Annotated in this window: 99 protein-coding genes, 5 pseudogenes and 1 other annotated feature (1 of these 105 running past the window's edge); of the genes and pseudogenes, 14 read left to right on the plus strand and 90 right to left on the minus strand. The window is 43.4% G+C overall.

Annotated features, from left to right (window positions below; translation table 11 throughout):
* The first annotated feature begins 314 nt into the window (after nt 1–314).
* On the plus strand, nt 315–1199 hold the full coding sequence (locus AB5170_RS00005) for a hypothetical protein (RefSeq protein WP_148463753.1): 885 nt from the start codon (nt 315–317) through the stop codon (nt 1197–1199).
* 107 nt (nt 1200–1306) lie between these two features.
* On the opposite strand, the gene AB5170_RS00010 is transcribed toward AB5170_RS00005, so the two are convergent.
* The 5 genes from AB5170_RS00010 to AB5170_RS00030 all read right to left on the minus strand — a co-directional run bounded on the left by AB5170_RS00010 (nt 1307) and on the right by AB5170_RS00030 (nt 4893).
* Nucleotides 1307–1738, minus strand: coding sequence for a hypothetical protein (locus AB5170_RS00010; protein WP_118584315.1), 432 nt, complete (start codon nt 1736–1738; stop codon nt 1307–1309).
* Between the two features lie 308 nt (nt 1739–2046).
* Nucleotides 2047–2733, minus strand: coding sequence for an RNA polymerase sporulation sigma factor SigE (gene sigE / locus AB5170_RS00015; RefSeq protein WP_173772878.1), 687 nt, complete (start codon nt 2731–2733; stop codon nt 2047–2049).
* Nucleotides 2734–2790: 57 nt separating this feature from the next.
* Nucleotides 2791–3636: a sigma-E processing peptidase SpoIIGA gene (locus tag AB5170_RS00020; protein WP_173719350.1), complete on the minus strand. Its 846-nt coding sequence runs from the start codon at nt 3634–3636 to the stop codon at nt 2791–2793.
* Between the two features lie 251 nt (nt 3637–3887).
* A complete protein-coding gene (gene aroD, locus AB5170_RS00025) occupies nt 3888–4625 on the minus strand; it encodes a type I 3-dehydroquinate dehydratase (protein WP_325064564.1) in 738 nt (245 codons plus the stop codon).
* Complete coding sequence (locus tag AB5170_RS00030; protein ID WP_325064565.1) at nt 4510–4893, minus strand: DUF6783 domain-containing protein; 384 nt, start codon at nt 4891–4893, stop codon at nt 4510–4512. The genes aroD and AB5170_RS00030 overlap by 116 nt, the downstream gene beginning before the upstream one ends.
* On the opposite strand from AB5170_RS00030, the gene AB5170_RS00035 reads away from it, so the two are divergent.
* Together AB5170_RS00035 and AB5170_RS00040 are read left to right on the plus strand one after the other, a co-directional pair.
* A complete protein-coding gene (locus tag AB5170_RS00035) occupies nt 4813–5013 on the plus strand; it encodes a DUF6783 domain-containing protein (protein WP_325064566.1) in 201 nt (66 codons plus the stop codon). The genes AB5170_RS00030 and AB5170_RS00035 overlap by 81 nt on opposite strands.
* Nucleotides 5010–5879, plus strand: coding sequence for a shikimate dehydrogenase (locus AB5170_RS00040; protein WP_118578501.1), 870 nt, complete (start codon nt 5010–5012; stop codon nt 5877–5879). The genes AB5170_RS00035 and AB5170_RS00040 overlap by 4 nt, the downstream gene beginning before the upstream one ends.
* Nucleotides 5880–6051: 172 nt before the next feature.
* Here AB5170_RS00040 and thrS read toward each other — a convergent pair whose 3' ends face one another.
* The 13 genes from thrS to AB5170_RS00105 form a co-directional block, all read right to left on the minus strand.
* Nucleotides 6052–7989, minus strand: coding sequence for a threonine--tRNA ligase (gene thrS / locus AB5170_RS00045; RefSeq protein ID WP_368361657.1), 1938 nt, complete (start codon nt 7987–7989; stop codon nt 6052–6054).
* Nucleotides 7990–8483: 494 nt separating this feature from the next.
* Nucleotides 8484–9230, minus strand: a complete 747-nt coding sequence (locus AB5170_RS00050; protein WP_173719352.1) for a YdcF family protein — start codon at nt 9228–9230, stop codon at nt 8484–8486.
* Between the two features lie 207 nt (nt 9231–9437).
* Entirely contained in the window at nt 9438–9953 is a 516-nt protein-coding gene (locus AB5170_RS00055) for an SEC-C metal-binding domain-containing protein (protein WP_118578503.1), read from the minus strand.
* A gap of 347 nt (nt 9954–10300) precedes the next feature.
* A complete protein-coding gene (locus AB5170_RS00060; RefSeq protein ID WP_118578516.1) occupies nt 10301–11122 on the minus strand; it encodes an HAD family phosphatase in 822 nt (273 codons plus the stop codon).
* 250 nt (nt 11123–11372) lie between these two features.
* Nucleotides 11373–12653 carry an adenylosuccinate synthase gene (locus AB5170_RS00065; protein ID WP_118578517.1) on the minus strand — a complete coding sequence of 427 codons (1281 nt, stop codon included), beginning with the start codon at nt 12651–12653 and terminating at the stop codon, nt 11373–11375.
* A gap of 61 nt (nt 12654–12714) precedes the next feature.
* Nucleotides 12715–14148 carry an adenylosuccinate lyase gene (gene purB / locus AB5170_RS00070; protein ID WP_118578518.1) on the minus strand — a complete coding sequence of 478 codons (1434 nt, stop codon included), beginning with the start codon at nt 14146–14148 and terminating at the stop codon, nt 12715–12717.
* Between the two features lie 196 nt (nt 14149–14344).
* Nucleotides 14345–16231, minus strand: coding sequence for a beta-L-arabinofuranosidase domain-containing protein (locus AB5170_RS00075; protein WP_173719353.1), 1887 nt, complete (start codon nt 16229–16231; stop codon nt 14345–14347).
* Between the two features lie 70 nt (nt 16232–16301).
* The gene (locus tag AB5170_RS00080) at nt 16302–18029 is read right to left on the minus strand and encodes an extracellular solute-binding protein (RefSeq protein WP_368361654.1); all 1728 of its coding nucleotides are present in this window, start codon (nt 18027–18029) and stop codon (nt 16302–16304) included.
* Nucleotides 18030–18207: 178 nt separating this feature from the next.
* Nucleotides 18208–20031 (minus strand): sensor histidine kinase, encoded by a 1824-nt coding sequence (locus AB5170_RS00085; protein ID WP_173719354.1) that lies wholly within the window; start codon nt 20029–20031, stop codon nt 18208–18210.
* Complete coding sequence (locus tag AB5170_RS00090; RefSeq protein ID WP_173719355.1) at nt 20028–21254, minus strand: response regulator; 1227 nt, start codon at nt 21252–21254, stop codon at nt 20028–20030. The genes AB5170_RS00085 and AB5170_RS00090 overlap by 4 nt, the downstream gene beginning before the upstream one ends.
* A gap of 224 nt (nt 21255–21478) precedes the next feature.
* Entirely contained in the window at nt 21479–23896 is a 2418-nt protein-coding gene (locus AB5170_RS00095; protein WP_148461305.1) for a glycoside hydrolase family 3 N-terminal domain-containing protein, read from the minus strand.
* Nucleotides 23897–23957: 61 nt separating this feature from the next.
* The gene (locus AB5170_RS00100; protein WP_173719356.1) at nt 23958–25667 is read right to left on the minus strand and encodes a glycoside hydrolase family 2 protein; all 1710 of its coding nucleotides are present in this window, start codon (nt 25665–25667) and stop codon (nt 23958–23960) included.
* Nucleotides 25668–25951: 284 nt separating this feature from the next.
* Nucleotides 25952–27958, minus strand: a complete 2007-nt coding sequence (locus tag AB5170_RS00105; RefSeq protein ID WP_173719357.1) for a beta-galactosidase — start codon at nt 27956–27958, stop codon at nt 25952–25954.
* 175 nt (nt 27959–28133) lie between these two features.
* On the opposite strand from AB5170_RS00105, the gene AB5170_RS00110 reads away from it, so the two are divergent.
* Nucleotides 28134–28409 (plus strand): hypothetical protein, encoded by a 276-nt coding sequence (locus AB5170_RS00110; protein ID WP_330602882.1) that lies wholly within the window; start codon nt 28134–28136, stop codon nt 28407–28409.
* Here AB5170_RS00110 and AB5170_RS00115 read toward each other — a convergent pair.
* The 10 genes from AB5170_RS00115 to AB5170_RS00160 form a co-directional block, all read right to left on the minus strand.
* Complete coding sequence (locus tag AB5170_RS00115; RefSeq protein ID WP_148461302.1) at nt 28399–28617, minus strand: hypothetical protein; 219 nt, start codon at nt 28615–28617, stop codon at nt 28399–28401. The two genes, AB5170_RS00110 and AB5170_RS00115, sit on opposite strands and share 11 nt — an antisense overlap.
* Nucleotides 28618–28636: 19 nt before the next feature.
* Nucleotides 28637–29782, minus strand: a complete 1146-nt coding sequence (locus AB5170_RS00120) for a glycoside hydrolase family 27 protein (protein WP_173719314.1) — start codon at nt 29780–29782, stop codon at nt 28637–28639.
* A 30-nt stretch (nt 29783–29812) separates the two neighbouring features.
* The gene (locus AB5170_RS00125; RefSeq protein ID WP_148461300.1) at nt 29813–30718 is read right to left on the minus strand and encodes a carbohydrate ABC transporter permease; all 906 of its coding nucleotides are present in this window, start codon (nt 30716–30718) and stop codon (nt 29813–29815) included.
* 15 nt (nt 30719–30733) lie between these two features.
* Nucleotides 30734–31681, minus strand: coding sequence for an ABC transporter permease subunit (locus AB5170_RS00130; RefSeq protein ID WP_148461298.1), 948 nt, complete (start codon nt 31679–31681; stop codon nt 30734–30736).
* A gap of 153 nt (nt 31682–31834) precedes the next feature.
* Nucleotides 31835–32527 (minus strand): amino acid ABC transporter ATP-binding protein, encoded by a 693-nt coding sequence (locus AB5170_RS00135; RefSeq protein ID WP_148461297.1) that lies wholly within the window; start codon nt 32525–32527, stop codon nt 31835–31837.
* A 70-nt stretch (nt 32528–32597) separates the two neighbouring features.
* Entirely contained in the window at nt 32598–33248 is a 651-nt protein-coding gene (locus tag AB5170_RS00140) for an amino acid ABC transporter permease (RefSeq protein WP_173716412.1), read from the minus strand.
* A gap of 186 nt (nt 33249–33434) precedes the next feature.
* On the minus strand, nt 33435–34328 hold the full coding sequence (locus AB5170_RS00145) for an amino acid ABC transporter substrate-binding protein (RefSeq protein ID WP_173719315.1): 894 nt from the start codon (nt 34326–34328) through the stop codon (nt 33435–33437).
* Nucleotides 34329–34460: 132 nt separating this feature from the next.
* Entirely contained in the window at nt 34461–35243 is a 783-nt protein-coding gene (locus tag AB5170_RS00150) for a hypothetical protein (protein WP_173719316.1), read from the minus strand.
* 12 nt (nt 35244–35255) lie between these two features.
* Nucleotides 35256–36533, minus strand: a complete 1278-nt coding sequence (locus AB5170_RS00155; RefSeq protein ID WP_148461294.1) for a DUF5716 family protein — start codon at nt 36531–36533, stop codon at nt 35256–35258.
* A gap of 4 nt (nt 36534–36537) precedes the next feature.
* Nucleotides 36538–40131, minus strand: coding sequence for a DUF5717 family protein (locus AB5170_RS00160; RefSeq protein WP_226840989.1), 3594 nt, complete (start codon nt 40129–40131; stop codon nt 36538–36540).
* 309 nt (nt 40132–40440) lie between these two features.
* Between AB5170_RS00160 and sigK the strand changes: the two genes are divergently transcribed.
* Nucleotides 40441–41070: an RNA polymerase sporulation sigma factor SigK gene (gene sigK / locus AB5170_RS00165; protein WP_148461293.1), complete on the plus strand. Its 630-nt coding sequence runs from the start codon at nt 40441–40443 to the stop codon at nt 41068–41070.
* Nucleotides 41071–41159: 89 nt separating this feature from the next.
* On the opposite strand, the gene AB5170_RS00170 is transcribed toward sigK, so the two are convergent.
* The 9 genes from AB5170_RS00170 to mtaB form a co-directional block, all read right to left on the minus strand.
* The gene (locus tag AB5170_RS00170) at nt 41160–42386 is read right to left on the minus strand and encodes a U32 family peptidase (protein ID WP_173719318.1); all 1227 of its coding nucleotides are present in this window, start codon (nt 42384–42386) and stop codon (nt 41160–41162) included.
* On the minus strand, nt 42379–43035 hold the full coding sequence (locus AB5170_RS00175) for an O-methyltransferase (RefSeq protein ID WP_118578540.1): 657 nt from the start codon (nt 43033–43035) through the stop codon (nt 42379–42381). Before AB5170_RS00175 ends, AB5170_RS00170 begins: the two co-directional genes overlap by 8 nt.
* Nucleotides 43032–43580, minus strand: a complete 549-nt coding sequence (locus tag AB5170_RS00180) for an endolytic transglycosylase MltG (RefSeq protein WP_368361655.1) — start codon at nt 43578–43580, stop codon at nt 43032–43034. The genes AB5170_RS00175 and AB5170_RS00180 overlap by 4 nt, the downstream gene beginning before the upstream one ends.
* Before the next feature lie 9 nt (nt 43581–43589).
* Nucleotides 43590–43928 (minus strand): YlbF family regulator, encoded by a 339-nt coding sequence (locus tag AB5170_RS00185; RefSeq protein WP_148461290.1) that lies wholly within the window; start codon nt 43926–43928, stop codon nt 43590–43592.
* Nucleotides 43929–43939: 11 nt separating this feature from the next.
* The gene (locus AB5170_RS00190) at nt 43940–45802 is read right to left on the minus strand and encodes a ribonuclease J (RefSeq protein WP_227198735.1); all 1863 of its coding nucleotides are present in this window, start codon (nt 45800–45802) and stop codon (nt 43940–43942) included.
* 198 nt (nt 45803–46000) lie between these two features.
* Nucleotides 46001–46255 carry a DUF1292 domain-containing protein gene (locus AB5170_RS00195; protein ID WP_173735244.1) on the minus strand — a complete coding sequence of 85 codons (255 nt, stop codon included), beginning with the start codon at nt 46253–46255 and terminating at the stop codon, nt 46001–46003.
* Nucleotides 46242–46691: a Holliday junction resolvase RuvX gene (ruvX, locus tag AB5170_RS00200; RefSeq protein WP_118578548.1), complete on the minus strand. Its 450-nt coding sequence runs from the start codon at nt 46689–46691 to the stop codon at nt 46242–46244. Before ruvX ends, AB5170_RS00195 begins: the two co-directional genes overlap by 14 nt.
* A gap of 2 nt (nt 46692–46693) precedes the next feature.
* Complete coding sequence (locus AB5170_RS00205) at nt 46694–46966, minus strand: IreB family regulatory phosphoprotein (RefSeq protein ID WP_021925017.1); 273 nt, start codon at nt 46964–46966, stop codon at nt 46694–46696.
* A 266-nt stretch (nt 46967–47232) separates the two neighbouring features.
* Complete coding sequence (mtaB, locus tag AB5170_RS00210; protein WP_173769827.1) at nt 47233–48564, minus strand: tRNA (N(6)-L-threonylcarbamoyladenosine(37)-C(2))-methylthiotransferase MtaB; 1332 nt, start codon at nt 48562–48564, stop codon at nt 47233–47235.
* A 295-nt stretch (nt 48565–48859) separates the two neighbouring features.
* On the opposite strand from mtaB, the gene AB5170_RS00215 reads away from it, so the two are divergent.
* A complete protein-coding gene (locus tag AB5170_RS00215) occupies nt 48860–49096 on the plus strand; it encodes an HPr family phosphocarrier protein (protein ID WP_021925019.1) in 237 nt (78 codons plus the stop codon).
* Nucleotides 49097–49187: 91 nt separating this feature from the next.
* On the opposite strand, the gene thiI is transcribed toward AB5170_RS00215, so the two are convergent.
* From thiI to AB5170_RS00230, 3 genes are all read right to left on the minus strand, one after another.
* On the minus strand, nt 49188–50369 hold the full coding sequence (gene thiI, locus AB5170_RS00220) for a tRNA uracil 4-sulfurtransferase ThiI (RefSeq protein ID WP_173770628.1): 1182 nt from the start codon (nt 50367–50369) through the stop codon (nt 49188–49190).
* 82 nt (nt 50370–50451) lie between these two features.
* On the minus strand, nt 50452–51606 hold the full coding sequence (locus AB5170_RS00225; protein ID WP_118578554.1) for a cysteine desulfurase family protein: 1155 nt from the start codon (nt 51604–51606) through the stop codon (nt 50452–50454).
* 3 nt (nt 51607–51609) lie between these two features.
* Nucleotides 51610–51741 (minus strand): DUF6783 domain-containing protein, encoded by a 132-nt coding sequence (locus tag AB5170_RS00230; RefSeq protein ID WP_313720025.1) that lies wholly within the window; start codon nt 51739–51741, stop codon nt 51610–51612.
* Here AB5170_RS00230 and AB5170_RS00235 point away from each other — a divergent pair.
* Nucleotides 51703–51825: pseudogene (locus tag AB5170_RS00235) on the plus strand (DUF6783 domain-containing protein); the annotation flags it as partial. The gene AB5170_RS00230 and the pseudogene AB5170_RS00235 overlap by 39 nt on opposite strands.
* On the opposite strand, the gene AB5170_RS00240 reads toward AB5170_RS00235, so the two are convergent.
* The 10 genes from AB5170_RS00240 to AB5170_RS00285 form a co-directional block, all read right to left on the minus strand.
* Nucleotides 51822–52568: a 16S rRNA (uracil(1498)-N(3))-methyltransferase gene (locus AB5170_RS00240; RefSeq protein WP_173716407.1), complete on the minus strand. Its 747-nt coding sequence runs from the start codon at nt 52566–52568 to the stop codon at nt 51822–51824. The pseudogene AB5170_RS00235 and the gene AB5170_RS00240 overlap by 4 nt on opposite strands.
* 2 nt (nt 52569–52570) lie before the next feature.
* Nucleotides 52571–53524 (minus strand): 50S ribosomal protein L11 methyltransferase, encoded by a 954-nt coding sequence (gene prmA, locus AB5170_RS00245; RefSeq protein WP_148461284.1) that lies wholly within the window; start codon nt 53522–53524, stop codon nt 52571–52573.
* Between the two features lie 145 nt (nt 53525–53669).
* Nucleotides 53670–54350: a phosphatase PAP2 family protein gene (locus tag AB5170_RS00250; protein ID WP_226815525.1), complete on the minus strand. Its 681-nt coding sequence runs from the start codon at nt 54348–54350 to the stop codon at nt 53670–53672.
* A 160-nt stretch (nt 54351–54510) separates the two neighbouring features.
* The gene (dnaJ, locus tag AB5170_RS00255) at nt 54511–55698 is read right to left on the minus strand and encodes a molecular chaperone DnaJ (RefSeq protein WP_148461283.1); all 1188 of its coding nucleotides are present in this window, start codon (nt 55696–55698) and stop codon (nt 54511–54513) included.
* A 151-nt stretch (nt 55699–55849) separates the two neighbouring features.
* The gene (dnaK, locus tag AB5170_RS00260) at nt 55850–57733 is read right to left on the minus strand and encodes a molecular chaperone DnaK (RefSeq protein WP_148461282.1); all 1884 of its coding nucleotides are present in this window, start codon (nt 57731–57733) and stop codon (nt 55850–55852) included.
* A 115-nt stretch (nt 57734–57848) separates the two neighbouring features.
* Nucleotides 57849–58511: a nucleotide exchange factor GrpE gene (grpE, locus tag AB5170_RS00265; RefSeq protein WP_226815526.1), complete on the minus strand. Its 663-nt coding sequence runs from the start codon at nt 58509–58511 to the stop codon at nt 57849–57851.
* Between the two features lie 16 nt (nt 58512–58527).
* Nucleotides 58528–59568, minus strand: a complete 1041-nt coding sequence (gene hrcA / locus AB5170_RS00270) for a heat-inducible transcriptional repressor HrcA (RefSeq protein WP_173716405.1) — start codon at nt 59566–59568, stop codon at nt 58528–58530.
* 443 nt (nt 59569–60011) lie between these two features.
* Entirely contained in the window at nt 60012–60554 is a 543-nt protein-coding gene (locus AB5170_RS00275) for a TIGR00730 family Rossman fold protein (protein ID WP_118578562.1), read from the minus strand.
* A gap of 92 nt (nt 60555–60646) precedes the next feature.
* A complete protein-coding gene (locus AB5170_RS00280; protein WP_173769825.1) occupies nt 60647–61216 on the minus strand; it encodes a chromate transporter in 570 nt (189 codons plus the stop codon).
* Nucleotides 61213–61788, minus strand: coding sequence for a chromate transporter (locus AB5170_RS00285; protein ID WP_187564997.1), 576 nt, complete (start codon nt 61786–61788; stop codon nt 61213–61215). Before AB5170_RS00285 ends, AB5170_RS00280 begins: the two co-directional genes overlap by 4 nt.
* A 250-nt stretch (nt 61789–62038) precedes the next feature.
* Between AB5170_RS00285 and uvrB the strand changes: the two genes are divergently transcribed.
* Nucleotides 62039–64027, plus strand: coding sequence for an excinuclease ABC subunit UvrB (gene uvrB, locus AB5170_RS00290; protein WP_173716404.1), 1989 nt, complete (start codon nt 62039–62041; stop codon nt 64025–64027).
* Nucleotides 64028–64179: 152 nt separating this feature from the next.
* On the opposite strand, the gene AB5170_RS00295 is transcribed toward uvrB, so the two are convergent.
* The gene (locus AB5170_RS00295; protein WP_368361533.1) at nt 64180–65769 is read right to left on the minus strand and encodes a glycoside hydrolase family 43 protein; all 1590 of its coding nucleotides are present in this window, start codon (nt 65767–65769) and stop codon (nt 64180–64182) included.
* Nucleotides 65770–66189: 420 nt separating this feature from the next.
* Between AB5170_RS00295 and AB5170_RS00300 the strand changes: the two genes are divergently transcribed.
* Nucleotides 66190–66690: a QueT transporter family protein gene (locus AB5170_RS00300; protein WP_148461260.1), complete on the plus strand. Its 501-nt coding sequence runs from the start codon at nt 66190–66192 to the stop codon at nt 66688–66690.
* A gap of 197 nt (nt 66691–66887) precedes the next feature.
* On the opposite strand, the gene AB5170_RS00305 is transcribed toward AB5170_RS00300, so the two are convergent.
* From AB5170_RS00305 to AB5170_RS00330, 6 genes are all read right to left on the minus strand, one after another.
* On the minus strand, nt 66888–67763 hold the full coding sequence (locus tag AB5170_RS00305) for an HAD family hydrolase (protein ID WP_173716402.1): 876 nt from the start codon (nt 67761–67763) through the stop codon (nt 66888–66890).
* Complete coding sequence (locus AB5170_RS00310; protein WP_173718786.1) at nt 67747–70098, minus strand: glycoside hydrolase family 65 protein; 2352 nt, start codon at nt 70096–70098, stop codon at nt 67747–67749. Before AB5170_RS00310 ends, AB5170_RS00305 begins: the two co-directional genes overlap by 17 nt.
* Nucleotides 70099–70102: 4 nt before the next feature.
* On the minus strand, nt 70103–70945 hold the full coding sequence (locus tag AB5170_RS00315; RefSeq protein WP_173716400.1) for a carbohydrate ABC transporter permease: 843 nt from the start codon (nt 70943–70945) through the stop codon (nt 70103–70105).
* Nucleotides 70945–71823, minus strand: a complete 879-nt coding sequence (locus AB5170_RS00320) for a carbohydrate ABC transporter permease (RefSeq protein WP_173716399.1) — start codon at nt 71821–71823, stop codon at nt 70945–70947. Before AB5170_RS00320 ends, AB5170_RS00315 begins: the two co-directional genes overlap by 1 nt.
* 113 nt (nt 71824–71936) lie before the next feature.
* Nucleotides 71937–73247, minus strand: a complete 1311-nt coding sequence (locus AB5170_RS00325; RefSeq protein ID WP_173716398.1) for an ABC transporter substrate-binding protein — start codon at nt 73245–73247, stop codon at nt 71937–71939.
* On the minus strand, nt 73225–73422 hold the full coding sequence (locus tag AB5170_RS00330) for a hypothetical protein (protein ID WP_173716397.1): 198 nt from the start codon (nt 73420–73422) through the stop codon (nt 73225–73227). Before AB5170_RS00330 ends, AB5170_RS00325 begins: the two co-directional genes overlap by 23 nt.
* An 89-nt stretch (nt 73423–73511) precedes the next feature.
* Between AB5170_RS00330 and AB5170_RS00335 the strand changes: the two genes are divergently transcribed.
* The 3 genes from AB5170_RS00335 (at nt 73512) to sstT (ending at nt 78130) form a co-directional block, all read left to right on the plus strand.
* The gene (locus AB5170_RS00335) at nt 73512–75269 is read left to right on the plus strand and encodes a sensor histidine kinase (RefSeq protein ID WP_226840987.1); all 1758 of its coding nucleotides are present in this window, start codon (nt 73512–73514) and stop codon (nt 75267–75269) included.
* Entirely contained in the window at nt 75259–76782 is a 1524-nt protein-coding gene (locus tag AB5170_RS00340; protein ID WP_173716396.1) for a response regulator, read from the plus strand. Before AB5170_RS00335 ends, AB5170_RS00340 begins: the two co-directional genes overlap by 11 nt.
* A gap of 124 nt (nt 76783–76906) precedes the next feature.
* A complete protein-coding gene (gene sstT, locus AB5170_RS00345; RefSeq protein WP_173716395.1) occupies nt 76907–78130 on the plus strand; it encodes a serine/threonine transporter SstT in 1224 nt (407 codons plus the stop codon).
* Between the two features lie 112 nt (nt 78131–78242).
* Here sstT and AB5170_RS00350 read toward each other — a convergent pair.
* From AB5170_RS00350 to AB5170_RS00425, 16 genes and pseudogenes are all read right to left on the minus strand, one after another.
* Nucleotides 78243–78311: pseudogene (locus AB5170_RS00350) on the minus strand (DUF6783 domain-containing protein); the annotation flags it as partial.
* A gap of 8 nt (nt 78312–78319) precedes the next feature.
* Nucleotides 78320–79036 carry a SigF/SigG family RNA polymerase sporulation sigma factor gene (locus AB5170_RS00355; RefSeq protein ID WP_173716394.1) on the minus strand — a complete coding sequence of 239 codons (717 nt, stop codon included), beginning with the start codon at nt 79034–79036 and terminating at the stop codon, nt 78320–78322.
* Between the two features lie 12 nt (nt 79037–79048).
* On the minus strand, nt 79049–79474 hold the full coding sequence (gene spoIIAB / locus AB5170_RS00360) for an anti-sigma F factor (protein ID WP_118583239.1): 426 nt from the start codon (nt 79472–79474) through the stop codon (nt 79049–79051).
* Nucleotides 79474–79818, minus strand: a complete 345-nt coding sequence (locus AB5170_RS00365) for an STAS domain-containing protein (RefSeq protein WP_173716393.1) — start codon at nt 79816–79818, stop codon at nt 79474–79476. The genes spoIIAB and AB5170_RS00365 overlap by 1 nt, the downstream gene beginning before the upstream one ends.
* A gap of 123 nt (nt 79819–79941) precedes the next feature.
* Nucleotides 79942–81306: a lipopolysaccharide assembly protein LapB gene (locus tag AB5170_RS00370; RefSeq protein WP_173716392.1), complete on the minus strand. Its 1365-nt coding sequence runs from the start codon at nt 81304–81306 to the stop codon at nt 79942–79944.
* 15 nt (nt 81307–81321) lie between these two features.
* Nucleotides 81322–81474, minus strand: coding sequence for a hypothetical protein (locus tag AB5170_RS00375; protein ID WP_021925740.1), 153 nt, complete (start codon nt 81472–81474; stop codon nt 81322–81324).
* Between the two features lie 61 nt (nt 81475–81535).
* Entirely contained in the window at nt 81536–82828 is a 1293-nt protein-coding gene (locus AB5170_RS00380; RefSeq protein WP_173716391.1) for a folylpolyglutamate synthase/dihydrofolate synthase family protein, read from the minus strand.
* 374 nt (nt 82829–83202) lie between these two features.
* Nucleotides 83203–85215, minus strand: coding sequence for an LTA synthase family protein (locus tag AB5170_RS00385; protein ID WP_173716390.1), 2013 nt, complete (start codon nt 85213–85215; stop codon nt 83203–83205).
* A 14-nt stretch (nt 85216–85229) separates the two neighbouring features.
* Nucleotides 85230–87881: a valine--tRNA ligase gene (locus AB5170_RS00390; protein WP_118583247.1), complete on the minus strand. Its 2652-nt coding sequence runs from the start codon at nt 87879–87881 to the stop codon at nt 85230–85232.
* Between the two features lie 38 nt (nt 87882–87919).
* Nucleotides 87920–88202, minus strand: a binding site (T-box leader).
* A gap of 159 nt (nt 88203–88361) precedes the next feature.
* Complete coding sequence (locus tag AB5170_RS00395; RefSeq protein ID WP_173770633.1) at nt 88362–92432, minus strand: FtsX-like permease family protein; 4071 nt, start codon at nt 92430–92432, stop codon at nt 88362–88364.
* Between the two features lie 7 nt (nt 92433–92439).
* A complete protein-coding gene (locus AB5170_RS00400; protein ID WP_173770702.1) occupies nt 92440–93144 on the minus strand; it encodes an ABC transporter ATP-binding protein in 705 nt (234 codons plus the stop codon).
* Between the two features lie 265 nt (nt 93145–93409).
* Nucleotides 93410–94381 carry a hypothetical protein gene (locus tag AB5170_RS00405; protein WP_173770634.1) on the minus strand — a complete coding sequence of 324 codons (972 nt, stop codon included), beginning with the start codon at nt 94379–94381 and terminating at the stop codon, nt 93410–93412.
* Between the two features lie 294 nt (nt 94382–94675).
* Entirely contained in the window at nt 94676–96577 is a 1902-nt protein-coding gene (locus tag AB5170_RS00410) for a CotH kinase family protein (protein WP_173770635.1), read from the minus strand.
* Nucleotides 96578–96714: 137 nt separating this feature from the next.
* The gene (locus AB5170_RS00415; RefSeq protein ID WP_173770636.1) at nt 96715–97386 is read right to left on the minus strand and encodes a DUF4956 domain-containing protein; all 672 of its coding nucleotides are present in this window, start codon (nt 97384–97386) and stop codon (nt 96715–96717) included.
* Between the two features lie 110 nt (nt 97387–97496).
* The gene (locus AB5170_RS00420) at nt 97497–98192 is read right to left on the minus strand and encodes a polyphosphate polymerase domain-containing protein (protein ID WP_173770637.1); all 696 of its coding nucleotides are present in this window, start codon (nt 98190–98192) and stop codon (nt 97497–97499) included.
* Between the two features lie 324 nt (nt 98193–98516).
* A complete protein-coding gene (locus AB5170_RS00425) occupies nt 98517–100199 on the minus strand; it encodes an EAL domain-containing protein (RefSeq protein ID WP_173770638.1) in 1683 nt (560 codons plus the stop codon).
* A gap of 176 nt (nt 100200–100375) precedes the next feature.
* Here AB5170_RS00425 and AB5170_RS00430 point away from each other — a divergent pair, with 176 nt between their 5' ends.
* Nucleotides 100376–100507, plus strand: a complete 132-nt coding sequence (locus AB5170_RS00430) for a DUF6783 domain-containing protein (RefSeq protein WP_368357340.1) — start codon at nt 100376–100378, stop codon at nt 100505–100507.
* A 13-nt stretch (nt 100508–100520) separates the two neighbouring features.
* On the opposite strand, the gene AB5170_RS00435 is transcribed toward AB5170_RS00430, so the two are convergent.
* The 13 genes and pseudogenes from AB5170_RS00435 to AB5170_RS00495 all read right to left on the minus strand — a co-directional run.
* Nucleotides 100521–101825, minus strand: a complete 1305-nt coding sequence (locus AB5170_RS00435) for an O-acetylhomoserine aminocarboxypropyltransferase/cysteine synthase family protein (RefSeq protein WP_173770639.1) — start codon at nt 101823–101825, stop codon at nt 100521–100523.
* A gap of 173 nt (nt 101826–101998) precedes the next feature.
* Nucleotides 101999–102598: a pyridoxal 5'-phosphate synthase glutaminase subunit PdxT gene (gene pdxT, locus AB5170_RS00440; RefSeq protein ID WP_173735229.1), complete on the minus strand. Its 600-nt coding sequence runs from the start codon at nt 102596–102598 to the stop codon at nt 101999–102001.
* A 1-nt stretch (nt 102599) separates the two neighbouring features.
* On the minus strand, nt 102600–103475 hold the full coding sequence (pdxS, locus tag AB5170_RS00445) for a pyridoxal 5'-phosphate synthase lyase subunit PdxS (RefSeq protein WP_173770640.1): 876 nt from the start codon (nt 103473–103475) through the stop codon (nt 102600–102602).
* A gap of 260 nt (nt 103476–103735) precedes the next feature.
* Entirely contained in the window at nt 103736–104986 is a 1251-nt protein-coding gene (locus AB5170_RS00450) for a cell wall metabolism sensor histidine kinase WalK (protein WP_173770641.1), read from the minus strand.
* A gap of 47 nt (nt 104987–105033) precedes the next feature.
* Nucleotides 105034–105702: a response regulator transcription factor gene (locus AB5170_RS00455; RefSeq protein ID WP_173770642.1), complete on the minus strand. Its 669-nt coding sequence runs from the start codon at nt 105700–105702 to the stop codon at nt 105034–105036.
* A gap of 32 nt (nt 105703–105734) precedes the next feature.
* Nucleotides 105735–107450 (minus strand): AAA family ATPase, encoded by a 1716-nt coding sequence (locus tag AB5170_RS00460; RefSeq protein WP_173770643.1) that lies wholly within the window; start codon nt 107448–107450, stop codon nt 105735–105737.
* Nucleotides 107451–107535: 85 nt separating this feature from the next.
* A complete protein-coding gene (locus AB5170_RS00465) occupies nt 107536–107724 on the minus strand; it encodes a small, acid-soluble spore protein, alpha/beta type (protein ID WP_173770644.1) in 189 nt (62 codons plus the stop codon).
* A 187-nt stretch (nt 107725–107911) separates the two neighbouring features.
* Nucleotides 107912–108097, minus strand: coding sequence for a PspC domain-containing protein (locus tag AB5170_RS00470; protein WP_021924744.1), 186 nt, complete (start codon nt 108095–108097; stop codon nt 107912–107914).
* A gap of 93 nt (nt 108098–108190) precedes the next feature.
* On the minus strand, nt 108191–109057 hold the full coding sequence (locus AB5170_RS00475; RefSeq protein WP_148461247.1) for a DUF4097 family beta strand repeat-containing protein: 867 nt from the start codon (nt 109055–109057) through the stop codon (nt 108191–108193).
* The gene (locus AB5170_RS00480; RefSeq protein ID WP_148461246.1) at nt 109054–109779 is read right to left on the minus strand and encodes a DUF1700 domain-containing protein; all 726 of its coding nucleotides are present in this window, start codon (nt 109777–109779) and stop codon (nt 109054–109056) included. Before AB5170_RS00480 ends, AB5170_RS00475 begins: the two co-directional genes overlap by 4 nt.
* Before the next feature lie 5 nt (nt 109780–109784).
* The gene (locus tag AB5170_RS00485; RefSeq protein WP_148461245.1) at nt 109785–110138 is read right to left on the minus strand and encodes a PadR family transcriptional regulator; all 354 of its coding nucleotides are present in this window, start codon (nt 110136–110138) and stop codon (nt 109785–109787) included.
* A 337-nt stretch (nt 110139–110475) separates the two neighbouring features.
* The gene (locus AB5170_RS00490) at nt 110476–110988 is read right to left on the minus strand and encodes an HD domain-containing protein (protein ID WP_148461244.1); all 513 of its coding nucleotides are present in this window, start codon (nt 110986–110988) and stop codon (nt 110476–110478) included.
* Nucleotides 110985–111287 (minus strand): annotated as a pseudogene (locus tag AB5170_RS00495) (DUF6783 domain-containing protein); the annotation flags it as partial. The pseudogene AB5170_RS00495 and the gene AB5170_RS00490, both read right to left, overlap by 4 nt.
* On the opposite strand from AB5170_RS00495, the pseudogene AB5170_RS00500 reads away from it, so the two are divergent.
* Nucleotides 111225–111401, plus strand: a pseudogene (locus AB5170_RS00500) (DUF6783 domain-containing protein). The pseudogenes AB5170_RS00495 and AB5170_RS00500 overlap by 63 nt on opposite strands.
* A gap of 9 nt (nt 111402–111410) precedes the next feature.
* On the opposite strand, the pseudogene AB5170_RS00505 reads toward AB5170_RS00500, so the two are convergent.
* The 4 genes and pseudogenes from AB5170_RS00505 to AB5170_RS00520 all read right to left on the minus strand — a co-directional run.
* A pseudogene (locus tag AB5170_RS00505) lies at nt 111411–112220 on the minus strand (pseudouridine synthase); the annotation flags it as partial.
* A gap of 201 nt (nt 112221–112421) precedes the next feature.
* Entirely contained in the window at nt 112422–112484 is a 63-nt protein-coding gene (locus AB5170_RS00510) for a hypothetical protein (RefSeq protein WP_368072586.1), read from the minus strand.
* Nucleotides 112485–112552: 68 nt separating this feature from the next.
* Nucleotides 112553–114046, minus strand: a complete 1494-nt coding sequence (locus AB5170_RS00515; protein WP_148461243.1) for a hypothetical protein — start codon at nt 114044–114046, stop codon at nt 112553–112555.
* Between the two features lie 75 nt (nt 114047–114121).
* Nucleotides 114122–115343, minus strand: partial view of a LuxR C-terminal-related transcriptional regulator gene (locus tag AB5170_RS00520; protein ID WP_173770645.1) — the end only. It continues 1280 nt past the right edge of the window; 1222 of the gene's 2502 nt are visible here — the last part of the coding sequence; its start codon lies beyond the right edge, outside the window; it ends in the stop codon at nt 114122–114124.

A 115343-nucleotide genomic window follows, 5' to 3' on the forward strand; every position in this document is an offset into this window, starting at 1 on the left:
TGCGACAGCTTGTTTACTATACCACTGCCGCAAGGAATCGTCAAGCACTTTTTACAAAAAAGTTTATATTTTTTTGTTCAAATTATTTGTCGAATCATGTCGAACTCTTTTTCTTGCATTTTAGCCCGCCATGAGCTATACTATAACAAAGCATTTCATTTCAGTAAGTCTATTTAATATCATCTCTGGTATCTTCGGCGCTCTGCCGCTTCAGAAATCTCATGCTTTTCCCATATAGCAGCAGGAAGGTTTCTGACCAAAATGTAGAGATTTACATTAAGAGGCCTTCCACCATCTTTATAAGGAGGTCTTCTATGAACAATGTATCTTTACCTGTAAACCGTATTTACAAGGATCGACTCTACAAGATGATTTTTAATGACAAATCAGAATTACTGAAACTTTACAATGCAATTAACGGAACTCATTATGATGATCCTGCAATGCTAACAATTACTACATTGGATAACGCAATCTACATGACAATGGAAAATGATCTTTCCTTTATTATTGATATGCGCCTGGCACTTTATGAACAACAGTCCACGGTAAATCCCAACCTGCCTTTACGCTTTCTCATGTACATAACAGATATTTATTCAGCCTATACGAAAGACATGAACATATATGGTTCCAAGAAAGTGCAGATTCCGCTGCCTTCCTTCGTAATCTTTTATAATGGTGTGAAGTCGCAGCCAGACAGGACAGAATTTCTTCTTTCAGAGTTATTTCATCCAACAACCGACCAACCAGCGTTGGAATTGAAAGCGGTTATGCTTAACATCAATAAGGGGCATAACCAGGAATTAATGAATGCCTGTCATACCCTTCGTGATTACTCCGAATATGTTGCTCGCATTCGTACCTATTCTGCTGAAATGCCACTGACTGACGCAGTTGAGAAGGCAATTACCGAATGTATCCATGAAAACATCCTGCGGGATTTTTTACTAAAGAACCGAGCGGAGGCGAAAGCTATGAGTATTTATGAATATGATGAAGAGAAAACCTTGCGTATGTTTCGGGAAGAGGGTTATGAAGACGGAGAACGGAATGGAAAAATCCAGGCAACTATTGAAATGTGTTTGGAATTTAACCTCTCTTCAGATGCCATTGTTCAAAAACTAATGACGAAATTTCAGTTTTCTGAAAACCAGGCACAGGAATATCTAGACAACTATATAGCTCAAAATTCTTAAACTAATTTTTTCTATGAATAATTGTAATTTCATAATATCCTTGCGCAAAACTGGCGGAGGATAAATACTTCCTTCATCTGGAAGCATCTCCCCCGCCGCCTTAATTCCTACAGAAATTCCTTCAGCTTCTCCACATTCTCCTCTTCGAATTCCTGCAGCCGTTCCATCAGTTTTTTGATGTCTTTCTCCACGTCATTTTCGTACTGATGAAGCTTTTTCACGGCTTCGGTAATTCCCATGCTGCTGCCCTGGATCAGCATTTTGGCGATGTGGGAGGTGGAGTCGTCGGCCATAGTCTGGAGGTTAACCATAAGGTAGGTGCGGATTTTTTCGAAGGTGCCAAGACCTTTTTCGTCATATCCGCTTCGATTCAGAATATCCCTGGCTTCATTATGAAACTTCCGATAGCCCTCAATCTGCTTTTCCAGATATGTCTGCAATTTTTCGTCTTCCGTGATCTCAAGCAGCTGCTCCAAGGTGTCTATACCCATCTGGGAATTCTGATACACATAGTTTAGAAATTCTACATCGGCATTCATAAGCGTGTCTCCTTTACTGTAAATCCATTTCTTTACATATGAAATAATAAAACTATCCTCTATGTCTATTGTAGAATTCCCGTTTTTGCCGTTATTATTCCAATACACGCCCATATTCTGCCCTTCTTTTCGTTAAATATAGTTTCCAAATCAGCCTCATAGCCTGCTTACTCCATTTTATTACTTTGATATAAAATTTCATTCAAACCATGCTTCCATGGGCAAAGAGGCCACGAATATTTGAGAGGCTGGACAGTATGGACAACAGAAGCAAATCATGCAAAGCTTCAATTTGCAACTACTCACTTTTACTCATACTTTACAATTTCCTTCTTCAGCCTCTTCATGATCCGTTTTTCCAGCCTGGAAATATAAGACTGTGAAATCCCCAGAAGGTCCGCCACTTCTTTCTGTGTTTTCTCCCTTCCCTCCTGCCTTCCAAGCCCGAACCGCAATTTGATAATCGTCTGTTCCCTTGGAGAAAGCTTGGAAATTGCTTTTCCCAGAAGCTTGATTTCCACCTCGTTCTCCAGCCTCTGGGAGATCACATCATCATCCGTTCCCAAAATATCGGAAAGCAAAAGCTCGTTTCCGTCCCAGTCCACATTCAGAGGCTCATCTATGGAAACCTCCATTTTCGTCTTACTGTTACGTCTGAGATACATAAGAATTTCGTTTTCAATACATCTGGATGCATACGTAGCCAGCTTAATATTTTTTACCGGGTTAAAAGTATTGATTGCCTTGATTAGCCCAATCGTACCAATGGAGATCAGATCCTCCACACTCACACCTGTATTATCAAACTTTTTGGCTATATAGACCACCAGCCTGAGATTGTGCTCGATCAAGGTAGACTTTGCCTCTTTTTCCTCTGGTGTACCCAGTTTTTCAAGGATCCTCGCTTCTCTTTGTGTTTCCAGTGGCGGCGGCAGAATATCACTTCCACCAATATAATAAACCTCTCCCTGTCTGCCGAGCAGGAATCTGGGCATTACCTGAAATGGATAATACGCTGCACTTGCTGATCTGTTCATGAATAAGTCCCCCTCCTAATGCAAAATTCTGGAATTCAACAGTACCTGGTACTCTTTTCCCAAAGCAGAGGGTTCCACGGCCAGCGCCAGCACCGGATTTGCCACATGAATCACCTCCCTGGGAGTGTGAATACAAAGGTCATCTAACACCACTGCCAACAGCACGCCTTCCTCTCCGATTGTCTTATAGGGCAAAAAGTGCGGATGCAAGTCAGCCGGCTCTGTACCTTCCAGCTCCCCTGGGTTCTCCTTAAGGTGTTTCAGCCTGTCTGCATTTTCCTGCGGAAGCAATGCGTCCAGAACCTCCGGTTTTATAATAAATACCTCCTTCTGGCTGATGGGGTCTACAAGAAAATTTCCTGTATCCAAAAGCCCGAAAAACGGTTGTACATTTCCCCGATAGGACAGGGTAACTGGATAAATATTTTTCCATCTGGCACGGAAAGAATCGCTAAGATAGATCAGTGCACTAAGTCCCATGTAGGCTCCTGCGGCAACAATCAAAAAGCGTATGGGTGTCGCCTTTTTTACAGGTGCCGCTTCCATAAGGCCTCCCATGAAAAAAGCCATCAGATAAACAGTCACCAGTGCTTTTACCAGAAGTCCGTTTTTCTTAAGATCCAGTCCAAGAACCAGCATGCCCCAGGCACAGCCGCCATGGAGCAGTACCTTTGCAGGAAAAATCATATCCGGCAGTACATATAAAATGAGGCAGGAAAACAGAGCGCCAATGGCTGCCGCCAGCAAAATCCTTCCACGATTTCTTTTTCGCAAGAAAAGCTTTCCTACAATGCAAAGAAGAACGTAATCCATTAAAAGATTCGTCAGAAAGACGATGTCTATGTATACGTCATAATACATAAAAAGCCCCCTGTGGCCTGTCGTCCGTTACCTTTTGTGGTAACGTCAATCCTTCACTTTGGTAAGTGAACCCATTATACGGTCACAGAGGGCGCAGATTTTGTCAAAAAGGGGCGGGAAATCCTAAGAATTTCTCGCCCCAAATCGACAGCATGATCTGTCATTTTTCGTTATTTTGTTCTAAATTAATTCTGTCAATATTATTTTCAATTAAAGCAATTCATTTTTTCATGCTTCGTGCAAAATTAATTCTACTGCTTTAATTCGTCTTCTTCATTTTTCTCATGTAAAGCATCCAGAAGACTTCTCAGTTCTCCAATCGGAAACTGTCCCGGTGCAGATGCGGCGCCAACTGTTCCAAAGGTAATGCCAGAGCCGAAGTTCTCTCCGGAAATTCGGGTAATAGAACCAATACTTCCCATTGCCATGGATACCAAAGGCTTTTCGCACTCCTGTCTCATAGCATTTGTTGCCTCCATAATTGCTGCCACGTCTTCGAAACCATGAGGCATTACCGCCATTTTCAAAATATCAGCGCCTGATTTTTCCATTTCGCGGAAGCGGTTTAAAAGAACCTCCTGACTGTCTGTTTTGTGGAAATCATGGGAAGAAGCGATCACTTTGACTCCTTCTTTTTGAAGCTCTGCCACCAGCTTTTTCTTCTCTTCCGAATTACTCATAACTTCCACATCAACCAGGTCTGCCTTTTTGCCTTTTGCAATATTTATATTGCAGGCAGCGTAATCCTCCAGAGAAATGGTAATATTTCCGCCTTCCTCACTTGTCCGGATTGTAAAAAGCAGTGGTGTTTCACCAAGAATTTCTGCCAACGCTTCAAGCACATTCTGGCAGGCTTCCGGATTCATCAGTTCTTCAAAGAAATCTGCACGCCATTCCACCAGATCTGCAGCTGCTTTTTTGGCATCCTCTGCTTCCTGGCAGATTTTTTCTCTGGTGGTTCCAGTAAGAGGAACGCAGATTTTCGGGATTCCTGCTCCGATAGTCAGGTTCTTTATCTGAATAGGTTTTGTCATTTCTTGACATCTCCTTTCTCATAGAATAATATATACTTAGTAACGCTTTAATGATTTCCAGTTTTAAACTAAATGAAAGTTCATGTTCCAATATCTTAAGGCTGTTCATACTAGAGCGTGTTTGAAAAAGGCTTTCTGCAAGATGTGCGTCACAATTTGTGGGAGATTTCGCTCGGATGAGGACGCCGTAGCGGGCTACGGCAACCGAATTCGGGTGAAATATACCGCAAAGTGGGGCGTGCAGATTGCGGGAATGATTTTTCACACACGCTCTACCCCAGATCAGTCACTGCTATTGCCTTGGACTTTCAAAATAATAGAAACTTCAGGAGGTACCTTATGATCCCAATTACCGGTCACACACAGCTTACCGCACTTCTTGGAAGTCCGGTGGCACACAGTATTTCACCACTTATGCACAATGAAGCATTCCATCTTCTTGATCTTGATTACACTTATCTTTGCTTCAATGTAAACGAGGAAAATCTGGAAACTGCTGTCATGGGACTGAAAACTTGCGGAATTCGTGGCTTTAACCTTACCATGCCAAACAAAAACAAGATCGTGGAGCTTCTGGACGAGCTTTCCCCTGCTGCCCGACTGATCGGCGCTGTGAACACCGTAGTCAATGACAATGGACGCCTTACCGGCTATAACACTGACGGTGTAGGATACATGCAGGCTGTCAGAGATGCAGGATATGATGTGATCGGAAAAACCATCACCATCATGGGAGCCGGTGGTGCAGCTACTGCCATCTGTGCACAGGCTGCCCTTGACGGGGTAAAAAAAATCCATATTTTTGCCCGTGAGACCAGTCGTTTCTGGAACCGCACACAGAAGCTGGTGGAAAATATCAACGCCACTCTTCCCTGCCAGGCCATTCTTCACGAAAACAAGGATAAAGAAGAACTGGCACAGGCTATCTCCGAGAGTGCGCTTCTTCTCAATGCCACCTCAGTGGGGATGGCTCCTGATACAGAAGGGTCCATTATTGAAGATACCAGTCTTTATCATCCGGATCTGATCGTGTCAGATGTGATCTACAATCCCCGTGAGACACGATTCTTGCGCGAAGCAAGAGAGGCTGGCTGCCGCACCTTCAACGGTATGTATATGCTGCTTTACCAGGGGGCTGAAGCGTTCCGTCTGTGGACAGGAAAAGAAATGCCAGTGGAGGAAATTAAGGCGAAATACTTTTCCGAATAATGCATTCATCTGCTATAATTCACAAGATTATATATTTTTTCACCTAATCCAGCTATATTTTATAACAATGTTAATATTTTCAAGAAAGGCGCCGCATCTCACAGCAGCGCCTTTCTTTTATATGGAAATCACGTTCCTATTTATTCACTTAAAACTTTTCGGAAAATCCGGCTTATTTCTGCTCTTCCTGAACCTCTACCTTACGGTTCTCTCTGCTCTTGATCTCAGCTTTGATAGAAGTAATGAACTCTCCAAGATCCTTCGCACCTTCATCTCCCAGGAAACGGCTTCTTACAGAAACTTTGCCCTCTTCCTCTTCTTTGGCACCAACAACCAGCATATAAGGAATCTTCTGAAGTCTTGCCTCACGGATCTTGTAACCGATTTTCTCAGCACGGGTATCAATTTCGACACGAATACCAGCCTCTTTCAGCTCGTTTACAACCTTTTCTGCATAATCCATATATTTATCAGAAATCGGAAGCACCTTCACCTGTACAGGAGCAAGCCATGTTGGGAATGCACCTGCAAAATGCTCGATCAAAATACCGATAAAACGCTCGATGGATCCAAAAGCAACACGGTGGATCATGATCGGACGATGTTTCTCGCCGTCAGCACCAACATATTCACAATTAAAACGGAGCAGAAGCTGGAAATCAAGCTGGATAGTACCACACTGCCAGGTTCTTCCGATGGAGTCCTCAAGATGGAAGTCAATCTTCGGTCCGTAGAACGCTCCGTCTCCCTCATTTACTACATAATTAAGCCCGAGGTCGTCAAGAGCTCCGCGAAGAGCGTCTGTAGCCATCTCCCAGTCCTCATCACTTCCCATGGAATCTTCCGGACGTGTGGAAAGCTCTACGTGATATTTGAAACCAAACAGCTGATATACCTCGTCAATCAGTTTTGCAACCCCTTTAATCTCCTCACGGATCTGCTCCGGCATCATAAAGATATGGGCATCATCCTGTGTAAAGCAGCGTACACGCATAAGTCCGTGAAGCTGTCCGGATTTTTCATGACGATGTACCAGACCAAGCTCACCCATACGAAGCGGCAGATCACGGTAAGAACGTGGTTCTGACTGGTATACAAGAATACCTCCCGGACAGTTCATTGGCTTGATTGCAAAATCCTGATCGTCAATTACAGTTGTATACATATTTTCTTTGTAATGATCCCAGTGTCCGGATGTCTCCCAAAGATGACGTGCCAGCATGATCGGTGTGGAAATCTCAACATATCCTGCTTTCTGATGGATTTCTCTCCAGTAATCAAGAAGAGTATTCTTCAGAACCATTCCCTTAGGAAGGAAGAACGGGAATCCAGGACCTTCGTCGCTCATCATGAACAGACCAAGCTCTTTACCAAGCTTTCTGTGGTCACGTTTCTTCGCCTCTTCCATACGGGTAATATATTCTTCCAGATCTGCTTTCTTCGTGAAAGAAGTTCCGTAGATTCTGGTAAGCATTTTATTCTTCTCACTTCCTCTCCAGTAAGCACCTGCAATGCTGGTAAGCTTGAATGCTTTTACCGGTTTGGTTGTCATAAGGTGAGGTCCTGCACAAAGGTCAACAAACTCACCCTGCTGATAAAAGCTGATCTCAGCATCTTCTGGAAGATCTTCGATAAGCTCCACTTTATATGGCTCATTTTTCTCTTTGAAGAATGCGATCGCTTCTTCTCTGGATTTGGTAAAACGGGTAATCGGAAGTGCTTCCTTTACCACTTTCTTCATCTCAACTTCGATCTTTGCAAGATCCTCTGTAGTGATCGGGTTCTCGCTGTCAATATCATAATAAAATCCGTCTGCAATAGATGGTCCGATTGCAAGCTTTACATCCGGGTACAGTCTCTTGATTGCCTGTGCCATAATGTGGGATGTGGTGTGACGGAAAGCGCCTTTTCCACCCTCATCCTCAAATGTCAGAATGCTTAACTCGCAGTCCTTGTCAACTACATGTCTAAGGTCAACAACTTCTCCGTCAACCTCTCCTGCACATGCAACTCTTGCAAGGCCTTCGCTGATATCAGCCGCAATGTCGATAACGGATTTTGCTTCTGCGTATTCTTTTTTAGAACCGTCTTTTAATGTGATAATCATGATTCGTGTCTCCTTTTCTTTTTCTGAAACTGTATCCGGCAGGAAACTGTCTGATACGAAAAACGTATGGTAACGTTTGACTGAGCACTGAAAACCAAACATTTTCTGTACTCCCATGCAGGGACGAGACGAGCTGCAGTCTCCAAGGTCACACACAAACGTGGACTTTAACTCATTGCTCGTGAAAAACAAAAGTCCCTTACAATGCTCTCACACTGTAAGGGACGAATATACTCGCGGTTCCACCCTGCTTGCCATAGCATACGTATCTGTAAACCAGGCCACTTATTTGATGGTAACGGAATCACCGGACCGGATTAGGGCCACTCGGAGGTAGTTTTCAACTGTTTCCTGATAAGGCATTTCCAGCCGCCTGCCTCTCTCTGAAACATTCCACAGTTTACTCTTCTCGTCAACGTGTTTTCTTATCACTGTGTCCCATTATAGCCTTGGGTTTTGGGTTTGTCAATAATCTGCAAAATAAAGATGATAAAAAATTAGATATTTCCCCGAAGTTTTTCTTTTACAAGTGCTGCTACTTCCCGCACCACATAATGCACCTGCATAATAGGATCTGATACCGCCGCAATTCCATAAGGATGTTTATATCCCAGCTTTTCCGCCAATTTTACTGCCCGGTACACGTGAAAATTATTTGACAATATTCCCGTATTTTTCTTACTGCACCCGGTAAGCTCATCGGAAAATTTCAGATTTTCTTTCGTGCTTGTAGACTTCTCTTCCAACACCAGCAGCTCCTGTGAAATACCATGCGCTGTCAGATAATTCTCCATACATTTTGCTTCCGTAATATCCTCCCCAAAGCCCTGTCCGCCGGAAAGGATCAGCGTGGTATCTTCATTCTCCCTGGCATATTTCAGTGCCGCCTTCAGACGAAGCTCCAAAGCCTTGGATGGTACATCTCCTTTTACATGGGCACCTAACACAACTACATAATCCAGGTTCTTTTTCCCGGAAGACTTCATTCCGGAAATTACACGGCTGCAGATAAATCCAAAACAGACAATTCCGATCAGCACAGCCACCATGATCACAGTTCCCAGCCATCCAGGGAAAATTCCCGGATGATTTCTGCCATAGCGGATCAGTACTGCGCCGCCTTCCAGAACCGCTGTAAGCAGTACCCAGAACCAGGCAAAATCAGCTGTAATGCCAGCATATACCACGATCAGCACATAATAAGCCAGGCTTAAAATCCCGGCGCAAAAACAAAATAAACTCAAATTCTCTTCTCTCTTTCTAAATTCAAATCCACTCTGCGTGTTTCACTCATTACTCGCACAAAGCAAACTGATTCATACTTGTAGAACTCATAAATCAACTAATTTTCCTATAAATATACACGAAACGGATTGCCTGGCAGTCATCCACCATTGCAATCCGTCCCCACAGCCGGAATCCACCGGATCCCGGTCTATATTCACATTTTATTATTTGTTTCTACCGCAGCAGAATTTATATTTCTTTCCGCTTCCGCATGGACACGGATCGTTACGTCCGATCTTGTGTGCCTTAACAACAGTACCGGATTTCTTCTGCTCAAGATAAAGCTCTTTACGTTTCTCCGGGGTAAAGATCTTGTCCCACTGTGGAAGATTGTAAAGCCAGTCAGCTTTAGCGTCTACCATGTTCTTGTAAAGAAGCTCTTTGTCAAAGCAAAGACTTACGGTAGTATTCTCATCCATAGTCTCGATCGGATTCTGAACCTTAAGGCTGTCATTGATTCCATCAAGGAAACCAACCATGGTGAGCACTTCCTGATTATATTTCTCAGCCAGCTCTTTAACTGTACCAGTAACTACTTCGTCCGGATTCTCAAGAAGCTGTGCATAAATGTTCTTCTCAATGTTAAAATATTTTGCCCAGAACTGCTGAAGTTTATTACGATCTGCCTGCTGGTCATAGGCAATGGCACGCCACTGCTCTAAAATGGTCTTGTCGCTCATTTCTTATTCCTCTTTTCAACAAAATTTCGTAATTATGCCGTTTTACAGCTGAAATTTATTATACCATCTTTTACCGAAAAACACAAATCTTATTTTTTTTCCAAAATTTTCTTGCAGATTTTCCATAAAATTCATACTATTTTTCTGTAACATATGTATAAAAAGCCAGTGACAGGTTCATACTATGAGTGTTCAGTAAAATGAACCAACAAATTCATTGAACCCCCTTCAATGATGACGCATTACAAAAGATAAGCGAGATTAACTTATATCCTCCCCGAAACGCCCCGGCTTCTGAAGTACTAGCTGAAGCCGGGGCGTTAACTTTCCTGTTTTGCTGTTTTTTTCTATTTTACTCCAAGCTTCTCCAGTTCCTTTGCCGCCTGCTTCAGATCATGGAATTCAATGGCATGAATACCAAGCTTTCTTGCAGCCTCGCAGTTCTCCGGGCGGTCATCCAGGAAAACGCTCTCCTCCGGTTTTAAACCGAATCTGGAAAGAAGTGTCTCATAAATATCAGCTTCCGGTTTGATCTGCTGAACCTCACAGGAGAAAATCACACCATCCATATTTTTCAGAAAAGGCATTTTACCTGGTCTTGTCTGATCCAGCATGAATTGGCTGTAGTTTGACAGAATGTACAGATGATAGCCCTGGCTTTTCAGATAGCTGGTCCAGGTTTCGGCGTAATCCTTAATTCCAATTGTTTTTCCTGATTCTTCGATCACACGCTTTACATCCGCTTCGTACTCGGCCGGAAGTTCTGCGATAAACTGTTTCCGGTATTCTTCTTCAGGAAACAGGCCACGGTCACGCTCATTCCAGATCTGGCTCTTAAAAACCTTCTCAGCAATCAGCTTCTCTTCTTCTGCCGAAAAGTGGAACGCTTTCAGATAGCTTTCCCAATCATAGGAAACCAATACCTGTCCCACATCAAAAATTATGTTTTTCACTTCGCCTGCGACCTCCTTTTCCTCTTTCTTCAAAAGTTTATAAACCATAAGAAATACATAAGCCAGCACTGGCACCAGAATTACAGTACCTACTGCTGCCTTAAAATTCCCCTGTGCGTTGTCGCCGCTGCCAAAAGCAAAGATCATAGGCAGACAGCAAACTGCCAGTAAGACTACCACTCCCAGAATGGCAGCTGCACGTTTAAAATTTTTCATTCTTTATTCCTTTATAAAATCCGTTTTCTTTTTTGTCATCTAGAGCATCGAAAATTAAGTTTCTGCTATATTGGCGCAGCAAATAAAAATCAGACAAGTCAATATGGCAGTTACTTAATATTCGATGTACTAGATACAAGATACGCCGGAGAGAACCTCCGGCGCAGTCACATTTCAATTACCGATCACTCTGTAACCAGTAATGTATTCTTACTTACAAGCGTCTGATACGCAGCCGCTTTTTTCCAAATTATTTATTTCTGTAAATAATATCGTTTCTTCCTGGTCCGTTGGAAACCATGGTGATCGGGTATCCGATCTTCTCCTCGATGAATTCGATGTATTTTCTGCAATTCTCCGGAAGATCCTCATAGTTCTTTATTCCACGGATATCGCATTTCCATCCTGGAAGCTTCTCGATCACCGGTTTTGCTTTCTCAAGTCTGGCTGTGGTCGGGAAGTCTGTGGTAATCTCTCCGTCGATATCGTAAGCAACACAAACCGGGATCTCATCCAGATAGCCAAGTACGTCAAGTACTGTAAATGCCACATCTGTAGCCCCCTGAAGACGGCAGCCGTATTTAGATGCAACACAGTCATACCATCCCATACGTCTCGGACGTCCAGTGGTAGCGCCGTATTCTCCGCCATCACCACCGCGTCTTCTAAGCTCGTCAGCCTCTTCTCCGAAAATCTCGGAAACAAATGCACCGGCACCTACTGCGCTGGAATAAGCCTTGCTTACAACAACAATCTTCTGGATCTCATATGGAGGCACACCTGCTCCGATTGCACCATATGCTGCCAGTGTGGAAGAAGAGGTAACCATTGGGTAAATACCATGGTCAGGGTCTTTCAAAGTTCCAAGCTGTCCCTCAAGAAGGATCTCCTTGCCCTCTTTCAGTGCATTATTCAGATACAAGGAAACGTCGCATACATATGGTGCAACCATCTTCTTGTATTCCATCAGCTCTGCAAAAAGCTCATCAACGTTCAGAAGCGGTTTGTGGTATAAGTGCTCAAGAAGAACGTTCTTAGTTTCACAAACGCTTGCCAGTTTCTCCTTCAGGCGATCCTCGTCAAAAAGCTCATTTACCTGAAAACCGATTTTTGCATATTTGTCAGAATAGAAAGGTGCGATACCGGATTTAGTAGAACCGAAAGATTTGCCTCCCAGACGCTCTTCCTCATACTGGTCAAACAGAATGTGGTACGGCATAACCATCTGTGCTCTGTCAGAGATCAGAATCTTCGGTGCCGGAACACCTTTGCTTACAACCTCATTGTATTCTTTGAAAAATACAGGGATATTCAGTGCAACACCGTTGCCGATCACACTTGTGGTGTGTCCATAAAATACACCTGACGGCAGAGTGTGAAGTGCGAATTTACCATAGTCGTTTACAATGGTATGTCCTGCATTTGCACCACCCTGGAATCTAACGATAATATCAGCTTTCTCAGCGAGCATGTCGGTAATTTTCCCCTTACCTTCATCTCCCCAGTTTGCTCCAACTACTGCTTTGATCATAACTCAAATTCCTCCTGTGTCTGATCTGAATTTCATTAAAAAAGAAAACAACAACCTTTTATCATACATTAATCTCAGCTGTCATTCCAAGCATTTCCTTGTGGGAATCCAGAACCGGATTTACAACTTTTGCAATAAAGCTTTCGGTCTGCTCTTTGGCACGTCCCACATATTTCTTCGGATCCATGGTTTTCTGAAGCTCTTCCAGAGTCAGGTTAAATGCCGGATCGGCTGCGATCAGCTCAAGAAGGTTGTTGTCCTTACCTTCTACCTTAACATTCCTGCCTGCTTCCATGGAAAGCTCACGGATGCGCTCATGAAGCTCCTGACGGTCTCCACCTGCTTTTACTGCGTCCATCATAATGTTCTCAGTTGCCATAAATGGCAGCTCAGCCATCATGTGTTTCTCGATAACCTTCGGATAAACCACAAGGCCATCTACAACATTCAGGCACAGATCCAGGATTCCGTCAATTGCAAGGAAGCCTTCCGGTACGGAAAGACGCTTGTTGGCGGAGTCATCCAGGGTTCTCTCAAACCACTGGGTAGCAGAGGTGATGGCTGGATTCAGGGCATCTACCATCACATATCTGGAAAGGGAAGCAATACGCTCACTTCTCATCGGGTTTCTCTTATAAGCCATAGCGGAAGATCCGATCTGGGATTTCTCAAATGGCTCCTCTACTTCTTTCAGATGCTGAAGAAGACGGATATCGTTTGACATCTTGTGTGCACTTGCTGCAATTCCTGCCAGAACATTGACAACACGGGTATCAACTTTACGGGAATAGGTCTGTCCGGATACCGGATAGCATTCCTTGAATCCCATCTTGGCAGCGATCATCGGATCGATCTTGTCGATGGTCTCCTGGTCTCCTTCAAACAGTTCCAGAAAGCTTGCCTGTGTACCTGTAGTACCTTTAGAACCAAGAAGCTTAATGGTGCCAAGAACATATTCCAGATCTTCAAGATCCATCATGAATTCCTGTGTCCACAGTGTGGCACGCTTTCCAACGGTAGTTGGCTGTGCAGGCTGGAAATGGGTAAATGCAAGTGTAGGCTGATCTTTATATTTGTCAGCGAACTTGGAAAGCTCTGCAATTACGTTTACCAGTTTCTTCTGAACCAGTTTCAGAGCTTCTGTCATAACAATAATGTCTGTATTATCTCCTACATAACAGGATGTTGCTCCCAGGTGGATGATTCCCTTTGCTTTCGGGCACTGCACACCGTAAGCATATACATGGGACATAACATCGTGACGCACTTCTTTCTCACGGGCCTTGGCAACATCATAGTTGATATCGTCTGCATGAGCTTTCAGTTCATCAATCTGTTCCTGGGTGATGTTCAGTCCAAGCTCCTTCTCAGTCTCTGCCAGAGCGATCCAGAGTCTTCTCCAGGTGCGGAATTTCATATCCTGTGAAAAAATGTACTGCATTTCCTTGCTGGCATAACGCTCAGACAAAGGGCTTGTATATCTGTCTGTACTCATTCTTTCTCTCCTGTTTCTAAGTAAGTTTTTATCATTTACTTTGCGGATCAACTGTTTTTTCCACATACAAGGGGATTATATAACATCCAAAGATTTTAAGCAAGACCCTGATGGAATTTCGTGTTCACAATTTCACACTCTGAATTCCAAAAAATTTCTTTTTTGCCCTTTATCTTACAGATTTTCTGCCGCACATTTATTTCGTCTGTAGCCATACTTCCATTTCCGTATCCCGTCTCCAGGTTTTTCCGGCAGACGCATAATCCACCATCAGGAAGGTCTCTTCCCCTATGGTGACGTCAAACAGGCACTGATACTTCTTTTTCAAGTCGTAGGATAGTGCTTTTCTTGTATTCTCAATTTTCAAAGGTCTGTTCAGCGCCTCTTCTTTCCGGCAGTCCATAATCGTCCCTTCCTTTTCCTCCAGGCGCTTTTCTCTTGCCAGAACCAGCGGACCATATAGCACAGCCATTCTTCTGGCACTGTCGGCATCCTCCGGATTCTCCATTCCCCACAGGATTCTGGGGTTCATATCCAGATTTAATACAATCTCATCTCCATCTTTCCAGGTCCGCTTTAATGAAAAATATTTCTCTGCTTCCGGAAGAACGGTATCTTCATTATTTTCTGCCGTTCGCACTGTCAGCCTGCATGTCCTGGAAAATTCAGGAATTCGAAGCTCTGTTTCGAACCAGACCTCCTGAGTCATGCTCAGTTTCATGCGAATTTCCCCATTTGCCGGATACTTTGTTTTTATTTCCATTTGTACGGGAACACTGTCGATCAGAAACTCAAGTTTTCCCGGCATATACAGATTCATTCTTACCAGCCTGTCTTGCACTTCTGTCCCAAGAAGCGGGACAAGCGCTGTTCCAGCTGCTCCGATTGCAATGCAACAGCCGCAAAAAGCCTGGTTTTCCTCCATTGCCTTAAATCCTCCCACTGCACGGCCACGTATATTGGAGCTTAATGGACTATAACTGTCAAATGCGGGAATACAGCCATCTTTGTCTGCCGTATAACGGTCATACACCTGCCTGTAATAGGGTTCATCAAAACGGGTTTCCTCTCCACAGACTGCCTTTTCAAAATTAACAGAACCATAAAGTATATTAAATGCCGTTCTCTCAATTTCATCAATATATTTGATATCTCCTGTAAAATAGTACATTCTGCGCAGCAACCTCATCCAGGTAACTGATACGCAGGTTTCCAGCATGATTCCGTCATATTTTGTACCACTCTGCATAAGACTTCCATGATCCAGCAATTCGTTTTTGCAGCCAAGACCTCCCACTACCGTTCTCTCTGATTCCAGAAGCTTCGCTACAAAATTTTTTACAGCAATCTGCCATTTTTCTTCTTTGACAACAAGGGAATATTCCAGCAGACCTTCAAAGCAGGACATTAGCTCATATGCTTTTACAACCGGATATTCATAAGGATACAATTCATTCTGGTAAGCAGCTTCAAAAATGTTAAATTCCCGAGCTCCACCGCAATCTACAATATAAGCTGCAAAATCCAGATATTTTTTTTCATGCACAATGCGGTACAGCAGAACCACCGGCTCCAGAATAGAGCTGGAATTGATTCCCTGCCAGATATCAGAAGTTTCTGTAATCTTCTTTTTTCCAGATTCCTTTCCTACATGCGCCATAATATAATCCAGATGTCTTTCTGCTGACTGGATCACTTTTCTTTTTTTCTCTTCTTCTCTGCAGATATTATAATAACTGATCAGCCCCATAAGTACATATTTCCTGCCCCACATATCCCATCCCTGGAATTCTGCTTCTTTGCTGTATGTGGAAATTCTGCCTTCCTCATCCTGATAAAAAAGGAGCTGCTCCACAGACTCTGTGAGAATTTCATATAATTCTTCATCCCTGGTATAAAGATAAGTCTCACATGCACCACGCATAAGCTTACCCCAGTATTCCCCTCTCCAGCCAAGATCCTCATCATCTGGGCAGTTGGCAAACTGATCTGCTGTCAGTTTCCATAGGCTTCTGTTTTTCAGCTGCTCTTTTTCTACAAAACGCGCTGCTGCGTCTGCAATTCCGTTGTATTTAATTTTCATTATATTCTCCTTTATTTGGTTAAAAAGAGCCGTGAAAACTTTCACGGCTCTTAGATTTTTATGGCTATATTTATTTAAATGTTTCTGCTGCTGCCTTTGCATCCTCAAAGTTTGCCTGAACTTCTTCCAATACCTGATCATATCCCATTGCATTGATATCACTGATCATCTTTTCTCTCTGAGCTGCAAAAGCATCATCATCCTCGCAGGTAATAATTTTGGCAATATTTGCCTGTACATACTCGGATGCCTTGTTGCCAATTCTTGTAGCTTCATCAGATATAGGCTGCATTAAAGTTGCTGCCAGACCAACTGCCGGATCTTCATTATTTGTTTTTAATTTTCCTTCATCAACCAGCTGTTTATAAACCTCTCCCGGATACTGTGCTTTTCCGTCAGTATAATAATTGCAGAAATCCTTATCTATCTCTGTAACACTAGATAAAACATATTTCTTAGAAAGAGTTAAATCTACCGGTTCTCCATCTGCACACTGATTGGTTTCCCATAAAGGTGATAACCATTTATACTTGCCAATTCCCTGTACACCGTCAGTTGTATAGCCAGAATACTCTTTACCATTGCTGGTAAAGTTTTCAAGGCGCTTTCCGATCAGTTCCGGTTCTCCATCCACAACATCCCAGTCTTCGCCAGGAACTCCTGTACGTACCAGTCTTGCGCCTTCATCAGAGGTCATGAATTCAATCAGTTCCATTGCACGTTCCGGATATTCACAGTTCGCACTGATTACAAGTGCATTCGCAGCCTGATATCCTAACGGATTTGCATATGGATAAATCTGCATTGCATATGGGAAAGTACCAGGAATCATATACATTGCTGCATCTTCACCGCAGATATTTTTATCCGGCTGTGTCCAGTTATAATTACATACCAGAACCTCTCCGTTTTTAATTTTGTCATCATACTGACTGTTTTTCATGGTAAATGCTTCCGGATCCATAATGCCCATCCGATAAGCCTTGTTATAGAAGGAAAGAGCTTTCCACAATGGTCCGTCTTCTACCGTAAACATATCTTCAAATTCACCGGTTTCATTGTTTATGAACTGATTATTTCCTGAATTTGTATAGCCCATATCAAATGGGTAACTGATCATATAAGGCCAGATTCCCCAGTCAGACCAGCCAGACAATGCATAAACCTTCTTGCCGTCTGCTGTCGTCGGATGTGCATCTACCATCTGTTTTAAAACATCCAGATATTTGTCTTCAGTGCTGACATCCGGATATCCTAATTCCTTATAATAATCCCATCTTGTAAAAAATCCTACAAAGCCATTCTTATTTGGCAGATCTTTATTCTCTGTCTGAACATTTGTCGGAATAAAATAAGTACTTCCTCCGCCAATAATATCTTTTGAATACTTTAATGCATCCGGAAGTTTTTCTTTCAGATTATCTCCATTTTCTGCAAGCCAGTCATCCATGGCCCATAACGATCCTGCATCGATCAGATTTTTAACATCAATATCTCCGTTATGAAGTTCTACAATATCCGGAAGATCTCCACCGGAAGCCATCACTTTTAATCGATCTGTACTTACATTTGTATATTCCAGTACGATTCCCAGTTTTTCCTTAATATAGCGTCCTACTGCATCGTCTGTGGAAATGCCGTCCATTCCTGTTTCTCCCATGACTCTGAGAGTAATTACTTCCTTTTCTTCCCCTTCCTCAGCCTGCACTGCCAGGGCTCCGTTGCTTACCATAATTCCCCCAACCATCGCAGCACATAAGGTTGCAGATGTAACCTTTTTCCATAAATTCCTTCTCATTTCCTACCTCCTGTTTTCTTTTTTGGTGTTGCGCCGTGTTTTGTTTCTGTAAAAAGGATACCAAAAACAGAACACATCTTCCAGAAACAACCTTCCGATTTTTGGCATAATTCTATGCACATCTTATCCCCGTCACATTCCTGGTTTATGGAAAAAAGCCACGATTTTTATAACTATTTTACCATTTTTCTTCTTCATAAGGAATCCGGACCAGTACCTGGAAACCGTTCTCATTATCACTGCCAATTTCCACTCCGTTTTCCATGTCATAAAGAAGCTTGATTCTCTGATATATGTTTCTGAGCCCAATATGTCTGCCGTCATCCTCCATATTCAGAATTGCACGGAGCTTCTCACAGTTTTCCCTGCTTATTCCAATTCCATTGTCATATACGCATAATTCCAGGCAGTCCCTGGTTTTATACTCTTTTCTTTTCCCTTTTACGTATATCTGGAATTTTTTATGCTCCTGCATTTCTTTTTCTGCCAGACCATGAAAAAAAGAATTCTCCACAAGCGGCTGCAAAATAAATTTCGGCACCATAGCAGACATAAGTGAACTGTCTGCTTCTATACCAAGCACTGTTTTTTCACCGTATCTGTAATTCATGATCCTGCAGTAATTTTTGATATAAGTAAGTTCTTCCTCTACTGACCACTTGTTGCGTGTATCCCTGAAAATCGGCTGAACCATTTCCGCCAGTGCATCCATACAGTCCACAATATCATTTTCGCCTTTCACAATTGCCATCCATTTCACTGTATTCAGCGTATTATACAAAAAATGAGGATTGATCTGGGACTTCAGTGCGCGGATCTGTGCATCTCTTTTTGATTTTTCATTTTCCACATTTTTGCGGATCAGACTTGATATTTCCAGTGTCATTTTATTATAGCTGTTCACCAGAAGAGAGAACTCATCCCCATTCTCATGGTCTTGTTCCAAAACAATGCCGAACTGCCCGTTTTGTACCATTTTCAGCGCATCTATCACCTTTACAAAGGGCGTTGTCATATATTTCACCCAGAATACAAGAAATAAAATTGAAATGGTTACCGAAGCGACAATTGCCAGAATAAAAATTTCCTGAACATCCTGGATGTCTCCTAATATTTCAGATATTGGAGTTTCATTTACCAATGTCCAATTACAAAAGCCCACCGGATAACACAGGATCAGATTTTTACCGGATTCAAATATTTTTGGGGCAGCTTCTGGCTGCAGCATTAAATTTTCTTTTTCATCCCCTATCCCATATACATTTGTTTCTGAAACAGTCCTTCCAAACTGGTCGATCATATAGGTTTCCTCTGACCAGCCTCCATCTTGTGAAATTGAATTGTAATAGCTTACAAAATGTTCCAGATCCACATTCAACACAAGCCAGCCATATTTTTCTCCCCGGAAAATAGGCCTGCACACGCTCACATAATTCAACAGTTTCTGGTTATCCCTGTCATTTTCCACAAAATCACTGCTGTTATAGCCTCCATACCAGATTGGTTTTTTCTGTGGAACTGCGTTCCGGTTTTTCAGTCTCTCTGTGTAGAATTTCCCCCTTTTCTCACTGTTTTCAGAGGTAATGTTCCAGTTTCCGTCAGCAAATAAGGTTACATCTTCCGCATTATAAAAAACAATGGAATCAATAAAGCTGTACTCTGCCAGAATCGTGTCTGTCATGCTGAAAAAATCAATTCTTTGCTCTATCATGCTAGTTTGAGAGCCATGGGATACTACCAGGCTTGCCAGATCAGAACCATTTAAAACACGAAGGGCAACCTGGTCAACTTCTCTTCCAAATGTATCCAGGTTCTGTTCCAGCTGCTTATAAGATCTTAGAAGTTCCGTTTCTGTACGTGTTCTTAAGGCTCCCTTCACTCCCATATAAAGACCTATAAAGCTTATAATGATCACAAGCAGAAAGCTAATGGATACTGCTATTATCATTTTTCCAAAAACACTTTTATAAAATGGAATTTTTACTGTATCATCTTTTTTCATAAAATATTCCGCTTTCTGAAGCTGCCTGGATTCTTTCCGGAAACCTTCCGAAATATCTTGCTGAAATAGCTGTCGTCCCCAAAGCCAGTGAGTTCTGCTACTTCATGGGTTCTAAGATCGGTTGTGGCAAACAGCTCCTTGGCCTTTTCTACTCTCTGTTCTGTAATATAATCCACGAAGCCTACCTGCATTTCCTTTTTCCACATGCTGCTGAAATAGTTAGGACTTAAACATACAATTTCCGCAACCTGGTTCAAGGTAAGCTTGTCTGCCAGATGCTGGTCTATGTACTCTTTTGCTTTATAGATTTCAATACTTAACTGTTTCAAGTTCTGTGCTTTCTGATCTTCTTTTTGTTTTTCTGTTTCATTCTTCTTACATTCCTGGTACCTGTCGGAAAGCTCTGTCCAGGAACGTCCCACACCGCTGATTTTCCAGCAGACCTGCGCCATAATATGTTCCCGCAATACCCGGGCAATTTCCTTCAGGATCGTTTTCTGGTTATCCTCTTCCGTTTCTTCAATTAAAAGAAGATAATTTTTTTCATTCTCCCGGATCAGTTCTCCATTTTTATATTTTCCCAGTATTTCCTCTGTCATATTAAAGATCAGGAATTGGATCAAAGCTCCTTGTTCGTCTTTTGTTTTTTCACATACCTCTTTATAATTTGCAATTTCCATCCTGCAGATTCGGTATGATTTTTCCGAAACCTGAAAATCAAGCTTTTTTAACTGTTCCCGAAAAGTATTTTCATTAATCTGGTGATAAAAAACATACTGCCCGAATAAATCTGATTTATCCTGCACTGCTTTTGTTTCATTTTTGGAATCGGGATTCTTCTGTTCCAGTTCTTTACATACCTTCTCCATTGCTTTTTCAATCTCATCAGGTTTCATTTTTAGTTTTAAAATATAATCAGACACCCCTAGCTTCATAGCTCTCATCAGATAAGAAAATTCTTCATAACAGGTCAGTAGGACAATCCTGGTGCTCTGATCCTGTTCCCGTATTTTTTCGATCAGTTCCAGTCCGTCCATAACCGGCATTTTAATATCTGTCATAACAATATCCGGTTTTTCTTTCTCGTATATTTCCAGGGCTTCTTTTCCATTGGAAGCATCTCCAATTACATCCAGCCCCAGTTTTTCCCAGTTCACCATGGACCTTAATCCACATCTTACCAGCACTTCATCTTCCACAATAAGAATTTTTCGTCTTGTCATTTGCTCTCATTCCCACCCATACATTTTTTAACACAAATACCCCCTGCGTCAAATGATCTGTTCGTGGAACACTGCCAGCCAATCACCTGACCAAGGGGGTTGTGCGAAAATATCAACATTGCCAGTAGCAAAAAATATTTTGACACTATACTATTATATAATACCTCAATGAATATTACAATTTCATGTTTTTATCTGTTATTTTTTTGATTTTTTATACAAAATTAATCAATTTTCAAAATAAGCTCCAATACGCGTCTTGCACTCTGTTCCAGTTCCTGTCGACCGAGCAATCCCATTTCCATAGCTTTTTTCACACGCTCCGGATACCCTGTTGCCATTTTAAGGTCATTTCCAGCCTTTATTTCTTTATAATGCTCTCCACATGTCCACCAGTCTGTTGTAACCATACCCTGAAATCCCCACTCACCACGCAAAATATCTGTCAAAAGCTCATAGCTCTCTGAAGTACGGTGTCCGTTAACAGCATTGTAAGAGGACATGATCGTCCAAGGCTGTGCTTCTTTTACAATAATCTCAAAGCCTTTCAGATAAATTTCACGAAGTGCACGCTCCGATACCCTGGAATCACTATTTTTCCTGTTTGTTTCTTTGTTGTTTGCTGTAAAATGCTTTACAGATGCTGCAATATGCTGTGACTGAATCCCCTTTACCATAGCGGCACCCATTTTTCCAGCAATCAGCGGATCCTCGGAATAATATTCAAAATTTCTTCCACACATAGGGTTTCTGTGAATATTTACAGCTGGTGTCAGCCATACAGCAAGATTATTTTCCTTTACCTCCTTCGCGCCTGCCTTTCCGACCTGCCATACAAGTGCCGGATTCCAGGTACATGCCAGAAGCGTTGCACATGGCCAGGCTGTTGTATTCACAGTACATCCGATATTAAGGCGTAGTCCTGCTGGTCCATCTGCAGTCATTACTGAAGGGACCCCGTACTCAGGAAGATTTCCTAATCCGAATGTATTTGCAACACCTGTATTTGGCTGTCCGCCGAGAAGATGAAGCAGTTCCTTATCACTTAACTGTGCCATAAACTCATCCAATGAAAGCTTTCCTTCAGCTACATCAATGAACTGTTTTCTTCCACAATTATCAAACCATTTTCGACGGGAACACCAGCGCACTTCTGGCACAATACAATCCTCTTCTTCCGTTTTCAGTTTTTCAAATGCACATTCATTCATATCATTGCATTCATACTGAGGAAGCATTTCAAAGGTACCATCAGAAAGCATACGCTCTTTCAGACTTGTTGGAACCAAATGCGCTGATAGCTGTTTTACAATTATATTTTCTGTAAGCTCGAATGTATAAGCGGCTTCTTCTGTATCCCTTACAGAGATTCCAATGTAAAATCTGTAAATTCCTTTTTCCAGAATATAGGCTGACTTCTGAATTTTCCCGAGATCATCATAGGAAGCCATGTCCGCTTTTTCAAATGACAGATAAACTACCTGTGTTTCTCCAGGCTGAAGCAGACGGGTTTTTTCAAAAGCAGCAAGCCGGAGTGCCGGATTACCAAGAAGACCCTGTGGTCCGTTAAAGTAAAGCTGTACCACTTCTTTTCCTGCCATGTTCCCTGTATTGGTCACGTGAACTTCTGCAAAAATATGTTTTGAAGTTTCCCATACAGAATCTGTATGCACTCTGAAATCAGTATAGGAAAGCCCATATCCAAAGGGATATATAACCTTTTCCTTTGCACCTGGAATCGTCTCAAAATAACGGTATCCTACATAAATATCTTCTGTATAATTTACATAGTCACAGGATTCATGAAAATTTTCAGTTGATGGATAATCATCTAAGGAAGCTGCAAATGTATCAGTCAGCTTGCCAGACGGATTTCCTTTTCCCAGAAGAAGCTCTGCCATGGCCAGCCCTCCTTCCATTCCCCCCTGCCAGCCAAGAAGGGCGGCTGAAATCCGGTCATCATTTTTTATCCAGGAAACATCTACAATTCCACCGACATTCAGAACCACTGCAATACGGTTAAACCGTTCTTTCACCATGTTCAACATTGCCTTTTCATTCTCTGTCAGAAAATAATCTCCCTCTGGAAAGGCTTTCGCAATCAGTTTTGCCATGTAGTTATCTTCCAGCTCTTCCCTTGACATTTCGCTTAACTGACTATCAAGGCTGGAGCGATCCCAGCCTTCTGATGAAAAACGGCTTATTACAACAATTGCCACATCTGCAAATGCTTTTGCACCGTCAGCAAGTCCTTTTGGAAGTTCAGGTTCTATTGTCATACCTGGCATTGCACCTTGCCTATACTGTTCCTGAACATTTTCTCTGTAAAATTCTGCCAGGGGTTCATAAAGCATAACTGCATTTCCTTGCATTTTAAACCCATCATAAAGGTTATGCACGTAGGAAACCGCAACATCACCACTTCCTCCACCGCCTTTTACATAATCAAAACTTCCTTTCCCAAACAGTGCAAGTCTGGTTCCTTCTGCAAGAGGCAGAAGCTTTTTCTCATTTTTCAACAGCACCATACCTTCTTTTGCAGCTTCCTTTGAAAGTCTGATATGCTCCTTACATTCCGTCACACGTCTTTTTTCCTCTAATGGAAGATTGGGTTGAAATCCAACACGTGTCCATTTTCTCATTTTATGTATTCTCCTGTCATATTCATATATTTATTTCTGTAAGGCTTGAACGTTTTTACTCTTAATCTTCAATGGCAGCTTTTCTTGAAAAAATAGCATGAATAATTTCCGGATCAAATTTCGGCTGTCTGTCATACGTATACAGTCCGTTTTGTTCCTGTTCCACATCTGTAAGCTGCGTATAGCAAAGTGCAAACATGTTCTCATTATCCAGTAAAACATCTGTAAGCTCTTTCAGACGTTTCATGTATGCTTCCGGTGAATCCGGCGTATTTCCATATCCCCAGGCATCCTTGCTCAAAGACCAGCCAATGCCGCCATATTCGCTGACAAAGAAGGGAATTTTTCCATTATATGTCTGCCGTTCTTCAAATGCCGCACGGAAATCAAGCCTGTTTGATTTTCCAACCTCTTTGTAATGCTCTGCAAAAATCTCCGGATCCTGTTCATAATCATGCAAATCATAAATATCGGTGAGCACATGATAATTTCCGCTGGTGTCAATACAGGGCCGGGTTGGATCCGCTGCTTTCGTTGCCTTATAAACTGTGGCAAGAAGCTCATCAAACTGTTTTCTTCCTTTTTCATCCCAGGTTTCATTAAACGGACACCATCCAATAATCGCAGGATGGTTAAAATCACGGTCAATCTCTTCCAGCCACTCTGGAAGGATTCCGTAAATGCTGTCTGCATAAGAGTGATCCAGTCCCCAGTTGGGATACTCTCCCCAGACGATATACCCCAGCCTGTCACAGTGATACAGGAAACGCTCTTCAAATACTTTTTCATGAAGGCGGGCACCGTTAAATCCCATTGCCAGGGATCGTTTTATATCCTTTTCCAGTTCTTCATCAGAAGGTGCTGTGTAAATTCCATCCGGATAAAAGCCCTGATCCAGAATGAGACGCTGAAATACAGATTTTCCGTTGAGCAGAAACTTTTTGTCTGTAAGCTGTATGGAGCGCAGTCCAAAATAACTTGTCACCTGATCTTCTCCATAGCTTAAGGCAAGGTCATAAAGATCTCCCTTTCCAACCTGCCATAAATGCTTTTCTGCCAGCTTCACCACTGCCACTGCTGTTCCGCCATCTGAGCTCACTGTAGCCTCTCCCATTGCCGTTCCCTTGTAGGACGCTTTTACCGCAAAGGTTCCTGCTCCCTGAAGCTCTGCAAAAACAGTAATTGTTCCATTGTTTATGTCCCCATAATATTTTGTTTTTATAATGTGTGTGTCAGGAACAAATTCCAGCCATACGGTCTGCCAGATACCTGTTGTTCTGGTATAATAACAGCTGTAAGACTCATAATGGGTGCTCTGTTTTCCGGACGGAATCAAGCGGGAACGGGTGTCATCTTCCACATGAATTGTGATCACATTTTTTCCGGCAAAAAGATACCTTGTAATATCCACAGAGAAAGAAACATATCCCCCTTTATGAGTGCCACATTTCTGTCCGTTCACATATATTGTGGTAAAATAATCTGCCGCGCCGCAATGCAGAATCACAAGATTTGATAACTGGGCTTCTGTAATTTCAATTTCTCTCCGATACCATACAGAATTCATGAAATCCGTGTAGCCAATCCCGGACAGCTTACTTTCCGGGCAAAAAGGCACCTGGATTTTTTTTGAAAGGTCTGCTTCCGGCTTGTAAAGCTCCCGTGCTTCTCCACTTCCGCCATGATCAATTTCAAAATCCCAGCTTCCATTTAAATTCAACCAATTTTCACGCATAAACTGTGGTTTTGGATGTTCGGTTCTGTAAATCATCTTTTCTCTCCCTTTATTTTTTTTCAAATAGGCGTTTGCGGAACGCCACAAGCCGCATAAACACGGCATTTTTTTACTACCCAAAAAAACAAATAACCCCTCACTGGATACGGTATAATAGAGTTGTCGAGAAACTATAAACCATACACCAAGAAAGGAGTTATTCTAACATCTATGATACCATATAAACAGCTTTCTTTGGCAGATATTTTTGCAGATTGCCAGGAAAAATTTTAAAATGACAAACCTGCGTTTTTATCCCTATTAGAAACCTCAGATACAGGCTATTTCTTTATGATCTCTACCTCAAAAGGTTTCAAAATTTCCTGTCTGGACACCGTTTCCCCCGTCAAAAGGTTTTGCATTCCTGCAAAACACTGAGGAACCACAGTCTCTTCCTTACTGAAATTTATTAGGAAATAAAAGGTATTTTCCTTGGTTTTCCGTACTGTCACTTCAAGGGATGTCCGCTCATCTACTAAGCTTTTGACTGCTGCTTCCTTAACTATGCAGTCCATCATCCTTGTAAACGCACAGTCCTCTGGCTGAGTCCCCAAATAATAAACAGTACCTTTTCCATAACTGTTTTTGGTGACAGCAGGTGTACCCGCATAAAAATTGCTGCTGTAATCAGCCATGCTCTCGGCCCCTTCCAGATGAATCAAGTCACATAGCATTGTGCTGGTAAACTCTGTACCATCTTTAAATTTTACAGAATTTTTCTGCTCTGGAGCCAATGCGTCAATCTCCTCCACCCAAATTCCAGCCAAGTCCCTGAGGGGTCCTGGATAGCCACCAAGATATACATTGTCTGATTCACCTACGATACCGCTCATAAAGCCGGTCACTAATACACCACCTTTCTTTACGAAGGCTTCAAGCGCTTCCTTGACACCCTGATGAACCATATAAAGCACCGGCGCAACGATCAGCTTATATTTTGAAAAATCTGCATCCCTTGGGATCATGTCAACAGCTATGTTTTTTTCATAAAAGAACTTATAATGCCTATGAATCTGATCCACATATTTTAAATCTTTATGGGGTCCGCTTGTAAATTCCAATGCCCAATAATTATCCCAGTCAAACAATATCCCGACATCAGCCGGATTTGCTGTCCCCAGGATCTGATCTCCCAGCTCTTCTAACTCTGTCCCTAGTTGTGTGACCTCACGGAACACCCTGGTATTATCTGTTCCTGCATGGGCAATGACTGCTCCATGGAATTTTTCACATCCGCCAACACTGCGGCGGAGCTGGAAAAATTGTATCGTATCCGCCCCATGTGCGATCGCCTGATAGCTCTGTGCCCTCATCTGCCCCGGTTTTTTCAATGAATTGTAAGGTTGCCAATTCTGCTGGCTTGGTGTCTGCTCCATCAGCATGAAGGGCTGCTGCTTTAAGCCCCGCATGAGGTCATGCTGCATCGCCGTCAGACTTACCGGCGTATCATAAGATGGATAGTTATCCCAGGATACGACGTCCATCTCCTTTGCCCATTTGAAATAATCCAGCTGCTTAAACGTTCCCATTAGATTTGTTGTAACCGGAGTCTTTTGATCCACGCTGCGGATAGCGTTCCGCTCCATCTTGAAATTTTCCAGCATACTATCCGAATTAAAACGGGCATAGTCAATGGAAATACCGGCGAACGCTGTGCCGCTGCACCACTCGAGACCTTCGCCAAGAGCGTTTGGCAGCACAATTTCCTCCCAGTCATAGAGGGTGTGCCCCCAAAATTCTGTATTCCATGCCTCATTCAGTGCTTTCAGCGTCCCGTACTTTTTCCGAAGCCAGACACGGAAGGCTTTTTCGCAATTTTCACAGTAACACTCACCGCTATATTCATTATTTATGTGCCAGCACACCACACTGTCCAGATGTCCATACCTTTTTGCAAGCTTTTGAGCCAGTTTTGCCGCGTATCTCTGGTAAACAGGGCTATTTGGGCATGCATTTTGCCTCTGTCCAAACTTGTGGTGCCTTCCCGCATAGTCCGTCCTTGCCACCTCCGGATATTTCCGAAACATCCAGGCCGGCATTGCCGCGGTTGAAGTTGCAAGGACAATGTCTTTATGGTTTTTTCCCAGCATTTCAATGACCTTGTCCAGTTCCTCAAAATCATACCGTTCTTCTGACGGCTGGAGCTTTGCCCAGGAAAATACATTGACTGTTGCGCTGTTTATCCGAGCTTTATCGAAAAGTTCCATATCTTCTTTCCAGACTGCTTCCGGCCATTGGTTCGGGTTGTAATCCCCGCCATATAGGATATGCTTAAAATCTGCTTTCATATTTTTATTCCCTTCTTTTGTTTATTCTTTTAGGCGTTTGCGAAACGCCACAAGCCGCATAAACACGGCATTTTTTTATTACAAAAAAAACAAATAACCCCTCACTGGATACGGTATAATAGAATTGTCGAGGAACTATAAACCATACACCAAGAAAGGAGTTATTCTAACATCTATGATACCATATAAACAGCTTTCTTTAGCAGATATTTTTACAGATTGCCAGGAGAAATTTGGAAATAACAAACCTGCGTTTCTATCCCTATTAGAAACGCATATCGATATTGATGAGATTATTCCGATTTCATTTCAAAATCATTTTTATGCATCAGACTTAATCCTTGCTGGTATCGCGCAACTTATTACCATTGTTCTTGCAGACAGTATCAAACTTAGATACAAAATTGTAAACGAGCATTGCGAGTTTCGCAATTACCTATTTATTCTGTAAAAAGTGTACACCCCATATCACGAAATTCCGCTATTTTCTTTTCCAGCTTTGGAACAGGACAGTCAAGATACTCACTGATACAGTGAATGCACCAGAAAGTCTCAGCTCCCCGGTTAAATATCCTCTTATAAAGACCAATTTCATCATGACTCACTGGACGGTTGCACTTCACACAACATATGACGGAAGTATTTTTAGTATCTGTCATTTCCATATTCATCCTGTTTTCACTCTTTTTCCGGTAAGATCATCTCTGCAATTGTAATCTTGCACTCATCTGGCAATACCTGTGTAGAAAAGGCATCCTGGTAAACACCAATGCTTTCCCCGGTAACTGCATTTGTAAATTTCATTTTTATTCCGGTTCCAGAGTGAATTCCAAGATCGCAAAAGGAAATTTCCATAGTATTCAAATAATCACTTTCGTATTCCAGATTAAAAAATGCAAGGGCAATTCTGTTTCCGGACAGAAGCTTTGCCAGAATATACCGCTTATCGCCCATATTGTCCACAAGAAATGCAGGGCGATACTCTTCATCCTGATTAATGGCAATCAGCCCTTTGTTTAAAAGAATGTCTTTATTAGTCTTGTCAATTTTTCGAAGATCTGCTCCCATGATCAAAGGAGAGCCAAGGAATGACCACATTGCAAAATGCTGAAGATACTGCTGGTCTGTACATCCATTAAGCCCTACATTGCCGCTTCCATGCATTCCTGTGATCAGCATATCCATATCGTTGTAGCAGTCCGGTGCATTTCCTTCAATATTCTCTACCTGGCTTTTAAAAATATCTTTATAACTTTTCGGTATATCAAAAATATCACCTGTAGAGCGGTAGGTATGTGCCCCTCTTGACCGCATCCAGCCCGACGGATCATATTTTCCCCAGTTACAGGCTGCAAATAAAATATCCTTTCCCGAGCTTCGAAGAGCCATTGCCATAGTAAGATATGCATTTTTTGCATCTGCACAGACCGGAAAGTAGCAGAAATCATATTTCAGGTAATCCACGTCCCATTGGGCAAACTGCTTTGCATCTTCTGCTTCATGACCATAGCTTCCCGGGTATCCTGCACAGGTTTTCGTACCGGCGCAGGAGTACATGCCGAATTTCAAACCTTTGCCGTGGATATAATCTGCAAGAGCTTTCATTCCATGTGGAAACAGTTCCGGATCTGCCACTAATTTTCCATCCACACGCTCCTTCAGGGACCAGCAGTCATCTATGATCACATACTCATATCCAGCCTCCTTGTAGCCTTCTGCCACCATAGTATCTGCCATTTCCATGATCAACTGCTCATTTATATGAGCACCAAAAGTGTTCCAGGAATTCCACCCCATCGGTGGTTTCTGTGCCAATACTGCCATAGTTAAATCCTCCGTTCAATTTTTCCCATATCATCCTTTAACAGCTCCAAGCATAACCCCTTTTACAAAATATTTCTGCAGGAAAGGGTATACCAGCATAACAGGAATAACTGTAATAATCGTGGTTGCCATACGTACACTGTCTGCTGATAATGAAATAGCAGCTGCATTTCCAACCTGTCCGCTTCTCATACTGTCTGCCAGCATCTGTGCCTGATTGATGCAGTTATAAAGGATCAGCTGTACTGTCTGCAGGTTGGGATTCTGCACCAGAAGGTAGTTATCCTGCCAGGAATTCCAGGCTCCAACTGAGGCATACACTGCTACTGTCGCCAATATAGGTTTGCTCAGAGGCAGAATTATGCTCGTATAAATCTTGAAAAAGCCTGCTCCGTCAAGTTCCGCAGACTCCTGAAGAGACTGCGGAATCTGTTCTATAAATGTTTTGATCAGTATGACATAATATGCGTTTACAATTCCCGGAATAATATACAGCCAGAAAGTGTTGTTCAAATGGTATGCTTTCATGGTTATGTAATAGGGAACCAGACCGGCACTTAAATACATGGTAATAACTACAAACCTGTATACAAATTTTCTTCCAATCATATCTTTTTTCGTTACCAGATATGCAAACAGGGAGGAACCAAACAGACACAGGATTGTCTGGATAACTGTTCTGGCTCCTGAAATCAGGAAAGCATGTCCGAATCCTGATTTTTTCAGGATCATCTTATATGCATCCAATGTGAAGCCCTTTGGCAGGAAATAAATTCCCTCCAGGGATGCCCTTGTACTGTCAGACAGGGAATAAATAACCATGTAATAAAACGGATACACACAGAGAAATACTGCAATCAACAGAAAAAATACATTTAATACATGAAGAAATTTCTCCTGTGGTGATGTTTTAATTTTTGAACTTGTTTTTTTCATTCTTCTCACCTCCAGTTATACAATCGATTCGCCTCTGATTTTTTTCGACAATGCGTTTGCAGTAAATAATAATACAATTCCAAGTATTGACTTCAGCATTCCCAGGGTAATGGAATAGGAATAATCATTTATATAAAATCCAACCTTATATACATAATAATCAAGCACTTCAATTTTATCCGCCACCATAGGGTTGTAAAACATAAAATACTGGTCAAATCCGTTTGAAAGAATATTACTTACTGCAAGAAGGAACATTACCACATAGGTAGGCATGATCCCTGGAATTGTAATATGCAAAATAGACTGGATCTTATTGGCTCCGTCTACCTTTGCTGCATCATATAGTTCTGAATCAATTCCTGTAATCGCTGCAATATAGATAATTGCTGACCATCCGAAGCTTTTCCAGATTCCCAGAATCCACTGCAGAACCCAGGTGTGATCCACATCACCAAGAATTCCCATAACAGGCGGCTGAATGCCAATTTTCTGCATCAGAACACTTACAAATCCATTTACAGAAAAGAAAGCAAAAGCAACACCATAAACAATGATCCAGCTGATAAAGTTTGGCAGTGTGGTTGCTGTCTGAACAATTTTTTTAAATTTAGAATTTTTTATTTCATTGAACATAATTGCAAACACTACCGGAACAGGGGTTGCCAGCAGCCCCAGTGCGCTAAGCGCCAATGTATTTCTCAATACACGCAGTACCTCTGACCGTTCTGTAAACAACTTCTGGAAATTACCTAGTCCTACAAAAACCATGCTGCCAAAATCCAGAAATTTCTGTCCAATTTTGTAATCAAACACGGAATAAATCCATCCAACCAGCGGAACATAGGAAAATGCAAATACATAAATTAAAAATGGAACTGCCAGAAGCAAATATTTGATTCCACGTAATTTTTTTCTTCCAATCCTCTCTGCCAATGCAGTTTCTGACTTTTTCACGCTCATATAGCATACCTCCTTCTCTGCTAATAAGATAACGCAAAACGGAAGGTGTATTCCAGATACAACCTTCCGTTTTTTTGACATATCCTATTTAGTTAAAAGGTGGTGCTTTCACATTTAAAGAAATCTTACAAAAAATGGTAAAATCTTACGATTTTAAACAAGCCCCTGATGGAATTTCCCAAGGAATTCCTTCATTCTTACATGTTCTGATGAAAATACCTCTTCCGGGGTACCTTCCACTGCGATCAGACCGTCATCCATAAAGATAATCCGATCGGAGATGTCACGGGCAAAGCTCATCTCGTGGGTAACGATCACCATAGTGATATGCTCGGCTGCCAGATCTTTGATTACCTTCAGGATTTCACCAGTAAGCTCCGGGTCCAAAGCAGATGTGGGCTCATCGAAGAAAAGAATATCCGGGTTCATGCAAAGGGCTCTGGCGATGGAAACTCGCTGCTGCTGTCCGCCGGAAAGCTGGTAGGGATAATAATTTTCCTTATCCGAAAGCCCCATTTTCTTAAGAAGCTCCCTTGCCTGCGCATAAACCTCTTTTTTATCTCTCTTTTGTACCTTAATTGGAGCGTCTGTAATATTTTTAATCACGGAAAAATGGGGAAAAAGGTTAAAATTCTGAAAAACCAATCCGATTTTTCCGTTTTTGATGATTTCGCCGCCGTCTGGTGTCTCCAGACCAGTGGCACAGCGAAGCAATGTAGACTTACCCGAGCCGGAGGGACCGATAATACTAAGAACCTCGCCCTTGTCTACTTCCAGGGAAATGTCACGGAGAACGTCCAGGGCTCCGAAACTTTTCTTTATGTGTTTCATTTCAAATAATTTCATATAGTGACTCCTTCTGGTTACCCGCACACGCTTTTACAATGTATATTCACTGCAGGTTGATGATAAATTATTAGCGGTAATAGTTCAGTTTTTTCTCTACTTTATCCATGATCACTGCTACCAGCAGGTTAAATACATAATAAAATACAGCCGCTACCACAAACGGCACCATCGTGGTCTGAGAGCTGGCAATCTGTTTCGCCAAAGTGAACATTTCAGCTACCGCTACAACAAACGCCAATGAAGTATCCTTTACCAGAGTGATTACTTCGTTGGTAATAGATGGCAAAATCCGTTTAAATACCTGGGGAAGAATGATGCGGAAGAAGGTCTGTGCTTTTGAGTAGCCAAGGATTCGGGCTGCTTCATACTGACCTACTGGCATGGATTCAATTCCGCCACGGTAGATTTCTGCAAAATAAGCGGCATAATTAATTGCAAAAGCAATAAATACAGCGATCAGGCTATAACCCATGGAAATCCGGATTCCAAAAATAAAATATGGTCCAAAATATACTACCATCAGCTGCAGCATAAGAGGTGTTCCGCGCATAATGGAGATATATGCAGAAACGATCCATCTGATTATCTTTATTTTGGACATTTTACCCCAACAGACCAGAAGGCCAAGTGGCAGGGAAAATATAAGGGTTACAAAGAAAATTTCCGTAGTTACGGTCATTCCCTTTGCAAGCTGGCTTAACATTACACTAAAACTCATAGTTACTGTGTTCCTCCTGTTGATACTTGTGTTCTAAGGGATCGCATTTCACGTTTCATTTCATTCTATAATTCACATTCTGCGAATCAAGCTCCTTCTTTTGGAGCAGACCCCTTCTCGCTAAGAAAAGAGGGTGCGCCAGGTACCCTCTTTTTTACATATATTCTTGTTTATATTCTATGTGAATTATTCAGCCTCATCCTCAGCAGCATCTGCATCAGCTGCCTCATCAGAATCTGCATTTTCTTCTGCCGCATCTGTGCTCTCTTCTGTCTTATCAGCTGCTTCCTCATCTCCCAGGCAAAGCATGTCAACCACACCATACTGTTCAGCCAGCTTATCAATCTCACCTTCGTCGTACAGCTTCATAACCTCAGCCCATACGGTATCACGAAGCTCCTCATTTCCCTTGGCAAAGCCAATGCCGTACTGCTCGCTCTGGATCGGCTCGTCCAGAATCTTATATTTGCCCTCTTCTCTCTGAGCCAGCTGATATTTGGCAACTCCGATATCAACAGCAACAGCATCAGCTGCGCCAGAATCAATATTCATAAATGCGGTATTGTAATCCGGATTCTCTGTAAGGGATGCAAAACTGTCTGTCAGTTCTTTGTTATCCTCGCTGTTCAAAGCATCAAGTGCTGCAGATGCAGCCTGTACTACAACATTCTTCCCTGCCAGATCTGCCAGTGTCTCAATTCCGGAATCGGAAGTGACTACCATAACCTGCTCGTTATTCAGATATGGATCAGACCATGTATAATCATCCTCACGTCCATTGATGGTAAAGCCATTCCAGATACAGTCAATATTTCCGGAATTCAGCTCCATATCCTTGGAATCCCAGTTAATCGGCTTCTTTACAAGCTCCCATCCAAGATTATCACATACCTTCTGCGCCACATCCAGGTCAAAACCAACATATTCGCCACTTTCATCCATATAACCAAAAGGCGGATACTCTGCATCAAATCCAACAGTCAGTGTCTTACTGTCGGCATCTGCATAAACCGTTACACTAGAGCAGATACCTGCTGCCATCAAGGCACTCATCATAATCGCCAGAATTCTTTTTTTCATAATATCTATCCTCCTGAAATCTAATTCTCATTATTTTAGTGCGTTTTCACTCTACCATATTAAAGCATGGTTGTATGGTAGCATACGAAAGTAATTCTGTCAATATAGTTTTTTAGAAAAAGCACAGGTTCATCACGAACCTGTGCTCCTATGATACTCTCCTGTCAGCTTCTCCAGCATTTCATCCGCCTTCCCTGGTCTTATGCTGACCTCCTTTTTCTGCGCAAACTCATCCAATGCCTTTTTTAAAGTATCCTTCACTTCCTCCGATACATTCAGCTCCTTCAGCCTGTTCTCATACTCCTGCGGCTTCTTCACGCTACGATAAGCAAGCAGATAGCAAACCAGCTCCTTAGGATCGCTCTGGGTAAGAAACGCCTCCCAGAAACACTCCATTGCTTTCTCCATCTGAAAAAGATAGCTGTACGCACATCCAAGGTTATGCCACACACTCATGGTCAGTCCCGGTCTTATCTGCTCCAGCCCTTCTTTTTTCAGAAGCTGCTGATACACCTTGATGGCACTTACATACATCTTATTCGCTACCAGGGCATCCCCTTTTCTCTTTTTTCGAAGAAGAGGTGCCTCCTGATCCAGCTTGGCAAGCTTTACATTCAATGCCTTCAGCTCATCGTAAGTAAGATAATTGATCTCCTTAAATACCGGATAAAGCACATCCTCCGCACTGGCAAATTTACCAAGATGAGGACGTAGCTTGGCTGCCAGCCTTGGCAGATCCAGTTCCTCGCTGATCCAGATACAGAGATTTTCATTTATAACAGAAGAATCCACCAGATAAAGATTGTGGTACAGAAAGTAGCAAAGCTCCTCCAGTGAGTAAATATTGGTATTGATACTCTCCACAAAAAACGGCTTGTCCGCCTTTTTTGTCTGACATAAAATATAACCGCTCATTTCCAGCCTCCTTTACCACTCTACCAGTTCGTCCCAGACCTTGCCGCTGGAAGGGAACATTTCTCCAAATCCAAGATCTTTTACAACAACGCGGCATTTCTTCTGTGACACATATGCAAGGGCCAGAGACAGTCTTGTAGTCTTATTGGGACGCTCAGGAAGTCCGGGCAGTCCCATAATTACTTTCTTCTTGTGCTTCTCGCCGAAGGTTCCAACAACAAAAACGAGCTCTGTTATATCATCCAGGATCAGCTCACAGCCAGCTTTACACTCATACCAGTTCTTACCAGCCTCAATAAGCGGGTAATATGCCGGTGCACCCATCACCCGCATTTCCATTCCCACATCTTTCAGCACAAGAGCAGGACTCATATAACGGTACCCCTTCAGGATCTTATCCTCAAGGCGCTCCTTTCCAGCTGCACATGCACCTTTTGCAAAAAGGTTATTTCCATAATAAACCTTTCTTCGCTGCATGCAAAGGCTTCCAATGGATATTTTCGCCCAATCCGGGCTGAATCCATATCCTGTGATCTGAATGCTGGAAAAAAGACCGGTTCCAAGAGTCTCCTTAATAAAATCACGGAAAGCCTCATCTCTGGCTTCCACGGCCTTCTCTCCCTCTTCTTCAGGTGCTGTAAGAGATGGGAGGACCGTCTTCTTCGGCTCCTCAAGGCGTACCAGCACCGGCCTTGTGCTGCTGTCCATAGTCAGCTGCTGAAACTTCACTTCATCCTGGTGAAAAGAATACCAGCCGATACTCCGGTTCCAGGTCTCTCTTTTCTGGGTAAGGGAATAATAATAAAAGCTCTCTCCATGGTCTATCAGCATGTACTGATTCTTCGAAAAACCAATGGCCTGGCAGGCTTTTTCCATATTTTTCACCTGGGGGTCCTCAAGCTCAGGACTTGTGATCACCAGGCATTTTGTATTTTTTACAAGATCTGCAACTCCCAGAAATTTCAGCATACCCTCCAGAAAAACCTGAAGCAGCTCCCATGGCTCCACCTGTTCTCCCAGAATCTGCACACTGTCTTCTTTCTTACAGATTCCATACAGGTCATCCACCATCTGTCCCCCTTTTTCCCGGGCAAAATAAACTGCCTCAAGACCAATGGTGTACTCTTTATGCTCTCCGCGCCTGCAAATACAGGTAGGTGCTTCAAACTCCTGGGCACCAACCTTCATGGACACAGAGCAGGGTTCCTCCCCTTTCCGGTCATAATAGCAGATCTGGGAATAATCTTTTCCAAAATCAATTCCTATGATCAAATCACGAATTTCATTCATATATTCAGTCCTCTTCTGTAATGACAAACATTTCTTTTACATACTGTTCCTGGCGGAAATACTGCTTCAGTCCCTGTTTCACCTCATGATGCTTGTCCAGTTTCCGCGCAGACAAAATCTGATTAATCATCTGGTACTTGCTGAATGGTGTACCTTCCACCTTACTCATTCCAAGTACCCGCTCTGGCGTTCTTTTGGTCTGTCCATTACATTCCTCTGAAAAATAATAATGCAAAGTTTCCCCGTAAAACATGGTAAACGGCTTGGTAAAAATACCCTCATATACATTCTTAAGAGGCTCTGTCTTATATTCCAGCGCACGTCCAAGTCCGGTATCCAAAGCATATACAAGGGTTACCTTCGCCTCCGGGCTGGTGTGATATTCCACACATGTTTTGTCATCCATCTGATACAGGCTCAGAATTTCCGGTGGAAGTCTGTGGAAGAAAGAAAATACCATTTCTTTGTCCATGCACATTTTCAGAAGCTCTTTTTCTATGGAAAGAAGAGCCTCTTTTCTGCTCTTTTCCCTGGAAAGCTCTTTAAACAAAGCCAGATAGCAGACTTCATTTACCATCCATTTCTGCATATATGCATTCAACAGACAGTTTTTCACAAAAGGACTCATGGTGTATTCTTTTACAAAAATGCCATAGGAAACATGGGTCAGATATCCGCTTACGATCCACTCCCTTCCGGAATGGCGAATGTAGGATTCCAGAACATGCTCTCCCTCCTTGCGGTAATCCGTGGTAAACATAAGAAGCTGAAGGATTTTTTCCTCCAGATCATAGGTATCCATTTCAAATCCCACAGCACTTTTCCAGATGGAAAACATTTCATCCACAGGTCCAAAACGATATTTCATAAGATATGTGAGGATCACCTCATCATAAAATCCATTTCTGTAAACATCAGATGCCAAAGCCAGAAGTTCCTCGTCTTCCAGCATGTCGCAGCGCACGATCATGCGGCTTACCAGTTTCAAAAGGCTTCGCATGTCCACGCCCTCATAGCCGAATTCCTCCACAATGGCCTGTGCCTGGGAAAAAAGACCGCGGCTTATAAGAACCACCAGAAGCTTCTGCCTGTCCACACGGGCGTATTCCTGGTAATCCATCTGCTTTAAATATTGATCCAGATCTTCGCCAAATACATGCTCTGCATAATAATCCAGAATCCTGCGACGTACCTTCTGCTTATACTCCATGCAAAAAGCATCGGATTTGACCAGTCTTTGAAAAATATCCAGATTATCTTTGTCCAGTTCATGGCTTTCGCAATAATGAAGAAGCACACCTGGCTCGTCCACGCCAAGGGCAAGAACTTTTCTCACTGCCCCATCCTCATCCATGGTCTTCTTCAAGCTGTAATCTACAGTAGCACTGTATCTGCGCTGCTTGTCATCCTGAAAAAGGATAGCAGCATCTTCTGTATAAATTCTTGGATAAGCTACGCCCTGAACACAGGTATAAGTCTCCTCTGATTCCATCTGACTGTGACGAACGATCACATAGCGGACTTTTTTATCATCAAAATAAAGGCGGTGGGTAAACATTTTCTGCGCAATGGAATCTGCCGCCTCTTTTGTGCGAGGCTCCATCAGAAACTCCTGATATAAGACAGCATAGCTCTCATTCATTTTGCCCTCAGCCAGTTTTTTCCTGGCGAAATCCCGCATACCTGACATATAGCGCTGGTATGCTGCCGGCTCTTTTTCCTTATTTGCAATAATGCAGGAATAAATAAATGCCCGCTTGGAATCTCCAAGGGAATCGCTGTTGTAAGTAAAATACATGAGAAGAGCCTTTGGAAGCTCAATCCGTCTGGAAGTGTCCATAGTCTCCACATAATACTCATAAAGTCTTGTAAGACGCAGCCCATGCTCCACTGCCAGGGAAAACCAGCGGAAATATTCGGTCTTTCTTGGGTTTCCCTTCATCACATATTTGCAGATGGCTTCCAGGGTATCCTCTGAAGAATACTGTTCATAGCCCTTTGCCAATGCCTGATAAATACTTTCGTTATAATCTTTCTCATATCCGGAAAGATATGCAAGGCGCATTACCAGCTCCTCTGTAAGAAGGTTTCTTCTTGCCGCGAAGCGGAATACCTGCCCCCAGAAGCTGTTCAGCCTGTGAAGAAGAGTCATGTCCTTGCAGATGATCTTCCATGCTTCCAGATAGAGGAACGGACTCCTGCAGCCCTTGCCAAACTGCTCTTCCAGCACAAATAATGCCTTGGACGGAGTCTCCTTGTATGCAGGATCCAGCTTCAGCAGGATCCATAAAAGCGGAAAACTGTCACTTTTTTGCATGTAAAAATTGCGGATTCTGGACAGGGCGTGAACCTTGTCCTTATATAAACCGGTAAGCGTGCACAGATACAGATAAATTCCAGCAAACTCCAGATCATCTCTTGTATAGGATTTATCCTGATAGCTTTCCAGAAGAACTCTTGCTTCCTCATGATGGTTCTCCATGTAAAGAAGAAAGGCCTCATACATCTGGTATTCCGGATAATCACATCCGGACTGGTGAAGCTGGTTCAGAATATAGTGGCTGCTTGCACTCCAGGTGGAAAAATCCATCCAGCTGTTGACCCCTGGATTCTCCTTTCCCGCAAGACAGCTTGCCACAGCAGTCTCATAGCACAAGTAGGCCAGACAGTCTTTTTGAAGATCCAGTTTACTCTTCTCCTGAGTCAGACGGATATCTACATCCAGTTTACCACTTGTGGATGCAACAACGGTATAAGTAATCTCCTGATAAGGGCTTTTTACTATAATTTTGCCAAACTGATTGCCTTGTCTTAATTTCTCCTTGTGTACCAGATATTCCACTTCATAATGGCTGCCAATAAAATCTTCGTCTGTTACCACCTTGCGGGGAACTTCCAGAAACTCTCCAACAGCTTCCACATCAAGGCGCAGATGCCCCCATCCGCTTCTCTGAATATAAAAAGATTCTTTCAAAGAGTCTTTCAACTCATAGTATTCTTTGCCCACCTCTCTGGCACTTATGGTTACTTTTTCCTTCTTGCCTGCGGCAATGAGAAATTCTTCCAGATGCTGATATGTCACCGGCTGTCTGGACAGACCATAATAAAGTGTCTGGATCTTTTGATCCTCATTTTCCAGAATTCTGGTGAAGCTGGCATCTTTAAAAATACGGAATGCCTCTTTAAAATCATCCCGGGCAACTTTTACAAATTCGTCCAGATTCCCTACCACACCTGAAAAACTGCGTATTTCCTCTTTTTCGATCTCAATTTCAAAAGGAAGACGGGCCTCTCCAATATTTGTAGTAAAGCACAGCCATCCCTTCAGGTTTTCTCCGGGAGCAAGTCCTACCGTATCAATTCCAAGCGGGAGACGCACAGTAGTTCCTGAAATATGGTCCATTCCCGGTACCACCCGGCGGCTGGAGGAAGTAACATAACCGCGGATCTTCTGATTATCCTCTGTTCCAACGTACACTTCCCCTCTCTTCGTCTCCCCTGCTTTCATGGTCAGGGAAATCTTCTCCTTGGAAAAAAGGAGCTGGGGCTGTTCATATTCAAACTTTCCGTTTAAAAGCTGTTCGATCTTTTTTTTCAAAATCATTCACCTTACGTCTTTCGTGTTCTTGTTACTGTCCACAAACTTCACAGCAACACGCTTCTCAGAACATTGCTGCGGAACAGTAATCCTGTTACTCGCTGTCACTGCCTCTTTCGAACCAGAGCCTTTTTCAAACACGCTCCAGGCAGTTACTCTGACATTATTATAATGATTTTCACCCTTTATTTCAATGTAAAATATAAAAAGAATCCTGCCACGATTTTTTCGCAGTAAAAAAAAGGCAGCCAGGCACTTAAAGCCTGTATTTTTCATAGACTATATAGAAATCCCCTTTGAGGTAGCGATTTGAAGACATTTTTGAAACCTTTGACAATGGCCGAGGAGCAGTATTATCTTCAGCAGTACCAAAGGGGCGATATGGAAGCAAAAAATATTCTCATAGAACGTAATCTGCGGCTTGTTGCCCATGTAGTAAAAAAATATCAGGGAACAGATGTAGAACTGGACGATCTGATTTCCATTGGCACCATTGGATTGATGAAAGCCATCTCCACATTTGATTCCACAAAAACAGCCCGGCTGTCCACATATGCAGGAAAGTGTATCAACAATGAACTGCTTATGTTATTCCGATCCCGCAAGAAGCATTCCCGGGAAATCTCGCTGTATGAACCCATTGGTACAGACAAAGAAGGCAATGAGATCAGTCTTCTGGATGTAATGGAAGGACCGGCAGTGGACGTTGTGGAAGAGTATTCCACCAGAGAAGATATCCGTCATGTACTGGATTCCATGAAGTCTGTACTGTCTTCCAAAGAATATGAGGTGATCTGCTGCCGTTTCGGTCTCTTTGGGCAAAAGGAACAGACGCAGCGGGAAATCGCCAGGCACCTTCACATCAGCCGCTCCTATGTATCCAGAATTGAAAAAAACGCCCTGCAAAAATTGCGGACGCTTTTTCCTGAAAACGGGTAAAACACGCTCTGCGAGTTTTACCTCTATGATTATTTGTTACTGTTCATTCCGTGACCAGTAACGATTATTTTTCTGAATTACTCTCAGACTTATGCTTCACTACGGCGGAGGATATCATAAACCTCTGCCTCACCGCCAAGATCTACAAACAGCTTCTGCTGCGGATGGGGAGCGCTTTCTACGGAATTGCCCTCCTCATCATAGATAGCTTTTACAGGAACCAGAAGATTGGTTCCATCCGGTTTCATGATCTCGATCATCTCTCCTACTGTAAACTTGTTTCTCTGTGTAATCTGCACATAGCCTCTCTCATCTACAGCTTCTGCAAATCCCAGATACGTATACCCCTTCTCATAGGTATTATTGTCATAGATCTGTGCTTCCTCGCTTGGTTTGCCATAAAAGAAGCCAGTTGTAAATTTACGGTAAGTGCAGCCTGCGATCTGCTCCTGATACCAGGACATGTTTGCCTGATATTTGGCCGGATCTTCCAGATAATCATCAATAGCCTTGCGGTAAGTACGTGCGACAGTTGCTACATAAAGAGCTGTCTTCATACGACCCTCAATCTTCAAACTGTCGATTCCGCTTGTGAGAATGTCATCCATGTGCTCGATCATGCAAAGATCCTTGGAATTGAAAATGTAAGTACCACGCTCATTCTCATAAACCGGCATATACTCCCCGGGTCTTGATTCTTCCACAATGGAATATTTCCAACGGCACGGATGTGTACAGGATCCCTGATTGGCATCTCTTCCTACCAGGAAATTGCTGAGAAGACAGCGTCCGGAATAGGAAATACACATCGCTCCGTGAATGAAAGTCTCAATCTCCATATCATCTGGAATATTGGCACGGATCTGGCGAATCTCTTCTAAAGAAAGCTCACGGGCAGTTACCACACGCTTCGCTCCAAGCTTGTACCAGAAGCGATAAGTCTCGTAGTTTGTATTATTTGCCTGGGTACTGATATGACGCTCAATCTCCGGACAGATTTCCTTGGCATAGGTGAAAATACCAGGGTCAGCGATGATCAAGGCGTCCGGTTTTAATTCCTTAAGCTCTTTCAAGTACTCTCTTACACCAGCCAGATCATAGTTATGCGCAAGAATATTCACTGTCACATAGACTTTTACACCATGCTCATGGGCAAATGCAATTCCCTGCGCCATCTCTTCTTTTGAAAAATTGCGGGCCTTGGCACGAAGCCCAAAAGCCTCTCCTCCGATATAAATAGCGTCTGCTCCGAAAACCGTGGCAATCTTCAGAACCTCAAGACTGCTTGCCGGAACTAATAATTCTGGTTTACGCATATGACTCCTCTTTCTTTACACTGATGGAGGCTCCGTCTCCTAACGGAAGGATGGAGGTCTCCAGCAGCGGATTGTGCTTCAGTTCATAGAGATACTGACGCATACGCTTATAAATGGTACGATTGCGTCTCTCTACAAGATAATGGGATTCGATAATGTCCCCTTCTTGAAGAACATTATCAGAAACAAGAACGCTGCCCTTATGCATTAATCGAAGCACATCCGGCAGCCAGTTCATATACTGCCCCTTGGCAGCATCCATAAAAATAAGATCATAAGTTCCAGTAAGTTCTTTCAGGATCTCTCCTGCATCCCCGGTAAGGAACTCTATCTGGGATTCCCGTCCTGCCTTCCTGAAATTCTCTCTGGCAATAGGGATCCTTTTTTCATAATTCTCAATTGTTGTTATTTTCAGATTCTCAGGTCCATATTCGCACATCAGCAGAGTGGAAAAACCTACTGCCGTTCCGACCTCCAGTATTTTCATCGGCCGGGTTGCTGCAAGAAACATTTTCAGAAAGCTCTGCATTTCCTTGCGGATAATGGGAACCCTTCCTGCAAGTGCTTCTTTTTCCAGTTCTTCCAGAAAAGGAGTATTCCCCATATCAAGAGAATTGATGTAAGTGCGCATTCTCTCCTCTACGATCACTGTCCGGACTCTCCTTCCCCTGCAGTTCCATCAGCTGCCTGAGTATCTGCTGTACCATCTGCACTCTGGGTATCAGCTGTATCAGTTCCTGCATCTGTAGTCTGAGTATCTGTCTGGGCCGCTGTATCAGCTGCTGTGGCACTATCCTGCGTAACACCAGTCTGCTCCTCATCACCAGCAAGAATACCCATAATACGTGTAGGAGTGTAAGCTGTACTTAACAGATAAGTTCCAGCCTGCATCTGTCCCTTATATGTAGAAAGTTTCTCCTGTGCAAAGAACACCAGACTGTCGTCGATCAGTCCCTTGCTTTTCAGGATCTTGGCTACCTCATAAGTGGATGAGCCTTCCGGAATCACAACTGTCACTTCCTGGCCTGCTCCCGGGCTGACTGCCTGCTGGTTAAAAACATTGTAGCCAAACTGATAGGCCGACTTGCCAATCCAGAAAATCAGCACTGCAACACAGACGTAAAAAGCAGTACGAAAAATTCCACCAGCTACAAAAAGCCCTGCTTTTCCCACCTGATCTCTTGTATTACCCATGTTTCCTCCTTATAACTCAGGAATGTCCAGATCGATTCCCTCTGTAAGTGTCCTGCATATCTTCTGCATAAGTTTACAAAGAGCAAGCTCCGCATCAAGAAATGCGTTTACAAGGGGATCTCTGCGCAGCTCCCTGGATTCTCTGTTGAGCTGCTCCGTTCCCCGGAACAGCTCATCTCTGTTTGCTTCATTCTGTAGTCTGAAATTGTTTCCTCTGAATGCATTCACACGGTCCATAAGCTCCGGGTTCTCCTTCAGAAGATCTCTGTATTTCTCAAATTCCTGATATTCCTCACTGTTCTGTACAGCTGCAAGAAGTGCATCTATACAGTCTTTTATCTCGTTCATCGCGCCTCTGCTTATGCCTCCATAATGATTGGAAGGATCATCGGACTTCTCTTGGTACGTTTCCATACGTAGTCGCTGAGTGCATCCTTCACTGCTGCCTTAATCTTACTCCAGTCTGTGATACCTTTATCCAGACATCCGTCAAGAGCCAGCTCCACCACTTCTCTTGCATGATCCATAAGGTCTTCTGACTCTCTTACATACACAAAACCTCTGGAAACAATATCCGGTCCTGCCAGTACCACATTGCTGTGTCTCTCTAATGTCATGACAACAATCATAATACCATCTTCGGAAAGATGCTGTCTGTCGCGAAGTACAATATTACCAACATCTCCGACTCCAAGACCGTCTACAAGAATTGCACCTGTGTGTACGGAACCAGTAACAGCCGCACTATTCTCATCAATCTCCAGAACATTTCCGGATTTCAGAATAAAAATATTGTCCTTGGAATATCCAAGTTCCTCTGCAACAAGCTTCTGGGCAGTCAGATGACGATATTCACCATGTACCGGAATTGCATATTTCGGCTTCACAAGGGAGTAGATCAGCTTAATCTCCTCCTGGCAGGCATGTCCGGATACATGTGCATCCTGGAAAATAACCTTTGCACCTTTCATGGAAAGCTCGTTGATAACCTTGGATACAGCCTTCTCATTACCTGGAATCGGATGAGAGCTGAAAATAATTGCATCATTAGGTTTAATGGTAATCTTCTTGTGGATATTAGCAGCCATACGGGAAAGAGCAGCCATGGACTCGCCCTGACTTCCTGTAGTGATCAGAACAAGCTGCTCATCCGGATAGTTCTTTACCTGGTCGATCTCGATCAGAGTCTGGTCAGGAACACGCAGATAGCCAAGTTCTGCGGCAGTGGTAATAACATTTACCATACTGCGGCCTTCTACTGCCACTTTACGTCCAAATCGGTATGCAGTATTGATGATCTGCTGTACACGGTCTACATTGGAAGCAAACGTTGCAATAATGATTCTTGCAGTCTTATATTCATTAAAAAGATTGTCAAAAACATGACCAACTGTACGCTCAGACATGGTAAAGCCCGGACGTTCCGCATTTGTAGAATCGCACATAAGGGCAAGAACGCCTTTCCGTCCGATTTCCGCAAATCTCTGCAGATCAATGGCATCCCCAAATACAGGGGTATAGTCCACCTTGAAGTCACCTGTGTGCACCACGATTCCCACAGGAGAATAAATAGCCAGTGCAGATGCATCCTGGATACTATGGTTCGTCTTAATAAATTCAATAGCAAAATCACCAAGATTGATCACCTGACCGTGTTTTACTTCTTTTAACTTGGTAGTCTTAGTCAGATTATGCTCTTTCAGCTTGTTGCTGATCAGCGCAAGAGTCAGTTTGGTGGAGTAGATCGGTGCATTTACTTCCTTCAGTACATATGGAAGCGCACCAATATGATCCTCATGACCATGGGTGATCACAAATCCTTTCACCTTGGAAATATTCTCTTTCAGGTAGGTAATATCCGGAATTACAAGATCGATTCCCGGCATGTCATCTTCCGGAAAAGCGAGTCCGCAATCTACTACTACTATACTATCTTCATACTCAAAAGCTGTAATATTCATTCCAATCTGCTCCAGACCACCAAGTGGAATGATCTTCAGCTTGGATCCACTGTTATTTTTGCGTGGTCGCTTTAAGGCAGGCTTGCCCTGACTGCGGAACTGAGGTTTATAATTTCCCTTGACCGGCTTATCCTGTCCTTGTTTCTGACCATCTTTTCCGTCCTTTTTCGGCTGTGCCTTATATCTGTAATTTTTATGTCTGAAATTTGGTTTTCTTGTTCCGTTTCCGACTGCCGGAGTCCTTTGTCCGTTGTTGTTCATTTCATTTTCCGTCTTCAATCAATCTATCCTCCATTTTGCGCACTTTATCCTCCAAACTCACGCTACCAGGATAAAGCGACTTTATTTTGTTTCGGCTGGTAACTGTTCAGTAACTTCACAATTACACGCTTCACGATGCACAAAAAAACATGCAAAGCATGATTTCGCATCACTGTTCACGATCTGCCCAGCAAATTATTACATTTCAAGATCTACGTCGTCCAACATCTGTTCAAATACTTTGGAAATTGCCATCAGTTCTTCATCATCTTCTACCATCTCATAGCTGGCTTCTTCGCTTCCCTCTTCTGAAACATCTTTCATAATATAGGCGTTCGCCTCGTCATCCTGTGAATCGGAAACCAGAAGATAAGTGATTCCTGCAACTGTAGTCTGTTCTTCCACAAAAAATTCTATAATCCCATCCTCGGATTGAAATTTAATTTTCTCCATTATTCTCATCCTTATTCATATTCATTCGGTCTAAGTATCCTTGTAAGATCAAAACCGCAGCCATCTGATCGAGAAACTGCTTCCTGTTCTCACGTCTGACACCGGTCTCCATTAAAGTACGCTCCGCTTCTGCCGTAGTCAGTCGTTCATCCCACATCACAACAGGCAGGCCAGTCCTCTTCTCCAGCTTTTCTTTAAACTCAAGAGATTTCACCGCCCGCTCGCCTACAGTATTATTCATGTTCTTCGGATATCCAAGTACAATACGCTCTACCTGATACTCCGAAATCAGTTCTTCAATCCGTGCCATCGTCTGGCGAAGCTTATTCTCCTGCTTGCGCCAGACAGTCTCCACACCCTGTGCGGTAAGTCCCAGTGGATCACTGACGGCAACGCCCACCGTCTTGGAACCGTAGTCTAATCCCATTAATCTCATAATCAGTATTCCCAGGATCTGTTCTTAATATACTCGGTCAGCAATTCCTCAACAAGTTCATCACGCTCAACCTTCATGATCATGCTTCTGGCACCCTTATGACTGGTGATATAAGTCGGATCACCGGACATAATATAGCCTACGATCTGATTCACAGGATTATAGCCTTTTTCTTCCATTGCGTTGTAAACCAGGTCCAGGATTTCTTTTACTTCAAGCTCCTGATCTGGTTTTGTTCTGAAATATTGTGTACTTCCCAGATTATTTTCTGCCATTTTTCTCACGTCCTTACGATTATTTCTTTTTTATTTTAATATAATTACGTGTAAATTACAATCCTAATTTTGCATTGCCTGTCATTTCCGCAATTGTGTGGTTACCGGTCACGACCTGCCCAGTAACCCGCTTCGCGATGCACAGAAATCATGCATTCGCATGATTTCGCGCTGAGATTCTCGGGTTTTCTGTGAACTTTGTTCACAAAAAACACCTCGCGGAACGTTACCAGTGAACAGTAATAATTATGTTACTGGTCACGCCCCTACAAAACCTGTACTTCTTCTCCCTGCAAAATATGTGGCTGCAAAGCTTCTTCCACTTTCACCGCCAGAATATCATTTACACCGTATTCCTCCGTTTTCAGCACCGCCACTTTCACATATTCTCTGGAATGTCCCAGATAATATGCTTTTCCATCAATCTCCACTTCCTCCTCCAGAAGTACCTCCAGAGTCTTTCCAAGAAGAGAAGTCTCATATTCTGCTGCACGCTTCTGGTGCAGCTCCAGCATTTTGTCACTTCTCACAGCTTTTTCTGCCTCTGTCAGCTGACCGGACATAGCCGCAGCCTTAGTTCCATGGCGACGGGAATATTTAAAAATATGGGTTTCATAAAAATGAATATCTTTCACAAAATCATAGGAAGCCTGAAAATCCTCTTCTGTTTCCATTGGAAAACCAACGATCACATCTGTTGTCAGCGCTGGATTTCCGAAATATTTGCGAAGAAGTTCACATCTTGCTTTATACTCCGCACTTCTATATCGTCTGTTCATTCTCTCAAGAGTCGTATCGCACCCACTCTGCAGGGAAAGATGAAAATGGGGGCAGACTTTTGGCATAGAAGACAACTCTTTTGCAAATTCTTCCGTAACGATTCCCGGTTCCAGGGAACCAAGGCGGATTCTCTGAATTCCTTCCACTTCATTTACTGCCTGAATAAGAGAAAGCAAGGTTTCTTTATTGTCCTCAGGAAAATCCACTCCATAGGAGCTGAGATGAATTCCTGTGAGCACCACTTCTTTGTAGCCGACTTTGGCCAGCTTGTGCACTTCATTTAAAATATTCTCTTTTTCCCTGCTTCGCACGCGGCCTCTTGCATAGGGAATGATACAATAGGTGCAAAACTGGTTGCAGCCATCCTGCACCTTAATATAAGCACGTACATGCTCAGCTGTGCGGCTGATTTCCAGTTCTTCATATTCCTTTGTCTGATTAATCTTAATAATATGAGCCTGACGCTGGTGTTCTTTTTCAAAATCAGTCAGAACTTCCACAATATTTTTCTTCTGGTTATTTCCAAGTACCAGATCCACTGCTTCGTCCTTTTCCAGTTTTCCCTCGTCAGTCTGTACATAACATCCTGTTGCTACTACCACCGCATCCGGGTTCATCTTTTTCGCCTTGTGAAGCATCTGACGGGACTTACGGTCTGCAATATTTGTTACCGTACAGGTATTTATTACGTAAACATCAGCACCTGGTTCAAAAGGTACGATTTCATACCCTGCCTGTTCCAGAAGCTGCTGCATAGCTTCCAGCTCATAAGAGTTTACTTTACATCCAAGATTGTGTAATGCAACCTTTTTTTTCATTCTTTCCTCCAAAACTAGTACCGTCCACACCATGCAGGATAACCCCTCCGCAATGCACTGAATTCATGTAAATACGTGATTTTGTGCCGCACTTCCCGGATTTTCAGTAAATTTCATTCACGAAAAGCATCTCGCGGAATATTATCAGTACACAGTAATGTTGTAAATTTTTTATACATTTTCACTAATTCTGCTGCCATTTTTTTTCTTTTTTCACCTTGACTTTTATCCTGCCTACAGGTAATATGAGTACTGTAAAGCAAACTACTAACAATCCAAGGGAGGTTATATCACAATGAAAACAGCAAAAATCTCACTTAACTCTATTGATAAAGTGAAAGCATTTGTAAACGAGATCAGCAAATTTGACTGCGACTTCGACCTGGTATCCGGAAGATATGTGATTGACGCTAAATCTATCATGGGTATCTTCAGCCTGGATTTATCCAAACCGATCGACCTCAATATCCATGCTGATGGAGCTGCTCTTGACAGCGTTATGGAAATCATCGACAAATATACAGTTGAATAATTAAATATTCGATTGTCAGAGGAACTGTTCACAGTTCCTCTTTTTGTTTTTTCGATGATTTCATGCAGTCTCTGAGTACTTTTCCACTTTTTTACTGGATTTCAATCACTTCTGCAGTGCTAAGTGCCGCTTCCATCAGTTCATCAATTTTCTCAGCCAGCTTCTCCTCCGACTTACGGATCACATTCAGATTCGGCTTTGTAACCGGATGCTTTGCGACGAAAATAGTACAGCAATCTTCATATGGAAGAACAGAAGTGTCATAAGTTCCAATCTCCCAGGAACGCTCTACAATTTCCTGTTTATCAAACCCAATCACCGGACGATATACCGGTAATGTGCACACTTCATTCGTTGCAGCAAGACTCTGCAGGGTCTGGCTTGCAACCTGTCCAATGCTCTCACCGGTAATAAGTCCAAGACAGTTATCCTTCTTTGCAAAATACTCTGCAATTCTCATCATATAACGGCGCATAATGATAGTAAGCTCATCATGTGGGCACTGATCGTAAATGTACAGCTGAATGTCTGTAAAGTTTACTACATGAAGTCTGATCGGTCCACTGTATTTTGCCACCAGCTTCGCCAGGTCCACAACCTTCTGTTTCGCACGCTCGCTGGTATACGGCGGAGCATGGAAATAAACGGCTTCAATCTTAACTCCTCGCTTTGCGATCATATATCCGGCCACCGGGCTGTCAATTCCGCCGGAAAGAAGCAGCATTGCCTTTCCATTGGTTCCAACCGGCATTCCGCCAGGTCCCTTGATGCTCTTGGAATATACATAAATTTTTTCACGGATCTCAACAGAAACGGTAAGTTCAGGCTGATGTACATCCACCTTTGCCTCCGGAAAAGCATCCAGAATGCTTTCACCGATTCTTGCACTTACTTCCATGGAATTTACCGGATAGGACTTCTTTGCACGTCTTGTATATACCTTGAAGGTGCCGTGATAATCCGGATGTACATTCTTCATGTACTCCACAACGTCAGAGCGCATCTGCTCAAATCCTTTGTCCTCGTAGATCACTACCGGACAGATATAAACAATACCGAATACTGTTTTTAATGCAGCTACAGCCTCCTCAAAATCGTATTCCTCCGGACAGAATACATAAACACGGCCCTGCTCCTTCACAACGCGGTAATCGCCCTCTATCTTAGAAAGAGCAATATTCATCTGCTTCACAAGGGCATCTTCAAACAGATATCGATTTTTACCCTTGATAGCTATTTCTGCGTATTTTATTAAAAATGCGTGAAATATCATTTGATTTCCTCCTGTTTCTTTATTTTATGCGGCTGCCGGACTTTCCCCGGCGCTGCATTTCATTCTTCTTTTCCTCACTGCATCAGTGTCTGGAATATCTCCGAAGCATAGGCAGTACCTGCCCGATCACTTCCAATGCATAATCCACTTCTTCAAATGTATTTTCCTCTGAAAAACTGAATCTCAGCGTACTTTCTCTTTGGGCTGCTTCCATTCCCATTGCACTTAAGGTTCCGGCAGCTTTTCTTTTGTGGCTGGAGCAGGCGCTTCCGGCTGAAACATAAATGCCTTTTTCTTCCAGAGTATGAAGCAGCACTTCGCTTCTCACGCCCAGAAAGCTGGCGCTTAAGATCTGAGGTGCACCTTCTCTTATCTCCATTCCGTTGAGACGAACATCAGGAAGTTTCAGAAAACCTTCTGCAAGGCGTTCCTTCAGCTGATACATATGCTCAATTTTCTTATCAAAATCCGTGTAGACCATCTTTGCAGCAACACCCAGTCCTGCAATTCCAGGTACATTATCTGTACCGGACCGCATACCGGCCTGCTGGCCGCCGCCTAAGATCTGAGGCTGAATCCTGGCTTTCTCATTGATATATAAAAATCCTACACCTTTAGGCCCGTGAATCTTATGGCTGCTCACAGAGAGCATATCAATTCCTGCCTTTTTGGGATAAATACGGTATTTTCCAAATGCCTGGATCGCATCTACATGATACAGAGCCTTCGGGCTTTTCTCATGAACCAGTTTTGCAATCTCTTCCACTGGCATCACAGCACCAACCTCATTGTTTACATACATAGTAGATACCAGAATCGTATCCGGGCGCAAAGCTTTCTCTAACGCCTCCAGCTGAACCACACCCCTGTGATCTACAGGAACTATCGTCACCTCATATCCCATCTGTTCCAGGCGCTCTGCGGGCTGTCCTACAGCTGCATGCTCCACTGAAGTGGTGATAATATGGTTTCCGCTTCTTTTATTTGCATCCGCTCCGCCAAACAAGGCCAGATTATTTGACTCTGTTCCGCCAGAGGTGAAAATGATTTCTTTTTCATTTACCTTGAGAATTTTGGCAAGTATCTGTGCAGCTTCACGGACATACTTTTCCGCTTCCACACCTTTTAAATGCATGGCAGAAGGATTTCCAAAATCCTCTGTCATTGTTTTTACTACAATCTCTGCCACCTCAGGATAACATCTTGTGGTAGCAGAGTTATCAAAATATGCTTCCATTTCTTACTTTTCCTCTTTTTTTCCAGAGCATGTTAAAAAAAGGCTTTCTGCAAGATGTGCGTCACAATTTGCGGAAGCCTTTACCCGGATAAGGGCGCAGCAGCGAGCTGCGGCAGCCGAATTCGGGTGAAATATACCGCAAAGTGGGGCGTGCAGATTGCTGAAATGATTTTTCAAACAGGCTCTGGCACATCTTGCAGATTGCTAAAATATTTTTAAACAGACTCAAGCGTATACATCAGAATAGACAGCATGGTCATACCTGCTGTCTCTGTGCGCAGGATTCTTTTTCCCAGGGTCACCGGTTTCCCACCGGCTTCCATGGCATCTCTCACTTCTTCCTCCTCAAAACCGCCTTCCGGGCCAATAAAAATCCCCACAGATTGTCCAGGCTGAATTGCCGCCAGGATTTCCCGGGTCTCTTTCATACCTTGGGCAAGCTCATAAGGAATCAGAACCACATCCAGTCCTTTTGCAAAGGCAAGTGCTTCTTTCCAGTTCATTACATTTTTCACTTCCGGGATTAGCATACGCTTAGACTGCTTAGCTGCGCTCTCGGAAATCTGCTGCCATCTGGTAACCTTCTTCTGCGCTTTCTTTGCGTCCAGCTTCACCACACATCTCCTTGTTTCAACTGGAACAACAGCGTAAGCGCCAAGCTCCACAGCCTTCTGAATGATCAGTTCCATTTTATCCCCTTTAGGAAGACCCTGGAACAAATAAATCCGGCTTGGGAGCTCATACTGGGATTCCTGGGCATAAAGGATATGAAGAACTGCGCTGTCCTCCTGAAATTCTTCTATGGTACAGTGATATTCCTTCTCACTGCCATCGCTGATCCAAACGTCCTCACCAATGCGCATGCGAAGAACATTTTTCATATGGTTCAGATCCGGACCTGTAAGGGTAATCCTGTGTTCTTCCTCAAGGACCTGATAAGGCTCCACAAAAAAGCGCTGCATAATTATTCCTTTCTGGCTGTGACAGATACCCATTCTCCCTGATGGGTTACCTCAACCAGCTGAAGCCCGGCGTCTTTCACTGCCTTTACCACTACTTCTTCTTTCACATCCAGGATTCCAGAGGTGATATAGTAAGCACCCTTTTTCATCTGATTTACGATAACCGGTGTGAGAGGCACCAGTACATCTGCCAGGATATTAGCCGTTACAATGTCATATTTCTCATATCCAACCGTGTCTTGAACTTCTTTATCATCAATGATGTTTCCAATGAGCATGTCAAAAGTCTCATCCTTAATATCGTTAGCCTCTTTATTGTCTGCCACTGCCGGAATTGCACAGGGATCAAGGTCAGTTCCCACAACATGAGCAGCGCCCAGCTTCAAAGCTACAATTCCAAGAATACCGCTTCCGGTTCCAACATCCAGCATCTGGGTGTCTTTTGTCACAAATTTCTTCAGCTGACGAATTACCAGCTGGGTTGTCTCGTGCATACCAGTTCCAAAAGCTGTACCTGGATCAATGTGAAGGATCATCTTATCTTTATCTTCTTCCTTCACTTCTTCCCAGGATGGAACAATAAGAATGTCATCTACATAGAACTGATGGAAATATTCCTTCCAGTTATTGATCCAGTCTTTGTCCTCTGTCTGGGATTCTGTGATGGTACCTTCGCCGATATCCATGTATCCGCGTACTTCTTCAAGGACAGCACGTACTTTCTCGAGAACAGGTGCAGTTTCTGTGTCCTCTTCCAGATAAAAATTCAGATAGGCGATTCCATCATCCGCTGGACCTTCCGGCATAATATCCACAAACATCTGCTCTTTATCTGTCTCGGTAAGGGGCTGTTTGTCCTGAATCTCTACGCCCTCAACTCCAACGTCTGCAAGGGCAGAGATAATAACGTCTTCTGCTTCTGTTTTTGTTTTGATGGTAAAGCGATTCCACTTCATACTATTTCTCCAATCTTTTTATTGAAAGCTGTTTCTTCATAATCACAATATGGTATTTTTTAACATCTTTCGAAACGGTTGTTATCTGTTACTTTATTCTGATTTTTCAATTCACCTGACCAATTACTGGTTTTTTATGTCCATGTTACTTCTTTTTATGTGCAAAAACATGCACAACCCACTTATGTCGCTGCCCTTTCTGATAAAATCTCCAGAAAAACTCTACCAGAAGCAACGCCGCTGCTGCATCCACAATGTAATGCTGCTTCAGCACCTGGGTAGAGATAATGATCAGAATTGCAAATACCAGAGAAAATCTCTGATACCATTTCGGCACCTTCTCTGAGCCTTCCACACCTTTCCAGCACATCCAGCTCACATAGCAGTGGATAGAGGGAAACAAATTAGAAGGACTGTTCCCGCCATCCAGGGAATATACCAGAGCGAGAATCTTTTCCGAAAGGGTATTTCCTGGGATCTCCGGTCTTATATTGGTGGTCGGTATTAAAATAAAGCAGATAAAGCAAATAAAATGTATGGTCAGATCTGTGGCAACAAACCGGTAAAACATATCCTTACCACGCCTTGCCGCCAGCAAATACCCCACCGCCCAGAATGGAAATGCCAGAATATAAAACCACACAAATACAGGCAGTAAAGGAACTTCCCTGTCAAATGCCATCGTAAAATCAAAGTGATACCTGCCAGCTGTAAGCGCACTGCTTCCCCAGTAAATCAGACAATTCACTGCCATGATGGTCACAAGAGGTACAATAGACCACAGGGGGATATATCGGTTTAACAAATCTCTTTTCTTTGTTTTCAAGGCAAAACTCCTTTCCGGACTCTTGCGATGTTACTGCTCATTTCCTGACCAGCAGCACGGACAGTAACGTTGCGGCTACCCTTTAATATACAATAAGTAACAAAAAAAGAAAAGAGGATATCTCCCCTTTTCTTTATTCTTTTATGGAAAAACTGATTTTTTACTCTTCAAAGGTCTCTTTTAATTTGTCCATGAAGCTTTTTTTCTTCTTTTCGGACTTTTCTGTGCTATCGCCGGCACTGCCTGCAGGACGATTGCCGCATGCCTCGTCAAATTTGCGGAGAGCTTCTTTCGCGTCCTCATTCAGGTTGGTTGGTACCTGAACAACCAGAGTTACGTAGTGATCACCGCGAACATTCTTGTTTCGAAGGGACGGAACACCTTTTCCCTTCAGACGGATTCTGGTATCTGTCTGAGTTCCTGGTTTCACTTCATAGAGAACTTCTCCATCTACTGTATTCAGTTTGACTTCGCCGCCAAGCGCTGCCTGTGCATAAGTAATCGGTGCAGTAGAGTAAATATTCATATCCTGTCTCTGGAAAATCGGATGGCGTGCTACATTTACTTCTACCAGCAGATCGCCTCTCGGACCTCCATTTGTGCCAGGTTCACCTTTATCACGGATACGGATACTCTGACCATTGTCAATACCAGCTGGAATAGATACCTTAATTTTTTTGCGATTGGAAATGTAGCCGGTACCACGGCAATCCGGACATTTATCTTTGATAATTTTGCCAGTACCATGACAATCCGGACACACCTGAACGTTACGAACCATGCCAAACATGGACTGCTGGGTGTAAACGATCTGTCCTTCACCATTACATTTCGGACAGGTAACCGGTGAGGTACCAGCCTTAGCTCCAGAACCGTGACAGGAAGTACATTCATCTTTCAGAGTAATCTCAAGTTCTTTCTCACAGCCAAATACAGCATCCTCAAAGGTGATATTCACGCGTGCACGCAGGTTTGCACCCTTCATAGGTCCATTATTGGCACGTCTGCGGCTTCCGCCGCCTCCAAACAGATCTCCGAAAATATCTCCGAAGATATCACCCATGTCTGCGCCGGAGAAATCAAAGCCGCCGAAACCGCCTGCTCCGCCACCGCTGCCGTTTTCAAAAGCGGCATGACCAAACTGATCATACTGTCTTCTCTTGTCCGGGTCACTTAAGACGCTGTAAGCCTCTGTTGCCTCTTTGAATTTCGCTTCAGCTTCCTTATCTCCCGGATTTACATCGGGATGATACTTCTTGGCAAGCTGACGATATGCTTTTTTTAATGTAGCGTCATCGGCGCTCTTATCAACGCCTAAGACTTCATAGTAATCTCTTTTATCAGCCATGATTTCTTTTCCTAACTTTTTGTATTTGGTTATCTTATGGAAGACGCCAGCGGCGCAATTCCTGTAATATGTCTTTCACCACCACTGCCCGGTCATGAATCATGACCGGGCTGTAGTTTCATGTTCCGAAATATTGGAACTTATTATTCAATTAAACCTCTTTGTAGTCAGCATCTACAACATCATCGCCGTAACCTGCCTCGTTACCGCCCTGGGAAGCTCCTCCCATGTCCGGTCCCGGGCCTGCCTGACCAGCACCGCCCTGTGGGTTCTGTGCTTCATACATCTTTGCGAAAAGCTTCTGAGCACTTTCCATCATCTTCTCCTGAGCAGCTTTGATCTCAGCGACCTGAGCATCTCCGATCTCATCTGTATTTGCATATTTAGCAAGGATATCTTTTAATGCATTTAAGTCAGCCTCTACGGAAGCTTTGTCATTTGCATCCAGTTTATCACCAGCTTCTTTCAGTGCATTCTCAACCTGGAATACCATGGAGTCTGCATTGTTCTTTGTATCAATTGCCTCTTTACGTTTCTTATCCTGAGCTTCGAACTCAGCAGCTTCTTTAACAGCCTTGTCAATATCAGACTCGGACATGTTAGAACCAGCTGTGATTGTAATGTGCTGCTCTTTACCTGTTCCAAGATCCTTAGCAGATACATTTACAATACCGTTGGCATCGATATCGAATGTAACCTCAATCTGCGGAACACCACGACGTGCTGGTGGGATTCCATCCAGACGGAACTGTCCAAGGGACTTGTTGTCTTTCGCGAACTGACGCTCGCCCTGTAATACATTGATATCTACAGCGGTCTGATTATCAGCTGCTGTGGAGAAAATCTGGCTCTTCTTGGTCGGAATAGTTGTATTTCTCTCGATCAGACGTGTTGCAATACCACCCATTGTCTCGATGGACAGGGAAAGTGGAGTAACATCAAGAAGAAGGATGTCACCTGCACCAGCCTCACCGGAAAGCTTACCACCCTGGATAGAAGCACCAAGTGCAACACACTCATCTGGGTTCAAGGCCTTGCTTGGCTCTTTGCCAGTTAACTGTCTTACTTTATCCTGTACAGCCGGGATACGTGTAGATCCACCAACCAGAAGCACCTGTCCAAGATCAGAAGCAGTAAGACCTGCATCAGAAAGTGCACGGCGAACCGGCTCTGCTGTTTTCTCAACAAGATCGTGTGTAAGTTCGTCAAATTTAGCTCTTGTAAGGTTCATATCAAAATGCTTCGGTCCTTCAGCTGTTGCTGTGATGAATGGCAGGTTGATATTGGTTGTTGTTGCGGAAGAAAGCTCTTTCTTAGCTTTCTCAGCAGCTTCTTTCAGTCTCTGAAGAGCCATCTTATCGTTGCTTAAGTCAACGCCCTCTGTTCTCTTGAACTCAGAAAGCATATAGTCTGTAATTCTCTGGTCAAAGTCATCACCACCAAGACGGTTGTTACCAGCTGTTGCCAGAACTTCGATAACGCCATCACCAATCTCAATAATGGAAACATCGAATGTACCACCACCAAGGTCATAAACCATGATCTTCTGCTCTTTCTCATTGTCAAGACCATATGCAAGAGCTGCTGCTGTAGGCTCGTTGATGATACGTTTTACATCGAGACCTGCAATCTTACCAGCATCCTTGGTTGCCTGACGCTGAGCATCATTGAAATATGCCGGAACAGTGATAACTGCTTCTGTAACAGACTCTCCAAGGTATCCTTCAGCGTCTTTTTTCAGTTTCTGAAGAATCATAGCGGAAATTTCCTGTGGGGAATATTTCTTATCATCAATTGTTACACGGTAATCTGTACCCATCTCTCTCTTGATGGAAGAGATTGTTTTCTCTGCGTTTGTTACTGCCTGACGTTTTGCAGGCTCACCTACCAGACGCTCACCTGTCTTTGTGAATGCTACAACAGATGGTGTTGTTCTGGATCCTTCTGTATTTGCGATAACGGTTGGCTGTCCACCTTCCATAACAGCTACACAGCTGTTTGTTGTACCTAAGTCAATACCAATGATTTTTCCCATGATAATTTTCCTCCTGTTTAAAAATTCATGGTTGCTGTCCATTATACGAACAGTAACATTTATACTTTGTTTTTAGAAAATGTCGATGAAGTTTGATTCTCCAAGATGCTTTCTGTTAATTAGCAACTTTTACCATACTGTGTCTTACAACGAAATCCTTGTAGGTATATCCCTTCTGGAATTCCTCTACGACGATGTTCTCGCCAACGGATTCGTCCTCCACATGCATCACTGCATTATGCAGATTCGGATCAAATTCCTTACCTACAGCTTCGATTGGCTTCACACCCATCTCATCAAAAGCTGTCATCATCTGCTTGTAGATCATCTTCATGCCTTCTGCAAATGGATCATCCTCCGGTGCCTGTGCAAGACCTCTTTCGAAGTTATCCACGATCGGAAGCATTTTTTCAACGATGTCCCTAGCGCCGATGATGTACATGCTGGATTTCTCCTTCTCCGTTCTTTTACGGTAGTTATCGAATTCAGCCATGCTGCGCTTCAGTCTGTCTGTAAGTTCCTCGACCTGCTGTTCGAATTTATCTTTCTCTTTTTTCTTCTTGCCGAAGAAAGAAGTTTTTGTCTTGGTTTCCGGTTCCTTCTGAGATTCTGCTTCCTGATCTGACTGCTCAGTTTCTTCTGTCTGTGCTGGTTCTTCGGAAGTCTCCTCTTCTGCTGTCTGGGCTGTATCTGCTGCCTCTTCTTCGCTTCCGTCTGTTACCGGAATGTCAACTGCTTCTTCCTGTACTTCGGCTTCTTTATTCATTTCTTCTGACACGCTTTCAACCGCCTTTCTAGGTTTTCTTATTTACCATTTCGTCAAGCTGGACTTTTAATTTCTTTAAGCTGTCCACTACATTCTCGTAATCCATTCGCTTGGGACCGATGATTCCAATAGTTCCACGCATTCCATCTCCCAACTCGTAAGTAGCTGTGACCACACTGCAGTCTTTCATGGTACGTACCGGAACTTCATCCCCGATGTATACCTGAACTCCTGTGTTCTCCGGATCTCCCATTTCCTCACGGACCATATCCGCAAGTTCCTGCTTATCCTCGAAAGTGGAAATCAGCTCACTGGCTCTGGATGTATCTGCAAGCTCTGGATACTTAAATATGTTGGTTGCTCCCGATGTATATACTTTCATATCTTCTTCGTCCACGTGAATTGTAGCTGCAACTGCGTCCAGCACATCTGCAACCACACCGCTGTGGCTTCCCGCCTGTTCTTTCAATCTGGCGATCATGCCCAGATTAATGTCCTGGATGGGTACGCCGTTCAGGTTCGTGTTAAGAAGAAGATTCAGCTTCAGGATCGTCTGGTCATCCATCTCCTCATCAATATTAATGATCTGGTTCCGAATAACATTACCCTCACATACAACTACGGCAATCAGCTGCCGCTCATTGACTCGTGAAAGCTGAATGAACTTCAGGGTGCTTCCCTTATACTGGGGAACCGCAACCATAGCCGCATAATTGGTATTCGTGGCAAGAACCTTCGCCACCTGCTTGAGCACCTTATCCATCTTATCTGACTTCTCAATCATCAGATCACGGATTTCTGCGATCTCGGCTTCCTTCTCCCTGGTAAGCTCATCTACATAAAGGCGATAGCCTTTATCTGATGGAATTCTTCCGGCTGAGGTGTGGGGCTGTACGATGTAGCCCATATCCGTCAGGTCGGACATCTCATTTCGGATAGTAGCAGAGCTGACATTCAGATCCGGATATTTGGAAATAGTTCTGGAACCTACAGGCTCACCTGTTTCCATATAAGTTTTGATGATTGCTTTCAGTATTTTCCGTTTGCGCTCATCTAATACTTCATCCATGAAATATCTGCTCCTTCCTGAAAAGCAGACGGTCAAACCTGATTCTGATTTCCGTCTGGCTTCTTCGAATTCCTTTGTTAGCACTCATTATTTAGGAGTGCTAACATCTATGTTCTTAAGATACACCTCAGTATTCCTTTTGTCAATATTTTTTACAAATTTTTTTCATCTTTTTTGATAGTTTTTACCCTATACTTTACCATTCTGGCTAAATTCTCCTTACTGCAATACTTTTTTTGGGCAGCAAGGATACTATCAGGTATCTGCCAACGCAGTCTTATGTTTGCTGCCGCATAAATGAAAAAGATGCCTTGAGAAAATTTTCCCTGGCATCTTCTTTCCTATATAGGAATACCGCCCATAGGCGACATGTCCGTTTTGTAACTGTTCAGCACCTTCACAGTTATATGTTTCGCAAAACAGCCCCTGCTGAATAGCAGCCTCTATTTTTTATAATTTTCCAGATAGTCAAGAACTGCTGTCGGCTCATCCAGAAAGACTACCAGATCCAGCACGGAAAAATCCATGAATTTCTCTTCTGCTGTGTACTCCAGCAATGCTTTCATCTTGTCATAATATCCGTCAATGTTATACAGCACAATTGGGCGGTCAATACGTTTCAGGCTTTTCAAGGTAAAAATCTCAAAAAATTCCTCGTAGGTACCAATTCCGCCAGGTGCTACGATCGTAGCATCTGATTTTTCTTCCAGAAGTTTTTTGCGCTCTCTCATATTCTCTGTGAAAATAAATTCCGTGCATTTCTCATACAGAACTCCAGGCTGGTCAAAAAATCGGGGAGCAATTCCAAGTATGTAACCATTTTCTGCTGCCACGCCTCTGGCTGCTGCTCCCATCATTCCGGTAGCCCCGCCGCCAAACACCAGACCGTGACCTCTTTTTCCCATTGCTCTTCCAAGCTCTTCTGTTTTTTCATAATAAATGTTTTTAAGCAGTGCACTTGAAGCGCCATATACACATATGTTCAATCTGTTATCCCCCTTATTTTTTCTTCTAAACACAGGTGCAGCCTACCTGCGGCAGCACCATATACGAAAGTCAGCTGGCATATCTTTTCCAGTCAGCTTCCGGCAGCCGCGCAAAACACCATATTTGCCACACCGCACAAAACCATCACCAGAATAGGATTCATTTTAAATTTTCTTAAAAGCACCAGTGCGGCAGTAAAGAACACCACCATTCGAATGCATATGTTTTCCCGAAACAGTTCCACTGCACCATTTATAAAAAAAGATGATACTAAAATGGTAACTCCTGCCTTGGCGATCATGGCCACAACCGCCGGGCGAAGGGATGTAAGAGTTCCCTGGAGAAGGGACATTTTCCGGTATTTCGTGTAAATATATGCCAGCAGGGTTACAATTATACAGGAGGGTAAAATACAGCCAAGAGTAGCCACCACTGCGCCACCAGGACCAGCAATCCTGGTTCCTACAAAGGTTGCGGAGTTTACTGCAATAGGACCAGGAGTCATCTCTGCAATGGTCACAAGATTCGAAAAAGTTTCCATGGAAATCCAGCCATGCATAGTCACTACCTGTTCCTGTATAAGAGGCATTGCTGCATATCCACCTCCAAAGCTTAATGCACCAATCTGAAGGAAGCTGAAAAAGAGCTGAAGATAAATCATTTTTTGCTGCCCTCCTTCACAAGTGTACGCGCAAATCCAAATACAGCCACAATAAGTATTATATAAATAATGTTTACCTTCAGAAAATAGCTTACACAAAAACTGATGACCATAATAACCACATTTACCCAGTCATTTGATTTCGCCACGTTTTTCCCCATGTCGTATACCACAGAAATGATCACAGCACCTACGCCGGCAGTCATGCCTTTCAAAAGAGCTGCTATATAATAATTCGAGCAGAATGCATCATAAAACAAGGAAATCAGGGACAGGATCACCATTGGCGGAATAATAGCCCCCAGAACCGACAGCAGCATTCCCGGTATTCCCCCAAGCTTGTATCCCACCACAATTGCTCCGTTTACTGCAATTGCTCCTGGAGATGACTGTGCGATTGCCACCAGATCCAGCATTTCTTCCTCATCGATCCAGTGATATTGATCCACAAATTTCTCTTTCAATAAAGTAACGATCACATATCCGCCGCCAAAAGTAAACGTACTAAGATATAACGAGGCAAAAAAAAGCTTCCTCAGCACATATCTTTTATTCTTTTGTTTTTCTTCCATTTCCGGCACTCCTAATAATTCTGCATGATTTCTGCGCATCGCGAAGCGTGTTACTGGTCAGGTCGTGAACAATCACGCTTTTCTTTTTTAAGATAACGCACTATAGGTATGTCTGTCAATTAAAGTTTTGGAATGCTTCTGACATTTCAGAGGGCAGAACAAATATTCGATTCTGCTGTACTTTTATAAAAAAGGATGCTATACTGAAAACAGTTAAAGCGTGTTTGATTTTATAAAAGAAAGGACTCATATGGATCATTTTGAATTACATTCCGAGTATAAACCAACCGGCGATCAGCCACAGGCTATTGAGAAACTGGTAAAGGGATTTAAAGAGGGAAATCAGTTTGAGACGCTGCTTGGTGTCACCGGCTCTGGTAAAACTTTTACTATGGCAAACGTTATTCAGGCGCTGAATAAGCCTACTCTGATCCTGGCCCATAATAAAACTCTGGCAGCACAGTTATACGGTGAGTTTAAGGAATTCTTCCCGGAGAATGCGGTGGAGTATTTTGTCTCCTATTACGATTATTACCAGCCAGAAGCATATGTGCCTTCTTCTGACACTTATATTGCCAAGGACTCTGCGATCAATGATGAAATTGACAAGCTCCGTCTTTCTGCCACTGCCGCCATGTCAGAGCGAAAAGATGTTATTATCATCTCTTCTGTGTCCTGTATCTATGGATTGGGTTCTCCTCAGGAATTTCAGGACATGATGATTTCCCTGCGTCCTGGCATGACTAAGGATCGTGATGAGGTTATCCGGGAGCTGATCGACATTCAGTACACCCGAAATGAAATGGACTTCCACCGAAGTACCTTCCGCGTCCGTGGCGACACTCTGGAGATTTTTCCGGCTAACAGCTCAGATACCGCTGTCAGAGTGGAGTTTTTCGGAGATGAGATTGACCGTATCTCTGAGATTGATGTGCTCACCGGAGAAATCAAATGCCAGCTTGCGCACATCGGTATTTTCCCTGCTTCCCATTATGTAGTACCAGCGGAGCAGATTCAGAAAGCAGCCATTGCCATTGAAGAGGAATTAAAAGAACGGGTAGACTACTTTAAAAGCGAAGACAAGCTTCTGGAAGCCCAGCGTATCTCCGAGCGTACCAACTTTGATATTGAAATGATGAAAGAAACCGGCTTCTGCTCCGGTATTGAGAACTATTCCCGTCATCTTTCCGGACTGGAGCCAGGGCAGCCACCTTATACTCTGCTGGATTATTTCGGGGATGATTTTCTTCTTATTATTGATGAGTCGCACAAGACAGTCCCACAGGTTGGCGCTATGTATGCTGGCGACCAGAACCGTAAACAGACATTGGTAGACTATGGTTTCCGTCTGCCCTCTGCCAAGGATAACCGCCCTCTGAGTTTTGAAGAATTTGAGAATAAACTGGACCAGGTTTTGTTTGTATCTGCTACCCCGGGAGATTATGAATACGACCATGAGCTTCTCCGCGCCGAGCAGATCATCCGTCCTACCGGTCTTCTGGATCCGAAGGTGGAGGTGCGCCCTGTAGAGGGACAGATAGACGACCTGATTTCTGAAATAACAAAAGAAACCTCCAGAAAAAACAAAGTGCTGATCACAACTCTCACCAAACGAATGGCCGAGGATCTTACCCAGTATATGAAAGATGTGGGAATCCGTGTCCGTTATCTTCATTCGGATATTGATACCCTGGAACGTGCAGAAATCATCCGCGACATGCGTCTGGATGTATTTGATGTGCTTGTAGGCATTAACCTTCTGCGAGAAGGACTTGATATTCCTGAGATCACTCTGGTTGCTATTCTGGATGCAGACAAGGAGGGCTTCCTTCGTTCTGAGACTTCCCTGATCCAGACCATTGGCCGTGCTGCCCGAAACAGCGAAGGACACGTTGTCATGTATGCAGACGTGATGACGGATTCCATGAGAAATGCCATTGAGGAAACCAACCGTCGCAGGGAAATCCAGAAAGCCTATAATAAGGAGCATGGAATTACTCCTACTACTATTAAGAAGGCAGTCCGTGATCTGATTGCAGTTTCCAAGGCAGTTGCTGAAACTGAAGTGAAGCTGAAGAAGGATCCGGAATCCATGAGCAAAAAAGAGCTGAAGAACCTGATCTCCCAGTTGGAAAAACAGATGCGCCAGGCTGCTGCAGACTTGAATTTCGAGCAGGCAGCAGAGCTGCGTGACAAAATGATCGAATTGAAGAAAAATCTTGCAGATGCGGAAAAGTAATCCTTCGATTTTTCCATGCATTTTGCCAGTCAGATTTGGCACAATTTACAGGATTCTCTGCCTGCAGCGGATCGCCTCCGGCCACATTTATATTTGCGCCGCAGTGCGATCCTGCCCGGCGGGGATTTCCGTTAACCTTGATTATTCAGCAATTAATTTTTATTTATCTTCACTGAAAAATTTCTAAAATGCCCTTCCGCATTTTCTGAGAACATTCCGATATAAGTTCCGGTAAAGCTCATGTACATAGTTCCTTCTGTAGCCAGCCCTGCAGTAGAACCGCAGCCCAGCTTCTCATAGTATTTTCCATCTTCGCTGTACCAGAAATCATATTCCAGAGGATTACCGATAATACGAAAATGAATATTTTCCCCAGAGGATACTACCTTCTCAGCTGTTCTTGCAAACATATCATGAATATGCCTGGAAAGACAAACCTTGTACTGTCCATCCTCTCTGGTTAAGTAAATTTCATAATGATAAAATTGATTGTAGAATGTACCCAGTCCCACTCTTTTATTTAGACCTTTGACGTTGCTGTCTTGGGAAACCGGACAGGCATCTGAAAAATTTCCTTTCAGACTCACCACAACATCTGCCTCAACATCAAATTCCTTCTGCCTGATCCCGACCCATGTCGGAGTATCCGTGTCATTTAAAGTTACGCTTGTTCCTTTCAAAATAAGCCGTCTGGCAGCGGTATCACGCACATAATTTTCCATATGGGGAGTTCGAACCCAGTTATAATGCAGGCTGAATTTCTCTTCCGAAAAATCATCTGTAAAATCCCGGCATATCGGCTGCACCTGGTCGCCTGGAAGTGGTCCCTTCATTTCCAAAGCGATTCTGCCATCGTTTCCAACAACCGGCCAACCCTCTTTATCCCAGATTACAGGGCTTAAAAAGGTCTCTCTTCCAAGATGATGAAGTTTCAGACCTCGCTGCGGAGTGCAAGAAGGCCGGATTCCCAGACAAACCAGCCACCAGTTTCCATTCTGATCTACTTCCAGATCAGCATGTCCAGTGCAGGAAATAGAGCCATCCGGATTATCCCGGTGACTGAGAATCGGATTATGGGGACACGCCTCATACGGTCCAAATGGAGAATCTGCTCTTTGCATGGTAACCATATGTCCATATTCTGTGCCACCCTCTGCAAGAAGCAAATAATATTTTCCATTCAGCTTGTAAATATGAGGTCCCTCCGGACAGATTCCGCCGCATCCATGACTGATACATACACTTTCGGACAGCTTTTCTCCTGTGTATGGATTGATTTTACACATAAAAATTCCATCCCTGTCATCTTTATCTCTGGAAGTAGAGGCGAAGTAAACATCTTCACCATCAAACAGCAAAGTAGGATCAATCCCTCCCTGATCAATCCATACCGGCTTTGACCATTTCCCATAAATATCGCTGGTATGTACAATCAAATGTCCCTTATGTGACACATTGGTAGTGGTCATAAAAAACTCACCGTTATGGTAACAGAGCATCGGCGCATAAATTCCGCCTGACGGCCGAACACCGTCCAGATAAAGCTGCTTTTTATCTCTCAGACAGTAATTGATCAGTTCCCAGTTCACAAGATTCTTACTGTGGTAAACCGGCACTCCGGGATAGAATTCAAAAGTTGAATTTACAAGATAAAAATCATCCCCGACTCTGCAAATCGACGGATCTGGATTGTAACCGGAAATAACGGGATTTTTGTATTTTTGTATTCTGATATCTGGCATATTTTTCCTCCTGACCTGCAAACCGACAAATGCGGTTCTCTTCATAAGATATCTATAGATTACTATGATTCAGAAGGAATAACAACCCTAAAAACTTTTGCTGTATTACAGGAAAAGTTGTATAAACGGCACTGCAAATATGGGAAAATGTGGGTATGCTCCGAACATTTTGGGAATAACCTCTTGAAAACCGGAATTCTATATGTTATACTGATGCCCGTTGAAAAGCCCAGAAAAATAAGGTCTTAAGCGGCTTTTCCGCCGATTCCCGGCGTAGGCCATATACCTTCCGGTATATGCCTCCGCGGCATTCGTCAAATGTCCATGCAAGCATGGCCGCTTGACTCATTGCAGCGCGAAAATGAATCGAGTGTTCGTGACCTTCCACTCGTAAAACAAAACTAAAGGAGACAAATGAATATGAAAAACAAGAGTACCCTGTTTCTGGTGCAGGCAGCGCTAATTGCGGCTGTCTATGTTGTACTGACACTGGTGTTTGCACCGTTTAGTTATGGAGAGATTCAGGTTCGAATTTCCGAAGCCCTGACCATTCTTCCATTCTTCACACCAGCTGCCATTCCTGGTCTTTTTGTAGGCTGTATCCTTGCCAACCTGCTTGGCGGTGCAATTCCTCTGGATATTGCATTCGGAAGTATCGCTACCCTCATCGGAGCTGTATTTACCTACAAACTTCGTAACAGCAACAAATGGCTGGCACCAGTTCCACCAATCGTAGCCAATGCAGTTCTGGTTCCATTCGTACTTCGTTACGGCTATTCCGTCAATCTTCCGATTCCACTTATGATGCTTACAGTAGGTGCCGGAGAGATCATTTCCTGCGGAATCTTTGGAATGGTACTTCTTACTGCACTTTCCAAGTACAAAAATACGCTGTTTGGCAAACAGGCTGCTGCTAAATAAATTCAAAATCACAAATACCCGGTAAGGAATCTCATAAGAATGATTTTCTCCACCGGGTATTTCTATATTTCACGCATATATTCCAAAATATATCTTCAAAAAACATTATACAAGATACATGTCACTATTTGTTGAAGATTTTCTCCAGCTGAAGTTCCATAATAGGCTGCAACATCCAAATGTAAGTCCATCTTTTTTTATTCTATCTTCACCTGCTCCCTCAAAAATCCAAGAAACCGTTCCACACCACCGCCAAGTTTGGTCACACCCTCCGGCCTTTTTCCTGGAACTTCTGATACATCAAAGAAATCTCCATTTCCTGTTTTCTTCGTCTTCATGAAGCTGTCACTTCCATAAATCCCTTCTTCAATTCCCACATACTCATCCCCCCAGAAGCAGCATTCCTCCGGACAGATTCCATACGCTTCCTGAAGATGCTCCAGAATACGATCCACATTGTCGCTCTTACTTGAAATCCCCACCTCCAGATACTTAGCATCACAGGTTGGCTTCACTGTTATCCCATACTGTTCTCCTGCTGCCACAGAAATATCCAGAAGCCCCTGAAGACCGCCTTCTACACCATGCTTTTCCAGGCAATCCTTCAGCATATCCAGCTCATTCTCCTGCATAAACAGATTATCCCCTCTCTGGTTCTCCACCATCAGATCAATCTTACAATAATTAGGTCTGGAAAATACAATGTCCGTATTCAGTCCATACTTTTCCAGAAGCTTCATATGAATGTCAAAGCAGATTCTGTGAATATCCCCCAGCATTTTTTTGTCTGGAAGCATATCCGAGAAAATCAACTCCTGTCCATTTTCATACCGGTAATTAAAGGCACCGCGTCCAAGTCCCAGATACAATTGCGCCAGCTGTTCCTTTGTAAAATACGTCTCCAGTTTTCCCCCTGCAATATTTTCTATTGTAGTTCCGCTTACGATTACCAGATTTACCTTCTGGTCCAGAAGAGGTCGCATTGCTCCTACAATCTCCTCCACAGGTGCCTTTCGGCTGAGAACAGCTGTGCCATCCCAGTCGAAAAAGACTGCCTTATATTTCTTCTTCATAAATACTTCCCTTTCCTGCCTCCAGATGAATTTCCTTCTCATTAAGTTTTAAGAAGACTGCATCTCCTGACACCAGTTCTACTCTTGTTTTTTCATGTGTAAGCTGAATATTCAGCTTTCTTCCCCGGTATAGAAGGTTAAACTGCATACCCTTCCACAGCTTTGGAACATAAGGATGCAGTTCCAGTTCACCGCCGTTTACCCTCACACCTGCAAATCCGTTGATAATTGCCTGCCAGGTTCCTGCCATATTTGCAGCATGGATTCCCGCATAGAAGTTATCATGATAATCATCCAGATCCATTCTTGCAGACTGTGCAAAATATTCATACGCCTCGTCATAATATCCGATCTGGCAAGCCAGCATTCCAAACACACAGTTAGAAAGAGAAGAATGATGCAGTGTCACTTCCTGATAGAAATCATAGTTTCGTTTCAGTTCTTCCTTGCTGAATAAATAACTGTGCAGATAAAGCCCGAAAATAGCATCTGCCTGCTTGCACATTCTCTGTCTGTAGACAAATAATGGATGATAATTTTCATACAAAAGATGTCTCTTTTCCGGTGGGATTCTGGAATCATCCCATGGACGAAGCATCATAAACCGATCATCCAGCGCATATACCTGACGACTTTCATCATATGGAAAATACATATTTTCCACAATTTTTTTCCAGTATGCAGTTTCTTCCCGGGTAATTCCCATTCTGGAAACAAATGCCTCATATACATCCTCTCCAGCCTCTTTTAACATATCCAGCGATTTCAATGCATAACGGATATTTTCCCTTCCCATAAGATTGGTATAAAAATTATTATCCGTAATAGCATTGTACTCATCTGGTCCTGTTACCGCACAAATACAGTATTTTCCGCCCTTGCACTCAGCAAAATATCCTACATCCGCCCAGACTCTGGCAGTCTCCACAAAAACCTCAGCAGCCATATCTTTGAAAAACTCCATATCCCCGGTAACACTCACATACAGCCAAAACGCATAGGCAATATCTGCATTGATATGATACTGGGCCGTACCAAGTGGAAAATAAGTGGAAGCTTCCTCTCCATTAATAGTACGCCATGGATAAAGAGCCCCCTTCTGGTGTCCAAGAACTTTTGCACGGTCCCGGGCCTGATCCAATGTACGGAAACGATACTCCAGAAGTTTTCTTGCAAGCTCCGGTGCTGTGTACACAAATACCGGAAGCACATACATTTCTGTATCCCAGAAATAGTGTCCTTCATATCCTTCCCCAGAAAGCCCCTTTGCTCCCATTCCTGTGCGTCCGTCTCTTCCTGCAGACTGCATAATATGAAACAGGTTAAAACGGATTCCCTGCTGAAGGGTCTCATCATCATAAATCTGAACATCGGAAACATCCCAGAATTCATGGATTTTATCCATATGAGCCTGGAATTCCTTCCTCCATCCATTCTCAGATGCCTCTTTCAGTTCTTTTTTCGTAAATCTTTCCAGCTCGCTAACCTCCATGTCCTGACTGGATGTATAGACAATAGCTTTCTCACAGGTAACCGTAGTATTTTCCGGAATCTCCATTCTGCTTTCACACACAGCATGTCTTTTTTCTTCCTCTGTTTCAAAAACAGTTACAATCTCTCCGGCTCCTTCTATTTTATACTGACTTCCACAGCCCACAGTCATGCAACTCTGCAAAGTAGTGCCCTCATAATACAGCACACCGTCTTCAGCCTGAAGTTTATCCATATGCAGTCTGCTTCCAAAAGGACCATAGCCGATCAGCGGATTTGTCTTCCTCGTATGATTCTCCACATCCCCATTTAAATGAGAGCAGATACGAATCTCCCCTGAAAAATTCACTGGTGTGATCTGAATTCGCTGGTACATTCTGTTCTTATGCACCAAAGACACAAAACGTTCCATCACAAGCTGCAGCTTTTTCCCCTTTGGAGAAATCCAGGTCAGCTTTCTTTCCACATAGCCATCTTTCATATGGAGCACACGGCTGTAATCTTCCACCTTGCCGGTGCGCATGTCAAACAGCTCTCCATCTGCATAGATTTCTGTTTTCTTAAGATCCGGCAGATTCAGAAGTGACTGGCTCTTGGTCGGAAATCCATAATTCCACTCTCCGTAAGGAATGTCCACACTTTCATAAAATCCGTTGATAAAGTTGCCTTCCAGCCCTTCATCAACAGAGAAATCATAGCCTTCTTCAAAAGTACCTCTGGTACCAATATATCCATTTGACAATGCAAAGGTTGTCTCATTCCGGTAATTGGTTTCCATGGAAAATTCCTTTTCTGTAACATTCCATGTCTCTACTGGATAAATCGGTTTCTTGTTGATATCCATATTCTCATCCTTTCACAGCCCCTGCAGTAAGACTCTCCATAACCTGTCTCTGCAGAAGGATAAATAAAATAATTGTAGGAAGCACCGTCATCACAACTGCTGCAAACAGCGCGGAATAGTTGTTTGCAAAAGTTCCCATATAATAATTCAACGCAATAGGAACTGTCCTTGCACGGTCACCGCTTGTCAACATCAAAGCGAAATAGAACTCATTCCAGATATTGATAAACTGAATCATGGCAATGGTCACAAGTCCCGGCTTCGCCAGCGGCAGGATAATATGTAAAAATGTCTGGATAAAAGTTGCGCCATCAATATAAGCCGATTCCTCAAGCGCTGTGGAAATGGTCTTATAATAGCTGACCATAACAAAGAAAGACATTGGAATTCCCATTGCAGAATACACAATGATCAGACCAAGCTTTGTATCAAAAATCCCCAGCTTCTGGAAAATGGCAAACAATGGCTGGGAAATTGCCTGTGCCGGAAGCATTAAGGATGCTGAGATCAAAAGCACGATCAGAGTTTTCAGTTTAAAATCAAATCGAGAAATCACATAAGCGCACATTGCAACCAGCGCTACCGTAACAAGAACACTGATTCCCACAATGAGCACACTGTTCATGAAATATTTCAAAATCGGTGCATACTGAAGTGCCGCCTTATAGTTATCCAGGTTAAAACTGGATGGCAGGGACAATGCAGAGGAGTTAATCTCTGCATAAGATTTAAAAGACCCCAAAAACGCCCAAATGATTGGTGCCAATGAAATAAAAATCAAAAAGATCATAAAGAAATATTTGAAAAAGGACGCGATCCCATTTTTCACTCTGCTTGTTTTTCTCATTATGCCGCCTCCTTTTTCTCACGGAAAAGACCTTTGATCAGAATAACCAGTGTGATTCCGATAATGATCTGTACTACCCCTACTGCGTTTGCTTTTCCATAATTGTTTTCCAGTGTCGCTGCCTTATACAGATAAATGGGCAGGTTCAAAGTAGAAGTTCCAGGTCCGCCTTTTGTTGTCATGTAAATAATGTCAAACTGTGACACCATGGCCACACTTGCAAGAGTGACACAGGTTCCGCATACATTTCGCATCAGCGGTAGCGTAATATAACGGTCTGCCTGCCAGGGAGTTGCACCGTCGATTGCTGCTGCCTCATAAATCTCTTTGCTTACAGCACCCATTTCTGCCAGAAAAATAATGGTGTTAAATCCGGAATAGAGGATCCAGGTTGCTGTCACCGTCCAGAATGCATATCTGGAATTTCCGAACAGATTTGGAACCATGGCGTAGTCGATTCCAAGAAAATCCATGATTGGCTTTACAATTCCGAACATAGGATTTAAAAGCAGAGTAAACATAACACCTGTTGCCGCTGTAGGAATGATATTTGGGATCATGTATGCTGTTCTTGCAAATTTCCAGCCCTTCGGTTTTCTTCGAAGAACAAGTGCCATAGCAAGACCAACACCTACATGTATGGTGGACTGCAGCACTACCCACAGAAGGGTGTTCCGGATGGAGCAGATAAAATCGCTGTCACTGAAAATCGTAATAAAGTTTTTGATTCCCTGAAATGCAGGTGAATTAAAAGCGGTATAATCACACAGAGATGTGTAAAAAACAGTGATGATAGGAGCCGCATATACCAGTGCAAATAAGATCATGCAGGGAATGGTAAACAAAAAAATCCATATCTTTTTATTCTTTGTATTCATTTTTTCTCCTCACAAAAAGAATCCTGCCTGCAGAAAATTCCAACGGAATTTCCTGTTTCATAAAAACAGCCTGTCACCAGAGCTGTATTGGTGCCGGTGACAGGCTATTTACATTATTCCACGTTCTTTGCTGCCGCTTCTGACAGTTTTGTGCAGAACTCTTCTGCTGTGATGTTTCCATATGCCAGTTCCGGAAGCTCTGTTGAGAAGGTATCAATTGTATTCTGATACCAGTATGCCTGATTCTGTCCGTAAGTCACCTCTGCCTTGCCCTGGATTTCAAGTGCCTGTGCCATCAGAGGATCGCTCTCGGAAAGTGTATCCGGAACCTCAAGATTATCAGATACAGGCTGTAATCCGGTCATTTCCAGAGCCTTGATCTGGTTTTCCGGAGTTGTCTCGAATTTCAGGAATGCAACTGCTGCCTCTATTTTCTCAGGATCGGTAGCGCCTACCATATCGCCAGGTGTTGGAACCATTTCCATTCCGTTCCCTGGAAGAAGCATGATACCAACCTTGTCATAGAAGCCTTCCGGAGCCTTCTCTGTCTCAGAGAAATCCGGGATCATCCATGGTCCGTTCGGGAACATTGCAACTTCGCCGTTAAAGAAATGAGTTGCCATTGGATCATATTTTCCGCCAACAGCATCTGGTGTTGTATAGTTCTGGAACATTTTCTGGATGTTCTCTGCTGCTTCAATTACTTCTGGTGTATTGTAATCTGTTGGATACATAGTGTTCATCCACTCATTTCCAGCATCACCGTTTGTTCCAATAAGAGCACTCATCCACAGGTTTGTCAGCCATCCGGAATCTGCACTATCCATTCCGATCGGGGTGATTCCTGCTTCCTTCAGCTTGTCGCATGCTTCAAAGAACTCATCCCAGGTTGCATATGCTACTTCCGGAGCCTCGATTCCAGCCTGCTCAAACAGGTCTTTGTTATAGTAAATGTAAGAAACCTCTTTAGAAACCGGAATACCATAAATCTTGCCATCTACTGTATTGAAATCCAGAGATGTTTCATCAAACAGAGATTTCCACTCCGGATCTGCATCCAGGTAAGGTGTCAAGTCTGCTACTTTTCCGGATTTTGCAGCCAGCTCGATAATGTTGTTTCCACCATTGAAAACGATATCCGGCAGATCTCCGCTGGAGATAAGAAGTTTGATTTTCTGATTAAATGCATCTGTTGTAGGAATTTCCTCAAAGCTGAACTCTACGTTCTTTCCTTCCTCTGTCTGCTGAAAAGCTTCGAACAGATAGGAATAGTACTCAGCTGCGTAGTCGGTTCCTACGTGATAGTTGATCACGCTTAAAGTTACTTTTTCATCATCGGCAGCCATTACAGGTACAGCCATTCCCGCACACATAGTTCCGATCAGTGCTGCTGCCATAATTTTAGAAATCATTTTTCTTTTCATGATGTTCCTCCCTTGTTTTGGTTTGTGAGTGTATTATAGCCTGTAAAGCCCCTTTTTTTAATAAAAGACCTTGTGCTGTTCCTTGGATATTTCCGCACCATTTTCCTGATTTTTTCCCATTTTTCTCCTTTTCTTTCTCCTGTTTAAAAATTTTGTCCTCTTCTTTAAAATACATGACATTCCTGCAAATTTAATTGATGTACTTTTTGAAATGTGGGATAATATAAAAGTAATTATTTTTCCAAATTAAGGAGGTTTTCCATTTTGGCTGATCACACTCCTAAGAAATATCCCTCTCTCAGATTTTTCATTACCGTCACCATTATGATCATCGTGGGATTCGTTTTACTATTATCTGTGGGATTTTATTATATCAAAACTTCTTCTATATTAAGAAAGACCTCCCGCGACTCCATTGTGCGGGAGTTAAATCAGGTCAATGATACCATACAGGACCAGGTGGAGACAATTGATTCCGTCATTCCTCTTTTTATGTCTAATGAGGTGATCCAGAATGCACTGGAAAATCCGGACGCGGGAACCAATCATCCATTTTCCGTAGAGCGGCAGATGTCTTATATTTATAACAGTTCTGCTCTTTCCGAAAAGAATTTCACAGATTCCATTTACATTTATAACAATCATAACATTATTTACCATGCCTATACTTCCGGGATTCTGGAAAACGTGGAAGATACCTCAGACTTTCTGCAAAGTACCATCGACGCCTCTGATCCGCACCTGATGTGTTATACTTCCCCGCTACACGAACAGAACATGTACTTTGCCCGCAATCTGTATAGCAGCAATTCAGGAAACAGGATTGGTATGATTGTTATCAACATCAATGCCAGGAAATGGATTGAATACTGCTCGAAGACCATTGATTCATCCTGGTTTATTATGCTTTTTAACAGAGAATTTTCCCTTAGTACAGATTCTGATTTTTCAGGAGAGGATCTTCAGACTTTATATTCCAGTCTGAATACAAAAAAAGGCTCTGTGCTGTTTAAGGAACAAAGCTTTGCCGGCAAAGATTATTTCATGGCATCCCAGTCCCTGGAACGACTGGGACTTACCTCCGCAGTGGCCGCTCCCAAAGAACTGCTTCTTGAAAACCTGAACAGTACCCTGAAATCCTATCTTCTGGTTACCCTGGCAGTGGCTCTCATTGCCCTGTTTGCGGCATTTATTATTTCCCGGGCAGTTACCCGTCCCATTGATACCATGATTCTTCTCATCAATGAGATTTCAAAAGGAAACCGCAGCTCCCTTCCGCCAGAAAGCTTTTATCAGGAATTCCAGGTGTGGGCCCAGTCCTTTAATCAGATGCTTCTGCAGCTTGACACCTATTATCAGGATATTTATCAGCAAAAACTTCTTATAAAAAATGCCGAGATCCGTGCTCTTCAGTCCCAGATGGATCCACACTTTCTTTTCAATGTGCTCAACACTATTGCATGGAAAGCCCAGATGATTGACAACGAAGAGATTTATGAGATGGTAATTTCCCTGGGAAGCCTGATGAAAATGAACACCCTCTCCCGAAATCACAATTTCACTTCCATTTCAAAAGAAATGGAATATGTGCGACTTTATGTATATCTTCAGCAGATGCGTTTCGAGGACAAAATTTCCTGCGATATCCAGATACCGGAACAGGCTCTTTCCTGCGAAATCCCCTGTCTTTCCATTCAGCCACTTGTGGAAAATGCAATTGTCCACGGTCTGGAACCCAAGAAAGGAAAAGGTCATCTGATCATCCAGATCATAGAGGGAGATGACCAAATGCTGGAAATCTGCATTATTGACGACGGAATCGGTTTTGAAGTGATACCAGATATTCAGTCCATCCGGCATTCTGAGAAAGACAGCCACACTCACATCGGCATGAAAAACCTGGACAAGCGGCTGAAACTGCTTTATGGATCAGACTCGGGGATAAAGATCACAAGCCTTCCAAACAAGTGCACCACAGTTTCTTTCCACATTCCAAGAAAGGAGTTTTCCCATGATATTTAAGCTTCTTGTAGTTGACGACGAAGTCACTATGCGAAAAGGTATTTCCAATTATATGAACTGGGCATCCATCGACTGTCAGGTTGTGGGAAGCGCTTCTGACGGAATGGAGGCCATAGATTTTCTGAAAAATCATCCTGTGGATATCGTAATCACAGATATCAAAATGCCCGCTGCAGACGGACTGGAAGTAGCTCGCTTTGTTCACGAAAATCATCCTATGACAAAGGTGATCATCCTGACCGGATACGCTGATTTTGAGTACGCACAGACTGCCATCAAATATCACGTCACCTCCTTCATTTTAAAGCCAACCAATAAAAAAGAACTTTTCGCTGCTGTCCAGGAGGCTCAAAAGCAACTGATTGTTTCCCAACAGCAGGAGAATATTGCAAAAGAAGGTGTCTTTTTCCTGAAGGATCAGCTGATGCAGGAGCTGACTGACCATCCCTGCACAGAAGAATTAAAAGAAAAGCTTCTTTCCCTTGGACTTCACATGGATTGCTATTATGTAGCAGCTTTTAAACCCTCTTCCGATGAACCGGATCTGTCAGCTCTGAAAAAAATTGTAATTGCGGAGAAAAAGAACACCTATTGTTACCGTTATAACAATTTAATCCTGAATGTTTATTTCCAGACGGAGCCCAGCCCTTCCATTCCAGAATATATTCTGGAAAACTGTCGTGAGATCTCCGGTATTGTAAAGGCATTCAGTTCTTCTGAAATTCTTACCGGGATCAGTGCTCTTCATCAATCCCCGGAAGCGTTTCAGATGGCAGTTTCCGAGGCCATCCAGGCACTTACCCATAACTTTTATAGCGAACAACGAATTTCTGTTTTTGAAAGCATCAATTCCGAGGAATCTGCGGAACTTTCTGTAGAAAATTCACTGAATCTTTATCAGATTGAAAGCAGTCTGAACAACTGGGCTTTCCAGGAAGCCAGTTCTGTTTCCAATCATATTTTTTCCAAGTTCAAAAGCAGTTTTACCAATTCACAGGATGCAAAGAATATCTGTTCCCAGATTTACTACATCTGCTGCCGTGTACTGGTAAAAAAAGAGCTGGAGCCTGTTCCCCTTAGATATCTGGAAGACCTTTTGAAATCCCGGGATATTTTTGCCCTGGAGAGTGCTGTTTCTCAGATCATGGAATATACCAGGGAAAACAGTATGAACACCCATGCAGTTCCCAATTACATTATAGAAAACACCATACAGTATATTGTCCAGAATCTGGCTGGAAATCTCTCCCTGGATACCATTGCTCAGGAACTGCATATTTCCCCCTCCCACCTAAGCCGCACCTTCAAAAAGGCAACCTCCTGTTCTCTTACTGAGTACATCAATAAGGAGCGCATTCATAAGGCAAAGGAGCTTCTGCATAATACGGATCTGCTTACTTACGAAATTGCAGAAGCTGTGGGATATAAGGATGCCACCTATTTTTCTTCGATTTTCCGGAAATATGAAGGCCTGAGCCCTTCTGAATATAAAACAAAGTTTTTTGTACAATAGAGATACAATAGAGATTCACTGCAATTTTCCTAAAAGTTTGTTGCACAATCCCCTCACATCCTTTATAATTAGTTAATTGATTAATCTTTTATCAAATTAAAGAGGGAAAGAGGTAAAGAAACAAATGAAAAATCTATGGAACAAATGGACCGGGATTGCACTGGTAAAACGAATCGTCGTCGGTCTGATTCTTGGTGCCATCCTTGGAGTTGCAGCCCCCGGTGCAACCAGCATTGCCATCCTTGGTGATGTATTTGTAGGTGCCCTGAAAGCCATCGCACCCCTTCTGGTATTCTTTCTGGTTCTCAGTTCACTGTGCAACGCAGGAAAATCCCATGGCGGCGTTATCAAAACAGTAGTTGCCCTTTACATGTTCAGCACTGTACTGGCAGCTGTGATTGCCGTTTTCGCCAGCATGATTTTCCCTGTACAGCTGACACTTACCAATGCAGCCGCAGACGCCAGTGCTCCACAGGGTATTGTGGAGGTCCTCAGCAACCTTCTTCTGAATATTGTTGCCAACCCGGTATCTTCCCTGGTGAATGCAAACTATGTAGGTATCCTTACCTGGGCCATCCTTCTTGGACTTGCCCTTCGTACAGCAAATGACACCACCAAAAAAGTCCTTGCTGACATTGCAGACGGAACATCCCTGGTGGTCAGCTGGATCATCAACCTGGCACCCTTCGGAATCTTCGGTCTGGTATTTAACACCGTATCCACCAACGGATTAGACATTTTCACTACCTATGGAAGACTACTGCTGCTGTTGGTAGGCAGCATGCTTTTCATCTACTTTGTAACAAACCCGCTTCTGGTTTACTGGTGTATCCGCAAGAATCCATATCCGCTGATTCTGCACTGCCTGAAGAAAAGTGCCATCACCGCATTCTTCACCAGAAGTTCCGCTGCCAATATTCCAGTAAATATGAAAGCCTGTGAGGAGATGGGGCTTGACCGTGACACCTATTCCGTAACCATTCCTCTTGGTGCAACCATCAACATGGACGGAGCTGCTATCACCATCACCGTTATGACAATGGCAACTGCTTTTACCCTTGGAATCCACGTTGATATCCCAACCGCCATCATCCTCAGCCTTCTTGCAGCCCTTTCTGCATGTGGTGCTTCCGGTGTTGCCGGCGGATCCCTCCTTCTGATTCCTATGGCCTGCTCCCTTTTCGGAATTTCTGACGACATTTCCATGCAGGTTGTAGCTGTAGGCTTTATTATCGGAGTTATCCAGGACTCAGTTGAGACAGCCCTTAACTCCTCTTCTGACCTGCTTCTCTCTGCTTCTGCAGAGTTCAGACAGTGGCGTCTGGAAGGAAAAGAGATTAAATTCTAACACCCAATAATGCTCTGGAAAATATGAGAAAATACTTTGCTTTTTCTCCTTTTCCAGAGCATATTTGAAAAAGGCTTTCTGCAAGATGTGCGTCACAATTTGTGGGAGAATTGGCCGGGATCAGGGCACCATAGCGGGCTACGTCAACTGAATCCGGGAAAAATATACCGCAAAGTTTCACTTTGGCTCTTACTTCTCCATTTCTCTCAGCTTCTTCAATATCCTTTTCTCCATCCTAGAAATCTGAACCTGGGACATTCCCATTTTTTTTGCAACCTCTGTCTGTGTCATATCCTGAAAATACCGAAATACGATCAGTCTTTTCTCCTCTCCTTCCAGTTTTTCCAGAATCTCCTCCAGAAAAATCCGGTTCAAAAGCTTTTCATGGCGATCCTCTTTTTCCGGAAGCCTGTCCACAAGCTGCAAATCCGTTCCATCTCCCTGATACACAGTCTTGTAAATAGAATCTACCTCTGCAGCCGATTCCAGCGTCATCGCCAATTCTTCCATCGGCATATCCATAGCATCTGAAAGTTCTCTTAGATCCGGCTCACGGCCTAACTTTTTCTCCAATTCCTCCCTCATTTTACAGATTTTATACTGATTCTCTTTTATGGAGCGGCTCACCTTCAGAATTCCATCATCCCGAAGGAACCGCTTAATCTCTCCAATGATCATTGGTACTGCATAAGTAGAAAACTTCACATCAAATTCAGGATTGAAATGATCTACAGCCTTCAAAAGCCCGATGCTTCCAATTTGAAAAAGATCCTCCATTTCCACCCCTCTCCCCAGAAAACGCCTGGCAACGCTATATACCAGTCCCATATTTTCCGAAAACAAAGTATCTCTTGCCTCTTTATCTCCCTGGTGAATGCGCCCAATGAGAGCAAGAGTGTGATCCATGCTTCCTCCTGATCAATTACCGATTTTTTTGCTCATATGCACACAGGTTCCTTTTCCAACCTGTGAGGTGACTTTAACCTCATCCATAAATGCTTCCATAAAAGTAAACCCCATTCCTGATCTGTCCTGATCAGCGCGGGTCGTATATAAGGGCTCCATTGCTTTTTCCACATCTGCAATTCCTATGCCATCATCCTCAATATCCAGATAAATTGTTCTCTCTTTTCTGACACACTTCATCCGTATCTTATGTACCTCTCCTTGATAGCCATGGATGATACAGTTGGTTACAGCCTCTGACACAGCCGTTTTCAAATCTGCTACTTCCTCCAGTGTGGGGTTCAGCTGGGTGCAAAATGCCGCGGCAGCTACCCTTGCCAACCCTTCATTCTCCGGACGGCTGTCAAAAATAATGGTCATTTCGTTGGAATTTCCCATCAGACTCCCCTCCCTTCCAGCTGCATCTCATTTTCTGTTCTTTCCAGTTCCAGAAATTTACTCACACCTGAAAGCCGCAGCAATTTTTCAATATATCCGTTTACATGACAGGCCTTCATGCAGCCAGAGCGCATCCCCAGAGCCCGGTATCTCCCCATGATCAAACCTACGCCCGAACTGTCCATAAAAACAGTATTTCCAAAGTCAAAACAAATGGTTCTGATATATATTTTTCCCATAATCCTGTCTGATTCTCTCCGGATCAGCTCAGAAGCCGGATGATCCAGTTCCTCAGGCAGTTTAATATTCAGACAGGTTCCCGTAGTTTCAAAAACAGGTTTCATAAATAAATTCCCCCTTTTTTACTCTATTTTGACCCTCTGCACAGAAAAAAGAAAAAGAGATGTGCAGGTCTATCCCGCACATCCCCGGTTCAGAGGTTTCTCATTATTGTAATTCAGAAATTTTTATTCATAATACTGAAAATCACCATTTTCATCATAATAGCCGTTTTCGTCGCTGTAATCAGAATATCCGGATTCATCATACCCACTGTCACCAGATGCATCATTGTAAGAACTGTCATAACCAGAGGAATCCGTTTCAGAACCATCTGTTGTATTGTCAGTTCCATCATTGCTTTCGGAATCAGAGGAATCTTCGCTGCCCTCAGACTTACTGTCTTCCGTGATTCCAGACACACCAGTAGCTGAACAGATGGTATTGTAAATTCCCATTACATCATCTCCCAGCTGATCTTCATAAACCTTCTGGATTTCCAATGCAGCTGCATCATACTCATTCTGTGTATAAGCTGCATACGCATTCAGAAGTGCCTGATAACTGGTACTCTTCTTCTGCTCGGCATCAAGCTGCTGGGTGATTTCCTCTGCCACATCTCCGGATTCCTTCGCCTCACCCTGGGCTTTGGAAAGCTCCGCACCCTGGCTGACCAGAGACTCGCTGTACTTTACAATCTGTTGATTGGCTTCTCTGTAAATCCCCTGCTTGATAGCCGGAACTGCCAGAAACCAAAATGCAGCCGCACCTGCTGCCACACCCGCCATAAGTGTCACAAACAGTGAAATTCTGGAATTTTCCCTGTAAACTGCCGGCTGTACCACAGTACTTCTGGAAATCTCATCCGAACCTTCTGTCTTGCCCTTGGCACCAAAAAGTCCTTTTTTCTGTTTCTCAAGTCTGGTCGTTACACCAGTTCTCTCATCTACTTCACGAAGAAAACGTAATGTAGTTGTATTGGTCTTATCAATACGAGCCGCCTTTTTCAAGGTTCTTCTTGCCTTGCCCCAGTCATGATTCTTCATATAGATCAGCGCCAGCAGGTGATAGCCTTTGATCAGCTTGGTATTCTGGTTCAGAATTTTGCGAAGCTGAATAGCAGCCATATCCTCATGACCTTCCCTGCAAAGAGCCAGGGCATTATTATATTTTCTTATTGTCTCATTAATAGCATCCAGTTTATTCGAATTCGCCTGAAGACGATTAATATATTCATTCGCAATATTCCGGGTAGACTGCAGATTCTTACTGATCACCCACTCGCTAAGAGCAGCGACCACCTCTCCCATTTCAAAATACACAAGACCCAGAAGATTTCTCGCCTGGATATTTCTCTTGTTAAAGGTAAGGCTCTGCTTCAGACAGTTAACAGCTCCTGAAAGGTCCCGGATACTTGCCTTCTCCAAGCCCTGATTGTAATAAAGTTTGGATAGATACTCCACCTTTTTCTGGATCAGGACGTTGCACCCGCAATGAGGACAGTAATCCAGATCCTTGTCAGCCAGGAACGCGCCGCAATTCATACAGTTCATTAAGTATCTCCTATTCTATTTCATCCTGCGTCCGCTTTTGGACTCCCTGAGCATTTCCTGAAGAATGTCCAGAATATCCGTCAGCTCTCTATCGTAAATAGCCTCTTCCGCGTCTGTCACATCCAGACAGGGCTCAAATTTCTTAAGTTCCTCTTCGTAATCGATCATAAAATTCCTCCACAGACTCCTGGAAAATCAACCAGAAATCCCATGTTTTCTTGCAGACAATTTACTTTTTCAACAAGAGTGTCTTAATCTCTCCCACCAGGTAAAGAGAACCCACGCAAAACAGCATTCCGTCCTCTCCTTTGGCCTCGTGCGCCATATGAAAAGCTTCTTCAATATTATCAGAGTTTCCAATATCCTTACAGCCTTCTTTGCAAAAGATCTCTGCCAGCTCCGCAGACGGCACCTCACGGTATCCCCCAACCTCTGTGGTTACAACTTTACGGAATTTTATTCTGCTGCAAATTGTATGGATCATATCCTGATAATCCTTATCATTCACCGCAGAAAATAAAAGTGTCAGCGGATACTCCTTCTGAAACCGCTCTGCAGTCTCCACAAACCTGCGCACGCCATCCTCATTATGTGCACCATCCACGATCACGCCCGGCAAAATGGTCTCCATTCTGCCCTGCCATCTGGTATTTGCAATTCCTGCCTGCAGCTGTTCCATGGTCACCGGAATCCTGTCTTTCAGCACTTCCATAGTTGTAAGCGCCAGAGATGCGTTCATCACCTGATACCATGCAATAAAAGGAATATGGAACCTGGTATCCCCATAATAATCGTCCTCCAGGGAAAAATCAATGCCGTCTTTATTATTTCCCAGTACCTTTGCTCCAGCCTGAACTACTTTATAAGCCGGGCTTCCAAGCTCCTTTGCCTTCGCAGCGATCACTTCTGCCGCATCCTTGTCATTTCCATCATAGATTACAGGAACTCCCGGAACAATGATTCCAGCCTTCTCCCCTGCAATCTCTCTTACCGTATTTCCCAAAAACTGCATATGATCCAGACTGATAGATGTAATCACGCAAGCTACAGGATTCTCTACCGCTGTAGTCGCATCCAGCCTTCCGCCAAGCCCGGTTTCCAAAGTCACATAGTCCACCCCTGCCTCTGCAAAGATCACCATTCCCATAAGAAACAGCATTTCAAAATAAGTAGGATGGTAACTTCCTTCAGCCACAAGCTCGTCCGCCAGCACTTTCACTCTCTCAAAAGCTTTCAAAAAGGTGTCATCATCAATATTCACCTCATTGATCTGAAACCGCTCGTTGATCTTCACCAGATGGGGAGACGTAAACAGGCCGCAGGAATACCCTGCCTCCCTGAGAATAGATGTGAGAAACGCACAGGTACTCCCCTTCCCATTCGTTCCCGCAACATGTATCACCTTAAACTTCTCCTGTGGATTTCCCAGTCTCCTCAGGCATTCCTTTGTATGCTCCAGGCTGTTCTTTTTTGTAAACTTCGGAGTCTCCTCAATATAAGCAACCGCTTCCTCATAATTCATAATCTTAACCACCATTTATCTATCGTATTTCATCCGTAACTTTTCATTCTCATCGTAAGTCTGGCAGAATATACTGCCTTCTGAATAGTTCCATTCCTCTACCATTATATAATAGTCACACCAGAAGTCCACCCCTAATCGTAACTTTTTATCCGACAAACCTCGCACAGAAGAAATCAGAGAGGTTCCGAAAAAATCTCATACGGCAGAATTTAGGGTTAAAAAAGAAGAGGACACAGTCTGAGCTCCAGCGGAGCAAATTTGTCCTCTCCTTTCTTCGGTTTCAGCAAAATTCTGATGTTTTTAATTTTTTTGGCCGCACACCGCGCTCAGAGCAGACCTGATGAGACCAGGTGCCCAGCCAGGAAACGTTCCTATCGGGAATTCACTTTCCACTGACTATCATACAATGCATAAACCGCTCTGTCAAAGCTCTTGCTAAGAGCCTTCCTCGTCGAGCTGTTACTTCTCTGTACAACTGCCAGTCTGTCAAAATCCGACAGCTCCGTACCCGAGATCACCAGCATGTTCGGACTTACATATGCCGTATCATACCACTCTCCATTCAGCTTCACCTGACTGGACGGGGTGAAATTCGTGCCTTGGATATAATAAGTCCAATCTGTATCCGACACTAACCGAATGGAATCTAAGGTCACATCATAAAGTCCCATCCGCATCTTCATTCTCTCAAAAGGATTTTCTCCTCCATAAGCATATCGCTGACCGTACAGCACATCATACTGCAGAGTTTCCAGATCGACCTGATAATTCTTGGTATTTCTTCTTGCCTGATGATATTTCATGATCGTACCCTCATGAATACCAACTCTGTCCAGAACCTCTGCTGCGATCTGATAAGAAGCCAGATTCTCATCTTTCTTGGTAAGTCCCATATTATCCCAGATTACATACTCCGTCTGGAAAAGATACTTATTTTTCAGATCCTCCACAGTCAGTCCCATAGTCGGCAGATGATCCCCATACATAACCAGGATTACATCCTCCGGATAGTCTGCCAAAGCATCTGTTAACTCTTTCACAAACTGATCCATCTCATGAATCTGATTCACATAGTACTCCCATTTACAATTCAGCTCATCCGTAGGAGAACCGGAAACTGTAATAGAAGGATTGTCCAGAATGGGCTCGCTTGGATAATCACCATGTCCCTGCACGGAAATGGTATACACATAATCCGGACTGTCAGTAGAATCCAGACACTTAATGATCTCATCCGTCAACACACTGTCTTTTACCCATCCAAGAGGATTCTGCAGGTTCTCATCTGCCATATACTCTTCAGAGGTAAAGGTGTCAAATCCCAGATTGGGGAAAACAGACCTTCTTCCATAGAAGTTGGCTTCATTATTATGTACCGCATGTGTGGAATACCCCAGATTTTTCAGAACATAGGGCACACTTTCACAGGTAGTCTCCTTAAGAATACTCTTATAAGGATATTCACCTGGTCCAAAATAGTGAAGACTCATACCTGTAATGGTCTCAAATTCCGTATTTGCCGTACCGGCTCCAACAGAAGGAACCTTGTAATATCCGGAAGAATACTCTTTCATCAGCTTCCTGAAGTTCGGGATTGGATCTTCAGAAATATCCAGGTAATTTACCAGTGTCGGGTCAAAGAAAGACTCAAGCTGAAGGAACAGAATATTCGGTCTCTTTCCATCCTCCTTGGTCTTTGGAAGATTGGACTCTGTCTTCTCGATCCGGTTAATCTCATCCTCAGAATAATCCCTCGGCTCACTGATACCTGTATTAAAAATAGTAGTCGCCAGACAATAAGGATAACCATAATCCTCATAAGCAAACGCGATATTGCCAAAATAATTAGACAAAACCCTTTTTTCAAGAGCCAGCTGTGTCACGCCTCCAAAAGCCACAAAACCAGCAATTACCAGCGGAATCACATACCGGTACTTAATCTTCTGTTCATACTTCGGTCCCTTGACCAGTAGGATCAAAAGCCCCAGCACCACAATTCCGATCAAAATACATCCGATCACCACACCATAAAACGGCAGATATTTCTGCATGATCGCAATACCATCCGTCAGCATATGCAGATCCGGTCCGGTAAATGGTGTAACACGGTTCATCAGAAGAATGCAGTTTACGATTCCCAGAAACAGCCAGAAAACGGAAACCACAACTCTCCAGAAGCACCGCCTGTGAAACAGATAAACGATCAGCATTGTAGTAAAAATAAACATCGTATTATAAGCAAATACCAACGGTTTTCCCGTCATATAATCCCAGGCCTCCACTACAGAGTGGCGGCACAGTGCCTCTATAAGGAAATAGAGCACTGCGCACCAGAGTGCCTGGAGAATCAGGGAAATCTTATTGCAAAATTTGCTCAGCTTCATGCAAAATCTCCTTTTTATCTCTTAAGCTGCTCAAGCTGTGTTTCAACCTTATCTTTCATCTCTTTGTACTTCGCAAGCTTCTCCTTCTCTGCATCAACCTTGGCAGCAGGAGCCTTATTTACGAAATTTGGATTATTCAGCATTCCCTCACAGCGGGCGATTTCCTTAGTCAGTCTCTCCTGCTCCTTTGTCAGTCTCTCAAGTTCTTTTTCCTTGTCAACAAGGTCTTCCAGAGGCATATAAACAACTGCATTGGAAACAACAACAGAAACTGCATCCTCACCGATACCAGTCTTATCCTGCTGAACATGGATTTCTTTTGCAAAAGCAAGGTTTGCAAAGGATTTCTTGCTGTTCTCATACATCTGACAGATAGCAGCATCTTTTCCAACAATGATCAGATGTGTCTTTCTGTTCTGCGGAACATTCATACTGGTTCTTGTGTTACGGATGCCGCGGACAACCTCCTGGAAGCTTCCGATTGCAAGCTCAGCCTCAGGAGAATTCCACTCGTCCTTATATACCGGCCAGTCAGAGATCATAATGGACTCTTCCTCCGGAAGCAGTGTGCAGTAGATTTCCTCTGTGATAAATGGCATAAACGGATGAAGTAGCTTCAGTCCCTGGGTCAGCGCTGTGCGAAGTGTCCAGAGAGCCTCGTTTGCCGCCTTTGGATCCTCTTCTGCCTTCCACAGACGAACCTTGGCGATCTCAATGTACCAGTCGCAAAGCTCATCCCACAGGAAATCATAGATTTTCTGAACCGCAATACCCAGCTCATATTTTTCCATATTGTCGGTTACTTCTTTGATCACATTGTTCAGTCTGGAAAGGATCCATTTGTCCTCAGCGCAAAGAGAACCAATCTCCGGCTCCGTTACATCCTTTCCTTCCAGATTCATAAGAACGAAACGGGAAGCATTCCAGATCTTATTTGCAAAGTTACGGCTGGATTCTACACGCTCCCAGTAGAAACGCATATCGTTTCCAGGTGCATTACCAGTCATCAGAGTAAGACGAAGAGCATCTGCGCCGTACTTGTCGATTACTTCCAGCGGGTCAATACCATTTCCAAGGGATTTACTCATCTTGCGTCCCTGGGAATCTCTTACCAGACCATGGATCAGTACATGATGGAACGGTGTCTTGCCAGTCTGCTCAAGAGCAGAGAATACCATACGGATAACCCAGAAGAAAATAATGTCATATCCGGTTACCAGCACATCTGTTGGATAGAAGTACTCCAGTTCCGGTGTCTTATCCGGCCAGCCAAGTGTGGAAAATGGCCACAGAGCAGAGCTGAACCAGGTATCCAGAGTATCCTCGTCCTGATGAAGATGCGTACATCCGCATTTCGGACATTTTTCCGGCATTTCTCTTGCAACTACAGTCTCACCACACTCATCGCAGTAGTAAGCCGGAATTCTGTGTCCCCACCACAGCTGACGGGAAATACACCAGTCACGGATGTTCTCCAGCCAGTGAAGGTAAGTCTTGTCAAAACGCTCTGGAACGAATTTCAGATCTCCATCCTCAAGAGTCTTGATAGCAGCTTTTGCCATTTCATCCATCTTTACAAACCACTGAGGCTTGATCATCGGCTCTACGGTTGCATGGCAGCGGTCATGTGTTCCAACGCTGTGATTGTGCGGAACAACCTTTACCAGAAGGCCAAGCTTGTCCAGATCCTCTACCATGGCTTTTCTTGCCTCATAACGATCCATGCCGGCGTATTTACCACCCAGCTCATTGATGGTAGCATCATCATTCATGATGTTTATTTCTGGAAGATTGTGTCTCTTTCCAACCTCGAAATCGTTAGGATCATGTGCCGGTGTGATTTTTACGCATCCGGTACCAAATTCTTTATCAACATACTCATCGGCAATAACCGGGATCTCTCTGTCTGTGAGGGGAAGCTTCAGCATTTTGCCAACAATGTCTTTGTAACGGTCATCATCCGGGTTTACTGCAACTGCAGTATCTCCAAGAAGTGTTTCCGGACGTGTTGTTGCAATTTCCACGAATTTTCCTTCTTCTCCAACAACCGGATAATTGATGTGCCAGAAAAATCCGTCCTGATCCTCATGCTCAACCTCTGCATCGGAAATGGAAGTCTGGCATACCGGACACCAGTTGATGATACGGGAACCTTTGTAGATGTAGCCTTTTTCATATAACTTGATGAAAACTTCCTGTACGGCCTTGGAGCAGCCTTCGTCCATGGTGAAACGCTCTCTCTCCCAGTCTGCGGAAGCACCAAGTTTCTTCAGCTGGTTGATAATTTTTCCGCCGTACTCTTCTTTCCACTCCCAGGCATATTCCAGGAATTTCTCACGGCCGATTTCTGCCTTGTCGATGCCTTCTTTTTTCAGTTTCTCAGTAACCTTAACCTCTGTAGCAATAGCTGCATGGTCAGTTCCCGGCTGCCACAGTGCTTCGTAGCCCTGCATTCTCTTGAAACGGATGAGAATATCCTGCATAGTCTCATCAAGTGCATGTCCCATATGCAGCTGTCCGGTTACGTTTGGCGGCGGCATAACAATGGTAAATGGTTTCTTATCCGGGTTTACTTTTGCATGAAAATATCCGTTGTCCATCCATTTCTGGTAAAGACGTTCCTCGATTCCTTTCGGATCGTAGGTCTTTGCAAGTTCTTTGCTCATGATTTTCCTCCTAAAAAAAGAGCCCCTCACACAATTGTGTGAAGGGCGAAATTAACGCGGTACCACCTTCATTATGTGCAAAATGCAAAGTGCTGTTTTCCCTGAATGCATTTACAGCCTTCGCTCTGTTATACACATATCTCTTTCCTGTAACGCTGGAATTGCGTGAAAACTTACTGCAGATATCACTGCCTGTTCAGTTTCCCGGCTCAGAAGCTACCTTCAGTGAATGCGGATCTCGAAATGTCTTCCACCACAGTTATACCTGGACATTTCTCTCTGGGAGGGCATGCACTTACTCCTCTTCTTCAATGCCTTTCGCTGCAGCGACCTGATCTCCTTGTAAATAGCCGGAAAAAGCCGCCACTTTTCATGGATATAACTATAATTGCATTCTTCCGGCTTGTCAAGCTAATTTAAAAATTTCACAATTACACCACTCAGGAATTCTCCCCCAAAGCGATGTTTTTTCAATACTTTTTATTCCACACTCTTTAAGGACTCTACCATATCAATGGTTTTCAGCTTAAAATGCATCACCCCATTCACCACAATGGAAAATATGCTTGTCAGAATCCCACTGTATAAAAAGCTCAACAGCTTAATATTACGTCCAAACATAACCGCATCCACCTCAACCGTGGTAATCACATACCTGTGAATGAGAATTCCAAACACTGCTCCAAACATAATTCCAAGCACTGTCAGGATCACGTTTTCCCGAAGCACATACTGGGAGACCTCTCCGTCATAGAAGCCGAGCACCTTCAAAGTTGCCAGCTCCCTCTGTCTTTCTGTAATATTGATATTATTCAGATTATACAATACCACAAAAGCAAGCATTCCTGCGGAAACGATCAGCACCAGGATCACCGCATCCAGAGTGCTCAGCATACGGTCAACCTGGGATGCCAGACTACTGGTATAACTGATGCTGAGAGCCCCAGGATAAGCAAGGATCCGGGTTCCTGCCATTTCCAGATCATCTTTGCAGTCTTCCTGCATAGTAAACACAATGTTCTCATACTCCGGCTTTTCCCCGAACGTCTGCTCATAAACCCTGGGCGTCATATAAAGGTAATGGCTCATATAATTCTCTGTGATCACAGCCACCCTCACCTTATATTCCTTATCTCCCTTTTTCAGGGGAATCATATCTCCCACCTTTAATCCCAGCAGGGATGCCGTTTTCTCGGAAATAGCAGCACCTTCGTCGGTAAGCTCATATGTTTCCCCGGTAATACGGTTCTTTAAGGTTACATCCTTTGCAAACTCACTCAGGCTCTCTGGCACAAACAGATAAATACTGATGTTGGAGCTGCCTTTCGGAGCACTGATCTTCGTCATTTGTACCCGATTGCAATGGGCGATTTGCTCATTTTCCTTCATATATTCAAACAGCTCTTCATGTTCTTCCTCTGTAGCATCGCTGTCCTCAATCACCATTCCGTCATAATGCTGCAGCTCCCGGTACTGAATAGCGGCAATATCACTAATGGAATCCTGAAGCCCAAAACCAACCAGCATCAGTCCCATGCTTCCTGCAATTCCAAAGACTGTCATGATCAGACGCTTCTTGTAACGGAAAAGATTTCGGATTGTGGACTTCCAGGAAAAGCTTAAATGCTTCCATATAAATGTGAACCGCTCCAGCAATACCCGCTTGCCCTCTTTCGGAGCCGGTGGGCGCATAAGAGAGGCCGGTGTCTCCTGCAGCTCCTTTCCACTTGCAAAAAGAGTCGCTCCAACTGTACATACAACAGAGGCTGCGGAAGCGATCAGTGCGAAGCCAGGCTGATAATCAATGGAAATGGTATTTGCCACATTGTGATACATAATTCCATAAGCAGTTATAATAATGTATGGAATAATTTTCTCTCCGATCAGCATTCCTAGCACACTGCCAAGAAGAGTTGCAAAAAATGCATAACAGATGTATTTTGCTGCAATGGCAGACTTCTTATATCCCAATGCCTTCAAGGTACCGATCTGGGTTCGCTGCTCCTCCACCATACGAGTCATAGTGGTAAGACTGATCAATGCCGCTACCAGGAAAAAGATGACCGGGAAAACCTGACCGATGTTTCGAAGACGGTCTGCATTATCACCGTAATCCGTATATTCCGGAAGATCCTCCCTATCTGTAACCATCCACTCCGGCTTTTCCAGATCTTCCAGCTCCTTTTTCGCATCATCCAGCTTCTGCTGATTCTCGACAATCTCATCCTCAGCATCTTTTTGGGCGTCTTCGTACTCTTTCTTTCCGTCTGCAAGGTCTTTCTCGCCTTTTTTCAAGTCTTTAGCCGCATCCTGAAGCTTTTTCTCATTGTCTGTAATCTCTTTTTCACCGTCTGCAAGCTTCTTCTCATTGTCTGCGATTTCTTTCTCACCATCGGCAAGTTTCGCCTCATTTTCTGCAATCTCTTGCTCACCGGAAGTAAGCTTTGCCTCATTTTCAGCGATTTGCCGGGCACCGGAATGATACTGTTCCAGGCCGGAAGCATACTGCGCTTCGCTGTCATTTAACTTTGCCACATTGGCATCCAGTTCCGCCTGTCCTGCTGCCAGGGTCTCTGCATTGGAATCAATTTCTTTCTGGGCTTTACTCAGTTTTTTCTTTGCTGCCTTTAACTGCTTCTGACCTTTTTCCAGTTCCTGTTCCCCTGCCTCTATCTCAGCTTTCGAAGCAGCAAGAGTATTCTCCTGTTCCTGAATCTGAATCCATCCGGCATCGATCTGTGCCTGACCTGCTGTTATCTGTTCCAGCCCCGCATTCAGCTCGCTTTCTTTCTGAGAAAGCTGGGAAAGTCCATCCTCGACTGCTGCAAGCCCGCTTTCCAACTCACTTCTGGTCGCTGCAAGCTGCTGCCGCTGACTCTCAATCTGCGCTTCACTTGCCTGGATCTGCTGGGTTACTGCCGCCTCCTGTTCTTCCAGTGCAGACACCTGGGCTGCCAGAATATCTATTTCCTCCTGGGAAGCATCCGGATTTTCCAGTGCTGCGTTGTAACTTGCGCGTACTGTAGCAAGCTGACTCTGTAGCTCCGTCAGCTGAGCTTTTGCGCTTTCCAAAGCACTTATTCCCTCCTGAAGCTGGGCTTCTCCTACTGATACCTGGGAAAGTCCATCTGTAATCTGCTGCTTCTGGGCATTTAACTGGGTTCTGGTACTTTCGATCTGCTGCTGTCCGGCAGTAATTTCCGCTTTTGACTGATCCAGTTCACTTTGCTTTGTTGTCAAAGTCTGCTTTGCGGCTTCTAACTGCTGTTCGCCTACCTCAAGCTGGGCTTTTCCATCTGCAAGTTTCGCTTTATTTTCATCTAAAGTCTTCTGATTTTCCTCTAATTCTGCCAGACCACTGGTTACCTGCTTCTGCGCAGAATCAAGCTGAGCCTGTCCGTCAGCAAGCTGGGCTTTTGCTGCATTTACCTGACTCCATCCATCATCCAGCTGGCTTCTGGCAGTATCAAGCTGGCTTTTGCTAGAGGAAAGCTGACTCTTGGCAGATTCCAGCTGACTTTTTCCATCAGCAAGCTGCGCTTTCGCATCTTCTAACTGGGTTTTCCCATCAGCAAGCTCTGTCTTCGCATCTTCCAGCTGTTTTTTCCCATCGGCAAGCTCTGTTTTTGCGTCTTCTAACTGGGATTTTCCATCTTCATACTCTTGCCTGCCGTCTTCTAAATCCTTTTCACCTTTATCCAGTTCTTCTTTTGCGTCAGCAAGCTTTTCATCTGCCTCTTTTTTCCCATCGTCCAGCTTCTTCTGGGCATCATCGATTTCCTCCTGTGCATCTGCCTTCACAGCTGCAAGGCGGATCTGACAGCGATCATCTGCTATGTTTTCAACACGGCCTTTGATCTTGGCAATCAGATTCTCGTAACCGTCTGTATAACTGGTAAGGCCCTTTGCACCATGAACGGTCACATAAATCTGGGTATAAATTTCCTGGTCAAAATCTTCCGGGAGCACATATCCAAATCCATTTACTTCACCAGTTCCAAGGGTTGTATTTCCTCTGTTAAAGGAAATATAAAGAGGGCTTCTTCCAGTTCCCACTACCGTATATTCTGCAGTCACAAGAAGGGTAGAATCTCCATCTTCACGCAAAGCAACCTTATCTCCTACCTTATATTCATTGGCAGAAGCAAATGTGCTATCCAGAAAAATCTCTCCACTTTTTTCCGGAAGGCGTCCCTCCTGCACATCCAGTTTATTCACTGCGTCATTTATGGATTCAATGTGAAGAACCTTCTGCTTCTGGCCTTCCCCGCACATCACATCGGTAGACCAGGCACCTTCTGCGGACTCAATGCCATCTATACTTTCTATAGAAGAAACATCATCAGATGTCAGGCCCATTGTGCCCACAACCTTGATATCCATCAGGCTGCTTTCGTCATAATAGGCATCTCCGGAATAGCGCATATCCGGCGAGGAAGCCTGAATACCGGAAAAGAAGGCCACTCCGAGAGCCACGATCAGAAGAATGGAGATAAACCTGGATTTGCTTTTCCGGATCTCCATCCAGAATTCTTTTCTTAATGCTTTCATCTCTCACCTACCACTCAATTTCTTCTACCGGGGTTGGGTGGGCATTCAAAGTCATCTGTGCCACCTTGCCGTTTTTTATTTTAATCACGCGATCTGCCATAGGCGTCAATGCAGAGTTATGAGTGATAACCACTACTGTCATCCCCTTTTGGCGGCACATATCCTGTAAAAGCTTGAGAATTGCCTTACCAGTCTGGTAATCCAGCGCACCTGTAGGCTCATCACAAAGGAGCATCTTCGGATTCTTGGCAAGAGCTCTTGCAATGGAAACTCTCTGCTGTTCACCGCCTGATAACTGGGCAGGAAAATTTCCAAGTCTGTCTTTCAGGCCCACCTCTTCCAAAACAGTTTTCGGATCCATGGGGTTCTTACAGATCTGTCCTGCCAGTTCTACGTTTTCCAGAGCTGTCAGATTGGGAACCAGATTATAAAACTGAAAAACAAATCCAATATCGTCCCTGCGGTAGCTGGTGAGCTGGCGGTTATTGTATTTCGCTATATTCCTTCCATCTACCCAGATCTGACCGCTGGTGGCAGTATCCATTCCTCCCAGAATATTCAGAACCGTAGTCTTACCAGCGCCACTGGGACCTACGATCACGGCAAACTCGCCTTTTGCTATGTTAAAGCTGATCTCATCTACTGCGATTATTTTTACTTCTTTTGTTCCATAAATCTTGGAAACCTTTTCAAGGTGAATATAGTTTTCTATGGTATCCTGCAATTTATCACACTCCTGTTTTTCAAATATGTTTTAATTTTAGTATAGCATTGCAGGTTTTTTTGTTCAATCAGAGAAAGTATGAAATTTCTATAAAGATAACTATACGTTACTGGTCACGGAGTAAACAGTAACAACTATACCAATCGCGTAGGATATGAATTCAAGTGTGCAGTTATAAAAATTATAGTTATTTCAAAAACAGCCTCTGACTTTCCCAGTAAAAAAGTCAGAGGCTGTTTTTCTTTCCTGCTCATCAATTGCAGAATATATAATTACAATCCGCATATCCGTATTTCATAAGGCGTGGAGAATATACATACCAGTATTTATCCGAACTGGAATCAATTACTACCACAGTATCACCGGTATTCAGTTCACCAATCTCATTTGCCGCATCATATCCCATAGCGGATCGAAGAGCCAGATAGCCGGTAGGCACTTTTACATACAAGGTAGCATATGCATTTCCACCCACCAGATAATCTTTGTTTACAAATCCATTGGTATCATATTTCGGGGAATACACATACCAGTACTGGGAATCACTTGTATCCAGAAGCTGTACGGTATCACCGGAATATAATTCCCCGATTTCATTGGAAGCATCATATGCCTTCATATTGCGAAGTGCCAGATAGCCCTTGGCAACACTGACCGTTCTTATTTCGCCAAAATAGCTGGAATCTGTATCCAGTCCCTCTTCTCTGTACAGGTACTCCTGGTTCACATATCCATAGCCGTCCAGTTTCGGGGAATACACATACCAGTACTGAGAATTGCTGCTGTCGGAAACCCAGACGGTATCTCCTGAATAGAGCTCACCGATTTCATTAGATGCATCATATTCCGGTACATTGCGAAGAGCCAGATATCCGGTGGAAACGCTTACGGTCCACATTGTATCATAGGAAGATACGGAAGATGTCACAGAATCCAGATAATCATTATTCACGTATCCGAAATCGTCATACTTAGGAGAGTATACATACCAGTAACCAGTGGCACCAGTGTAATCCATCACTTCCACCAGATCGCCACTGTAAAGCTCTCCAATCTCATTACCGCTATTATAGGATGTATCTGTCCGAAGAGCCAGATATCCAGTAGCAACATTCACACGGTAAGTATTACAGGAAGCCTCTGCCTCCTGCGTAGTTCCGGGAACTGAAAACGCAAGGGCTGCAGCTGCAAGAACAGGTATGCAAATCTTCTTCATTTTCGTCATAGAAAAATCCCCCTTCATATAGTCGTTGCTGTCCACCCCATGACCAGCAACATACAATTTTCTGAAAAAAAACTTTTTTCATGTATTTATATATGAAAATTATAACGGATTAACCATGGCTTTTCAACTCCGTTTTTCTTATTATACACCACCTGACTCTGTTTTTTGTAATGCTTCATTTCCATCTGAATTACCAGCCTCTTTACCGGAAGCTCCTGTCTGCTGTTCATCAATGCTTCCACCGGGAGCTCTCATCTGCTGTCCATCACTGCCTCCACTGGAAGTTCCTGTCTGCTATTTATCAACGCTTCCACCGGGAACTCCTGTCTGCTGTTCATCAACGCTTCCGCCAGGAGCTCTCATCTGCCCTCCATCACCTCTTCCGCCGGGAACTCCAATGCCTTCTCCTGCTCCACCTCCCATGGACATACTTCCCATCACACTAAGTTCAATGCCGGAACCGTCTATAAGAGTGGATGAGTCCGCCTTCTGTCCATCATCTGTGGAAGGAATTGTGCCGTCCAACTGACCGCTTACACTTTCCCCGCGGAGATTTATTACTTCATACAGCATTTCGACAGCTGCCTCATACTCTTCATAGCTGTAAAATGCAGTGGGATCTTCTGCCACAAGCTCATCAATCTGGCTGCGGATCCGCTCATAAGTTTTCTGGAATTCACCGCCATTTACATATTTCTCTACAAGCTCATTTAAGTACTCATGGTATTTCGCCAGATATTCTTCATTTTCCAGCAATGCATCAAAGAAGTTTGTAATAGAAAATGGTGTGTCAATAGCATCGTTTATCACAGATGTGGCACCAGAAGACTGACCTCCCATTCCACCACCCATGGACATTCCTCCAAAAGAAAGATTGTAATCCCATGGGAGAATATTCAGTTTACCGTTGTATTCATAGAGATAATAATTATGGGCCATTGTACCGGAAAGACTGTCATCGTTTACCACAAAGGTGTGAACTGCCATATATTTCAAGATATTGTCTACATCCATATACGTCTCAAGATCTGTGCCTTCACTAATATTCTTCAGGGCTTCTACCACGCGCTTATGATCTTTTTTGCCCGAGCTGGTAACTTCTCCGTCCCAGATAGTGGAGTAGCTGTCAAGGTCATCATCTGTGTAATTCAGATCCGCGCCTCCGCTGCCACCTATGGCACCCATCTTAAAATCTGAAAAATCAATATCCTCAGATTGTTCACCATTTTGGGAAAACTGAAATTCATCTGGCATTTTGTCATTTTCACTCTGGGGCATCTGAATATTCTCCGGCGGATTTCCCATTTGCGGTGCACCACCTTGGAAACCGCCTCCCTGTGGCATCTGACTTTCACTGCTTGCTGATGGGCTTTCTTTTTCACTTTCCGCCGTTTCCCCATTGTCTGTACCGGATTCCTCGTTTTCCTTCCTGTTACTATTCTGGCTGTCTTCTCCTGTCTTTTCACCATCACTTTCCTGACTGTCTTCTCCTACCTTTTCTGCGTCAATACCGGGAAATTCGCCTCCATCTTTCCCTTCCTCCCCATCACCGCCGCCAACACCCATGCTTTCCGGCTTATACAGATTTCCATCTTCTGTGCCATAATTGCGCAGCATAAAACTGTCCTCTACAGCTTCCAAAGCCAGATACATGCCCCGGTAATCTCCGTTTACACAGATTTTTGCATAATTATAAAGTGATGCATCCACATCCAGATACTGATACATATCATAAACAACAGCTTCTTTCATATTGGTAGCGTCAGCATAATTATTATTCAAAATCAGTTTATCTAAACCATAGCAGGTCTGCCCTTCAATGTAATGATCAAATTCCAGTTTAAAGCTGTACCGATCTGTATCGGGGGCACTTGCAATAGACGAAAGGCTGGTATTTCCCTTGGGCCGTATTCCCACAGAATAGAACTTCTTGCCATTTACCACAACATCGCAGGAATAATATTCTTCAGAAATAGCATTTTCCAGCATCTCATTCCAGTCATCCTCATCCATAAGAATATCGATATCCATAACCTGGTCTGTATCAAACAGTTCGGTTTCGTATTCCATGGTCACAGCATTATTTCCGTAAACAGCCTGAAGCTGCTTGGAAAAAGCGGATGTCGCAAGACAGAGAATCACCGCCAGTGCCATAAGTGCAGAAATGATTTTTGTTATATATTTATTTGTAACCATATGTCTATTCCTCCTGTCAGTTTTTTCTCATCCTTTTCCTGAAAATCTGTCAGGGGAAGTACTGTTCACACCGAACGCCTCGCAGAACTTTTCAGGATTTTTTCTGCACTTCCCGGATTGTCTCTGAGCAATTCCCATCAGGACATATATTCTCCGTTATAGCTTACCAGAGTCGCGTTTTCCACGCCTGTGATCTCATTGAGACGATTCACAAAAGCAGTCTCCCCATCTTTCATCCGAATCTCTGCTGTAAATTCAATTCCCTGTGCATTTACCGTCTTTGATTTCACGGCATACTTTTTTACGGCTTCTTTCATGAGGGAAACAGCTGCATTTTCTGCATTCTCGTCCTGACAGTCCAGAATCAGCAGATATGGATTGTCATGTACCTTTCTATTGGCAAAAAGAATCAGGATCACACCAATAATACCAGAGCCAATCACAGCCAGCGGCAGCATTCCGGCACCAATTACAATTCCTGCAGCTACAGCCCAGAACAGATACACAATCTCCATAGGCTCTTTGATTGCTGCACGAAAGCGCACAATAGAAAGAGCACCAACCATACCAAGCGACAACACAACGTTTGATGTTACTGCCAGGATTACCAGAGTAGTCACCATAGTCATCCCCACCAGAGTCATGGCAAAACCGGTGGAATACATTACACTGTTAAAAGTTTTCTTATAAACCACAAAAATAAACATCCCGATGACAAGAGCTGCCACCATTGCGATCAGGGTATCTGTTGCTGAAAATTCTGTTATATTTTCCAAGAAACTGGATTTAAAAATATCATTAAATGTCATAATTGTTATACTCCTATATTTTACATTCTTAAATATGAAATCATATCCATCTAATATACTTTCTTCCCGGAGCAGCCACAACGGGCGAATATACTATGATACTGAACACTTTATCCGTATGTTCTGCATGCTGCATATTTGGAAAAAGATTCCTGCCTTACTCCATCTGTCTGGATCAGATTCTGTATCACCCCGGGCAAAAAAGCATCATACTTTACTTCCATGATCATCTCTCCCGGACACTGCTGTCCCGTCTCCACATCATACACTTTTTTTTCCAGAAATTTTCCGTGGTACATGGTGGTCCGTACATTCCAGTCAAAGGTGATCCGTACATTTCCTGCCGTATAAATGTAGGGCTCCCTTGTATAAGAAACAAGTACTCTCGGCCGCAGCTGCTGATACTTCATTTTTCCATAAAGTTCCTGGACCAATGAAGAGGAATGTGTCTTCATCCACTCCAGATCACCATTAAGTAGTTTTCTGCACTCTTTTTCCGACAATCCAGCGCTTACTTTTATGCAAAGATTGTTATTTTTTATCTTCTTTTCCAATGTAATCCGTTCAAAATTATCATTATAGTAGCGAATCCGAAACTTTTCTCTTTTTGCCACACCATTCACTTTTTCCCGCAGTGCTTTATCCTGGATATTGTCAAAGTAGATACTTCGAATGCTGTAGGTTCCATCTGCCCTTGTATGGGGATCCATTTTCATCACCTGACGGAAACGGCTCCGAAGCTGCAGATACTGCCAGTAATTTATGGTATATTTTAACTCATGACGATAATGTTCTTTTTTCTCCATTTGCTTCAACCTCCCTTCCCGGAGTCTGACACATTGTAATTTTCCAATACAAGCTCCGCTTTTTACAAATCCAATATAATAAACACACAAATATTGGATATATCGATTCCAAATTATAGAAGCTGAACCTGAAATGTACTTAAAAAAATATGTGACTATTCTGCGAAACTTTAAGAACCTCTTATTGCAGTTTTTTAACCTTTCGTGGAATACACCAGAATCTCATATAAATACAGGATTTGATCTATTGCATTATGCACACAAAAAAAGCCCCATGCTCTATAGCATGAGGCTAGAGTGTGTTTAAAAAAACACTTATCAGAATTATTTTTTCAGACAACCGTAGCTGCCTGTCTTATCTTTTCCATTGAAATATTTCTTTGAAAATTCCTCCGCCGGACAGGGTCTGGAATAATAGTATCCCTGAAGCAATTCCGGCTTATAAGTCTGGACAACGGAAAGGATTTCCTCATTCTCCACACCTTCCACACAAACCTTTATTCTGGTCTGCTTACTCAGATTCATAATATATTCCAGAATCGCCTGATCCATCTCATCATCCTGAATGGAACGGACAAAAGTATGATCGATCTTGATCCACTGTGGTTTCAGCTTGCGAAGCAATGCAATGGATGAGTACTCCGTGCCGAAATCATCCAGTGCCATATTGATCCCCATATTTTTAAAATATTCAAAATCATCCCGAAGGCCGTTGGGATCCGATACCTTACAGCTCTCTGTAAGCTCCAGGATCAACTGCTTCTCCGGTGTGCCGGATTTTTCCACGATCCGTGTCACCATTTCCCTGAAGCCTTCCTGAAGTATCTGGATATAAGAAACATTCACGGAAATCACAAAATCAGGATTCTCCATGCGCCACAAGGCCGCCTGGGCAAGTGCCTCATTCAAAAGCCACTCTCCCACCTGTCTGATGGTTCCGTCTTCCTCCAGGATCGGAATAAATTCCATTGGGGAAACCAGGGTTCCATCCGGCAGATAAAAACGCATCAGAGTCTCAGCACCATAAACCTCCTGAGTCTCTCCGTTCACCAGAGGCTGGTATACCAGTGCAAACCCTCTGCAATTATTGGCAACAGACTCACGGAGAACTTCCTGCAGTCGGAATTTCTCCACTGTTTTTCTGTGCATTTGTCCGGAAAACTGCGCAATGCTACCACGTCCCACTTTCTTCGCCTGCTCAAGGGCGTATTCCACATTTGCATGCAAAGTCTCGAAATCCTCTGCATCCTGTGGAAAAAAGGCCACTCCGCAGGAAATTGTCAACTGGATCTCCAGATTCATCTCCCTGGGGACTTCCTCCGAAAATCTCTGCACTTCCCGGTAAATCCGGTCAAGCGCACTCTCGGATTTCTCCGTGGTAATACAATAGAATTTACCTCCTGGTCCTCGATAAGAAATAACGCCCTCCATACTCTGACATTTCTGTCCCAGACGCTGCAGCACCTCATCTCCTACCAGATACCCAAGAATATCATTGATTCTCTGAAGTCTGTCCACATCAAAAAGAAGAACCGCACCTTCCATTCCATGACTGATAAATGACGGAAGCTGCTTCTTCAGCTCATGAAACGTATATAAACCAGTGGGCTGGTCAAACTTGGCATTCACACCAAGATTCATCATCGTGCCAACAAAAAGGCCAAGGCTTCCATCCGCATTCCGCTCCACAATTCCCTGGCACCTTACCCATACATATTTCCCATATTTATTTAAAGCCCGGTATTCACAATTATGCCGGTTGCTTTTCCCCTCAAAAATACGACCGATATCCTCCAGAAAAATATGCTGGTCTGCAGGATGGATATGCTGTACCCATTCCTTCGCCGTATTCTCTATAAATTCTCCCGGCAGATTGAAGTAATCCACACTTGGCTTAGACCATCTGGAAAAATCGCGTTCCAGGTCTGCTATATAAATGTACATATTATCTGAAGTCTGAGACAGAGCATCAAATATATGGCTGTCAAGATTAGAGATATCTATCACACAAAATCACTGCCTTCCCTTTTCCCCTAATACATCAATATTTTACCATACTTTGCACAATTCTGTCTACCGTTTTTGACAATTCTGCACATAAAATGTTAAAAAAGTATAAACAGAAGAATAAATAATACAAACATTTTTATGATAATCTGTAACCATTCCGTAGATGCCAGAGCCTGTTTGAAAAATCATCCCGCAATCCGCACGTCCCACTTTGCGGCATATTTTGCCCGAATTCGTTTGTTGCAGCCCGTAAAAAAGGTACTATATTTCCATTTCAGGAGATACAGTACCTTTTACAAAAATGAATTTATTTTTTAATTATTTTACTGCCTCGAATGCTGCGTCCAGAGCCGCGATCAGGTCTTCCACTTTCTCAATACCGATGGAAAGACGGATTGTGTTTGGTTTGATTCCCTGGTCAAGAAGCTCTTCCTCTGTGCACTGGCTGTGTGTGGTTGTTGCAGGATGGATCACAAGAGATTTTACATCTGCAACGTTTGCAAGCAGTGAGAAGATTGCAAGGTTATCAATAAACTTCTGAGCGGTCTGTGCATCACCCTTGATCTCAAATGTAAAGATGGAACCGCCACCGTTTGGAAGGTATTTCTTATAAAGATAATGGCTTGGCTCACTCTCCAGTGATGGATGATGAACAGCTTCTACCTGTGGATGTTTAGACAGGTAATCTACGATTTTCAGGGCGTTGCTTACGTGACGCTCCACTCTTAAGGAAAGAGTTTCCAGTCCCTGTAAGAACATAAATGCATGGAATGGAGAAAGGGTAGCTCCTGTATCACGAAGGATGATTGCACGAATGTAAGTTACAAATGCTGCCGGAGCGGTTGCCTCTGCAAAGGAAATTCCATGATAGCTTGGGTTCGGCTCAGAAATCCACGGGAATTTGCCGGATGCCTTCCAGTCAAAGTTACCGCTGTCTACGATTACGCCGCCGATTGCAGTTCCATGGCCGCCGATAAATTTGGTGGCAGAATGAACGACGATATCTGCACCATACTCAATCGGGCGAACCAGGTAAGGAGTTGCAAATGTAGAATCAACTACAAGAGGAATGTTATGTTTGTGCGCAATTTTTGCAACTTCTTCAATATCAATCAGGTTGGAGTTCGGGTTTCCAAGGGTTTCAATAAAGATTGCTTTTGTGTTTTCCTGAATTGCCGCTTCGAAGGAGCCTTCTACATCCGGGTCTACAAATGTTGCGGTGATACCGCTGGTCTGCGGAAGAGTATGTGCCAGAAGGTTGTATGTTCCGCCGTAGATGGTCTTGGAAGCTACAATGTGCTCACCTGTTTTTGCAAGTGCCTGGAATGTATAATTGATAGCTGCTGCACCGGAAGCAACTGCAAGTGCTGCAACTCCACCTTCAAGAGCAGCAATTCTCTGCTCGAAAACATCCTCTGTAGGGTTGGTAAGTCTTCCATAAATATTTCCGGCATCGCGAAGTCCGAAACGGTCAGCTGCATGCTGTGAGTTATGGAACACATAAGATGTGGAAGCGTAGATTGGAACAGCTCTTGCATCTGTTACCGGATCTGCTTTCTCCTGTCCAATGTGTAACTGTTTTGTTTCAAATCCCCAGTTTTTAGAATCTCTGATATCTGCCATTTTTCTTTCCTCCGTATGTTTACTATTTTTCATCATTTTTTGTTAATGTTAGTTTTGTTATTGTTTTTGATGTTTTTCTTTGCTGTTGCTTTGTTTTTGTTGATGAATGCATAGTAACATACTGGGGATTATCTGTCTAATATGTAAAAATAATATCTGGTTATAGGTTCATTCTATAGCCAGGTATTTGGGGAATTTTTCTTTGCATATTTCTTTACACTATTCAGAAACGCCTCATGTATCCTGTCATCCTCATCCAGTTCCGGATGAAATGCCAGTCCATACTGCTTTTTATACTTTACAGCTACAATGTTTCCATCCACCTCAGCCAGTACTTCTGCGCCTTCCCCACATTTTTCAATATAAGGGGCACGAATGAATGTCATGGGAACCTGACCGATTCCTTTCATTTCCCTGATGGTGTGAAAACTGCCAAGCTGTCTGCCGTAGGCATTTCTTTTTACTGTCACAGGCATGGTTCCGAAATACACATGCCCATCATTAGAGAGGTGGTCAGCCAGAAGGATCACCCCTGCACAAGTGGCAAGCACCGGCATTCCAGTCTGGATTTTCTCTTTCAAAGGCTCAAACATTTCCAGCTCCCGAAGGAGTTTTCCCTGTACCGTACTCTCCCCGCCTGGCAAAACCAGTCCGTCAAAGTCTCCATCCAGGTCTTCCTTTTTCCGCAGCTCCATGCACCGGGCACCCAGTTTTTCCAGTTTACTCTTATGTTCTGCAAAAGCTCCCTGCACAGCAAGGATTCCGATTTTCATCTTATTTGCCCCTCTCTGCCATCAGAAGCTGGATTTCCTGCTCATTGATTCCAACCATAGCTTCACCAAGATCCTCGGAAAGCTCTGCAAGCATTTTGGAATCCTGATAGTTGGTGACCGCTTTTACAATAGCTGCTGCACGCTTCTTCGGATCACCGGATTTGAAAATACCAGAGCCCACAAACACACCTTCTGCGCCAAGCTGCATCATAAGTGCCGCATCTGCAGGAGTCGCAACACCGCCTGCTGCAAAGTTTACCACAGGAAGTCTTCCGCTTTTGTGTACATACTCAACCAGCTCATACGGTACACGCAGGTTCTTTGCTTCTTCAAAAAGCTCATCCTCACGCATGGAAACCACTTTCGCGATCTCGCTATTCATCATGCGCATGTGGCGCACCGCCTGTACCACATCGCCGGTTCCTGGTTCGCCTTTTGTACGGATCATGGAAGCGCCTTCTGCGATTCGCCTTAAAGCTTCTCCTAAATCTTTGGCTCCGCATACAAATGGTACTTTAAACTGACGCTTGTCAATATGGTAAACATCATCTGCCGGGGAAAGTACCTCGCTCTCATCAATATAATCAATCTCAATTGCTTCCAGGATCTGCGCTTCTACAAAATGTCCGATACGGCACTTCGCCATAACCGGAATGGAGACTGCCTCCTGGATTCCTTTGATCATTTTTGGGTCGCTCATCCTGGAAACACCGCCTGCTGCACGGATGTCTGCTGGGATTCTCTCCAGTGCCATTACTGCGCAGGCGCCTGCCTCCTCTGCGATTTTTGCCTGCTCCGGAGTTGTAACATCCATAATTACTCCCCCTTTTAACATCTGCGCAAGCTGTTTATTTAATGCATATCTTTCCTGACTCATTTTGTTTTCCTCCTGTACGGTTTACGCAAAGCAACGACAGGGAACTGATTTAACAGTCTGCCCTTTCTTCAACTGCGTTTTTATTTGTCTGAAAGCATACAGGAATACTGTGCTGTTATAAATATCCAATTTTTATATATTTTAAGAGGACAGTTTAAGTATTTTCTCTCAAACTGTCCTCTTTACAAAATAAACAGTATTTAAAGTTATGGTTTTTTCGTAAAATCCCCACTGCTTTTTGCGAAGGTATTTGAATATTTTTATATGGTAACCTGGAACATAATTGATTTTCCATCTTTACTGCTGACTTTAATTTTCCCGCCATAAGCTTCGGCTACTGCCTGGGCAATGGAAAGTCCGATTCCGCTGCCGCCGGTCTTTCTGGAGCGAGAATTGTCCGGGCGGTAGAAACGGTCGAACAGCCGGGACAGGTTTTGAGTCTCCTCCAGCACGCAGGTATTAAAAACTTCGATTTTTGTCTTCCCATGAACCTTGTACACATCAAGCCTTATGGTTCCATTTTCATCTGAATATTTCATGGCATTATCAAGAAGAACAGAAATCATCTGCCTGGTGGCATCTGGATTTCCGCACAGGGTCAGATTCTCCTCAATCCGCTGAGAGTACTTTTTTCCCTGGGCTTTTGCCAGGGATGCAAAAGGCTCTGCCACCTCCCAGACAGCGTCACTTAAAGAGAACTCGGTCCGTTCCAGAAAAGGATTTTCCTCATCAAGACGGGAAAGAGTTACCAGATCAGCTACCATTCTGGACATTTTAGAAGTCTGCTTATGGATATTTCTGGTCCACTCATCTTCACCATACTCCATCTCAATTACGTCCACACTGGTAGCAATGGAAGTCAGTGGTGTCTTAATTTCATGGCTGGCGTCAGTGATAAAACGTTTCTGGCGCTCTATATTCCGGATATAAGGTTTCATTGCCCTTTTTGAGAGAAGGATTACCAGGAGAAAAACCACCAGGAAGCATACCACTCCCACCAGACAGGAAATCAGAAGTACATTTCTGACAGAACGGAGTTCCATTGTAGTATTCAAGAATATAACAATATTATCATTTTTCTTCGCTAATATCTGAAATCTGTAGTTTTTATAATAACCCACCTGTCTTTTTTCATTTAATACTTTGCGGGCAAATTCTTCTGCTTCCGTCTGCGTAACAGAAGCTATAAAATCTGTGGAAACATCGGTTACATTCCCCTCTTCATCCAACCGCACTATAAAAAAACGAGTTGTATAGGGAGCCTCCGGGTCGTGGTCATCCGGGCGATTGAAAATATCCGGCGGCACAGGCTGCGAAGCATTTTCTTCTGAATTCTCCATTCCAGGAACTTTACCACTTTCAAAGCCATAAATCTCCTGAATCCGCTGGTCTGCTCTTTCTGCAGTTGTGTGATAATTCCACACATTGATTCCAGCCAGCACAGCCACAAGCATAATAAACACTGCCAGCATAGCGGCCAGAATAAAGTGCCAGCGCATCTTTTTCAGCATAGTCTTTCCTCCAAACAGGCTCTAACGACAGTTCACATAGTGGACCATCATTCTTCCATGGAATATCCCGCACCACGAACGGTTTTAATCTCCACTGACGAACCCAGCTGCTTAAGCTTTTTCCTCAAAAATCCAATATAAGTCCACACCACATCCATCCCTGCGGTGCCATCCTGTTCCCATATTTTTTCCATAATGTGTTCCGTGGAAAATACGAATCTGGGATGCTTCATAAATAACTCCATCAGCTGAAATTCCTTGTTGTTCAGGCGAATAGTTGCGCCCCCTGCTGACAGTTCAAAACGATTACAGTCCAGGGTTGTATTTCCCAGACTTAAAAGATTCTCTGTATAATTCACACTTCTTCTGCCAAGTGCCTTTACCCTGGCAATAAATTCGCTTGCAGCAAAGGGCTTGGGCAGATAATCGTCTGCGCCTGCATTTAATCCGGCAACCCTGTCCTCAATTTCGGATTTGGCTGTGAGAAGCATCACAGGAGTGGCAATATGATTTTCCCTGGTTCGCCGCAGCACCTCCAGCCCATCCATCTCCGGCATCATAATGTCCAGCACGATCACGTCAAAATTCCCCTGGCAGATAAAATCCCAGGCATCTTTTCCGTTATGTACAATGTCCACTGAGCATTTATTTTTCTCAAGCAAAATCTTCAATGCCCGGGCAATTTCCACCTCGTCTTCTGCAATCAGGATACGCATAATTTTCCTCCGTTTTTCTGAAAAAGAGACGCTTACGCGTCCCCCTTTTTCACTTTACATTCCTTTTTATAACATGCAATTCCGTATTTTATAATGCTGCGCATGCCATCTTCTTTTAATCCGGCTGCGTACTTTTTATCTTCAATCTGCTGTAGTGCTTTCTGACACGCAGCTTCCAGATTTCCATCTTCAGCATACTTCACTTCAACAACAATTCCGATACGGTTCTTTCGGGTCTCTATTAAAATATCACTGTAACCGATTCCTGACTCCGCATTGGATTTCACGATCCAGTCATCCTGAAATCCCAGGATTCCCAGAAGGATTCCGTGATAAAAGTTCTCTTTCTTTTCATTGGGAGCAGCGGTATCCCGGATGCTGATGGTATTCCACAGATAATCATTAAAAAGCTCCTCGATCAGTGCTCCATCGCCATCTGGAAAAGCATTACAAAACCTGTCAAGAGTTTTGCGGTCACTTCCTGTCTGATAGCGAAACCATTCCCTAATCTGGCGGATAAACAACTTCTTAATCTCATAATTTGGAATTACAAGATAATACTTATCCCCTTCTGCCATTCCCCGCTGAGTCAGATAACCTGTTGTAAAAAGCACACTCCACAAATTTTCTATAGAATTATCCAGTTCACCGTAGGTCAGTTCCTGTCGGACTTCTTTCAAGATTGTTTCACCAGCGATCAGGCGCTCAATTTCTTCTTTTGTCTTTCCATTTGCCAAATCGATAAAACGACGCACAATGGCATTTCCGCTGGTATTAGACCAGTAGTCCTCCGGTCTGGCATTTGGATCAGCACGTAGATTATCACAGTGACTGAGCACATCCCAGGGGCAGTAGACATCCTGGTTTCCAAAACGGTAACCATCGTACCAGGCTTTCATGGAATCAAAGTGATCCATAAGGCCATAATAGTTTAACATTTCTTTTACTTCTGAGTCTGTGAAACCGAAGTATTCATCAAACTGGACGTTGGTAATGGACATCACTTTCAGGTTGTTAAGACCTGTGAATATGCTTTCTTTGGAAATGCGAAGACAACCGGTGAGTACGGCAAAGTACAGACTGGAGTTGGTTTTCAGGGCATTTCCTAGTATATTTCGAATAAGGGAAACCATTTCCTCATAATAACCATACTGGAAAGCTTTATCCAAAGGGACGTCATATTCGTCAATCAGGAGAATGACTTTTTTGCCGTAATATTTCTCTAATAATCCAGACAAAGTTTGAAGACTGGCTGACAGTGTATCTTCTGACATAGCGAATACCCCACCGGTTCCAGTATTTGTGTTAATCTCGGTAAGCTGCTCATACGCTGTCTTTTCTTTTTCAGATAACTTCTCACAGTTTGTAAGGAATTGAAAACGCATAGCCTCATTCCCTATTATATATTTCAATCCTTCTTTCGCTGAATCAAAAGTCCGTCCCTCTCCGCCCTTCAAACTAATCGAAATTACAGGAAACTGACCCATATATTTTTCACATAATTCTTTTTCTTCTGAAATTTTCAGCCCCTGAAACAGTTTTTTATCACAGCCTGTTTCAAAAAATGTCTTGAGCATGCTCATGTTAAGACTTTTTCCAAAACGGCGCGGACGGGTAAAAAGGTTTACTTCACTCCAGTTCTTCAACAGATCAGCAATCATATCTGTTTTATCTATATAGTAAAAGTCTTCCTGGATCAATTTTTCAAAGTTATCTATGCCTATAGGAAGCTTTTTTCTGTATGTCATTTTCTCGCCCCTTTCAGAAGTTATTTGTATTAATCTTAACATTCTCCTGAACTAATGGCAAGTTGCAGGGGCAAATAATACACTATTATTTTTTCGTTTTCTTTCGAGCCATCAAACCACCGATCCGGCCGGTTTCTTTGGCTGAGAGGCTTTTCCAGCCGCCTTCTAAAACTTTATCCAGAATGCCAAGTTCCTGGGCGATCTCGTATTTTGTCTGCTCTTCGGGAGTGAGATTTCCGGATTTGTAGGCTTCTATTTCTTTGTCTTTGTTCATATGTCTATGCTCCTTTTTTTGCAATGTTTGGATGTATATAGGGAGTATGGACAAGATAAGAAAATTTATTCAAAACGCACACAATTTAGCTACGCTAAATCACCAGTTATTATAAAAAAGAATCGGATTCAACGCAAATATATGTCGAACCCGATTTTTCTTATAGTATCACTTCCCTAAACAGAACTTATGCCTTCGGAATAATAATTGCTGCAATGATGTATGCCCAGATTCCTGCGCCGCCGAAGCAGGTCAGGATTACCCAGGCCAGGCGGACCAGGGTTGGGTCAATATCGAAATACTCGGCAATTCCTCCGCACACACCGCACAGCATACAATTTACGGTTGATTTGTATAAACGCTTATTGCTCATAATTAATTCCTCCGATCTGACATTTCTGTCTTATTTTTTATCCATTACATAACTTTACACCAGAGCGTGTCTGAAAAGAGCTTTCTGCAAGATTTAGCTTTCCCCAGTAAACTCCACATCAATCTCGCCCATTCCGCATTCCAGCACCATATCTTTTCTGGCACCTTCATTGGAAATGTTTTTCTCAATGCCAATTCCACTGTACTCAGAATCCTCCAAATTAATCTCACCCATACCACAGGAAAGATCGTAATTATAGTCCTTCTCTTTTCCAGTTACTACCATGTCAATTTCACCAGCACCGCAGTCCGCATTCAGTTTCTGAATATCAAGCTGATCAATGTCGATGGTTCCGGCGCCAACCTGAAGATCACAATACGCTGCTGTGATATTTCCATAACCGCTAAATTCTCCAGCGCCAACTTCCACCGAAAGCTCCTGTACTTTTAAATCGCACTCCAGATCAATAGTACCCATGTCAACACCCAGGCTTACCGTATCAAAGTCTTTCCCGGAAGGAACAATGACTTTTATCTGTTTCTTCTTTTTTACATTTCCACTGCGGGTATCTGTAATCGTGATTTTCCCGGAAGTTTCCTTAACCACTACATCGTTCTTCGCATCATTTGCCACATTTACCCGAATCTTGTCACCATCGTATTCCTGGATAAGGAGCTCATCATACTTCAAACTGATTTCCAGATCACTGGCAAAATCCATATCCACAGTATTTCCATCTAAAGCATCCCAATCTATGTCAGAAGAATGATATTGGGCGTTTCCCAAATGGATCAGACCAGCCAGCGGATAATCATTATCCTGAAGCAGCTGTCCAGCCTGATCAAACACATTTCCGCCTGTTTCCACTGCTGCTACAGAAATTCCACCGATACAGAAACCAATTCCTGCCACTGCGAAAGCACCTGCTGCAATCAGCATTCCCTTTGTTCCTTTTTTCATGCCTGCTCCTCCTTCTTATTCCGATACACGATTTTCTGGAAAAAGTCTGTCACCTTGCGAAGGATCCATGGGAAAATTGTGGAGCCCAGCCATCCTGTTAAAATGCAGAACAGAATTCCTGATGCAAACAAAAGACAGCCGATTCCCATTACCAGAAGTCCCACAGCTGTATTGGTAACCAAAATTCCAACACCCACACTAATGCAGGCGCAAGCTGCTACGATAAATGCGAACGCCACAACTCCGGATACAAAAATCGCCAAAAACGGAAACAAGATCACCACCAGTAAAATACTGAATACGCCACTAGCTGCTGTAATGATAAATGGGGAAAGAAATACCAGGGCAATTAGGATCAGGATAAACCTGCTGTTGCTTCCCTTCTCTTTCGGGCGATATCCCCTGTGGATACGATCTGTTTTTCCTGCATGTTTCCCATCTCTTTGGCGAATCTCCGGCATATAAGAAGCCTTGTTTTCCCTCAAGTCCTCATATCCATTCTCTGTATACTGTGCATATTCTTCATTGCTTTCGTCAAGGTCTGCCTTTATTATGGCAGCCACTTTTCCGGGGCTTCCAAGCTCTCTGATCACGGAAGCCTCATTCTCAGGACCGGCTTCATCAAAATAACTGTTGTAGTAAGCCAGCGCCTCCTGCTTTTCTGCTTCCGAAATATCAGACAGCAGCCTCTCTAGCTGTTTCATAAACTGCGCTCTGTCCATACCTGTTAATTCTCCTCCCTCATGTGGCCGCTGTCCGCATTTCTGCCAACGTCCTCAAACATACTGCCTATCTTGGTGGAATAATTCTTCCACTCGATCTTGTACAAATTCAGCTGTGCCTGCCCTTTCTCCGTCAGTTTATAATATCTGCGATTTCGTCCGGCATATGCCTGATCGTAAACTTCCAGGCAGTCATCCTTCTGCAGGCGGCGCAGCACTGGATAAAGTGTGGATTCTGAAATATCCAGAACTCCGCGTACATCCTGGGTGATCTTGTATCCGTAAGTACCTTCCGGCTCCTTGGACACAACCGCCAGGACAATAGCGTCCAGAAGTGCAGCTCCTGTGTTAAATACCATCTGATCACTCCAATCATATTATATAATTCATCAATATTATTTAATTAGCAATACTATATGATATATAATATAATTTTGTCAATACCATTTTTGAAAACAAATTTATATATTTCTATCATTTACACAAAAAAGGCGCAGCCAATGCCACGCCAATATTTCAACATATTTTCTTTCACTTCAAATAACTGATCAATTTCTCCGTCACAGGTGAAAGCCTTTTTTATCCTTCACTACAAGCCCAATTTTCCGGAAACAGGCGGTTCCATAGATTGAATTTCCAGGTTTAATATTGCAGAAATTAACCACTCTTTTTTCTTTTTCAACGCCTTCTATTGCTTTACCTGGCAGGCAATTTATAGATACTTGTGAGTAATTTTTTACCTGTATTGGTCTCAAATACGCGCTCTCTGGCTGTTTCAACAGCATTCTCAGACATTTCACTTTCATCTGCATTTACAAGAAAATCAGCTTCCAGAAGAATGCGGTAATCCATTCCGTCTACGTTTGTATAGGTGTGGTGATGGCTGACCAGATAGTTGATTCTCTCTTTCATTTCATCATCAATTTCCACATCCTTGAGGAAATTTTCTACCAGCTCAGGACTTTCTTTTTCCTGGTTGGAGCCATTTGTATTACCATATTTTACGCGGCATACAGGGCAGGCAATGTCGTGGATCACGGCTGCGATTTCCAGAATTTCCTGCTTTCTTTCGGTTAAATTTTCCATCTCGCCAATCATTCTGGCATATGTATATACCTTCAGAAAATGGGCAATATCATGCTTGTTTCCATCGGAATATGCGATCATTTTTGCGATAACATTATTTATGGTTTGCTGTGTTTCTGTCATGTTTTTTCCTCCTCGTTTGCATTCAAAAAGCGGCAGAAATCATCTGGAAGGGGAGCTTCCAGAGTGATTATTTCATCTGTAAATGGGTGACAAAAAATCAGCTTCCAGGCATGGAGCGCAGCTCTTTTGAAGCAGTCATTCCTATTATTAATTCTGCCTTCCGTATTCTTTTTTTCTTTGCTGTTACTCATTTTCAAACACGCTCCAGAGCGTGTTTGAAAAAGGCTTTCTGCAAGATGTGCGTCACAATTTGTGGGAGATTTTGCCCGGATGAGGGCGCCGTAGCGGGCTACGGCAACTGAATTCGGGCAAAATATACCGCAAAGTGGGGCGTGCAGATTGTGGGAATGATTTTTCAAACACACTCTAGGATTGTACATCGTATCTCCCAGAAGAGGGTGACCTATCCCTGACATGTGAACCCGGATCTGATGGGTTCGTCCGGTTTCCAGCTGAAGCTCAACAAGAGTCACATTGCCGAAACTTTTTATGTTCTTATAATACGTAACTGCATTCCTGCTTCCTGGCAACAGTCCATCTGGAGAAATTGTCATTTTCATGGGATTTTCCGGATCCGGGGCAAGTGGTATAGCAATTTCTTTCCAGAATACAGAATCATTTGCTTCTGATAAATCTCCTTCTGCAAGCGCCAGATATTTCTTCTGCAGCTTTCCTTCTTCCCTCTGCTTCTGCAATCTGGCTGCCGCCACCTGGTTTCTGGCAAAAAGTAAAATCCCGGAGGTCTCTTTATCCAGACGTCCAATGGACCGAATGCGTGTTGTCTCATTTTTTTCACGAAAATAGGCTGCAAGCAGGTTAGAAATGCTGTCCTGATAATGGCTTCCGGATGGGTGCGTCACCATACCAGCCGGCTTGTTTACTACAAGTAAATCCTGGTCTTCATAAAGGATCTGAAGTTTCTGGGGTTTTAATCCTTCTTCCAGCTCTTGTCTTTCGAAATCCAATAATTGTTTTTTTCCTCGTTCTATGAAACTACTTGTATCTGGACACACCAGTTGCTTTGAATCAATCCCTTTCGCTTCCAGACATACCTGAAGCCGATCACCAGGCACTGCTATTTCCGTTACACGGCACTGTTTTCCATTTTTAAGGATACCTCCCGGCCTGAACTTTGCCTGACTGATCTGCCTCTTTGTAAGCCCTGCCTCAGCCCGCAAAACCTCTCCTACTTTTCCAGACTCTGTGATCCTTATCTCAAGATATCTTTCCATATCTGCATCCTTGATAGCTCCTGCCCATATCTTTGTCAAAATGAAATCTCCGCTGCTCAAAACACGAAGCTTGTTTAGCTTTATCACATAGTTTATCACAAAATGAAAGCTTATGAAATCCCCTATGATCTTAAAACAGTAAATAATAAGCAAGCCGAAATACACATAGGTATTCGGCTTGCAAAATTTGTCATATATTTTTCAGGAAATTCTTTTTGTCCACGTCCCAGAGCGTGTTTGAAAAAGGCTTTCTGCAATCTGCACACTCGAATCCCCATCCTACGCGATTGGTATAGTTATTTACGAAACGATGTACTAGTTTTACCTGCTTATCAGTATTCCATCAGCCTTCCTGCCTCATCAATATAGAACACGTCATCCGGTCCTATATAATAGCTGTCGGAACCATCAAAGTACATTACATTTCCTTCCCCATCATACCAGTAATAAGTATCTCCCGGATCACTTTCCTCTACATAATCTTCATCAGGAATGTAGTCTCCGTATCCTTCACCATCGTCAGCTGTCTGGGCTTCGTAGGCGATAGAATCGGACTCTCGTAAAAAAGCTGCACCTGCATAAATATTTCCATATCCGGAAATCACAGGACTGAGCATCAGATCGCCATCTCCATCCAAAGTAACATCTGCCACATAGATTCCGCTGTCATTGACCAATTTCAGGGCAGTTGTGCCAAGTGTGGTAAAAGTACCGCTGTCAAAAAAATATCCCCCTGTTTTATCACTATTCAGGCTGTTGTAGATTTCCCAGGTTCCTTCTCCATAAAGCCGGATATTCATGGCATTTAAATCTCCATACTGGTACCAGCTGTCAAAATAAGAGATAAACATTTCCAGGCTCTCTCCTTCGGCACTTGGATCATAATCTTCCCCTTGAGTGAAAGTGGTTTCTGTATTTTCAACGCCCTCAATCTCCGTCAGCTCCAGAGAAGAAATGGCATCCCGGTATTCCGCCTCCATCTCCTCAGCAAAATCCGCTGAAACTCTGTAAGCATAAGCAAAGGTATTGGTATCCGTCTGGAAATACAGCATTTTCCATTTGCAGGTATCTTCATTTGCTCCGGTGGTAAATTCCAGTTCATATGCCGGATAAGTGAATTTCTCTGTATATTCCTGGTTCTGTACTGCTGTGAAATCCTTTATTTCCGATTCACTTACAAAGCCTGCAAACTGTTCCATATATTCCTCCGGGGTACCGGTGAATTCATTGTCATTTAAAGCACTGCAGTTGACGATCACCGTCATACAGTCCTCTGTCATATCGGAATAGAAATACCCTCCTTCCCAACTGGAATTGTTATAAAGAGGGCGCAGTCCTGTATAGCGTTTATTTGACATGAGGACATAGCTTTTCTTTTCCACGCTGTCTTCGTTTTCAGTCTGACCTTCCGAATTCTCTTCTGCCTGATCTTCCTCTGCTCTGGTAAAAACCGCAGCTCCGTCATTTCCCATATGAAGAGTATCCGCGGAGTCCAGATAAAATCCCTCCAGCCACATGCCCATGCGATTGTACATGTCATATCTGCCATTTCCGTCGTTGTATTCATCCACATATTCCAGATATCCCTGAACATCATCGCCTTCTCCGGTGTGATATACAAACAATCCGTCTGCACTTAAGGTAAGAGTTTCATCAGCCTGTGCATCTTCATTTTTCCATACACCGGAAAGTGCTGCATAGTCAGCTCCGTCCTCTACCTGAAGCGTATCCTCGTTTTCTGCCATTACGCTGTAAATACCAGCTGTGGGAACAACTGCTGCACATAAAATAAACGCGATGACCGCTGTAACTATTTTTCTCTTCATACCATTTTCCTCCTGTCGAAATATGTTGTACCTTTACTATACGTTTTCTCTGACAAAAATAGTATTAACTTCCAGTTAGCTTTTCCCTTCCATCATCTCCAAAAGATACTTGCGCTTCACCCGGACATCCCCGGGAATCTGTAATTTGGAATAAATCTGATTGATGTACTGCTTCACAGTTCCCTCGGATAAAAACAGACTCTGGGCGATTTCTTTGTTGCTCATATGCTTCGCCATAAGCTCCGTAATCTCCAGCTCACGATCTGACAGTACTTTAAAGACCGGCGGATACGCCTCCTCTTTTTTTAACTGATCGCACCGCATTTCCCATTCTTTCCCCATTCTGGTGATCCTGAAAAGAAAATTTTCATTGATTCCGAAAAAGCTTCCCTTCAAAAGCTCCTCTATGTATGGATAATTCTCCACAAATGGCATAAGGATTCCATCTGGAAAAGCCTGGGAAAGTGATCCTCTCAAAAGTTCAAGCGCCTGTTCTGTTTTTCCCAGCTTCCAGTTGGCCGCAAGAAGCTGGATCTGCACATGAAGCGCCACCAGATCGTAGTGAAGAGCCTGACACATGGCAAGAATGGATTCGCTTCTTCCGATCACCTTCGAATATTCTCCCTGGGCAAGATAAACCTGATTCTCGATCATTTCCATCATCGGTCTCCCAGGTGCCAGAAAATTCACCGTAGAAAGCATATGCGCTCCAAAGAGAGCCGGAATCCGCTCCGTTTGTCCGGTGACTGCATAGTAATAGGCGCAGGTGCTGTCAAAAATATTGACCCAGGTGGTATTATGCCCCTGCAGCAGTTCTTTTCGACGTTCTTCAAATGTATTTCTCATTTTTATGTCCATGCAGATAGACAGCCTTTGTGCCAGAAAATCGCAGCAAAGTGCAATGCTCTCCTGCCCGTTTCCCTGAATCTGGGTATAAGCCTTTTCCAATGCTATGTGGGCATCAACAAAATTTCCGCGCATAAAGTGAGCCTCTGCGCTCATAATCGTTTCTGCACCCTGTCCGTGTCCGTTTGTGATCTTGTAATAATGAGGCATACACTGGTTCATCTCTTCCAGCTCTTTGTCAAGATCTCCGCTTTTCCTGTGAAACATCATAAGTACAGATGGGGAGCCAAACGTCCAGCCTCCGTCACTTCGGATACTGATGGCAGGTCTTGTCATCTTCTCGCTGGCACTGCGGTGAAACTGACTCATTCTCGAAATATCATTGTACATAAGAAAGCTCTGGATCAGGTCGCATTCGCCCAGAAGATTTCCTCTCTCTTCCTCAGACAGC

This window comes from Ruminococcus sp. RTP21484sp1_RTP21281st1_A8_RTP21281_210402, from assembly GCF_040914025.1.
In the GTDB taxonomy this organism is placed as follows: Bacteria; Bacillota; Clostridia; order Lachnospirales; family Lachnospiraceae; genus Blautia_A; species Blautia_A faecis.

Coding starts and splice junctions, on each gene's coding strand:
- spoIIAB (WP_118583239.1), bottom strand. CDS start 79,474: ATGGGAAATTCCAACGAAATGACCATTATTTTTGACAGCCGTCCGGAG.
- AB5170_RS00190 (WP_227198735.1), bottom strand. CDS start 45,802: ATGAACAACAACGGACAAAGGACTCCGGCAGTCGGAAACGGAACAAGA.
- AB5170_RS00115 (WP_148461302.1), bottom strand. CDS start 28,617: ATGACAGATACTAAAAATACTTCCGTCATATGTTGTGTGAAGTGCAAC.
- AB5170_RS00075 (WP_173719353.1), bottom strand. CDS start 16,231: ATGAAAATTAAATACAACGGAATTGCAGACGCAGCAGCGCGTTTTGTA.
- AB5170_RS00330 (WP_173716397.1), bottom strand. CDS start 73,422: ATGTATTTTAAAGAAGAGGACAAAATTTTTAAACAGGAGAAAGAAAAG.
- AB5170_RS00305 (WP_173716402.1), bottom strand. CDS start 67,763: ATGAAGAAGAAATATAAGGCAGTCTTTTTCGACTGGGATGGCACAGCT.
- AB5170_RS00040 (WP_118578501.1), top strand. CDS start 5,010: ATGATCCCAATTACCGGTCACACACAGCTTACCGCACTTCTTGGAAGT.
- AB5170_RS00060 (WP_118578516.1), bottom strand. CDS start 11,122: ATGAAAAATTTTAAACGTGCAGCTGCCATTCTGGGAGTGGTAGTCTTA.
- AB5170_RS00120 (WP_173719314.1), bottom strand. CDS start 29,782: ATGGCAGTATTGGCACAGAAACCACCGATGGGGTGGAATTCCTGGAAC.
- AB5170_RS00365 (WP_173716393.1), bottom strand. CDS start 79,818: ATGAAACCTGTTTTTGAAACTACGGGAACCTGTCTGAATATTAAACTG.
- AB5170_RS00280 (WP_173769825.1), bottom strand. CDS start 61,216: ATGATTTATCTTCAGCTCTTTTTCAGCTTCCTTCAGATTGGTGCATTA.
- AB5170_RS00315 (WP_173716400.1), bottom strand. CDS start 70,945: ATGAGAAAAACAAGCAGAGTGAAAAATGGGATCGCGTCCTTTTTCAAA.
- AB5170_RS00485 (WP_148461245.1), bottom strand. CDS start 110,138: ATGGTATTTAACACAGGAGCTGCACTTCTGGACGCTATTGTCCTGGCG.
- AB5170_RS00435 (WP_173770639.1), bottom strand. CDS start 101,825: ATGGCAGATATCAGAGATTCTAAAAACTGGGGATTTGAAACAAAACAG.
- AB5170_RS00320 (WP_173716399.1), bottom strand. CDS start 71,823: ATGAATACAAAGAATAAAAAGATATGGATTTTTTTGTTTACCATTCCC.
- mtaB (WP_173769827.1), bottom strand. CDS start 48,564: ATGAAAAAAAAGGTTGCATTACACAATCTTGGATGTAAAGTAAACTCT.
- hrcA (WP_173716405.1), bottom strand. CDS start 59,568: ATGGATGAAGTATTAGATGAGCGCAAACGGAAAATACTGAAAGCAATC.
- AB5170_RS00085 (WP_173719354.1), bottom strand. CDS start 20,031: ATGAAAAAAGATGATACAGTAAAAATTCCATTTTATAAAAGTGTTTTT.
- AB5170_RS00240 (WP_173716407.1), bottom strand. CDS start 52,568: ATGCAGCGCTTTTTTGTGGAGCCTTATCAGGTCCTTGAGGAAGAACAC.
- AB5170_RS00325 (WP_173716398.1), bottom strand. CDS start 73,247: ATGAAAAGAAAAATGATTTCTAAAATTATGGCAGCAGCACTGATCGGA.
- AB5170_RS00035 (WP_325064566.1), top strand. CDS start 4,813: ATGTGCGTCACAATTTGTGGGAGATTTCGCTCGGATGAGGACGCCGTA.
- thiI (WP_173770628.1), bottom strand. CDS start 50,369: ATGATATTTCACGCATTTTTAATAAAATACGCAGAAATAGCTATCAAG.
- AB5170_RS00405 (WP_173770634.1), bottom strand. CDS start 94,381: ATGACGAAAATGAAGAAGATTTGCATACCTGTTCTTGCAGCTGCAGCC.
- uvrB (WP_173716404.1), top strand. CDS start 62,039: ATGGATCATTTTGAATTACATTCCGAGTATAAACCAACCGGCGATCAG.
- AB5170_RS00295 (WP_368361533.1), bottom strand. CDS start 65,769: ATGCCAGATATCAGAATACAAAAATACAAAAATCCCGTTATTTCCGGT.
- dnaK (WP_148461282.1), bottom strand. CDS start 57,733: ATGGGAAAAATCATTGGTATTGACTTAGGTACAACAAACAGCTGTGTA.
- AB5170_RS00170 (WP_173719318.1), bottom strand. CDS start 42,386: ATGCGTAAACCAGAATTATTAGTTCCGGCAAGCAGTCTTGAGGTTCTG.
- AB5170_RS00205 (WP_021925017.1), bottom strand. CDS start 46,966: ATGGCAGAAAATAATCTGGGAAGTACACAATATTTCAGAACAAAACCA.
- sigE (WP_173772878.1), bottom strand. CDS start 2,733: ATGCCCAGATTCCTGCTCGGCAGACAGGGAGAGGTTTATTATATTGGT.
- AB5170_RS00385 (WP_173716390.1), bottom strand. CDS start 85,215: ATGAAGCTGAGCAAATTTTGCAATAAGATTTCCCTGATTCTCCAGGCA.
- AB5170_RS00455 (WP_173770642.1), bottom strand. CDS start 105,702: ATGCGTATCCTGATTGCAGAAGACGAGGTGGAAATTGCCCGGGCATTG.
- AB5170_RS00055 (WP_118578503.1), bottom strand. CDS start 9,953: ATGAGCGACAAGACCATTTTAGAGCAGTGGCGTGCCATTGCCTATGAC.
- AB5170_RS00215 (WP_021925019.1), top strand. CDS start 48,860: ATGAAAACAGCAAAAATCTCACTTAACTCTATTGATAAAGTGAAAGCA.
- AB5170_RS00415 (WP_173770636.1), bottom strand. CDS start 97,386: ATGACATTTAATGATATTTTTAAATCCAGTTTCTTGGAAAATATAACA.
- AB5170_RS00340 (WP_173716396.1), top strand. CDS start 75,259: ATGATATTTAAGCTTCTTGTAGTTGACGACGAAGTCACTATGCGAAAA.
- sstT (WP_173716395.1), top strand. CDS start 76,907: ATGAAAAATCTATGGAACAAATGGACCGGGATTGCACTGGTAAAACGA.
- AB5170_RS00310 (WP_173718786.1), bottom strand. CDS start 70,098: ATGGATATCAACAAGAAACCGATTTATCCAGTAGAGACATGGAATGTT.
- pdxS (WP_173770640.1), bottom strand. CDS start 103,475: ATGAGTCAGGAAAGATATGCATTAAATAAACAGCTTGCGCAGATGTTA.
- AB5170_RS00465 (WP_173770644.1), bottom strand. CDS start 107,724: ATGAACAAAGACAAAGAAATAGAAGCCTACAAATCCGGAAATCTCACT.
- AB5170_RS00380 (WP_173716391.1), bottom strand. CDS start 82,828: ATGAATTATGAGGAAGCGGTTGCTTATATTGAGGAGACTCCGAAGTTT.
- AB5170_RS00130 (WP_148461298.1), bottom strand. CDS start 31,681: ATGAGCGTGAAAAAGTCAGAAACTGCATTGGCAGAGAGGATTGGAAGA.
- AB5170_RS00005 (WP_148463753.1), top strand. CDS start 315: ATGAACAATGTATCTTTACCTGTAAACCGTATTTACAAGGATCGACTC.
- AB5170_RS00390 (WP_118583247.1), bottom strand. CDS start 87,881: ATGAGCAAAGAACTTGCAAAGACCTACGATCCGAAAGGAATCGAGGAA.
- AB5170_RS00100 (WP_173719356.1), bottom strand. CDS start 25,667: ATGATTTACAGAACCGAACATCCAAAACCACAGTTTATGCGTGAAAAT.
- AB5170_RS00105 (WP_173719357.1), bottom strand. CDS start 27,958: ATGAAAGCAGATTTTAAGCATATCCTATATGGCGGGGATTACAACCCG.
- AB5170_RS00450 (WP_173770641.1), bottom strand. CDS start 104,986: ATGCTGAAAAAGATGCGCTGGCACTTTATTCTGGCCGCTATGCTGGCA.
- AB5170_RS00095 (WP_148461305.1), bottom strand. CDS start 23,896: ATGAGAAAATGGACACGTGTTGGATTTCAACCCAATCTTCCATTAGAG.
- AB5170_RS00285 (WP_187564997.1), bottom strand. CDS start 61,788: ATGGAAGAAAAACAAAAGAATAAAAGATATGTGCTGAGGAAGCTTTTT.
- AB5170_RS00185 (WP_148461290.1), bottom strand. CDS start 43,928: ATGAACGAGATAAAAGACTGTATAGATGCACTTCTTGCAGCTGTACAG.
- AB5170_RS00480 (WP_148461246.1), bottom strand. CDS start 109,779: ATGGACAGAGCGCAGTTTATGAAACAGCTAGAGAGGCTGCTGTCTGAT.
- AB5170_RS00515 (WP_148461243.1), bottom strand. CDS start 114,046: ATGAAGAGAAAAATAGTTACAGCGGTCATCGCGTTTATTTTATGTGCA.
- AB5170_RS00470 (WP_021924744.1), bottom strand. CDS start 108,097: ATGAGCAATAAGCGTTTATACAAATCAACCGTAAATTGTATGCTGTGC.
- AB5170_RS00375 (WP_021925740.1), bottom strand. CDS start 81,474: ATGATCGATTACGAAGAGGAACTTAAGAAATTTGAGCCCTGTCTGGAT.
- AB5170_RS00150 (WP_173719316.1), bottom strand. CDS start 35,243: ATGAGCGGTTATATTTTATGTCAGACAAAAAAGGCGGACAAGCCGTTT.
- AB5170_RS00145 (WP_173719315.1), bottom strand. CDS start 34,328: ATGAAAAAAAGAATTCTGGCGATTATGATGAGTGCCTTGATGGCAGCA.
- purB (WP_118578518.1), bottom strand. CDS start 14,148: ATGAGTACAGACAGATATACAAGCCCTTTGTCTGAGCGTTATGCCAGC.
- AB5170_RS00490 (WP_148461244.1), bottom strand. CDS start 110,988: ATGACAGAAACACAGCAAACCATAAATAATGTTATCGCAAAAATGATC.
- AB5170_RS00135 (WP_148461297.1), bottom strand. CDS start 32,527: ATGAAATTATTTGAAATGAAACACATAAAGAAAAGTTTCGGAGCCCTG.
- AB5170_RS00460 (WP_173770643.1), bottom strand. CDS start 107,450: ATGACATACAGAAAAAAGCTTCCTATAGGCATAGATAACTTTGAAAAA.
- AB5170_RS00355 (WP_173716394.1), bottom strand. CDS start 79,036: ATGGATCACACTCTTGCTCTCATTGGGCGCATTCACCAGGGAGATAAA.
- AB5170_RS00140 (WP_173716412.1), bottom strand. CDS start 33,248: ATGAGTTTTAGTGTAATGTTAAGCCAGCTTGCAAAGGGAATGACCGTA.
- AB5170_RS00225 (WP_118578554.1), bottom strand. CDS start 51,606: ATGGAAGCATATTTTGATAACTCTGCTACCACAAGATGTTATCCTGAG.
- AB5170_RS00090 (WP_173719355.1), bottom strand. CDS start 21,254: ATGACAAGACGAAAAATTCTTATTGTGGAAGATGAAGTGCTGGTAAGA.
- AB5170_RS00020 (WP_173719350.1), bottom strand. CDS start 3,636: ATGTATTATGACGTATACATAGACATCGTCTTTCTGACGAATCTTTTA.
- AB5170_RS00110 (WP_330602882.1), top strand. CDS start 28,134: ATGATACCATATAAACAGCTTTCTTTAGCAGATATTTTTACAGATTGC.
- AB5170_RS00420 (WP_173770637.1), bottom strand. CDS start 98,192: ATGGAGAAAAAAGAACATTATCGTCATGAGTTAAAATATACCATAAAT.
- AB5170_RS00065 (WP_118578517.1), bottom strand. CDS start 12,653: ATGATCAAAGCAGTAGTTGGAGCAAACTGGGGAGATGAAGGTAAGGGG.
- AB5170_RS00370 (WP_173716392.1), bottom strand. CDS start 81,306: ATGAACTGTATGAATTGCGGCGCGTTCCTGGCTGACAAGGATCTGGAT.
- AB5170_RS00475 (WP_148461247.1), bottom strand. CDS start 109,057: ATGAAAAAAGGAACAAAGGGAATGCTGATTGCAGCAGGTGCTTTCGCA.
- AB5170_RS00300 (WP_148461260.1), top strand. CDS start 66,190: ATGAAAAACAAGAGTACCCTGTTTCTGGTGCAGGCAGCGCTAATTGCG.
- AB5170_RS00180 (WP_368361655.1), bottom strand. CDS start 43,580: ATGGGTAATACAAGAGATCAGGTGGGAAAAGCAGGGCTTTTTGTAGCT.
- AB5170_RS00080 (WP_368361654.1), bottom strand. CDS start 18,029: ATGAGAAGGAATTTATGGAAAAAGGTTACATCTGCAACCTTATGTGCT.
- AB5170_RS00195 (WP_173735244.1), bottom strand. CDS start 46,255: ATGGAGAAAATTAAATTTCAATCCGAGGATGGGATTATAGAATTTTTT.
- pdxT (WP_173735229.1), bottom strand. CDS start 102,598: ATGAAAATCGGAATCCTTGCTGTGCAGGGAGCTTTTGCAGAACATAAG.
- AB5170_RS00010 (WP_118584315.1), bottom strand. CDS start 1,738: ATGAATGCCGATGTAGAATTTCTAAACTATGTGTATCAGAATTCCCAG.
- dnaJ (WP_148461283.1), bottom strand. CDS start 55,698: ATGGCTGATAAAAGAGATTACTATGAAGTCTTAGGCGTTGATAAGAGC.
- AB5170_RS00155 (WP_148461294.1), bottom strand. CDS start 36,533: ATGAATGAAATTCGTGATTTGATCATAGGAATTGATTTTGGAAAAGAT.
- AB5170_RS00125 (WP_148461300.1), bottom strand. CDS start 30,718: ATGAAAAAAACAAGTTCAAAAATTAAAACATCACCACAGGAGAAATTT.
- ruvX (WP_118578548.1), bottom strand. CDS start 46,691: ATGAGATTAATGGGATTAGACTACGGTTCCAAGACGGTGGGCGTTGCC.
- AB5170_RS00395 (WP_173770633.1), bottom strand. CDS start 92,432: ATGAAAGCATTAAGAAAAGAATTCTGGATGGAGATCCGGAAAAGCAAA.
- AB5170_RS00410 (WP_173770635.1), bottom strand. CDS start 96,577: ATGGTTACAAATAAATATATAACAAAAATCATTTCTGCACTTATGGCA.
- prmA (WP_148461284.1), bottom strand. CDS start 53,524: ATGAAGTGGAATCGCTTTACCATCAAAACAAAAACAGAAGCAGAAGAC.